Source organism: Mesorhizobium sp. M6A.T.Ce.TU.016.01.1.1 (assembly GCF_003997065.1).
In the GTDB taxonomy this organism is placed as follows: domain Bacteria; phylum Pseudomonadota; class Alphaproteobacteria; order Rhizobiales; family Rhizobiaceae; genus Mesorhizobium; species Mesorhizobium mediterraneum.
In genome coordinates, this window is record NZ_RZTJ01000016.1 from 17,622 (window position 1) to 129,957 (window position 112,336).

Annotated in this window: 114 protein-coding genes, 1 tRNA gene and 1 pseudogene; 21 read left to right on the forward strand and 95 right to left on the reverse strand. The window is 61.9% G+C overall.

Annotated features, from left to right (window positions below; translation table 11 throughout):
* The 4 genes from EOC94_RS24240 to EOC94_RS24255 all read right to left on the reverse strand — a co-directional run.
* A partial coding sequence (locus EOC94_RS24240; protein WP_245465643.1) for a DUF2076 family protein occupies nt 1-426 on the reverse strand: 426 nt, incomplete at its 3' end.
* A 125-nt stretch (nt 427-551) separates the two neighbouring features.
* Nucleotides 552-1,268 carry a Bax inhibitor-1/YccA family protein gene (locus tag EOC94_RS24245; RefSeq protein WP_126106648.1) on the reverse strand — a complete coding sequence of 239 codons (717 nt, stop codon included), beginning with the start codon at nt 1,266-1,268 and terminating at the stop codon, nt 552-554.
* 21 nt (nt 1,269-1,289) lie between these two features.
* Nucleotides 1,290-2,063, reverse strand: a complete 774-nt coding sequence (locus EOC94_RS24250; RefSeq protein WP_127294085.1) for an anti-sigma factor — start codon at nt 2,061-2,063, stop codon at nt 1,290-1,292.
* Nucleotides 2,064-2,071: 8 nt separating this feature from the next.
* Nucleotides 2,072-2,590: a sigma-70 family RNA polymerase sigma factor gene (locus tag EOC94_RS24255; RefSeq protein WP_245330029.1), complete on the reverse strand. Its 519-nt coding sequence runs from the start codon at nt 2,588-2,590 to the stop codon at nt 2,072-2,074.
* Nucleotides 2,591-2,942: 352 nt separating this feature from the next.
* Between EOC94_RS24255 and opgC the strand changes: the two genes are divergently transcribed.
* From opgC to mazG, 3 genes are all read left to right on the forward strand, one after another.
* Nucleotides 2,943-4,109: an OpgC domain-containing protein gene (opgC, locus tag EOC94_RS24260; protein ID WP_127294003.1), complete on the forward strand. Its 1,167-nt coding sequence runs from the start codon at nt 2,943-2,945 to the stop codon at nt 4,107-4,109.
* 180 nt (nt 4,110-4,289) lie between these two features.
* Nucleotides 4,290-5,474 carry an amino acid aminotransferase gene (locus EOC94_RS24265; protein ID WP_127294005.1) on the forward strand — a complete coding sequence of 395 codons (1,185 nt, stop codon included), beginning with the start codon at nt 4,290-4,292 and terminating at the stop codon, nt 5,472-5,474.
* 84 nt (nt 5,475-5,558) lie between these two features.
* On the forward strand, nt 5,559-6,383 hold the full coding sequence (gene mazG, locus EOC94_RS24270; RefSeq protein WP_127294007.1) for a nucleoside triphosphate pyrophosphohydrolase: 825 nt from the start codon (nt 5,559-5,561) through the stop codon (nt 6,381-6,383).
* A gap of 6 nt (nt 6,384-6,389) precedes the next feature.
* On the opposite strand, the gene hflX is transcribed toward mazG, so the two are convergent.
* From hflX to dusB, 8 genes are all read right to left on the reverse strand, one after another.
* Nucleotides 6,390-7,781, reverse strand: a complete 1,392-nt coding sequence (gene hflX, locus EOC94_RS24275) for a GTPase HflX (RefSeq protein ID WP_127294009.1) — start codon at nt 7,779-7,781, stop codon at nt 6,390-6,392.
* Nucleotides 7,782-8,027, reverse strand: a complete 246-nt coding sequence (hfq, locus tag EOC94_RS24280) for an RNA chaperone Hfq (protein ID WP_006202172.1) — start codon at nt 8,025-8,027, stop codon at nt 7,782-7,784.
* A 145-nt stretch (nt 8,028-8,172) separates the two neighbouring features.
* A complete protein-coding gene (locus EOC94_RS24285) occupies nt 8,173-9,036 on the reverse strand; it encodes a D-amino-acid transaminase (protein ID WP_127294011.1) in 864 nt (287 codons plus the stop codon).
* A 154-nt stretch (nt 9,037-9,190) separates the two neighbouring features.
* A complete protein-coding gene (locus EOC94_RS24290) occupies nt 9,191-10,552 on the reverse strand; it encodes a sigma-54 dependent transcriptional regulator (RefSeq protein WP_027153990.1) in 1,362 nt (453 codons plus the stop codon).
* A complete protein-coding gene (locus EOC94_RS24295; RefSeq protein WP_164759221.1) occupies nt 10,542-12,827 on the reverse strand; it encodes a PAS domain-containing sensor histidine kinase in 2,286 nt (761 codons plus the stop codon). The genes EOC94_RS24290 and EOC94_RS24295 overlap by 11 nt, the downstream gene beginning before the upstream one ends.
* 223 nt (nt 12,828-13,050) lie before the next feature.
* Complete coding sequence (gene ntrC / locus EOC94_RS24300; protein WP_095488622.1) at nt 13,051-14,511, reverse strand: nitrogen regulation protein NR(I); 1,461 nt, start codon at nt 14,509-14,511, stop codon at nt 13,051-13,053.
* The gene (locus EOC94_RS24305; RefSeq protein WP_095488621.1) at nt 14,508-15,650 is read right to left on the reverse strand and encodes a nitrogen regulation protein NR(II); all 1,143 of its coding nucleotides are present in this window, start codon (nt 15,648-15,650) and stop codon (nt 14,508-14,510) included. Before EOC94_RS24305 ends, ntrC begins: the two co-directional genes overlap by 4 nt.
* Nucleotides 15,647-16,675: a tRNA dihydrouridine synthase DusB gene (gene dusB, locus EOC94_RS24310; protein WP_095488620.1), complete on the reverse strand. Its 1,029-nt coding sequence runs from the start codon at nt 16,673-16,675 to the stop codon at nt 15,647-15,649. Before dusB ends, EOC94_RS24305 begins: the two co-directional genes overlap by 4 nt.
* A 236-nt stretch (nt 16,676-16,911) precedes the next feature.
* On the opposite strand from dusB, the gene EOC94_RS24315 reads away from it, so the two are divergent.
* Both EOC94_RS24315 and EOC94_RS24320 read left to right on the forward strand, forming a co-directional pair.
* The gene (locus EOC94_RS24315; RefSeq protein ID WP_095488619.1) at nt 16,912-18,141 is read left to right on the forward strand and encodes a bifunctional 2-C-methyl-D-erythritol 4-phosphate cytidylyltransferase/2-C-methyl-D-erythritol 2,4-cyclodiphosphate synthase; all 1,230 of its coding nucleotides are present in this window, start codon (nt 16,912-16,914) and stop codon (nt 18,139-18,141) included.
* Nucleotides 18,138-18,647, forward strand: a complete 510-nt coding sequence (locus tag EOC94_RS24320; protein ID WP_127294013.1) for a CinA family protein — start codon at nt 18,138-18,140, stop codon at nt 18,645-18,647. The genes EOC94_RS24315 and EOC94_RS24320 overlap by 4 nt, the downstream gene beginning before the upstream one ends.
* On the opposite strand, the gene EOC94_RS24325 is transcribed toward EOC94_RS24320, so the two are convergent.
* From EOC94_RS24325 to EOC94_RS24400, 15 genes are all read right to left on the reverse strand, one after another.
* Nucleotides 18,623-19,081 carry a type II toxin-antitoxin system RatA family toxin gene (locus tag EOC94_RS24325; protein WP_127294015.1) on the reverse strand — a complete coding sequence of 153 codons (459 nt, stop codon included), beginning with the start codon at nt 19,079-19,081 and terminating at the stop codon, nt 18,623-18,625. The two genes, EOC94_RS24320 and EOC94_RS24325, sit on opposite strands and share 25 nt — an antisense overlap.
* Before the next feature lie 12 nt (nt 19,082-19,093).
* Nucleotides 19,094-20,059: a lipoyl synthase gene (lipA, locus tag EOC94_RS24330; RefSeq protein WP_126106662.1), complete on the reverse strand. Its 966-nt coding sequence runs from the start codon at nt 20,057-20,059 to the stop codon at nt 19,094-19,096.
* A 135-nt stretch (nt 20,060-20,194) separates the two neighbouring features.
* Entirely contained in the window at nt 20,195-20,452 is a 258-nt protein-coding gene (locus EOC94_RS24335; RefSeq protein ID WP_095488615.1) for a GlsB/YeaQ/YmgE family stress response membrane protein, read from the reverse strand.
* 96 nt (nt 20,453-20,548) lie between these two features.
* Entirely contained in the window at nt 20,549-21,994 is a 1,446-nt protein-coding gene (lpdA, locus tag EOC94_RS24340) for a dihydrolipoyl dehydrogenase (RefSeq protein ID WP_126106663.1), read from the reverse strand.
* 223 nt (nt 21,995-22,217) lie between these two features.
* Nucleotides 22,218-22,856, reverse strand: a complete 639-nt coding sequence (locus EOC94_RS24345) for an SGNH/GDSL hydrolase family protein (protein ID WP_127294017.1) — start codon at nt 22,854-22,856, stop codon at nt 22,218-22,220.
* A complete protein-coding gene (locus EOC94_RS24350) occupies nt 22,853-23,278 on the reverse strand; it encodes a hypothetical protein (protein ID WP_095488612.1) in 426 nt (141 codons plus the stop codon). The genes EOC94_RS24345 and EOC94_RS24350 overlap by 4 nt, the downstream gene beginning before the upstream one ends.
* Nucleotides 23,279-23,292: 14 nt before the next feature.
* A complete protein-coding gene (locus tag EOC94_RS24355; RefSeq protein WP_127294019.1) occupies nt 23,293-24,717 on the reverse strand; it encodes a pyruvate dehydrogenase complex dihydrolipoamide acetyltransferase in 1,425 nt (474 codons plus the stop codon).
* Between the two features lie 18 nt (nt 24,718-24,735).
* Complete coding sequence (locus tag EOC94_RS24360) at nt 24,736-26,124, reverse strand: pyruvate dehydrogenase complex E1 component subunit beta (RefSeq protein ID WP_127294021.1); 1,389 nt, start codon at nt 26,122-26,124, stop codon at nt 24,736-24,738.
* A gap of 15 nt (nt 26,125-26,139) precedes the next feature.
* Nucleotides 26,140-27,186, reverse strand: a complete 1,047-nt coding sequence (gene pdhA, locus EOC94_RS24365; protein ID WP_127294023.1) for a pyruvate dehydrogenase (acetyl-transferring) E1 component subunit alpha — start codon at nt 27,184-27,186, stop codon at nt 26,140-26,142.
* Between the two features lie 171 nt (nt 27,187-27,357).
* Nucleotides 27,358-27,681, reverse strand: a complete 324-nt coding sequence (locus EOC94_RS24370) for a septum formation initiator family protein (protein WP_127294025.1) — start codon at nt 27,679-27,681, stop codon at nt 27,358-27,360.
* A gap of 186 nt (nt 27,682-27,867) precedes the next feature.
* Nucleotides 27,868-29,142: a phosphopyruvate hydratase gene (eno, locus tag EOC94_RS24375; RefSeq protein WP_095488607.1), complete on the reverse strand. Its 1,275-nt coding sequence runs from the start codon at nt 29,140-29,142 to the stop codon at nt 27,868-27,870.
* A 389-nt stretch (nt 29,143-29,531) separates the two neighbouring features.
* Nucleotides 29,532-29,897, reverse strand: coding sequence for a PRC-barrel domain-containing protein (locus EOC94_RS24385; protein WP_095488605.1), 366 nt, complete (start codon nt 29,895-29,897; stop codon nt 29,532-29,534).
* Between the two features lie 82 nt (nt 29,898-29,979).
* Complete coding sequence (locus EOC94_RS24390) at nt 29,980-30,183, reverse strand: dodecin family protein (RefSeq protein WP_095488666.1); 204 nt, start codon at nt 30,181-30,183, stop codon at nt 29,980-29,982.
* 100 nt (nt 30,184-30,283) lie between these two features.
* On the reverse strand, nt 30,284-31,114 hold the full coding sequence (gene kdsA, locus EOC94_RS24395; RefSeq protein WP_127294029.1) for a 3-deoxy-8-phosphooctulonate synthase: 831 nt from the start codon (nt 31,112-31,114) through the stop codon (nt 30,284-30,286).
* Entirely contained in the window at nt 31,111-32,001 is an 891-nt protein-coding gene (locus EOC94_RS24400) for a VOC family protein (RefSeq protein ID WP_127294031.1), read from the reverse strand. The genes kdsA and EOC94_RS24400 overlap by 4 nt, the downstream gene beginning before the upstream one ends.
* A 142-nt stretch (nt 32,002-32,143) precedes the next feature.
* Here EOC94_RS24400 and EOC94_RS35120 point away from each other — a divergent pair, with 142 nt between their 5' ends.
* Nucleotides 32,144-32,269: a hypothetical protein gene (locus tag EOC94_RS35120; RefSeq protein ID WP_281032979.1), complete on the forward strand. Its 126-nt coding sequence runs from the start codon at nt 32,144-32,146 to the stop codon at nt 32,267-32,269.
* A gap of 32 nt (nt 32,270-32,301) precedes the next feature.
* Here EOC94_RS35120 and EOC94_RS24405 read toward each other — a convergent pair whose 3' ends face one another.
* Together EOC94_RS24405 and EOC94_RS35125 are read right to left on the reverse strand one after the other, a co-directional pair.
* A complete protein-coding gene (locus tag EOC94_RS24405; protein WP_127205575.1) occupies nt 32,302-32,592 on the reverse strand; it encodes a Dabb family protein in 291 nt (96 codons plus the stop codon).
* Between the two features lie 103 nt (nt 32,593-32,695).
* Nucleotides 32,696-32,830 (reverse strand): hypothetical protein, encoded by a 135-nt coding sequence (locus tag EOC94_RS35125; protein ID WP_280953394.1) that lies wholly within the window; start codon nt 32,828-32,830, stop codon nt 32,696-32,698.
* A 245-nt stretch (nt 32,831-33,075) separates the two neighbouring features.
* On the opposite strand from EOC94_RS35125, the gene EOC94_RS24410 reads away from it, so the two are divergent.
* Entirely contained in the window at nt 33,076-34,332 is a 1,257-nt protein-coding gene (locus EOC94_RS24410; protein ID WP_127294033.1) for a cyclopropane-fatty-acyl-phospholipid synthase family protein, read from the forward strand.
* 110 nt (nt 34,333-34,442) lie between these two features.
* Nucleotides 34,443-35,432: a glycerophosphodiester phosphodiesterase family protein gene (locus tag EOC94_RS24415; RefSeq protein ID WP_127294035.1), complete on the forward strand. Its 990-nt coding sequence runs from the start codon at nt 34,443-34,445 to the stop codon at nt 35,430-35,432.
* 60 nt (nt 35,433-35,492) lie between these two features.
* Here the strand turns inward: EOC94_RS24415 and EOC94_RS24420 are convergent, their stop codons facing one another.
* Together EOC94_RS24420 and EOC94_RS24425 are read right to left on the reverse strand one after the other, a co-directional pair.
* Nucleotides 35,493-37,472: a bifunctional 2',3'-cyclic-nucleotide 2'-phosphodiesterase/3'-nucleotidase gene (locus EOC94_RS24420; protein WP_127294037.1), complete on the reverse strand. Its 1,980-nt coding sequence runs from the start codon at nt 37,470-37,472 to the stop codon at nt 35,493-35,495.
* Between the two features lie 157 nt (nt 37,473-37,629).
* Nucleotides 37,630-38,895, reverse strand: coding sequence for an NAD(P)/FAD-dependent oxidoreductase (locus tag EOC94_RS24425; protein WP_095488598.1), 1,266 nt, complete (start codon nt 38,893-38,895; stop codon nt 37,630-37,632).
* Nucleotides 38,896-39,060: 165 nt separating this feature from the next.
* Between EOC94_RS24425 and EOC94_RS24430 the strand changes: the two genes are divergently transcribed.
* A complete protein-coding gene (locus tag EOC94_RS24430) occupies nt 39,061-39,717 on the forward strand; it encodes a 5-formyltetrahydrofolate cyclo-ligase (RefSeq protein ID WP_127294039.1) in 657 nt (218 codons plus the stop codon).
* On the opposite strand, the gene EOC94_RS24435 is transcribed toward EOC94_RS24430, so the two are convergent.
* On the reverse strand, nt 39,714-40,187 hold the full coding sequence (locus EOC94_RS24435) for an Lrp/AsnC family transcriptional regulator (RefSeq protein WP_095488596.1): 474 nt from the start codon (nt 40,185-40,187) through the stop codon (nt 39,714-39,716). The two genes, EOC94_RS24430 and EOC94_RS24435, sit on opposite strands and share 4 nt — an antisense overlap.
* A 159-nt stretch (nt 40,188-40,346) precedes the next feature.
* On the opposite strand from EOC94_RS24435, the gene ald reads away from it, so the two are divergent.
* Both ald and EOC94_RS24445 read left to right on the forward strand, forming a co-directional pair.
* The gene (gene ald, locus EOC94_RS24440; protein ID WP_126106674.1) at nt 40,347-41,462 is read left to right on the forward strand and encodes an alanine dehydrogenase; all 1,116 of its coding nucleotides are present in this window, start codon (nt 40,347-40,349) and stop codon (nt 41,460-41,462) included.
* A gap of 202 nt (nt 41,463-41,664) precedes the next feature.
* A complete protein-coding gene (locus EOC94_RS24445) occupies nt 41,665-42,963 on the forward strand; it encodes an outer membrane beta-barrel protein (protein WP_127294041.1) in 1,299 nt (432 codons plus the stop codon).
* 214 nt (nt 42,964-43,177) lie between these two features.
* Here the strand turns inward: EOC94_RS24445 and EOC94_RS24450 are convergent, their stop codons facing one another.
* From EOC94_RS24450 to EOC94_RS24480, 7 genes are all read right to left on the reverse strand, one after another.
* A complete protein-coding gene (locus EOC94_RS24450; RefSeq protein ID WP_127206121.1) occupies nt 43,178-43,645 on the reverse strand; it encodes a DUF1203 domain-containing protein in 468 nt (155 codons plus the stop codon).
* Nucleotides 43,646-43,721: 76 nt separating this feature from the next.
* Entirely contained in the window at nt 43,722-44,528 is an 807-nt protein-coding gene (gene dapB / locus EOC94_RS24455; RefSeq protein ID WP_127206120.1) for a 4-hydroxy-tetrahydrodipicolinate reductase, read from the reverse strand.
* Between the two features lie 150 nt (nt 44,529-44,678).
* Nucleotides 44,679-45,236 (reverse strand): OmpA family protein, encoded by a 558-nt coding sequence (locus EOC94_RS24460; protein WP_127206119.1) that lies wholly within the window; start codon nt 45,234-45,236, stop codon nt 44,679-44,681.
* 99 nt (nt 45,237-45,335) lie between these two features.
* A complete protein-coding gene (locus tag EOC94_RS24465; protein ID WP_095488665.1) occupies nt 45,336-45,899 on the reverse strand; it encodes a GNAT family N-acetyltransferase in 564 nt (187 codons plus the stop codon).
* Nucleotides 45,900-45,904: 5 nt separating this feature from the next.
* On the reverse strand, nt 45,905-46,756 hold the full coding sequence (gene sseA, locus EOC94_RS24470) for a 3-mercaptopyruvate sulfurtransferase (RefSeq protein WP_095488590.1): 852 nt from the start codon (nt 46,754-46,756) through the stop codon (nt 45,905-45,907).
* Between the two features lie 36 nt (nt 46,757-46,792).
* Nucleotides 46,793-47,536: an alanyl-tRNA editing protein gene (locus EOC94_RS24475; protein WP_095488589.1), complete on the reverse strand. Its 744-nt coding sequence runs from the start codon at nt 47,534-47,536 to the stop codon at nt 46,793-46,795.
* Nucleotides 47,536-48,570 (reverse strand): cysteine synthase A, encoded by a 1,035-nt coding sequence (locus tag EOC94_RS24480; RefSeq protein WP_095488588.1) that lies wholly within the window; start codon nt 48,568-48,570, stop codon nt 47,536-47,538. Before EOC94_RS24480 ends, EOC94_RS24475 begins: the two co-directional genes overlap by 1 nt.
* Before the next feature lie 213 nt (nt 48,571-48,783).
* Here EOC94_RS24480 and EOC94_RS24485 point away from each other — a divergent pair, with 213 nt between their 5' ends.
* Complete coding sequence (locus EOC94_RS24485; RefSeq protein WP_127206117.1) at nt 48,784-49,605, forward strand: SDR family oxidoreductase; 822 nt, start codon at nt 48,784-48,786, stop codon at nt 49,603-49,605.
* Nucleotides 49,606-49,703: 98 nt separating this feature from the next.
* Nucleotides 49,704-50,678, forward strand: coding sequence for an alpha/beta fold hydrolase (locus EOC94_RS24490; protein WP_127206116.1), 975 nt, complete (start codon nt 49,704-49,706; stop codon nt 50,676-50,678).
* 97 nt (nt 50,679-50,775) lie between these two features.
* Here the strand turns inward: EOC94_RS24490 and EOC94_RS24495 are convergent, their stop codons facing one another.
* Nucleotides 50,776-52,179, reverse strand: a complete 1,404-nt coding sequence (locus EOC94_RS24495) for a DEAD/DEAH box helicase (RefSeq protein WP_127206124.1) — start codon at nt 52,177-52,179, stop codon at nt 50,776-50,778.
* Nucleotides 52,180-52,585: 406 nt separating this feature from the next.
* On the opposite strand from EOC94_RS24495, the gene EOC94_RS24500 reads away from it, so the two are divergent.
* Complete coding sequence (locus tag EOC94_RS24500; protein WP_127206115.1) at nt 52,586-54,118, forward strand: acyl-CoA carboxylase subunit beta; 1,533 nt, start codon at nt 52,586-52,588, stop codon at nt 54,116-54,118.
* 36 nt (nt 54,119-54,154) lie between these two features.
* Here EOC94_RS24500 and EOC94_RS24505 read toward each other — a convergent pair whose 3' ends face one another.
* The gene (locus tag EOC94_RS24505; protein WP_127294043.1) at nt 54,155-56,158 is read right to left on the reverse strand and encodes a hypothetical protein; all 2,004 of its coding nucleotides are present in this window, start codon (nt 56,156-56,158) and stop codon (nt 54,155-54,157) included.
* On the reverse strand, nt 56,155-57,687 hold the full coding sequence (locus EOC94_RS24510) for an NAD(P)H-hydrate dehydratase (RefSeq protein ID WP_127294045.1): 1,533 nt from the start codon (nt 57,685-57,687) through the stop codon (nt 56,155-56,157). The genes EOC94_RS24505 and EOC94_RS24510 overlap by 4 nt, the downstream gene beginning before the upstream one ends.
* A 400-nt stretch (nt 57,688-58,087) precedes the next feature.
* Between EOC94_RS24510 and EOC94_RS24515 the strand changes: the two genes are divergently transcribed.
* The 4 genes from EOC94_RS24515 to EOC94_RS24530 all read left to right on the forward strand — a co-directional run bounded on the left by EOC94_RS24515 (nt 58,088) and on the right by EOC94_RS24530 (nt 63,005).
* The gene (locus EOC94_RS24515; RefSeq protein ID WP_006205430.1) at nt 58,088-58,426 is read left to right on the forward strand and encodes a P-II family nitrogen regulator; all 339 of its coding nucleotides are present in this window, start codon (nt 58,088-58,090) and stop codon (nt 58,424-58,426) included.
* A 54-nt stretch (nt 58,427-58,480) separates the two neighbouring features.
* Nucleotides 58,481-59,890, forward strand: coding sequence for a type I glutamate--ammonia ligase (glnA, locus tag EOC94_RS24520; RefSeq protein ID WP_127294047.1), 1,410 nt, complete (start codon nt 58,481-58,483; stop codon nt 59,888-59,890).
* A 247-nt stretch (nt 59,891-60,137) separates the two neighbouring features.
* The gene (locus tag EOC94_RS24525; RefSeq protein WP_185928321.1) at nt 60,138-62,654 is read left to right on the forward strand and encodes an MBL fold metallo-hydrolase; all 2,517 of its coding nucleotides are present in this window, start codon (nt 60,138-60,140) and stop codon (nt 62,652-62,654) included.
* 39 nt (nt 62,655-62,693) lie between these two features.
* Nucleotides 62,694-63,005 (forward strand): hypothetical protein, encoded by a 312-nt coding sequence (locus tag EOC94_RS24530; RefSeq protein ID WP_095488580.1) that lies wholly within the window; start codon nt 62,694-62,696, stop codon nt 63,003-63,005.
* Nucleotides 63,006-63,147: 142 nt separating this feature from the next.
* Here the strand turns inward: EOC94_RS24530 and EOC94_RS24535 are convergent, their stop codons facing one another.
* A complete protein-coding gene (locus EOC94_RS24535) occupies nt 63,148-64,185 on the reverse strand; it encodes a glutamine synthetase beta-grasp domain-containing protein (protein WP_095488579.1) in 1,038 nt (345 codons plus the stop codon).
* Between the two features lie 316 nt (nt 64,186-64,501).
* On the opposite strand from EOC94_RS24535, the gene EOC94_RS24540 reads away from it, so the two are divergent.
* Nucleotides 64,502-64,696: a DUF2735 domain-containing protein gene (locus tag EOC94_RS24540; RefSeq protein ID WP_095488578.1), complete on the forward strand. Its 195-nt coding sequence runs from the start codon at nt 64,502-64,504 to the stop codon at nt 64,694-64,696.
* Between the two features lie 90 nt (nt 64,697-64,786).
* Here EOC94_RS24540 and EOC94_RS24545 read toward each other — a convergent pair whose 3' ends face one another.
* The 38 genes from EOC94_RS24545 to rpsL form a co-directional block, all read right to left on the reverse strand.
* On the reverse strand, nt 64,787-66,676 hold the full coding sequence (locus EOC94_RS24545) for an MFS transporter (protein WP_127294051.1): 1,890 nt from the start codon (nt 66,674-66,676) through the stop codon (nt 64,787-64,789).
* Between the two features lie 172 nt (nt 66,677-66,848).
* The gene (locus EOC94_RS24550) at nt 66,849-67,640 is read right to left on the reverse strand and encodes an ATP12 family chaperone protein (RefSeq protein ID WP_127294087.1); all 792 of its coding nucleotides are present in this window, start codon (nt 67,638-67,640) and stop codon (nt 66,849-66,851) included.
* 11 nt (nt 67,641-67,651) lie between these two features.
* Nucleotides 67,652-68,527, reverse strand: a complete 876-nt coding sequence (locus EOC94_RS24555) for a DMT family transporter (RefSeq protein ID WP_185928322.1) — start codon at nt 68,525-68,527, stop codon at nt 67,652-67,654.
* A gap of 50 nt (nt 68,528-68,577) precedes the next feature.
* A complete protein-coding gene (locus EOC94_RS24560) occupies nt 68,578-69,558 on the reverse strand; it encodes an RluA family pseudouridine synthase (protein ID WP_127294055.1) in 981 nt (326 codons plus the stop codon).
* Nucleotides 69,559-69,689: 131 nt separating this feature from the next.
* Nucleotides 69,690-70,067, reverse strand: a complete 378-nt coding sequence (gene crcB / locus EOC94_RS24565; protein ID WP_029352249.1) for a fluoride efflux transporter CrcB — start codon at nt 70,065-70,067, stop codon at nt 69,690-69,692.
* 87 nt (nt 70,068-70,154) lie between these two features.
* The gene (locus EOC94_RS24570) at nt 70,155-71,465 is read right to left on the reverse strand and encodes a replication-associated recombination protein A (protein ID WP_127294057.1); all 1,311 of its coding nucleotides are present in this window, start codon (nt 71,463-71,465) and stop codon (nt 70,155-70,157) included.
* A 50-nt stretch (nt 71,466-71,515) separates the two neighbouring features.
* Nucleotides 71,516-73,003 carry a DegQ family serine endoprotease gene (locus EOC94_RS24575; RefSeq protein ID WP_127294059.1) on the reverse strand — a complete coding sequence of 496 codons (1,488 nt, stop codon included), beginning with the start codon at nt 73,001-73,003 and terminating at the stop codon, nt 71,516-71,518.
* Between the two features lie 192 nt (nt 73,004-73,195).
* Entirely contained in the window at nt 73,196-73,627 is a 432-nt protein-coding gene (gene rplQ, locus EOC94_RS24580; protein ID WP_023799277.1) for a 50S ribosomal protein L17, read from the reverse strand.
* A 96-nt stretch (nt 73,628-73,723) separates the two neighbouring features.
* Nucleotides 73,724-74,734, reverse strand: a complete 1,011-nt coding sequence (locus EOC94_RS24585; RefSeq protein WP_023799278.1) for a DNA-directed RNA polymerase subunit alpha — start codon at nt 74,732-74,734, stop codon at nt 73,724-73,726.
* 182 nt (nt 74,735-74,916) lie between these two features.
* A complete protein-coding gene (rpsK, locus tag EOC94_RS24590) occupies nt 74,917-75,306 on the reverse strand; it encodes a 30S ribosomal protein S11 (RefSeq protein WP_023799279.1) in 390 nt (129 codons plus the stop codon).
* A 158-nt stretch (nt 75,307-75,464) separates the two neighbouring features.
* Complete coding sequence (gene rpsM / locus EOC94_RS24595) at nt 75,465-75,833, reverse strand: 30S ribosomal protein S13 (protein WP_029352234.1); 369 nt, start codon at nt 75,831-75,833, stop codon at nt 75,465-75,467.
* Nucleotides 75,834-76,024: 191 nt separating this feature from the next.
* Nucleotides 76,025-76,633: an adenylate kinase gene (locus tag EOC94_RS24600; protein ID WP_127294061.1), complete on the reverse strand. Its 609-nt coding sequence runs from the start codon at nt 76,631-76,633 to the stop codon at nt 76,025-76,027.
* A complete protein-coding gene (secY, locus tag EOC94_RS24605) occupies nt 76,630-77,970 on the reverse strand; it encodes a preprotein translocase subunit SecY (protein WP_095488570.1) in 1,341 nt (446 codons plus the stop codon). The genes EOC94_RS24600 and secY overlap by 4 nt, the downstream gene beginning before the upstream one ends.
* 191 nt (nt 77,971-78,161) lie before the next feature.
* On the reverse strand, nt 78,162-78,635 hold the full coding sequence (gene rplO, locus EOC94_RS24610) for a 50S ribosomal protein L15 (RefSeq protein ID WP_095488569.1): 474 nt from the start codon (nt 78,633-78,635) through the stop codon (nt 78,162-78,164).
* A 22-nt stretch (nt 78,636-78,657) separates the two neighbouring features.
* On the reverse strand, nt 78,658-78,855 hold the full coding sequence (rpmD, locus tag EOC94_RS24615; RefSeq protein ID WP_006205449.1) for a 50S ribosomal protein L30: 198 nt from the start codon (nt 78,853-78,855) through the stop codon (nt 78,658-78,660).
* Nucleotides 78,856-78,879: 24 nt separating this feature from the next.
* Nucleotides 78,880-79,443: a 30S ribosomal protein S5 gene (gene rpsE / locus EOC94_RS24620; protein WP_006333394.1), complete on the reverse strand. Its 564-nt coding sequence runs from the start codon at nt 79,441-79,443 to the stop codon at nt 78,880-78,882.
* 82 nt (nt 79,444-79,525) lie between these two features.
* Entirely contained in the window at nt 79,526-79,885 is a 360-nt protein-coding gene (rplR, locus tag EOC94_RS24625) for a 50S ribosomal protein L18 (RefSeq protein WP_029352225.1), read from the reverse strand.
* An 86-nt stretch (nt 79,886-79,971) separates the two neighbouring features.
* Nucleotides 79,972-80,505: a 50S ribosomal protein L6 gene (gene rplF, locus EOC94_RS24630; RefSeq protein ID WP_127294063.1), complete on the reverse strand. Its 534-nt coding sequence runs from the start codon at nt 80,503-80,505 to the stop codon at nt 79,972-79,974.
* Between the two features lie 97 nt (nt 80,506-80,602).
* Nucleotides 80,603-81,001: a 30S ribosomal protein S8 gene (rpsH, locus tag EOC94_RS24635; protein WP_006205453.1), complete on the reverse strand. Its 399-nt coding sequence runs from the start codon at nt 80,999-81,001 to the stop codon at nt 80,603-80,605.
* 12 nt (nt 81,002-81,013) lie between these two features.
* Nucleotides 81,014-81,319 (reverse strand): 30S ribosomal protein S14, encoded by a 306-nt coding sequence (rpsN, locus tag EOC94_RS24640; RefSeq protein ID WP_029352223.1) that lies wholly within the window; start codon nt 81,317-81,319, stop codon nt 81,014-81,016.
* A gap of 27 nt (nt 81,320-81,346) precedes the next feature.
* The gene (gene rplE / locus EOC94_RS24645) at nt 81,347-81,925 is read right to left on the reverse strand and encodes a 50S ribosomal protein L5 (protein ID WP_095488568.1); all 579 of its coding nucleotides are present in this window, start codon (nt 81,923-81,925) and stop codon (nt 81,347-81,349) included.
* On the reverse strand, nt 81,918-82,232 hold the full coding sequence (gene rplX / locus EOC94_RS24650; protein WP_013531428.1) for a 50S ribosomal protein L24: 315 nt from the start codon (nt 82,230-82,232) through the stop codon (nt 81,918-81,920). The genes rplE and rplX overlap by 8 nt, the downstream gene beginning before the upstream one ends.
* Nucleotides 82,233-82,244: 12 nt before the next feature.
* Nucleotides 82,245-82,613 (reverse strand): 50S ribosomal protein L14, encoded by a 369-nt coding sequence (gene rplN, locus EOC94_RS24655; protein WP_006205457.1) that lies wholly within the window; start codon nt 82,611-82,613, stop codon nt 82,245-82,247.
* 71 nt (nt 82,614-82,684) lie between these two features.
* Entirely contained in the window at nt 82,685-82,924 is a 240-nt protein-coding gene (gene rpsQ, locus EOC94_RS24660) for a 30S ribosomal protein S17 (protein ID WP_023799288.1), read from the reverse strand.
* An 11-nt stretch (nt 82,925-82,935) separates the two neighbouring features.
* The gene (gene rpmC, locus EOC94_RS24665; RefSeq protein WP_006205459.1) at nt 82,936-83,136 is read right to left on the reverse strand and encodes a 50S ribosomal protein L29; all 201 of its coding nucleotides are present in this window, start codon (nt 83,134-83,136) and stop codon (nt 82,936-82,938) included.
* 13 nt (nt 83,137-83,149) lie between these two features.
* On the reverse strand, nt 83,150-83,563 hold the full coding sequence (gene rplP, locus EOC94_RS24670; RefSeq protein ID WP_023799290.1) for a 50S ribosomal protein L16: 414 nt from the start codon (nt 83,561-83,563) through the stop codon (nt 83,150-83,152).
* A 27-nt stretch (nt 83,564-83,590) separates the two neighbouring features.
* A complete protein-coding gene (gene rpsC / locus EOC94_RS24675) occupies nt 83,591-84,316 on the reverse strand; it encodes a 30S ribosomal protein S3 (RefSeq protein ID WP_095488567.1) in 726 nt (241 codons plus the stop codon).
* The gene (gene rplV, locus EOC94_RS24680) at nt 84,316-84,705 is read right to left on the reverse strand and encodes a 50S ribosomal protein L22 (protein WP_006205462.1); all 390 of its coding nucleotides are present in this window, start codon (nt 84,703-84,705) and stop codon (nt 84,316-84,318) included. The genes rpsC and rplV overlap by 1 nt, the downstream gene beginning before the upstream one ends.
* Before the next feature lie 2 nt (nt 84,706-84,707).
* The gene (gene rpsS / locus EOC94_RS24685) at nt 84,708-84,986 is read right to left on the reverse strand and encodes a 30S ribosomal protein S19 (RefSeq protein ID WP_006205463.1); all 279 of its coding nucleotides are present in this window, start codon (nt 84,984-84,986) and stop codon (nt 84,708-84,710) included.
* A 16-nt stretch (nt 84,987-85,002) separates the two neighbouring features.
* Nucleotides 85,003-85,836 carry a 50S ribosomal protein L2 gene (gene rplB / locus EOC94_RS24690; protein ID WP_095488566.1) on the reverse strand — a complete coding sequence of 278 codons (834 nt, stop codon included), beginning with the start codon at nt 85,834-85,836 and terminating at the stop codon, nt 85,003-85,005.
* Between the two features lie 23 nt (nt 85,837-85,859).
* Entirely contained in the window at nt 85,860-86,153 is a 294-nt protein-coding gene (locus tag EOC94_RS24695) for a 50S ribosomal protein L23 (protein ID WP_010909275.1), read from the reverse strand.
* A complete protein-coding gene (gene rplD / locus EOC94_RS24700) occupies nt 86,150-86,770 on the reverse strand; it encodes a 50S ribosomal protein L4 (protein ID WP_126106700.1) in 621 nt (206 codons plus the stop codon). The genes EOC94_RS24695 and rplD overlap by 4 nt, the downstream gene beginning before the upstream one ends.
* Complete coding sequence (gene rplC / locus EOC94_RS24705) at nt 86,770-87,516, reverse strand: 50S ribosomal protein L3 (protein WP_095488565.1); 747 nt, start codon at nt 87,514-87,516, stop codon at nt 86,770-86,772. Before rplC ends, rplD begins: the two co-directional genes overlap by 1 nt.
* Before the next feature lie 94 nt (nt 87,517-87,610).
* Nucleotides 87,611-87,919 (reverse strand): 30S ribosomal protein S10, encoded by a 309-nt coding sequence (rpsJ, locus tag EOC94_RS24710; RefSeq protein ID WP_006205468.1) that lies wholly within the window; start codon nt 87,917-87,919, stop codon nt 87,611-87,613.
* 63 nt (nt 87,920-87,982) lie between these two features.
* Nucleotides 87,983-89,158, reverse strand: a complete 1,176-nt coding sequence (gene tuf, locus EOC94_RS24715; RefSeq protein WP_127294065.1) for an elongation factor Tu — start codon at nt 89,156-89,158, stop codon at nt 87,983-87,985.
* Nucleotides 89,159-89,224: 66 nt separating this feature from the next.
* On the reverse strand, nt 89,225-91,315 hold the full coding sequence (gene fusA, locus EOC94_RS24720; protein ID WP_095488822.1) for an elongation factor G: 2,091 nt from the start codon (nt 91,313-91,315) through the stop codon (nt 89,225-89,227).
* 30 nt (nt 91,316-91,345) lie between these two features.
* Nucleotides 91,346-91,816 (reverse strand): 30S ribosomal protein S7, encoded by a 471-nt coding sequence (rpsG, locus tag EOC94_RS24725; protein ID WP_008875664.1) that lies wholly within the window; start codon nt 91,814-91,816, stop codon nt 91,346-91,348.
* 85 nt (nt 91,817-91,901) lie between these two features.
* The gene (gene rpsL / locus EOC94_RS24730) at nt 91,902-92,273 is read right to left on the reverse strand and encodes a 30S ribosomal protein S12 (protein WP_006333356.1); all 372 of its coding nucleotides are present in this window, start codon (nt 92,271-92,273) and stop codon (nt 91,902-91,904) included.
* 463 nt (nt 92,274-92,736) lie between these two features.
* Between rpsL and EOC94_RS24735 the strand changes: the two genes are divergently transcribed.
* A complete protein-coding gene (locus EOC94_RS24735) occupies nt 92,737-93,018 on the forward strand; it encodes a transcriptional regulator (RefSeq protein WP_095488828.1) in 282 nt (93 codons plus the stop codon).
* Between the two features lie 169 nt (nt 93,019-93,187).
* Nucleotides 93,188-94,123 carry a Gfo/Idh/MocA family oxidoreductase gene (locus EOC94_RS24740; RefSeq protein ID WP_127294067.1) on the forward strand — a complete coding sequence of 312 codons (936 nt, stop codon included), beginning with the start codon at nt 93,188-93,190 and terminating at the stop codon, nt 94,121-94,123.
* Nucleotides 94,124-94,333: 210 nt separating this feature from the next.
* Here EOC94_RS24740 and rpoC read toward each other — a convergent pair whose 3' ends face one another.
* From rpoC to tuf (EOC94_RS24810), 14 genes and pseudogenes are all read right to left on the reverse strand, one after another.
* On the reverse strand, nt 94,334-98,530 hold the full coding sequence (gene rpoC / locus EOC94_RS24745) for a DNA-directed RNA polymerase subunit beta' (protein ID WP_095488829.1): 4,197 nt from the start codon (nt 98,528-98,530) through the stop codon (nt 94,334-94,336).
* A gap of 184 nt (nt 98,531-98,714) precedes the next feature.
* The gene (gene rpoB / locus EOC94_RS24750) at nt 98,715-102,851 is read right to left on the reverse strand and encodes a DNA-directed RNA polymerase subunit beta (protein WP_127294069.1); all 4,137 of its coding nucleotides are present in this window, start codon (nt 102,849-102,851) and stop codon (nt 98,715-98,717) included.
* A 253-nt stretch (nt 102,852-103,104) separates the two neighbouring features.
* A complete protein-coding gene (rplL, locus tag EOC94_RS24755) occupies nt 103,105-103,482 on the reverse strand; it encodes a 50S ribosomal protein L7/L12 (protein ID WP_023680442.1) in 378 nt (125 codons plus the stop codon).
* Nucleotides 103,483-103,536: 54 nt separating this feature from the next.
* Nucleotides 103,537-104,055 carry a 50S ribosomal protein L10 gene (gene rplJ, locus EOC94_RS24760; RefSeq protein ID WP_065011395.1) on the reverse strand — a complete coding sequence of 173 codons (519 nt, stop codon included), beginning with the start codon at nt 104,053-104,055 and terminating at the stop codon, nt 103,537-103,539.
* Nucleotides 104,056-104,450: 395 nt separating this feature from the next.
* Nucleotides 104,451-105,149 (reverse strand): 50S ribosomal protein L1, encoded by a 699-nt coding sequence (rplA, locus tag EOC94_RS24765; protein WP_095488825.1) that lies wholly within the window; start codon nt 105,147-105,149, stop codon nt 104,451-104,453.
* A 4-nt stretch (nt 105,150-105,153) separates the two neighbouring features.
* A complete protein-coding gene (gene rplK, locus EOC94_RS24770; protein WP_023798121.1) occupies nt 105,154-105,582 on the reverse strand; it encodes a 50S ribosomal protein L11 in 429 nt (142 codons plus the stop codon).
* Nucleotides 105,583-105,754: 172 nt separating this feature from the next.
* Nucleotides 105,755-106,282: a transcription termination/antitermination protein NusG gene (nusG, locus tag EOC94_RS24775; protein ID WP_006333333.1), complete on the reverse strand. Its 528-nt coding sequence runs from the start codon at nt 106,280-106,282 to the stop codon at nt 105,755-105,757.
* 27 nt (nt 106,283-106,309) lie between these two features.
* Nucleotides 106,310-106,513 carry a preprotein translocase subunit SecE gene (gene secE / locus EOC94_RS24780; RefSeq protein WP_029352158.1) on the reverse strand — a complete coding sequence of 68 codons (204 nt, stop codon included), beginning with the start codon at nt 106,511-106,513 and terminating at the stop codon, nt 106,310-106,312.
* Between the two features lie 372 nt (nt 106,514-106,885).
* A tRNA-Trp gene (locus tag EOC94_RS24785) sits at nt 106,886-106,961 on the reverse strand.
* A 131-nt stretch (nt 106,962-107,092) separates the two neighbouring features.
* Nucleotides 107,093-107,575 carry a group II truncated hemoglobin gene (locus tag EOC94_RS24790; RefSeq protein ID WP_127294071.1) on the reverse strand — a complete coding sequence of 161 codons (483 nt, stop codon included), beginning with the start codon at nt 107,573-107,575 and terminating at the stop codon, nt 107,093-107,095.
* 110 nt (nt 107,576-107,685) lie between these two features.
* Nucleotides 107,686-109,353 (reverse strand): hypothetical protein, encoded by a 1,668-nt coding sequence (locus tag EOC94_RS24795; protein WP_127294073.1) that lies wholly within the window; start codon nt 109,351-109,353, stop codon nt 107,686-107,688.
* Between the two features lie 160 nt (nt 109,354-109,513).
* Nucleotides 109,514-109,636: pseudogene (gene tuf, locus EOC94_RS24800) on the reverse strand (elongation factor Tu); the annotation flags it as partial.
* A gap of 121 nt (nt 109,637-109,757) precedes the next feature.
* Complete coding sequence (locus EOC94_RS24805) at nt 109,758-110,939, reverse strand: hypothetical protein (protein ID WP_127294075.1); 1,182 nt, start codon at nt 110,937-110,939, stop codon at nt 109,758-109,760.
* A gap of 221 nt (nt 110,940-111,160) precedes the next feature.
* Nucleotides 111,161-112,336 (reverse strand): elongation factor Tu (tuf, locus tag EOC94_RS24810; RefSeq protein ID WP_127294077.1); only part of this gene is annotated, 1,176 nt, incomplete at its 5' end.

A 112,336-nucleotide genomic window follows, 5' to 3' on the forward strand; every position in this document is an offset into this window, starting at 1 on the left:
GCCGAAAACCACCCCGCCCGCCACACCCATCGCAGTCTGCGCGGCTCCGGCGAGGAAACCGCCGCCTGCCCCCTGCCGATCATTGCCAGAAAGCGGCTGCTCCGGTACAGCGGCAGCGGTGCGCCCGACCCGCGGCACCGAACCCGAGCGCCTGGCGCCGCTGCCTCCGAAGAGGCCGCCAAGCAATCCGCCGCCGGCAGATTGCTGTGCCTGTTGTTCCAGTTCCTCGATGCGCGACTGTGCCGCGTTCAGGGCCTGCTCTTGCACGACGATTGTTTGCGCCATGTAGTATGGCGCGCCAGGCTGTCGGGCAATCTGATCGTTGATGAAGCGTTCCGCTTCGGCATCGCGCGGCGGCGTCTGTCGCTCGACATTCGCAAGTTTCTCAAAAAGATTGCCAATCGCCTGCTGGTCGTTCCTGTTCATGGGAAGCAACTCCGGTCATTTGCGCGCGCCGCGTCCAGGACATTCTCGCGGCGCGCTCTACGTCCCTATTTATGCATGTCGCTGCTTCAAAACCGCTGCCGCGACATGCATTTGATTTGACGCAGCTATTCGCGCTCGCCGGTGAAGTTCAGCAGCAACTGGAAGATGTTGATGAAGTTCAGATAGAGCGAGAATGCACCGAAGACGGCTAGCTTCTGCTGCGATTCCGCACCAAAATTCTCCGCAAACTGCTCCTTGATCGTCTGCGTATCCCAGGCGGTGAGACCGATGAAGACGGCGATGCCGATCACCGAAATGGCGAACTGGAGCGCAGTCGAGCCGAGAAAGATGTTGACGATGCTGGCAATCACCACGCCGATCAGGCCCATGATCAGGAAGGACGAGAACTGGGTCAGGTCGCGTTTGGTCGTGTAGCCGTAAAGGCTGGTGGCGCCGAACATGGTGGCGGCGATGAAGAAGGTGCGTGCGATGCTCGTGCCGGTGAAGACCAGGAACACGGAGGCCAGAGACAGGCCCATGACCGCACAGAATGCCCAAAACATCGCCTGGGCGCCGGCCGCCGACATCGTCTGCATCTTGAACGAGAACAGCAGCACGAAGGCGAGCGGCGCCAACATTACCACCCACTTCAGCGGAGTGGAAAATATCGGGACGTAGAGGGCTGGCGTAGACGCCACCATGAAGGCGATCACGCCCGTAACGACGAGGCCGACTCCCATGTAGTTGTAGACGCGCAGCATGTGCTTGCGCAGGCCTTCGTCGAAGACGGCCCCGGTTTGGGCTCCGACGCCCGTGCGGTATCCTAAATTGGGGGTATTCATGCCAGTTCTCCTTGGTGAGGGTCAGTAAAGCGTTTTGGCGAGCGTCTCGGCGGTGCGATCGAGATCGTGGATACCGCTTCGGGCGACGACCGCGTAGGCGACTTCGCCGATCTGGAAATAGGCCGAGGAAATTTCGCCAGAGGGGGCGGCGGTCGGCTTGACCACGTCGAACGTTCCGGGCCTGATCGCGAAGAGCGAGACCAGTCCCAGGTCCCTTGTTTCGACAGCCATCTCGACGCTCGGGCCGAACCGCGACGGGTAAATCTGGACGTCACGGACCTTCCAGTCCTTCGGCAGCGACGGCATGACGATCGCCGTTGCAGCGCGGATTTCGTCAGCATCGTAGTCCGGCGCTTCGGGTTGGGATGACATGGCCTCGCGCATGATTGTCGTCCCGTGTGCCCGGATCGCCTCCTCCAGATAGGCGGGCGGCTGTGTCGAGGCGACGACCTTCGTCACCGATATCGGCCCGACGATGCCGTTCGCCAACCAGCCCGCGGTCAGCAGGACTGCGACTGCCGCAGCCCGGCGCAACGTGCCTAACACGCGACCCCGGGCCAGCCCGCGTTCCAGCCGCCGCGCCGCGTCGGCCGTTGCCGGCCGCGCCATGCCCTTGGATCCGGCAAGTGCCACGCGCAGTTCGTCGCGCGTCCTGAGGTCGGACATCACGCGAGCGGCGGCCTCCGGACGGGCGGAAAGAAATGCCTCGACCTCGATGCGGCGGGCAACGTCCAGCTGGTCGTCGACATAGGCGTCGAGATCGGCATCGGTCACCGGGTCGCGCAGTTCGTTCATCGCAGACATCACGGGCCTCCCACGATCCTGAGGTGGCTTTTCACACGCGCCGGCAATTTGTCCTCCATCTCACGGAGCGCCGCCCGCGCCCGGCCGATGCGCGACATCAGCGTTCCCAACGGCACGCCGCTGGCCTCGGCCGCCTGGCTGTAGGTAAGTCCCTCGATGGCGACGAGATGCAGCGCCGAGCGCTGCTCTTCCGGCAATTTGAAAAAGGCTTCGCGCACCTGCGCCAAGCGGACGGAATGCTCCTGGGGAGCCTGCATACTGGCGTCGGCAAGATACCCGGCCTGCTCGACGCGCGCCGCTTCAGACTTGCGGGACCGCAAGCCGTCAATGAAAGCGTTGTGGACGATCGACAGCAGCCATGCGCGCAGGTTTCCGCCGGATCGGAAGGTGCCGCGCCGCTCATAGGCCCGCACCAGCGCGTCATGCACCAGGTCCTCTGCTTCGGCGCTGTCGCGCGTCAGCGAACGCGCGTAGCGCCGCAGCGAACCAAGCTGTCCTATGATATCGAAGCGTGGCATCGACCCTCTCATGTCCCGTTTACGGAGCATGGCAGGTTTTTAATCCCGCTCTTTGAATTTTTTGCGATCCGGGAAGGTCAGACATCACCGGTGCAACGCCTCACCATCACGCGTGCGGCTTCTTTGTCCGCGACCGAGCGGCCCGCCCCTCAGCCGCCACAATTCGCTGTGCGGTTAGCGCCGCCGGGGATTTCGATGTTTACACGTGAATTAATTTGTGACGCGGAAAATCGCGAAGGTGTCATCTTTTTCGGGGCACTTGCGAGTTATAGGCAGGAAACATTCACCGCCGAATCTTCCCTTCGCCGACGGTCCTTTGGGCCCGCTTTGTTCCACGAATTATCGACCCGATATGACAAGCCCCGACACGACAGGCAATGCGCCAACCCAGCGGGATACCCGCATCGATGTCTTCCGCGCGCTAGCGCTACTGACGATCTTCGTCAACCATGTGCCCGGGACGGTCTTCGAGTATTTCACGCACAAGAATTTCGGCTTTTCCGATTCGGCCGAAGCCTTCGTGCTGATTTCTGGTATCGCTGTCGGGCTCGCCTACGGACTGAAGTTCCGGCCGGGAAACCGGTTGCTCATCACCCTGAAGGCCTGGCGGCGCGCGGGTGTCCTCTATGTCACCCACGTCATGACCACCGTGGCGACGCTGGCGATCTTCTCGGCAGCTGCACTGCATTTCTCGCGGCCCGATCTTTTGAAGCTGATCAACATCCAGATGATCATCGAGGACACGCCGGAAGCGCTGCTCGGCATCGCCGCGCTCGGGCATCAGATCGGCTACAACAACATTCTTTCCATGTATGCCGTGGTGCTTCTGATGATGCCGCTTTTCCTGTGGATCGGCACGTTCAGCCTGCGGCTGATGCTCGCTGCGTCCGCTGCCCTCTGGCTCATCGCCGGCATTTTCCAGATCGCGCCTTCGAATTTTCCCGGCGACGGCTTCTGGTTCCTGAACCCGCTCTCCTGGCAATTTCTGTTTGTCATCGGGATCGCCGGCATGCTGCATGTCAAGCGCGGCGGCGAAATCCGCTTCAACTGGATGATGACGAGCGCGGCCGTCGGGTATCTGGTCGGCGCGCTGATTTGGGTGCGGCTGCCGCTGTGGGGCATCGAGACGGCCTCCGGCCTGCCTACCGTGCTGACCGGTTTCGATAAGACATTCCTGTCGCTGTCGCGGCTCATGCACATTCTGGCGATCGCCTATCTGATCGTGACGCTCCCGGCGCTTTCCAACCTGGCGAGGACCAGGCCCGGACACCCGCTCGCGGTTCTCGGCAAGCATTCGCTGCCGGTCTTCATCGCCGGAACGATCCTCGCCATGATTGCGCAGGTCATGAAGGTCGTCAGCCCGGGCGGGCTGCTCTACGACACGATCCTGATCACGACAGGCATCGCGCTGCAGTTCGGCTTCGCCTACTACCTCGAATGGTTGCCGCGGATCGGTTGGGGTGCCAAGAAGCAGCAACCTGCCGCCGCCTTGCCGTCTGCTACCCTCAAGCCAGCGTGATAGAACGGCGCGACGCGCCGTGCCATCAAGGCCTTTCGCCGGGTGCGAGCCTCTCCTCGAGGCACGCTATGGATTTCTATGTCCAGTCCCGGTTGGCGGTTTTCAACTTGGCGCAAATGAAAACCGCTGGCGCAGCACGGCCGATTTGCGTATCACTCCGCCGCCAACGGAACCGCGCCGATGTTTGAAGATCTTCAGCCTGCCCCAGCCGACAAGATCCTTGCTTTGATTGGCCTCTATCGCGCCGATCCCCGCCCCGACAAGGTCGACCTCGGCGTCGGCGTCTACAAGGATCGCGATGGCAAGACGCCGGTGATGCGCGCCGTGCGCGAAGCCGAAAAGCGATTGCTGCAGAGCCAGGATACCAAGACCTATCTCGGCCTTGCTGGCGATACCGGCTTCAACACGGCGATGGCGAGGCTGGTCTTTGGCCCTGCGGCCGAGCTTACACGCATCCGTGCGGCGCAGGCGCCCGGCGGCTCAGGCGCGCTGCGGCTGGTGGCTGAGCTGCTCAAGAGGACGCGATCGGACGCGACGATCTGGCTGTCGGACCCGACATGGCCGAACCACATGCCGGTGATGCGCGCCGCCGGCTTGCAGATACGTGAATATCCCTATTTCGACGCTGCCTCAGGTGCTGTTCGCTTCGCCGACATGATGAGCGCGCTGGCGACCGCCAAGAGCGGCGACGTAGTGCTGCTGCATGGCTGCTGCCACAATCCGACAGGCGCCAATCTGGACATCGCGCAGTGGGCTGAAATAGCCGACCTTGTCGTCGAGCGCGGTCTGCTGCCGTTTGTCGACATTGCTTATCAGGGCTTTGGCGAAGGCCTGGACGCAGACGCCGCCGGCTTGCGCCTGCTGGCTGAAAAAGTTCCGGAGATGGTCGTTGCCTCGAGCTGCTCGAAAAACTTTGCCGTGTATCGCGACCGTGTCGGCGCGGCGATGATCCTGGCTAAAGACGGCGCGCAGGCGGATGTGGCAATGAGCCAGATGCTGTCGGCGGCGCGCGCCATGTACTCGATGCCGCCGGACCATGGCGCGGCCGCGGTGCGCACTGTGCTTGAAGACGCCACGCTGCGCGCCGACTGGGAAGCGGAGCTAGAGGAGATGCGCCTGCGCATGCTGCGGCTTCGGGTGCAGTTCGCCGAAGCGCTGCGGCGGCAGTCCAATTCCGATCGCTTCGATTTCGTCGCCAGCCATCGCGGCATGTTTTCCCGGCTTGGCCTGTCCGAAGCGCAGGTCGAGCGGCTGCGCGCCGAGCACGGTGTCTATATGGTCGGTGACAGCCGCATCAATGTCGCCGGTCTGCCGGAAGACGGTATGGACGCGCTCGCCAAGGCGATCGTCTCCGTGCTCGACTGAGGCGTTGAGCAGCGCTGTGGACAATCGCCCCTCGCCGTCCGACGGCGTTGGCTACGCGGTCGGACGCAGGCTAGCATCCGGCCGATGAAACCTTCGAAGGACATTTCCCGGCTGATTGAGATCATGGCGGCGCTGCGGGCCCCGGAAACCGGCTGTCCGTGGGACATCGAGCAGGATTTCTCGACCATCGCGCCTTACACGATCGAGGAAGCCTACGAGGTGGCGGACGCCATCGCGCGCGGCGACCTGGACGATCTGCGCGACGAGCTCGGCGACCTTCTGCTGCAGGTCGTCTACCACGCGCAGATGGCCGAGGAGGCTGGTGAATTCGCTTTTGGCGACGTGGTCCAGGCCATCACCACGAAAATGATCCGCCGCCACCCGCATGTCTTCGGCGATGAGAAGGCGCGCAGCGCCGGCATGGCCAAGGGTATGTGGGAAAAGATCAAGGCCGAGGAGAAGGCTGAGAAACGCAGCGCCCGCCTCGCCCGCGGGCACGATCCGGAGGATCACGGCAAGGGTTTTCTGGACAGCGTGCCGGTCGCCCTGCCCGCTTTGACCCGGGCGCTCAAGCTGCAGGAGAAAGCTGCCCGCGTCGGCTTCGACTGGAGCGAGGCCACGCCGATCCTCGACAAGATAGAGGAAGAGATCGGCGAGTTGCGCGAGGCCCTTGCCAAGGGCGATATGGCTTCGATCAAGGACGAGTTCGGCGACATGCTGTTTGCCGTCGTCAATCTCGGGCGTCATCTCAAGGTTGATTCCGAAGCGGCGCTCAGCGGCACCAACGAGAAATTCCGGTCGCGGTTCCACTACGTCGAGCAAGCGCTAGAAGCGTCCGGAAACACACTGGAAAAGGCCTCGCTCGACGAGATGGAGGCGTTTTGGCAGCAAGCCAAGAGCGCGAAGTAACAGCGACTATCCGTTGTTTTTACGGTGCAATCGGCTTTCTATCTCTTCATGCGCGCTTTGCGTCGCCTTGAGCGCGACGGTCACGCCGCCATCTTCATTGTCGGTGCGCGAGACGACGTCGCCATTGCGGTAGAGCCAGTCGACGAGCCCGAGCTGCTCAGGCTTGAGCGTGATGGTCAGCGTTTCCAGTTCGCCTGAAACTCTTGTCTCAATGATCGCCTTCAGCACATCGATGCCCTCGCCGGTGGCGGCCGATATGGCAATCGGCGGCGTCTTGTTGCCATCGGCGCCATCGGCAAGAAGCCGAGCCCGGTTGCCTTCGTCGAGCAGGTCGATCTTGTTCCACACTTCGATGACGCGCTTGCTGTCGCCGGCATCGACGCCGAGATCGGCAAGGATCCGCTCGACATCCTCGGCCTGGGCGGCCGTGTCGGGGTCCGAAATATCGCGCAGATGGATGACGAGATCGGCCTCGACCACCTCTTCCAGCGTGGCCCGGAAGGCCGCGATCAGATGCGTCGGCAGGTCCGAAATGAAACCGACCGTGTCCGAAAGGATGACCGGCGTGCCGTGCGGCAGCCGCACCCGACGCAGTGTCGGGTCGAGCGTGGCAAACAACATGTCCTCGGCCAGCACCCCTGCTCCGGTCAGTTTGTTGAACAGCGTCGACTTGCCGGCATTGGTGTAGCCGACGATCGCCACCACCGGGAAAGGCACCTTCTTGCGCTTGGCGCGGTGCAGGTCACGGGTGCGCCGCACTGTTTCCAGCTCGAGCTTCAGCTTCTTGATCTTGTCCTGCAGGGCGCGGCGATCCGATTCGATCTGCGTTTCGCCAGGGCCGCCGAGAAAGCCAGCGCCGCCGCGCTGGCGCTCGAGGTGAGTCCAGCTTCGCACGAGCCGGCCCTTCTGATAGTTGAGGTGCGCAAGATCAACCTGCAGCGTGCCTTCCTTGGTCCGCGCGCGCTCGCCGAAAATCTCCAGGATCAGCCCGGTGCGATCCAGCACTTTGGCGTTCAACTCTTTTTCCAGATTGCGCTGCTGCACCGGCGTCAGCGGATGGTCGACAATGACCAGTTCGGCATGGCCCTGTTTGACGATCTCGGCGAACTCCGCGACCTTGCCGCTGCCGAGCAAGGTCGCCGGGCGCGGATCGTTGACGGTCACCACCGCGGTATGGATCGGGTCGAGGTCAATAGCTTGGGCAAGGCCAACCGCCTCGTTGTGGCGGGCCTCGGCGGAACGCGTCAAGCGCGGACGATTCGTGTCTTCGTCGCTGCGCGGCTGGCGGGTAAGCACAGGCACGATGACCACAGCCCGGGTCGGGCCTTCGGCTTCCGTCCCCGGCTGATATGCTGATTTTTCGCGAACGCTGCGGTCCGCGTCTTTCTTACGTGCCAATCAGGCGCCCTGGCTTTCCTCACCATCGAACATCTGAACCGGCTGGCTCGGCATGATCGTGGAAATGGCGTGCTTGTAGACGAGCTGGGAATGGCCGTCTCGACGCAGCAGAACACAGAAATTGTCGAACGAAGTGACCACGCCGGTCAGCTTCACGCCGTTGATGAGAAAGATGGTGAGTGGGTTTTTGCTTTTGCGAACTGAATTCAGGAACAGGTCCTGAAGATTTTGCGATCGTTCCGCCATTGTTCTTGTCTTTCGCCGATCCCCTTCGGTTTGCAAGCCAATGCGCCAAATTACCCGGCACGTGTCAAGCACGCAAACACCATCTTGCCGTCAATAACGACAAGCAGAACGAGATATATTGATGTTCATTCCACCTGTGCGGTTATCAGGCTGGACTTTTTTCCGCAACGTCAAAAAAGGCTTGCCGCAAGGAAAGTGTTATCGAGCCCGGATGGCCGTTAGCGACGGGTGCACCGTCGATCGCCACGATCGGCATGGCGATCGTGGTCGCGGAGCTGATGAAAACCTCGCGCGCGGCCTTGGCCTCGGCGACCGAAAAGCCGCGCTCCTCGATTTTCAGGCCGAGCTTGGCGGCTACCTCGAACAGCGTGGTGCGGGTGATGCCGCGCAGGATGCCGTGCTCGGCCGGACGCGTCACCAGCACGCCATCCCTGGTGATGATCCAGGCATTCGACGATCCACCTTCCTTGACGGTGCCGTCGGCATCGACGAACCAGGCCTCCTGGGCGCCGGCTTCCTTAGCCTTCTGCTTGGCGAGCACATTTGGCAACAGGCCGACCGACTTGATATCTACCCGGTCCCAACGATTCTCCGGCACGGTGATAACCTTGATACCGCTTTCGGCCCTCTTCGCGGCAGCAGCGGGGTCGGCTTTCCTGGCGGTCACCACCAGCGACGGCTTCGTGCCCGCCGCCGGAAAAATAAAGTCACGGCTGGCGACGCCACGCGTCACCTGAAGATAGACCAAGCCATCGGTGACATGGTTGCGGCGGACCACCTCGCGCAAAATAATCGGCAACACGCCCCGCGTGACCGGCCAGTCGATCGACAATTCGGTCAGCGAGCGGTTCAGCCGTCCGAGATGGCGAGGCATATCGACGATGAAGCCGCGCGCCACCTCGCAAACCTCGTAGACGCCATCGGCGAACTGATAGCCGCGGTCCTCGATATGGACGAAAGCGTCGCCGTGAGCGACATAGCGCCCGTTCACATAGGCAATGCGCGGCATGAGGTCACCCCTGGAGAAGTCAGCGCATGGGTCATGCGCAAAAATCAAAATGCTACAGCGTCCTTTGCGCGTCCCAAAAGACGCGCGGCGCTTTCTTATGCGATTCCGCCAGCGCCGTAACCGATAATTGCGTAGGCCACCATTGGATTGGCTATCAGACGCCCAGCGACTTCAGCTTGCGGTGAAGCGCCGAGCGTTCCATGCCGATGAACTCGGCCGTTTTCGAGATGTTGCCGCCAAAACGGTTGATCTGGGCGATCAGATAATCCTTTTCGAACTGTTCGCGCGCCTCACGCAGCGGCAGCGCCATGATGTGCTGATCGGATTGGTTTGGCGTGCGCGGCATGACATCGCCGATCTCGGCAGGCAAGAGGTCGGCGGTGATCGGCGCATCGATATCGTCGCCGCGCGCCAGGATCATCAGCCGCTCGACATTGTTGCGCAACTGGCGGACGTTGCCCGGCCAGTTGTGCGCCTGCAGTACCGCCAGCGCGTCGTCGCCGATGCGCCGCGGCCGGATGCCGGCCTGGCGGGCGATCTGCTTCATGAAATTGTCGACCAAATAGGGAATGTCCTCCCGCCGTTCGGCCAGTCCCGGTACCATCACCGGAACCACCGCCAGGCGGTGATATAGATCCTCCCGGAAACGACCGTCGGCGATCATCGCCTCCAGGTTCTGCGAGGTCGATGAAATGATTCGGACATCGACCTTGACCCGCTTGGTGCCCCCTACCCGCTCGAACTGCTGTTCGACCAGCACACGCAGAATCTTGTTTTGCGTTTCGCGCGGCATGTCGGCCACTTCGTCGATGTAGAGAATGCCGCGATGGGCTTCCTCAAGCGCGCCGACCTTGCGTTCGACACCGTTTGATTCGGTGCCGAACAGCTCGACCTCCATGCGTTCGGGCGTGATGTTGGCAGCGCTAAGCGTGACGAACGGTGCCCCCTTGCGCGCCGACAGCGTGTGGATAGCGCGTGCCGCGAGTTCCTTGCCCGACCCGGACGGGCCGATGATCATGACGCGGCTATTGGTCGGCGCGACGCGCTCGATAGTCTGGCGCAACTGGCTCATCGCCGACGACATGCCGATCAGGTCGAAGGTTTCGCCGCTGCGCAGCTTGAGGTCCGAAACCTCGCGTCTCAGTTTCGAGGTTTCAATCGCACGCTCGGCGATGAGGATCAGCCTGTCGGCCTTGAACGGCTTCTCGATGAAGTCATAGGCGCCGCGACGTATGGCTGAGACCGCTGTTTCGATGTTGCCGTGGCCCGAGATCATCACCACGGGCAGGCTCGGATGCATCGTCTTGATCTCGTCCAGCAGCGCCAGTCCGTCCAGACGTGAGCCTTGCAGCCAAATGTCGAGGAAAATCAGCCTCGGCGCCCGGTCGGCGATCGCCGCGAGGGCGCTGTCGGCATCGAATGCCGTGCGGGTTTCGTGACCTTCGTCGCTCAGGATACCGGCGACAAGTTCGCGGATGTCTTCCTCGTCATCGACGATGAGAATGTCAGACGCCATTACCGACCTTTTCAGTTTCTCTTTCGTGTTCCGTCCTGCCTTCGCCGCTCGACGGCACGGTGGCGGCAAGCGGCAGGATGATGCTGATCATCGCGCCTCGCCCGCCGTGGAAATCCACCGGCGCGTCATGCAGTTCGAGCCGGCCGCCATGGTCTTCCACTATCTTCTTGACGATAGCGAGGCCAAGCCCCGTGCCCTTCTCGCGTGTCGTCATGTAAGGCTCGAGCAATCGCTGACGATTCTCGCGCGGCAAGCCCTTGCCATTGTCGATGACGTCAATGCGAATCGCGCCATTCTGGCGCCCGGCTTGAATCCGGATTATGCCGTGCGAGCGGTCCTTTTGATCAAGTCCGTCGATCGCCTCGGCTGCGTTCTTGATAATATTGCCAAAAGCCTGCGCCATCAGGCGGCTGTCGAAAGTGCCCTTGAGCGGTTCGTTGCCGAATACGCGCTCGAAGGTGATATCGGCGCGGCTCACTTCGACGAGGAACGAGGCTTCGCGCAACGACTCGCGCAAATCGAGGGCCTTCATTTCGGGCTTGGGCATGCGTGCGAAAGCGGAGAACTCGTCGACCATGCGGCCGATATCCTCCACCTGCCTGATGATCGTGTCGGTGCACTGATCGAAAACCTCGCGGTCTTCGGTGATGACTTTGCCGTAACGGCGCTTGATGCGCTCGGCGGAAAGCTGGATCGGTGTCAGCGGGTTCTTGATCTCGTGGGCGATGCGCCGCGCCACATCCGCCCATGCCGAGGAACGCTGCGCCTGGACCAGATCGGTGATGTCGTCGACCGTCACGACATAGGATTTCTCCTCCGAACCGTCGTCGCCGGCCTCGACCGTGATCTGCACGTTAAAGGTCCGCTCCGTGCCGGCGCGATAGAAGGTCACTTGCTCGCGGTGGACAGGCTTTCCCGACTTGCGGCCGATCTCGAAGACGCGGCCGACATGCGGCAGCACGGCGGAGAGATTTTGCCCGAGTGCGGCAGTGGCGGAAATGGCCAGCATCGTTTCGGCCGATCGGTTGACGATGGTGACGATACCATAGGGATCGACGCCGATGACGCCGGCGGTGACGCCGGCAAGCACGGCTTCCGAAAAACGCCGCCGCTCGTCGATCAAATCCTTGGCGGACAGAATCTCGTTACGCTGCGATTTCAGTTCCAGCAGCATCTTGTTGAAGGTGTCGCCGAGCGAGGCGACGTCGCCGTCGGAGGGCCGAACGGGCACGGCAACGTCGAGATTGCCGGTCGCAACCTCGTCGGCCGCGCCGATGAGCTGGCGGATAGGCCGCACCAGGCGATCAGCCACGGCAATGCCGGTCCAGATGGCGGACAGAATGATGATAAGCGTCAGCGACAGGTAGGGAAGTGCGAAGGCCACCTGCGACGTGCGGCGATTGGCTTCCAGACCGCGATATTCGTCGGTGTTGGACCTGACAATCTGCCGCGCCTTGATCACCTCGGGATCGACCAGGCGGATGGTGTAGAGATAAAGCCCTTCGATCTCGCGCAGCTTGACGATGGCGCCCATGATGTTGCGCGTCTTCGGCTCGATCAGCACCGGCCTGCCGTCGGCGGCACTGCTCATGGCGCCTTCCGGCGGCTCCGGCATGGCGAAATCGGCGTCGGTCTTGGCGCTCATGACGAATGAACCGTCTGGCTTGACCAGCGCGGCATGGGCCAGCGAGCGTCCGACGGCTTCCTTGTTCATGAGGTCGAGGAAGCCGGTTCTATCGAGGCCATAGAGCGTGCGGGAGGCGTCGAGATCGTAGGCCATCGACAGGGTCGTTCCCTGGAGATTGCGCGCGTTCTCCTGCACATAGGCATCGGCGATCGACAGCGACGAATTGACGATCGTCTTGGTGCGGATCTCGAACCAGCGATCAAGACCAATGTCGAGTGTGATCGACGCGATGATCGCCACCATGATGGCGGGAATCGCGGCGACTAGCGCGAACATCGCGACGATCCGTACATGCAGCCGCGACGCCGCCTTGCCGCGCCGGCGCGCCATCAAAATGCGATGCACTTCGCGACCGACCAGCGCAATCAGAAACACGATGAACGCCGCGTTGAGGGCGATGAGCGCCAGCGTCGTCCTCTCGTCCGGCGTGATCGGCGTGGCACCGACGAGAATGGCGAAGGAGATCGCCGCCGTAACCAGCGCACCGGCAACTGCCACCACGCCGGGCAGCGCAAGCAGCCGGCGCCCTTCCCTTGTGCCGGGTTCGCTAAAAAGCGGTTCGCTCAGTGTCGGTGCCTGTGAAGCCATGTCGCCGTCTAGAGCCAGTGATTGCGTCGGATGTATGCAACGCATTGTGGCGATTATGCAACAAGTGTGACCTGGACGGAAATGTTTCGGCGATCGATCCCCCGGAAAAGGCGCCGCTCTATCGCACCGGCCCGAAAATCGAGATCGATTTTTCGGAAAACACGATGCGAAAACTCAATGCGTCAGAGCGAACTTTGTACGTCCGAATGGAACGTGCCTCGCTCTAAGCCTGCCTGGTCGATTTGTAGACGTTGACGCCGAGTTCGCGGATCTTCTTGCGCAGCGTGTTGCGGTTGAGGCCCAGGAGTTCCGCAGCCTTGATCTGATTGCCGCGGGTTGCCGTCATCGAGGCCAGCACCAGCGGATATTCGACCTCGGAGAGAATGCGCTGATAGAGGCCGGCAGGCGGCAAATCGCCGGCGAATGACGCAAAATACCGCTGCAGGAAATGTTCCACCGCCTGGCCGATGGACAGGTCGTCGGGAATGAGGTTGCCGCCACCGGGAACGACCGGCCTCTCGCCGGTCTTCAGTTCCGCCTCGATGATCTCGGCGGAAATCTCATCCTGCGAATAGAGCGCGGCCAGCCTGCGGACAAGGTTTTCGAGCTCGCGCACGTTGCCGGGCCACGGATAGCGCTTCATCAGCTCGATGCCGCCGGTGGAAATGCGCTTGGTCTGCAGGCCCTCGCTGGCGCCGAGCTTGAAGAAGTGCCGCACGAGATCCGGAACGTCCTCGGACCGCTCGCGCAGCGCCGGCAGCCTTAGCGGCACGACGTTCAGGCGATAGAAGAGATCCTCGCGGAAAAGCCCCTGATTGATCAGCGTGCGCAGATCCTTGTTGGTAGCGGCGACGATGCGCACGTCGGTCTTGATCGGCGTGCGGCCGCCGACCGTGGTGTATTCGCCCTGCTGCAGGACACGCAGCAGGCGCGTCTGCGCTTCCATCGGCATGTCGCCGATCTCGTCGAGGAAGAGCGTGCCGCCTTCGGCCTGCTCGAAACGGCCGGTGGAGCGGTTCTGCGCGCCGGTGAAGGCGCCCTTCTCGTGCCCGAACAGTTCCGATTCGATCAGGTCGCGCGGGATCGCCGCCATGTTGATCGCAACGAAGGGCCCGCCGCGGCGGCGGCCGTATTCGTGCAGCGCGCGTGCCACCAGTTCCTTGCCGGTGCCCGATTCGCCTGAAATCATCACCGTCAGGTCGGTCTGCATCATGCGCGCCAGCATGCGGTAGATATCCTGCATGGCGGCCGAACGGCCGACCAGCGGCATCGTTTCCGGCGGCTCGTCCGCCCGCGCATCTATCTTTGGCCGTCGGGGTTCGGAAAGCGCCCGGTTGACGATGTTGAGAAGCTCGGTCAGGTCGAACGGTTTCGGCAGATATTCGTAGGCGCCGGTCTCGGAGGCGCGAATCGCGGTCATGAACGTATTTTGGGCGCTCATGACGATGACGGGCAGTTCCGGTCGCGCCTTCTTGATGCGCGGCAGCATGTCGAAGGCGTTCTCGTCCGGCATGACCACGTCGGTGATGACGAGATCGCCCTCGCCCGCCGCCACCCAGCGCCACAGCGTCGAGGCGTTGGACGTCACGCGCACCTCATGGCCGACGCGCGAAAGCGCCTGGTTGAGGACGGTGCGGATGGCCGCATCGTCGTCGGCGACGAGAATATTGCCGCGAACCGTCATTTGCGGTCTCCTTCGCCATCATCGTCCGTGCCGAACGGCGTTTCTTTCCAGGCTGGCATCAGAATGCGGAAAGTGGTTCCGCGCGGCGTCGAATCGCATTCGATGATGCCGCCATGCTCGCCGACTATTTTCGCGACCAGCGCAAGACCAAGCCCCGACCCGTTCGGCTTGGTGGTGATGAAGGGATCGAACAGGATCGGCAGGATATCTTCGGAAACGCCGGAGCCGTTGTCGCGCACGCAGAATTCGAGCGGCAGCGACACGCGGCCTTGCGATCCCGGAACGGAGACACGTATGCCCGGCCGGAACGCGGTCGACAGGGTGATCTCGCCTTGCGGATCGCCGCCAATGGCCTCGGCAGCATTCTTGACCAGGTTGAGGAACACCTGGATGAGCTGATCACGATTGGCAAAAACTGGAGGCAATGATGGATCATAATCCTCCAATATCTTGATCCGCTTGGCAAAACCGTTCTTGGCGATCGCCTTCACATGGTCGAGAACGACATGAATATTGACCGGATAGCGGTCAATCGGTCGCTCGTCGGAAAACACCTCCATGCGATCGACCAGCGAGACTATTCGGTCAGTCTCGTCGGTGATCAGCCGGGTCAGCGCGCGATCTTCATCGGAAGCAGACAGTTCGAGCAGTTGGGCAGCACCCCGGATGCCGGATAGCGGGTTCTTGATCTCGTGGGCAAGCATCGCGGCCAAGCCGGTCACCGAGCGTGCCGCGCCGCGATGCGTCATCTGCCGATCGATCTTGTCGGCCATCGATCGTTCCTGGAACATCACCACGACGGAGCCTGGAAATTCCGACACCGGCGCGACGTAGAGATCGACGACTTTCTCGATGCCAAGACGCGGCGACGACACATCGACCCGATATTCGTTGACGGGCGCCCGGCGCTCGCGCACTTGGTCGACAAGCGTCAACAGCGGACTGCCGAAGGGAATGAGCTTGGGTAGTGTGTTACGGGCGAGCATGGTCGCGCTCGAGCGGAAGAAATCCTCGGCATCGGCATTGGCGAAGGTGATGAACCCTTCCGCATCGACCATGATCACCGGGCGGCGGATGGTGTTGAGCACGATGTGGGCGGCGTCCGCCATATCCGTGCTCTGTGTAACGGTGGCATTCATGCCGCGCCCCGCAGGTTCATCGCCTCGGGAGCGTGTGAAAGCACCTCGCGCAACGCGGCAATGACGCGGACGGGCTCGAAGGAGGTGAGGATGGCCTTTCGCTGCTCATCAGCGACGCCAGCGGCGTGGCGGTCGAGATACCAGCCAAGATGCTTGCGCGCCTGGCGCACGCCGCTTTCGGTGCCGTAGAGCGTCAGCATGTCCTCGTAGTGGGCAACGACATAGTCGGCCAACACTTCAGGGCTTTCAGGCACGCCGGGCGTTGCCTTCTTCGCCGCGGCTGTCGCGATGCTGCCTGCCGTCCACGGCGCGCCATAATGCGCGCGGCCGATCATCACCGCGTCGGCGCCGGACTGGTCGAGGATCATTGCTGCCTCGGCCAGCGAGCCGACATCGCCATTGGCAACGACCGGTATCGACACAGCCTGCTTTACGCGTGCGATGGCGCGCCAGTCGGCCTTGCCCTGGTAGAACTGGCAGCGCGTGCGGCCATGCACTGTCACCATCTTGACGCCCGCCTGCTCAGCGCGGCGCGCCAGCATCGGCGCGTTGAGCGCGCTTTCGTCCCAGCCGAGCCGCATCTTGACCGTGACCGGCACCTCGACCGCGCCGACCACCGCCTCGATCAGCGACAAAGCGTGATCGAGATCGCGCATCAGCGCCGAACCGGCATAGCCGCCCGTCACCTTCTTGGCCGGGCAGCCCATGTTGATGTCGATGATGTCGGCGCCCTCGCCCGCGGCTATACGGGCGCCCTCGGCCATGTGCGCCGCCTCACGGCCGGCAAGCTGCACCATGTGCACAGGCAGCCCGGAATGACGGATGCGCAAGCCGCAACCGGCCCTGCCTTTGGCAAGCTCGCCGCTCGCCACCATCTCCGACACGACCAACCCGGCGCCGTGCGCATAGGCACGCTGCCGGAACGGCTCATCTGATATACCCGACATGGGCGCGAGGAAGGCGCGATTGCGGATTCTCACACTTCCCACGTCCAGCGGCGAAGCCAATTTGGTCAGGTCAAGCATGCACAAAAACCAAGCATTTTTAATTGCTGCACATTCTCTAGCCAGAATGATAGCGAAGTGCAACGCGCAATGACGTCGCATTAAGGCGCATTTAGGAAAAATGCCGGCCTTCAGCCCCTACCGCGCCCAAAGCGCCGTGCTTCTTTGGGAAGGACGCCTTGGGCACTTTGCATCTGCGCATGATCTCTTCCGAAAAGCGATTCCACTTTTCGGGATCATGCGCTAAGCGTCTCGGCATGACAGATGCAAGCGAAAAGCAAGCCTCGGCGGCGGACAACAAAGTTGCAGTCGTTATTGTCGCTGCCGGCCGCGGCGCGCGCGCGGGTCAGGCCGACGGGCCAAAGCAATACCAAAGGATCGGTGGCCGTGCCGTCATCGCGCGCACACTGGACGTGTTTTTGGCGCATCCGAGAATCGGTCCCGTCGTCGTCGCCATCCATGCCGACGACAGCGCGCTTTTTCGCAGCGCCGCCGGAGCCAACGCCGATCGGGTCGTCACGGTAACGGGTGGCGCGTCCAGACAAGACTCCGTTCGGCTCGGGCTGCTTGCGCTGAGAGGCCATGCGCCGGGCCAGGTTCTGGTCCATGATGCCGTTCGCCCGTTCGTCGACGCGGAATTGATAGACCGTACGATCGCCGCCATCGGCGAACGCCAGGCAGCGCTGCCTGCCCTACCAGTCGCCGACACGCTGAAACGTGAATCGGCCGCCGGCATGATCGGCGAGACGGTTTCCAGGAACGGGCTTCATGCAGCCCAGACGCCGCAAGGCTTTCCGTTCTGGCCAATCCTGGCCGCCCACGAAAAGGCCCATCATCTCGGCAAGGCGGACTTCACCGACGATGCCGCGATTGCCGAGTGGGCACATATTCCGGTGAAAATCGTTCCGGGCTCGCCGGATAATGTCAAACTCACCTGGGCAAGAGATATTTCGATGGCGGATCAGCGGCTTTCCGGCGAACGGCCGCGCTTTCCAGACATCCGCACCGGCAATGGCTACGACGTTCATGCGTTCGAGCCCGGTGACCATGTCATCCTGTGCGGCGTCTCCATCCCGCACGACAAGAAACTGTCCGGCCATTCGGACGCCGACGTCGGCCTGCACGCCTTGACCGACGCGCTGCTCGCCACCTGCGGCGCCGGTGACATCGGCACGCATTTCCCACCATCGGATCCGCAGTGGAAAGGCGCTGCCTCGCGGATCTTCGTCGAACATGCGGCGAGACTGGTGCGCGCGCGCGGCGGGCGCATCGCCAATGCCGACATAACGCTGATCTGCGAGGCGCCACGGGTCGGCCCGCATCGCGAAGCAATGACAGAAACCCTTTCGGCAATGCTGGGAATTTCCCGGAACCGTGTCTCGATCAAGGCGACAACCAACGAAAAGCTCGGCTTTGTCGGCCGCGAGGAAGGGATAGCCGCCATCGCGACCGCCAGTGTCGTGTTTCCAGGGGATGTCCCCGAATGAGCAACAACGACCTCGCAGATGCCCTGCTTCAAGCCTGCCAGCAGCGCGACATCATGCTGGCGACGGCCGAGAGCTGCACCGGCGGCATGATCATCGCCGCTCTGACCGACATCGCCGGCTCTTCCACGGTGGTCGACCGGGGTTTCATCACCTATTCCAACGAGGCCAAGACGGAGATGCTCGGCGTTTCCGCCGCCACGCTCGAGGCGCACGGCGCGGTCTCGCGGGAAACGGCGATCGAGATGGCGCAGGGCGCCCTGACCCGTTCGCGCGCCGGGCTAACCCTTGCCGTCACCGGCATTGCCGGTCCAGGCGGAGGTTCGACGGAAAGGCCCGTAGGCCTGGTCTGGTTCGGTGTCGCCTTGACTGGCCGGCCGGTCGTCAGCGAATGTCAGTTGTTCGCCGACAAAGGCCGCAATTTCATCCGCCAACAGACGGTCAGGCATGCGCTTGAGCTGGGCTTGCGCGCACTCGCTGCGGATCAGGCTGCTGGCGCTGGCCCATAGATGACGTCGGCGCGCTTCTCGAACGCCTCGGAGAACATGCGGAAGGCGCGATCGAACATCGCTCCCATCACCGCACCCAGAATACGGCTCTTGAATTCGTAGTCGATGAAGAAGCAGACGTTGCAACCGCCGTCGGCCGGCTCGAAACGCCAGGCATTGCTCAAATATTTGAACGGACCGTCGATGTATTTTACGTCGATGGCGTTCTCGTCAGGCTTTAGCAGCACCTGCGTGGTGAAAGTCTCGCGGATCGCCTTGTAGCCGATGCTCATGTCGGCGATGAGCAGTGTGCGGCCGTTGCGTTCCTTGCACGAGCGAACCGTCAGCGCCTCGCAAAGCGGCAGGAATTGTGGATAGGATTCGACATCGGCAACCAGAGCAAACATCTGCTCCGGCGTATGGGAAACGCGACGATGGGCTTCGAATTGCGGCATGAAACCAGTGTGTTAGGCGGACTTTCTGAGAAACGCTTCGCGCGCCGCGCGCAGCCTGGCGAAATCGTCGCCGGCATGGTGCGACGAGCGCGTCAGCGGGCTTGACGCCACCAGCAGGAAGCCCTTGGTCTTGCCGATGGTCTCGAAGGACTTGAATTCCTCCGGCGTGACGAAGCGGATAACCGGATGGTGCTTCTTCGACGGCTGCAGGTACTGGCCGATGGTCATGAAGTCGACATTGGCCGAACGCAGATCGTCCATCAGCTGCAGGATCTCGTTCCGCTCCTCACCAAGGCCAACCATGATGCCGGATTTGGTGAAGATCGACGGATCGAGCTCCTTGACCCGCTGCAACAGCCTGATCGAATGGAAATAGCGGGCGCCCGGCCGGACCGTCAGATAGTTCGACGGCACGGTCTCCAGATTATGGTTGAAAACGTCGGGCTTCGCCGCCACCACGATCTCCAGCGCGCCTTCCTTGCGCAGGAAGTCGGGCGTCAGGATTTCGATCGTCGTCGACGGCGTTGCCGCCCTGATGGCGCGGATGACCTCGGCAAAGTGCTGAGCTCCGCCGTCGGCGAGATCGTCGCGGTCGACTGAGGTGATGACGACATGGGTCAGGCCCATTTGCTTGACGGCGTGTGCGACACGGGCCGGTTCATCGGGATCGAGCGCGGTCGGTATACCGGTAGCCACGTTGCAGAAGGCGCAGGCGCGCGTGCAGATTTCGCCCATGATCATGAAGGTGGCGTGCTTCTTTTCCCAGCATTCGCCGATATTGGGGCAGCCGGCCTCTTCGCACACCGTCACCAGCTTGTGCGACTTCACGATCTCGCGCGTCTCGGCATAGCCTTTCGACATCGGCGCCTTGACGCGGATCCAGTCGGGCTTGCGCAGCACGTCCTGGTCGGGCTTGTGCGCCTTTTCAGGATGCCGCAGGCGCGGCGCATTGGCGATCGTGTCGAGGACGGTGACCATCTGAAATCCGGTTCGTTGGCGATCGCCTGTCCGACGTTCGCTTTTCACAAGTCATCTAAGACTTTTCGCTGCAAAGAAAAAGGCCGCGGCGGCGCATGCCGCCACAGCCGCGTTCGCATGGCAAGAGTTCAGCAACTAACGGCGCACCATGCGCCCTACCCAGATCAGCAGGCAGGCACCGATGAAGCCGGTGATCAGATAGGCGATCCAGCCGGCGCCGAAGGCGCCGATGTTGAGCGCCTGCAGGATGGCATTCAGCACGATCGCGCCAACGATGCCAAGAATGATGTTCATCAGGATGCCGGTGTTGCTCTTCATGAACATCTCGGCAAGCCATCCTGCCAAACCGCCGATGATGATCGCTGCTACCCAGCCCACGCCGTTCACGTCCATATGCCCTATCCTTGTGTGATGAATGCATCCGGAAACGAATTACCTTGCCGTCGAGTTCCTTGGCTCTCGCGTGTTGAGCCTCAAGCGGCCGATTTATCATGCGTTCAGCGCGCGGCCATAGGCGTCCAGGACGCTTTCCTTCATCATCTCCGACAGCGTTGGGTGCGGGAAAATCGTGTGCATCAGTTCTTCCTCGGTGGTCTCCAGATTCATCGCCACGACAAAACCCTGGATCAGCTCAGTCACTTCGGCGCCAACCATATGCGCGCCAAGCAACTGCCCGGTTTTCTTGTCGAAAATGGTCTTGACGAAGCCCTGGTCCTCGCCGAGCGCGATGGCCTTGCCGTTGGCGGCGAACTGGAAGCGGCCGACGCGGATGTCCTTGCCCTCGGCCTTCGCCTTCGCTTCGGTCAGGCCGACGGAGGATACCTGCGGGTTGCAATAGGTGCAGCCCGGAATCTTCAGCTTGTCAGTGGCGTGAACGCCTGGAAAGTTGGCGATCTTTTCCACGCAGACCACGCCTTCATGTTCGGCCTTGTGGGCGAGCATGGGCGGGCCAGCGACATCGCCGATCGCATAGATGCCGGGCACATTGGTCTTGCCGTAGCCGTCGACGACAACGCAGCCGCGGTCGGTCTTCACACCGAGCGCTTCGAGGCCGAGATTCTCGATGTTGCCCTGCACGCCGACGGCCGAGATCATCCGATCCGCGGTGATCTTCTCGACCTTGCCGTCCTTCATCTCGACATGCGCGGTAACCGAGTTCGCGCCCTTCTCGACCTTGGTCACCTTGGCTTCGAGAATGATCTTCATGCCTTGCTTCTCGAACTGCTTCTGCGCGAATTTCGAGACCTCGGCGTCCTCGACCGGCATTACCGCCGGCAGCAGCTCGACCACCGTCACCTCGGCGCCCATGGTGCGGTAGAACGAAGCGAATTCGATGCCGATCGCGCCCGAACCCATCACCAGCAGCGACTTCGGCATCTCCTTCGGCACCATCGCCTCGAAATAGGTCCAGATCAGTTTGCCGTCAGGCTCGATGCCGGGCAGCGCACGCGGCCTGGCGCCGGTGGCAAGAATGATGTGCTTTGCGGTGTAGGTGCCCTCGCCCTTGACGCCCTTGGGCGCCGGCGGCTGCGGCTCCATCGGCTTCTTGGAGGATTTCGAAACAACAACCTCACCGGGCCTGGAGAGCTTGGCTTCGCCCCAGATGACGTCGACCTTGTTCTTCTTCATCAGGAAGGCGACGCCACCGTTCAGCCGCAGCGAGACCTTCCGCGAGCGGTCGACAACGGCAGCGGTGTCGACGCTGACCTTGCCGTCGATCTTCAATCCATAGTCCTTCAGATGATCGGAATAATGCATGATCTCGGCCGAGCGCAGCAGCGCCTTGGTCGGGATGCAGCCCCAGTTAAGGCAGATGCCGCCGAGATGCTCGCGCTCGACGATCGCCGTCTTGAAGCCGAGCTGGGCTGAACGCACCGCCGTGACGTAGCCGCCGGGGCCGGAGCCGATGATGATGACGTCGTAATTCTCAGCCATTTTGTGGTCCTTATTGAAGCGAGGCTTCACCGAAAAAAAGGCTTCGGTATCGAAATTGGCTCGTACCTCAGTATTAAAGGCGCGAAAGCTGGCTCATGCATCAGTATCAAAAGGGCGTCGGAAACCCAGAGCCCCAGAAATGCGTAACCTGCGAGAAGCCGACTTCGGCGGCCCTGCCAATGCACAGCCAACCAAATGCCAATGATCAGAAATGCATTGACTATCATGTCGCTAACATCACGCGCACCAGCGGTGCCAGCGCCTTGCCGATGTTTCGCGTGTTTTCGGCATCGAGATGCACGCCGTCGAGCGGCGTGGTCTCAGCCACCGTGCCCGCATCGAAGAAGCCGCAGCCGGCCTCGTCGGCGAGGGCGGAATATTGTGGTGCCAGCCGCTTCGAGGCTTCATCGCCGCCGGCGAACATTTCCTTGAATTCGGCGTTTTCCGTACGGCTGACCGCGGGCGGCGCGACGATCAGGATCTGCGGCGCCGGCCAGTCGAACGGGTAGTCGTGCCCGCGCACGATATCGATCAGGCGCTCGATGCCTTGCTTAGCGGCGACCGGATTGCCGTGGATCCACGGCTTCATGTCGTTGGCGCCGAGCATGATGATGATCAGGTCGATCGGCGCATGCGTCATCAGGATCGTCGGCAGCACTCTTGCGCCGTTACGGTCGGCGCCGGCCAGATGATCGTCGAAAGCCGTTGTGCGGCCGTTCAAGCCTTCAGCGATGACCTCGATACCGCCTCCCAACGTCGCCTGCAGCACGCTCGGCCAGCGGTCCTCGAGCGGGTGGCGATCCAGGCTTGCCGCATCATAGCCCCAGGTCAGCGAGTCGCCGTAGCAAAGGACTGTTTTCATGCGTTTGCCCCGCTCCTGCCAAATCCTGCTTGTGCGCGCTTTACCCGCCAGCCCACGAACAGCCACTGGACCAACACCGTGGCGAGGCCCGGCAGGACGAGGCCGGCGACAATGGGAAGATCGCTCGACCACTGGCTCTTTCCGGGTGGCTGGGAAAAAGTCCAGGTAATCAGGCCAACCCCGACGAGCACAAAAAACGCAACCGCGATAAGCGACGTCAGGTTTATCGCGTTTTGCGGGTTCGACATAAACTGCGCGATGAAGAGGGCGACCGTCACGAGGATGGTGACGAGAGCCGAGATCATGAACACAAGGATGTACTCTACGTCGGCATCAGTGGCGACGGCGAGCCCCTGCGCCACCAATCCGCCGGCCAAACCGGAAAGGATGAAGGCAAAAAGGCTGGTGAAGAATTTCCGCACCGCCTTCTTCCTTTCTAGACCAGCATGCCCATCGGGTTTTCGATCATGCGCTTGAAGGCGACGAGCAGTTCGGCGCCGAGCGCACCGTCGACGGCGCGGTGATCTGTCGACAGCGTCACCGACATGATGGTGGCGATCTTGATCTCGCCGCTCCTGACCACCGCGCGCTCCTCGCCGGCGCCGACCGCCAGGATCGTCGCATGCGGCGGGTTGATGACGGCGGCAAAGTCCTTGATGCCGAACATGCCGAGATTAGACACTGCCGTGGTGCCGCCCTGATATTCTTCCGGCTTCAGCTTGCGGCTGCGGGCACGGCTGGCAAGGTCCTTCATCTCATTGGAAATGACTGACAGGGTCTTTTCGTCGGCACGCCGGATGATCGGCGTGATCAGGCCGCCGGGGATCGAGACCGCGACACCGACATCGGCATGCTTGTGCTTGACCATGGCGCTCTCGGTCCATGAGGCATTGGCATCCGGCACCGCCATCAGCGCCATCGCCATCGCTTTGATGACCATGTCGTTGACCGACAGCTTGTAGGCCGGCACCTCACCCTTGTCGGTCTTCTTCACCGGGGCAGCCGCATTGATCTGCGTGCGCAGCGCCAGAAGCGCATCGAGCTCGCAGTCGAGCGTCAGGTAGAAATGCGGGATGGTGGTCGTGGCCTCGACCAGCCGGCGCGCGATGGTCTTGCGCATGTTGTCGTGCGGAACAAGCTCGTAGGAGCCTTCGGCGAACAGTTTCAGCACCTGGTCGTCCGACATTGGCTTGGCTGCGACAGCTGGAGCCGGAGCGCCGGCGGGCGCCGCTTTTGCAGCGGGCGCCTTGGCGCTGCCGCTGGAAATAGCTGCATCGACATCGGCCTTGACCACGCGGCCATGCGGGCCGGAACCGGTCACCGCTGAGACGTCGACGCCGGCTTCCAGGGCGATGCGACGGGCCAGCGGCGAGGCGAAGGTGCGGCCGTCCGGCGATTGGCTGATCTCCCCCCTTGTGGGGGAGATGCCAAGTGGCGACAAAGAGGGCAGGCCAGAGGGGGGCGCTTTGCTCCCTACGGCTGGAGGGACAGCGCCCCCCTCTGTCGACTTCGTCGACATCTCCCCCACGGGTGGGGAGATTGGCGCCTTGTCCTGCTTGGCCTCGGCCTTTGCCGGCGCAGCGCCGTCACCGCTCTTCGCGGCGGCCGCCGCATCCTCGCCTTCGACGGCGAGCACGGCGATCAGCGCGTTGACCTTGACACCTTCGGTGCCGGCCGGGACGACCAGCTTGGCGACCGTGCCGTCGTCGACGGCCTCGACTTCCATCGTCGCCTTGTCGGTCTCGATCTCGGCGATCACGTCGCCCGGCGAAACCTTGTCGCCCTCCTTGACGAGCCATTTGGACAGATTGCCCTCTTCCATCGTGGGCGAGAGGGCAGGCATGGTGATGTTGATCGGCATTTTGTCCTCCCGCCCTGCTCAGCGATATGTGACGGCTTTGACCGCCTCGACGACCTCGCCGACATTGGGCAGCGCCAGCTTTTCGAGGTTGGCCGCATAGGGCATTGGCACGTCCTTGCCGGCAATGGTGATAACAGGCGCGTCGAGGAAATCGAAGGCGCGCTGCGACACCTGGTTGGCGATGTGGTCGCCGACCGAGTTCTGCGGAAATCCTTCCTCCACCACCACCAGACGGTTGGTCTTCTTGACCGAAGCGATAATGGTATCGAAATCGAGTGGACGGATGGTCCTGAGGTCGATGATCTCGGCATCGATGCCCATGCCGCGCAATTCGGCCTCGGCCTTGATCGCATAGGTCATGCCAATGCCGAAGGAGACGATGGTGACATCCTTCCCCCTCTTATGGATGCGCGCCTTGCCGATCGGCAGCACGAAATCGTCCATCTTCGGCACGTCGAAGGAGTGACCATAGAGGATTTCGTTTTCGAGGAAGATGATCGGGTTCGGATCGCGAATCGCGGCCTTCAGCAACCCCTTGGCGTCGGCGGCGGTGTAGGGCATCACCACCTTCAGACCGGGAATGTGGCTGTACCAGGCGGCATAGCACTGCGAATGCTGGGCGGCGACGCGGGCAGCCGCGCCGTTCGGCCCGCGGAAGACGATGGGCGCGCCCATCTGGCCACCGGACATGTAGAGCGTCTTGGCGGCGGAGTTGATGATCTGGTCGATCGCCTGCATGGCGAAGTTGAAGGTCATGAACTCCACGATGGGTTTCAGGCCAGCCATCGCCGCGCCGACGCCGACGCCGGCGAAACCATGCTCGGTGATCGGCGTGTCGACGACGCGACGCGGCCCGAACTCCTGCAGCAGCCCTTGCGTGATCTTGTAGGCACCCTGGTACTCGGCGACCTCCTCGCCCATGACGAAGACGTCGCCATCGCGGCGCATCTCTTCGGCCATCGCGTCACGCAACGCCTCGCGCACAGTGGTCGAGACCATTTCCGTGCCGGCCGGGATGTCCGGATCTGCGGCAATTTCGGTTCTCGGCGCGGCGGCGACAGGTGCTGCCGCCTCGCTTTTGGCCGCAGTAGGCGCTGGCGCGGCTGTTTCAGCCTTGGCAGGTTCTTCTTCGCCGACGCCTTCGCCGGCCTTGTCGATGTCTTCGCCATCAACGGCGAGCACAGCGATCAGCGCGTTGACCTTGACACCTTCGGTGCCGGCTGGAACCACGATCTTGGCAAGCGTGCCTTCGTCGACGGCCTCGATTTCCATCGTCGCCTTGTCGGTCTCGATCTCGGCGATGACGTCACCGGCGACGACCTTGTCGCCCTCGTTCTTCAACCATTTGGAAACATTGCCCTCTTCCATGGTCGGCGAGAGAGCGGGCATGAGAATTTCGATCGGCATGTCCTTGCCCTCTCGTTACAGCACGATGTCGGTCCAGAGCTCGGACGGATCCGGCTCTGCGTCATTCTGGGCAAATTCAGCGGCGTCGGCGACGATATCGCGAACCTCCTTGTCGACGGCCTTGAGCTCGTCCTCATCGGCCCACTTCTTCTCGATCAGGCGCGCCTTGACCTGCTCGATCGGGTCACGCTCGGAGCGCATCTTCTGCACTTCTTCCTTGGAGCGGTACTTTGCCGGATCGGACATCGAGTGACCGCGGTAGCGGTAGGTCTGCATTTCGAGGATCAGCGGCCCCTTGCCGGCGCGGCACCATTCGGTGGCGAGATCGCCGGCTGCCTTGACCGCGCGGACGTCCATGCCATCGACCTGGATGCCGGGGATCTTGAAGGAGGCGCCGCGGTGCGAAAAATCCGTCTCGGCCGATGAACGCGATACCGAAGTGCCCATTGCGTAGCGGTTGTTCTCGATGATGTAGATCACCGGCAGCTTCCACAGCGAGGCCATGTTGAAGCTTTCATAGACCTGGCCCTGATTGGCGGCGCCGTCGCCGAAATAGGTCAGCGTCACATTGTTGTTGCCGCGATAGCGGTTGGCGAAGGCGAGGCCGGTACCGAGCGACACCTGCGCGCCGACAATGCCGTGGCCGCCGTAAAAATGCTTCTCCTTGGAGAACATGTGCATGGAGCCGCCCTTGCCCCGGGACAAGCCGCCGCGGCGCCCGGTCAACTCGGCCATGACGCCGCGCGGCGACAGTTCCATCGCTAGCATGTGGCCGTGATCGCGGTAGGCGGTGATCATCTGGTCGCCATCGACCAGCGCCATCTTCATGCCGGTGACAACTGCTTCCTGGCCGATATAGAGATGGCAGAAGCCGCCGATGAAGCCCATGCCGTAGAGCTGGCCGGCCTTTTCCTCGAAGCGGCGAATGAGCAGCATGCGCCGGTAGGCGTCAAGCTCCTCTTGCTTGGTGAAGTCGATAGGCTTGGGGGCTGAAAGCCCCGCCGATTTGCCGTCGGATCTGGATTTGGATTTGGCAGGCGCTTTTCTCGCGGCGGTGGCCATGCATCACTCCCTGTTGGCGTCTCTTGCGGACACTGAGGGAGATCAGCTCTCCCCACCGATTTTGGGGAGGCTAACACGCGAGAAGGCGTTTCGCCATGCCGAAAATGCATGGCTGACATGCGTCTAAGCGATTAAAATCATTGAAAATATTGCCGATTAACTGAAATATGGTTATCTTGCCGTAGCCGGTAACATGATGGTGATTTCGTCGGCGTGGGACATATTGAGCGCCTTGCGCGCCTGCTCGTCAAGCATGTCCTTCTCCAGCGTGCCCTGATGCATGAGCTGAACGCGCCGCTGCAGGTCGAGCCGGCGCGCCTTGACGGCATCGAGCTTACCTTGCAGGTCGACGGTTTCGGCCTCCAACCGGTATTTGGAATAGATGCCGAATTCGCCGTGATAGGCGTGGAATCCGAAATAGGCGAGGAATGCCACGCAGAGCGAGGGGATGATCAGCCGCCCGGTATTTCTCTGCTTGTGCTGACGCGTCCACATGATCCAAATCCCTTAGAGCGCCGTGCGTCCTCTTGGACGAGCAAAGGACGCTCTATCCCTCTGCGACCTAGCCCCTTTCTCGCCCAATTGTGCTTAATGGACGGTTACGGACGGCCGGATTTGGCGGTGTAAAGCAAAAAGGGCGGAGAATGCCCCGCCCTTTCATTCCGGATATTTTCGGCTGGCTCAGCCTTTGACGATCGACTTGCCGGCATAGAGCGCCTGCTTGCCGAGCTCTTCCTCGATGCGGATGAGCTGGTTGTACTTGGCCATGCGATCCGAGCGCGACAGCGAACCTGTCTTGATCTGCCCGCAATTGGTGGCAACGGCGAGATCGGCGATGGTCGAATCTTCAGTTTCGCCCGAGCGATGCGACATGACTGCGGTGTAGCCGGCCTTGTGCGCGGTTTCGACGGCGTCGAGCGTCTCGGTCAGTGAGCCGATCTGGTTGACCTTGACCAGGATCGAATTGGCGACGCCCATGCGGATGCCGTCGCGTAGCCGCGCCGTGTTGGTGACGAACAGATCGTCGCCGACCAGCTGGGTCTTCTTGCCGATGAGGTCGGTCAGCGTTTTCCAGCCGTCCCAGTCGTCCTCGGCCAGCCCGTCCTCGATGGTGATGATCGGATAGTCGGCGGCGAGCTTGGCCAGATATTTGGCCTGGGTCTTCGGATCGCGGGTCTTCTTCTCGCCTTCATAGACGTAGTTGCCGTCCTTGAAGAATTCGGTGGCGGCGCAATCGAGACCGAGCGCAACCTCTTCGCCCGGCTTGAAGCCAGCCTGCTCGATCGATTCCATGATGAAATCGAGCGCAGCGGGCGCGCTCTTCAGGTTAGGAGCGAAGCCGCCCTCGTCGCCGACATTGGTATTATGGCCGGCGTCCTTCAGCCGCTTCCTCAGCGTGTGGAAGATTTCCGAGCCCCAGCGCACGCCGTCACGCAGTGTCGGCGCACCGATCGGCAGGATCATGAATTCCTGGAAGTCGATCGGGTTGTCGGCGTGGGCGCCGCCGTTGATGATGTTCATCATCGGCACCGGAAGCACATGCGCCTTGGTGCCGCCGACATAGCGGTAGAGCGGCAGGCCAGCCGCTTCCGCCGCAGCCTTCGCCACTGCCAGCGACACGCCGAGGATGGCGTTGGCGCCGAGCCGGCTCTTGTTGGGCGTGCCGTCGAGCTCGATCATGGTCTGGTCGATGTGGATCTGGTTCTCGGCTTCCATGCCGCCAATCGCCTCGAACAGCTCGCCATTGACGGCCTCTACCGCCCGCAGGACGCCCTTGCCGAGATAGCGGGCGCCGCCGTCGCGCAACTCGACCGCCTCATGCGCGCCGGTCGATGCGCCGGAGGGCACCGCAGCGCGGCCCATCGAGCCGTCTTCGAGCACGACGTCGACCTCGACGGTCGGGTTTCCGCGGCTGTCCAGGATTTCACGCCCGACAATGTCGATGATGGCGGTCATACGATGTCCCCGATTTGATCTGACAAAGCGTCGCGCACGTCTTAGCCAAAGTGCTGCAAAACGCAATCGGGGTGTCCGCAAATATTGCCGCCACCTCCGCCATGCCGGTTCACGAAGCAAAAATTGCTGTCATCATAAGTCTTGGCGGCATGCGACTTTCTGGTTATGCTCGCAATTGCGCGGGGCGAAACAGGAGGAGTTTCGCCATGTCTCAGTTGAGCGGCATTGTGAGTTTGTTCCTGATCGCGGCGGCGTTTCTGACGTCGTGTGACACTCAGCAGCCTCAACAAGGCGCGGTAGAGTTGTCGACCCTTCAAGCGGCGGAGTAGATATCCTGCAGAAGAGGCCCTCGGTTCAACCGAGGGCCTTTTGATTCCGGCAGATCAAGGTCAGTGCCAATAAGGCTCGACCTTGTAGTAGCTGTATGAAGCATCACGCGCGGCCTCGCCGTCGGCGCCCGTCAGTTCGTTGATCGAATAGGCGGGAGCAGCCTTCAGTTGCTCCTTGGTGAACGGCACGACGTAGCCGCCCTTGTTCTCGTCATAGTCGAGGGTCGCCCACGGAATCGCGTGATACTTCTCGCCGATGCCGAGAAATCCGCCAAAGCCGATCACGGCAAACATGATTCCATTCGACAACTTGTCGAGCATGACATCCTCGATGTCGCCGATATGCGTGCCTTCCGTGTTGTAGACTGATGTGCCGATGACCCGCGAGGCAGCGATGGCTTCTGTGTGTCCTGTCTGGGTTGTCATTGTGTACTCCTCGTTGTCGTTGACGCTATGCTTGACAATGAGGGGCGCGAATGAAGGTTCCAGACTTTTCGACGCTAGTCGGTCACTCAGCCAAGATGAAGGTGACCTTCATGTTGACGCGGTAGGCGGAGATCTTGCCGTCCTCGACGACGACCTTCTGATCCTGGATCCAGGCGCCTTCGACGTTCTTCAAAGTCTTTGCAGCGCGCGCAATTCCCAGTTCGATAGCGTCCTGAAAGCTCTTCTTCGACGATGACGTGATTTCGGTGACACGGGCGACGGGCATGGCTTCCTCCTCCAAGGTACTCGGTTGCCTGGACAGCGTACAACCGGCACCTGTTGACCACAAGTTTAGAGGGAGGCGGGACTTAGGGCCCTGGGCATGCTCAGCTCTTGGCGACGCGGTCGAATGCCATCAGCCTTTCAAGCAGGGCCGGGAGATCCTTCAGCGGCACCATATTGGGGCCATCGGAGGGGGCGTTGTCGGGATCCTGGTGCGTCTCGATGAACACGCCGGCGACGCCGACAGCAACCGCGGCGCGCGCCAGAGTCTCGACGAAGCGCCGATCGCCACCCGTGGAGCCGCCCTGCCCGCCTGGCTGCTGCACGGAATGCGTGGCGTCGAAAATCACCGGCGCGCCGATCTCGGCCATGATCGGCAGGGCGCGCATATCGGACACCAGCGTGTTGTAGCCGAAGGATGCGCCGCGCTCGGTAACCAGCACGTTGGCGTTGCCGGAACCGGTGATCTTGGCGACGACGTTCTTCATGTCCCAGGGCGCGAGGAACTGGCCCTTCTTCACATTGACGACCTTGCCGGTTCTTGCAGCCGCGATCAGCAGGTCGGTCTGGCGGCTGAGGAAAGCCGGAATCTGCAGGATGTCGACATGCGGCGCCACGACCGCGCACTGTTCCTCGGTGTGGATATCGGTCAGGATCGGCAGCGAAAACGCCTTGCGCAAATCATCGAAGACCGGCAGCGCCGCATCGAGCCCGGCGCCGCGCGTGCCGCCAAGCGAGGTGCGGTTGGCCTTGTCGTAGCTGGTCTTGTAGACGAGGCCCAGTCCCAGCTTCTCAGTCAGTTCCTTCAGCGCGCCAGCCATATCGAAGGCGTGCTGGCGCGATTCAAGCTGGCACGGGCCGGCAATCAGCGACAGCGGCGCGGTGTTGCCGAAGACGACATTGCCGACGGTTACGGACGAATTGGGCTTGCTCATGCGATCTCCCGGAAGATGAAGGCCGCACCCTGTCCGGGTGCCGGCCGCACGACAATATCATTGCCGCGTATGTCGTGTTCGACGGAATTGGCTGCAAGCAGCTTTGCGACCGTGTCTGCGCGGCGAACTGAAAAGACTACCCCGGCGAAGCGGAGTTCCGATGGCGCGCCGGCAAGTATGCCGACGCGCGCTTCGAAAGCGGCGGGGTCAAGCAGGGTCAAGGTCGCGTTCGGCAGGCCAAACGCGGTGCTCCCCTGCCCGGCCGCCGGACTGCGAGCCGCGATCGAAATCAATCGGTGCTGTTCGGATGGCTGGTCGCTGACTGCCACGACTTCGATGATGCCGGTTGCGCCATTGGGGTGGATCTGCAACGCGGTGCGATCCACTTTCGGCGCATTGATCCGCTCGCAGGCGAACAGGAATGCGTCCTTCGCCCCGGCACCGGAGGCGAAGGCCAGTTTGAACGATGCCGTGTCGCTCTTTCCAGCTGTGTCAGCGAAGGCGCGCGAAAAGCTCAGCATGTCTCCGGCCGACAGGCCGGCTTCGACATAGCGCATATGATCTGCGTCCGCATTTTCGGTGCCTAGGACAAGGGCGGAAAATCCCTCATTGCCGCGCTTGTCGCGATAGGCGCGATCGCGCGCGACGAAGACGTTGCCGTCCGCGATCGCTTTCGCCGCAGCTTGCGCGTTCCCCACCGCCAGCGGCTCGAGATAAGTGCCGTCTTCAAGGAAGACGCAGCAGTTTTCCGTTCCGAAAGGATGGATGCCGGTCGGCGCCACGACAAATCCAAGCGAAACCAGCCGCGCCCGCGCTAGGTCGAGGCTCGCGGTCGGCAGCACAAGATGGTCGAGCGAATGAGGGCCGGCTGGCATCGTTTCGGTCATGCCGGCGCGGTGTGCATCATTCCGGAAGTTGGTTCAAGAGCCTCGTCTCACGCCGCAAGGAGCCAGGTGGCCGATCGCGCGGCGTCAGTACGCGAGCCCCCGGAACACTTGCCGCTGCCGGAAATCAACCTACGTGATCCAAATGAGAAAGATGCTGTTCATAGCGGCAGCGGTCGTCGCGATGGCTGTTATTGCCATACTGGTCTGGAGTGCGCCGAAGCAGCCTGGCGCAGATCTGACCGAACCGACCGCCGCTCAGACGGAGTAAGCGAAGCACGTTGCTCTTCGGTCGATTTCTTTTCAGGACGCCGCCACAACATCCGCCGAATATCGCAGTTCACGCAGCGGTTTGACCTGGCTGGTCGTCTCGCCATAGAGCGGATGCGCCTTGTAGGCGGCCAGAGCGGCCTCATCCTCGAATTCAGCATAAACGACCACGTCGATTTCGTCCGAAAGCGGGTCGACCTTGGTGTTGAGCGCCACCTCGAAAAGACGGGAATGTGGGATATTGCCCAGCGCCAGCAAGCCCGTGCGTACGGCCTCGACATCCTCTTTGTGCCGCGCGCTGAAGAAAACGATATGCCGGATCAACCCAGCCTCCTCGATCGATGTGCAAGCGTGTTTTGTGTGGGCAAAACGGTCGCGTCAACCGGCAACGATGTCGCGGCGACAACGCGTTGAGCGGGAAAGAAACCTACACCAGGCTGGTGATGTAGCGCACGATGCGCGTTATCTCCCTGACCGTGGTGTCGAGATAGCGGCCCTGATTGTAGATTCCGTCCCAGATCAGGAAGAACGTGGCGGAGCAGATGACGATAACGTAACGCATGGCTACAACTACTGCATCTGGGTGGTTGCAACCATAGTGATTCCGGCGTTGATCAGCGCCCTCCCCCAAAATCTGTCCATTGATCCGTGTTCGCTTGCCCCTTGCCTCTTGAAGTTCCCTTTGATGAGATGAAAGATTGCTGCGGGGATTCATCAGGAAGCGGCGTTCGCGCCCTGGCGAATGAACTGCGAGTGTGGAAACTGGCCATTGTTGCGCCGGCTCCGCAGAAGTTCGGGGGGCGTGATATGGCTCACAAGGAAGACACCGGCGTTGCGTGGGGCGACGCGGTCAGGCTGGACGAACTCAATTTCGCCGAAACCGTCAAGGGCCTGCCGGCCAAGGCGCGCATGGTATTGTCGGCGGCGATGAACCTGCCGCGTGGCTCGCTCAAGGTGAGGATGCCGGACGGCCGCGCCGTCCTCGTCGGCGGCAAGGCGCCGGGTCCGGACGCCGAACTGGTGCTCAAGAACTGGCGTTTGCCCGGCCGCGCCTTCACCGGTGGCACCATCGGCATCGCCGAATCCTACATCGACGGCGATTGGGACAGTCCCGATGTAACCAGTTTCCTGGAACTGTTCGTGGTCAATTCGGAAATCGGAGAGCGCATCGCCGGCGGCGCCAGCTGGCTCATCAACGCCGTCCAGCGTGTCCGCCACTGGTTCAACCAAAACACCCGTACCGGCTCGAAGCGCAACATTTCGGCGCACTACGATCTCGGCAATGCCTTCTACAAGGAATGGCTGGATCCAAGCATGACCTATTCGTCGGCGCTCTATGCGGCTGGCGCCAACGATCTGGAAAGCGCGCAAGCCGCCAAATATCGCGCGCTGGCCAAGGACACGGGCATCGGCGCGAAAGACCACGTGCTGGAAATCGGTTGCGGCTGGGGCGGCTTTGCCGAATTCGCCGCGCGCGAGATCGGCTGCCGCGTCACCGGGTTGACCATCAGCCGCGAGCAGCATGATTTCGCCAGAGCGCGCATCCAGAAAGCTGGACTTGCCGAGAAGGTCGACATCAAGCTGCAAGACTACCGCGACGAAACCGGATCCTACGACCGCATCGCCTCGATCGAGATGTTCGAGGCGGTCGGCGAAAAATACTGGCCGGTGTTTTTCGGCAAGATGAAGGATTGCCTGCGGCCTGGCGGCACCGCCGGCCTGCAGATCATCACCATCAACGAGAAAGCCTACGACAGCTATCGCGCCCGACCGGATTTCATACAGCGTTACGTCTTCCCGGGCGGCATGTTGCCGACGCCGTCGATCCTCAAAACGCTCGGCAAAGATCATGGCCTCGCTCATCTGCGCGAGCGCATTTTCCCGGACGACTATGCCCGCACGCTCGCCGAATGGCGCCATCGCTTCTGGGCGTCATGGGAAAAGATCGTGCCGCTTGGTTTCGACGACCGCTTCAAGAAGCTCTGGGAGTTTTACCTGCATTATTGCGAGGCCGGCTTCCGCGCCAGCTACATCGATGTCCGCCAGGTGGTCTACAAGGCTTAGGTCAGTTCGGGACATCATCATCGCTGATTTTGCAGCCATGCAATAATCTGGCTGCCGTGAAAAAGTCCGATCCCGACGCATGATGCGGCTGCAAGAATCGGAATCACATCATGCGCAAACGGACGATCTTCCTCGTCGCTCTTCTTGTCGCTGCGGGCGGCATCTGGCTCAACAACAGCTCGCTGCTGTCGAACCGTCCGGCCGGCACCCCGACCGTGCTTGCCCATCGCGGCCTTGCCCAGGATTTCGACCGCAAGGACCTTGGTCCCGACACCTGCACGGCCGAACGCATGCTGCCGCCACGCCATCCTTTCCTTGAAAACACGATCCCCTCGATGGAAGCCGCCTTCGCGTTTGGCGCGGACGCGCTCGAACTCGACGTTCACCCGACCACGGACGGCAAGTTCGCCGTCTTCCACGACTGGACGCTGGATTGCCGCACTGAAGGCAAGGGAGAAACGCGCGCCCATGCCATGTCCGAGTTGAAGGCGCTCGATGTCGGCTATGGCTATACGGCTGATGGCGGCAAGACCTTTCCGTTTCGCGGCAAGGGGATCGGCATGATGCCGTCGCTGGACGAGGTGCTGCAGCACTTCCCGAACCGCCGTTTCAACATCAACATCAAAAGCAACGACCCCAAGGAAGGCGAGACGTTGGCCTCCTGGCTCGCCACGCTGAAGCCAACCGAGCGCGCCGGCTTGACTGTGTATGGCGGCGACAGGCCGATCGCGGCGGTCAAGACGGCGCTGCCAGACATGCATACGCTGAGCCGTGCATCGCTGACCCGATGCATCCTGCGCTATGCGGCGCTCGGCTGGAGCGGCTACGTTCCGGAGGCGTGCCGGCAGGGGACCCTGCTCATCCCGATCAATGTCGCCCAATGGCTGTGGGGCTGGCCCGACCGTTTTCTGGATCGCATGGATGCCGTCGACACCCGTGTCTACCTGCTCGGCCCCTATGCCGGCGGCGGCTTTTCGCAAGGGCTCGACGAGCCCGAACTGATCGACCAGTTGCCGGACGGCTATTCCGGCGGCATTTCCACGGACGCGCTGGATCTGGTCATGCCCGTGATCAAGCGGCGTTTCGCACCGCCAGCTTGAAGCTCCAAACCCTACGCCGCTGTAGGCGTGGGTTTGAGTTAGCGCGCAAAAGCTTTGTCTTCAGAGAGTGATGCGGTACTTGGCAAACCCTGCTTCGCCTTCGCCTGCCGGTTCGATCTTCAGCGACTTCACCTGCGCAATAAAATCCTTCGCCTTGGCGCCGGTCTCGAACACCACGCTGGTTCCAGGCATTGGCGCAAACGACCAGTTGGCGTCCGCCGACGGGTTGATCGTGCCTTGGCTGATGAGGTAGCGCACGATCACGTCGCGGTTGGTATCCGGCGCCTCGTAGATGATCTTCGAGGCGTCGATCTCCGGGAAATTGCCGCCACCGCCGGCGCGGTAGTTGTTGGTGGCGACGACGAATTTTCGTTGGGGATCAATTGGTTTTCCGTCGAACATCAAGTTGACGATGCGGCTCGATCCGGCGTTCACCAGCCCGCCCTTGGAATCATATTTCGGCGGCCGCGACAGATCGATCCGGTAGGTGACGCCGTCGATCACGTCGAAATTGTAGGATGGGAAATCGGTGTTGATGAGCGGCTGGTCGGGCTTACCGGGCTCGATCTGGTTGAAGATACCGGCCGACATTTCCAGCCAATCCTTCACTTCAGCCCCGGTGATTTCGACGGCGCGGACAGTGTTCGGATAGAGATAGAGATCAGCGACGTTCTTGATGGCGATGTCGCCCACGGGAACGTCGGTATAGTAGTCGGCGCCGTTGCGCCCGCCGGCCTTGAAGGGCGCCGCCGCTGACAGCAGCGGCACGTCCTTCCACTGCGCATTTTTGAGGATATCCCTGAGATACCAGGCCTGCGCCTGGCTGACGATCTGCACCGACGGATCGTCGGCGACCAGCGCGAAATAGGAATAGAGCGGCGCCGAGGTTTTCCCGACCGGCCGGCGCACATAGGCAAGCGTCGCCTCGTGATCTTCTTTCAGCGCATCGACGATGCGCTGGTCGTCAGCGACCGTCGGCTTGTTCGCCTTCTCGACCCGCTCGTAGATCGGCCGTGCCTCGGAGGTCGCCGAGACGACCCGCCATTTCGACCCGTCGCGCTCCAGCAACAAGTCGATCAGACCCATATGCGAGCCCCAGAAGCCGCCCATGACGGCAGGCTTGCCCTGCAGCGTGCCCTTTTCAGTATCGACGGCCTCGAGCGCCTGAAAGTCCTTCTTGCCGGGAAAGACGAGATGCTGGTGGCCGGTGAACACTGCGTCGATGCCCTCGACGCCAGCGACGAAGAACGAGGCGTTTTCCATCATGTCGCCCTGCTTCACGTCGATGCCGGAATGTGAGAGCGCAATAATGATGTCGGCGCCCTCCTCCTTCATCTGCGGCACCCACGCCTTGGCCGCCTCGACAATGTCGCGCGTCTTGACGTTGCCCTCGAGATTCTTCAGGTCCCAGACCATGATCTGCGGCGGCACGAAGCCGATGACGCCGATCCTGAGAGGCTGCTCGGCGCCGGACCCGTCCCTGATCTTCTTGTCGAGGATGACGTAAGGCTTGAGATAGAGCTTGTCGTCCCGCGGGTTCGCAGCGAGTTCGGTGCCGCGGATCAGGTTGGCGCAGACGAACGGAAAATTGGCGCCCGCCAGCACCTTGTCCATGAACGGCAGGCCGTAATTGAATTCGTGGTTGCCGAGCGTCGAGCATTCATAGCCGAGCAGGTTCATGCCCTTCATGACCGGATGCAGGTCGCCATCCTTCATCCCCCGCTCGTAGGCAATATAGTCGCCCATCGGGTTGCCCTGCAGAAGGTCGCCATTGTCGATCAGCATCGCATTGGTGGCTTCCTTGCGCACCGCATCGATCAGCGAAGCGGTGCGTGATAGTCCCATCGTGTCGTTCTCTTTGTCGGCGTAGTAATCGTAAGGCAGGACATTCACATGGATGTCGGTCGTCTCCATGATCCTGAGATGCGCCTGATTCCCCTGAGCGCGAGCGGAGAACGGGTGAAGCATGATCAGCGCTCCGGTGGCGGCGGCGCTGGCAAGGAACGCGCGACGGGAGACGGGTTGAAGCAGTTCGAGCATTGCTTTGTTTTCTCCTGTTCGACGGCATGTCAGGCTTCGGCAACATGCCTGCCTTCAACGGCGTGCCAAGCCCTGCCCGAAGCAAAGCTTCGCGCCGAATCCGGTCGAGTCCATCAGGAACAGATGACGTGCCGATGAATGCGCGCGGGCGGAGACGTCAGTTCCTGTCGTCGTCGCCTTGGGTGATTAGCCGCGCGCTGCGCTGACCTGTCACGTAGATCCATAGCCAGCTCAGTGAAACCGCAAGCCGGTTACGGAAGCCGATCAGGAAGTAGATGTGCGCGAGGCCCCACAGCCACCAGGCCGGCCGGCCGGTAAGCTTGATCCAGCCGAAATCGATCGCGGCGGCGCGCTTGCCGATCGTGGCCAGATCGCCGTCATGCTTGTAGTGGAACGGCCGCGGGGTTGCGTCGCCGGCAAGCCGGGCCTTGATCGTCGCGGCGACATGCCGGCCTTGCTGTTTGGCGGCAGGTGCGACGCCGGGCACCATGCGGCCATCCGGCCGCAGGACATGTGCAGCGTCACCGACGATGAAAATCTCCGGGCTGCCCGGCACGGTCAGGTCGGGCTCAACGAGCACCCTGCCAGCCCGGTCCGCCGCCGCCCCCAGCCATTCGGCGGCCGGCGAAGCGGCGACCCCGGCTGCCCACAGGATCGTCCTGGCCGGCAGGTGCGTATCACCGAAAACCACGCCCTCGGCATCGCAGCGCGTGACGGGCCGGCCGAGTTCGACCGTCACGCCGAGCCGCTCGAGCGCCTTGCTGGCGTAATCGGAGAGTTCCGGGGCGAAATTGGGAAGGACGCGGTCGCCGGCCTCGATTAGCACCACGCGCGTCTGCCGCGTGTCGATGTTGCGGAACTCGCCGCGCAGCGTGTCGTGCGCCAGTTCGACAATAGTGCCGGCCAGTTCCACGCCGGTCGGCCCGCCACCGACGATCGCCAGCGTAAGCAGCGCCTGGCGCTTGGTGGGATCGGTTTCCCGCTCGGCCTGCTCGAAGGCGAGCAGAATGCGCCGTCGAATGGTGGTGGCGTCCTCCAGCGTCTTCAACCCCGGTGCGAAAGGCTCCCATTCGTCATGGCCGAAATAGGCGTGGCGGGCGCCGGTGGCTAGCAGCAACGTGTCGTAGGCGACCGCATTGCCATCATCGAGCAGCACGCGTTTGCCGGCGCGGTCGACACCGCTGACGGTGGCGAGCAGCGTCGTCACGTCCTTGCGCTTGCGCAGGAGATGGCGGATCGGCCAGGCGACTTCCGAGGTCGCCAGCGCCGTGGTCGCCACCTGGTAGAGCAGCGGCTGGAAGAGATGGTGGTTGCGCTTGTCGATCATGGTGATGCGCACCGGCGCACCGTCAAGCGCGCGGGTGAATTCGAGCCCCCCAAAGCCTGCCCCGACGACAACGACGTGATGGCTGGATTCATTCATCTCATTCACTCCGGAGAGCAATTTCGCCAAGGCTGATGTAGATAGTTTTGTGCACTGCAACAACATCCAACTTTGCCGACTGCCCGCCCTAAGATGTCGCGAACGTACATGCCCCCATCCTGCCGGCGGGTATAATTTCATCGAAACAGACGACGGGAGTGGAACTTGGATAGCGATCATGACGACGGTCCGGCGCACTATTCTTCGCCGCCTTGCTTCATGCACGAGCTCGACCCGGAATTCCGGGCGCCCCTATCCGACTGGACCGACGTCAAACGATGGCGCAAGGCCGAGCGCGAGCGGCTGATTGCAGCCCGCCTCGCTGTCTCGGCTGACGTGCGCACGGCAATGTCGCAGCGCATTGGCGAAAGCCTCGACGCGGTGATCGGTGCCATCGCCGGCCGCATGGTCAGCCTCTATTGGCCGTTCCGCGGCGAGCCGGATCTGCGGCCATGGATGGCGTCCATCAATGAGCGCGGTGGCCGTACCGCACTGCCTGTTGTCATCGAGAAAGGCCGGCCGCTTATCTTTCGCGCCTTTGCACCGGGCGACCGGCTGGAGAAGGGTGTCTGGAATATCCCGATCCCGGCTGAAGGCGATCCGGTGCTGCCCGACATCGTCATTTCGCCGATTGTCGGCATCGATCCGGGACAGTATCGGCTGGGCTATGGCGGCGGTTTCTTCGACCGGACGCTGGCGACGATGCCGTTCAAGCCGCTGGTCATCGGTGTCGGTTATGAGTTGCAGCGCATCGCCACCATCTACCCGCAACCGCATGACGTACCGATGGACCGGGTGGTGACAGAGGCCTTCGAGGCCTAAGCCATCTCCGGCTTCATCCCCACGGCCGTTCGGTCGACGATTTCGCGCAAGGCGAAGGACGAATTGATCTTCGTCACATGCGGCATCGCCGACAGCCACTCCTTGTGGATGCGCTCATAGTCGACGAGGTCCTTCGCCGCGATGCGCAGGATATAATCGTATTCGCCCGACATGAGGTGGCAGGACAGAACATTCGGGCAGCGCTTTATCGCCGCCTCGAAATCCGACAGTGTTTTCTCGAATTGCCCCGATAGCGATATATGCACGATCGCCGTCATCTGGTGGCCAAGAGCGGCATTGGAAAGCCGGGCGTGATAGCCGCGGATGGTTCCGGATTTCTCCAGATTGTCCAGCCGCCGCGAGCAGGCCGACTGCGACAGGCCGACCTTCTCGGCAAGCGCCGCGTTGGGTATCCGCCCATCCTTCTGCAATGTCTCGAGTATGGCGATATCGATCCTGTCGAGCGGCATTTTTCGGGATTCCTGCGACAATGCATCTATTTTGCGCAACGATTATCGAACCACACCCTCTTGCGCAAGCGCATTCGCAAACACCTACGGGACGATTCGTGGTTCACTATCTCTGGACAGGGAACATGCCCCAAAGGGCTGAATCAGGAGGAGAAGAAGATGCGCGTCGGCTGCCCCCGGGAAATCAAGAACCACGAATACCGCGTCGGCCTGACGCCGGGCTCGGTCCGCGAATATGTCGCGCATGGCCACGAAGTGCTGGTCGAGACCGGTGCCGGCGCCGGCATCGGCGCCGACGACAACGCCTATCGCGCCGCCGGCGCCACCATCGCCAAGACGGCCGCCGACGTGTTCGCCAAGTCCGACATGATCGTCAAGGTCAAAGAACCTCAGCCCAATGAATGGGCTCAGCTCCGTGACGGCCAGATACTCTACACCTATCTCCATCTCGCTCCAGATCCGGAGCAGACCAAGGGCCTGCTGGCCTCGGGCGTGACGGCCATCGCCTACGAGACCGTCACCGACGACCGCGGCGGCCTGCCGCTGCTGGCGCCGATGTCGGAAGTTGCCGGCCGCCTGTCGATCCAGGCCGGCGCTACCGCGCTGCAGAAGGCCAATGGCGGCCGCGGCGTGCTGCTCGGCGGCGTGCCCGGCGTGCTGCCCGGCAAGGTCACTGTGCTCGGCGGCGGCGTCGTCGGCCTGCATGCCGCCCGGATGGCGGCAGGGCTTGGCGCCGACGTCACCATCATCGACCGTTCGATCCCGCGCCTGCGCCAGCTCGACGATATCTTCGGCGGCCGCGTCCACACTCGCTACTCGACCGTCGAGGCGCTGGAAGAGGAATGTTTTTCGGCTGACATCGTCGTCGGGGCCGTGCTGATCCCGGGTGCCGCCGCGCCGAAACTCGTTTCGCGCGAAATGCTATCGGGCATGAAGAAAGGTTCCGTGCTGGTCGACGTCGCCATCGACCAGGGCGGCTGCTTCGAGACCTCGCACGCCACAACCCATGCCGAGCCGACCTATGAGGTCGACGGCGTCATTCACTATTGCGTCGCCAACATGCCGGGCGCGGTGCCGGTCACCTCGGCCCATGCGCTCAACAACGCGACTCTGCATTATGGCCTGCAGCTCGCCGACAAGGGCCTGAAGGCGCTGGTCGACGATCATCATTTGCGCAACGGCCTGAATGTCCACAAGGGCAAGATCACCAACCGCGCGGTGGCCGAAGCACTCGGCTACGATCTGGTCGAGCCGAAGGCCGTTCTCGCCGCCTGAACCCGCCCCTGATTCCTTCCCCACAGAGCCGCCGACGCCCGTCGGCGGCTCTGTTTTTCCACAAGCAGATTTCACGGTTTGCGATTAGCTGACCGGTTTTGCTCGGCTTGCTTGCAATCTGCTCCTCCTGTGACTTTTTTGCTACAGCGGCCAGCATGGGCCGCTGCTAGAGACGTGCTGGGTTTCAAAGGGGTTAGGGGCAATGATCAGCAAAAGATTCGCAAAATCTGTTCTTCTTGGCGCGGTTTCGGTGCTGGCGTTCGGATCGGTTTCTCATGCCGCCGACGCAGTTGTGCCGGTCGTCGAGACGTCGGGCTTCAACTGGAGTGGCATCTATGTCGGCTTTGGTGTTGGCGCCGGCGCCAATGTCCACGAGCTCAGCAGCGATTTTTTTCCTGGCTTCTCGCTGAACGGCATTGGCGGTGAAGGCGTGTACGGTGAACTGACCGTCGGCTTCGACTACATGGTGTCGCCGCGCTTCCTGATCGGCGGGCTTTTGGACGCCCATGTCGGCAACATTGAAACCACGCTCGATGTTGCTGGATTGGACGCTTCGATCCGCGAGACCTATGGTTTCGACGCTGGTTTGCGGGTTGGCTACCTCTTCACGCCAAACACTTTGGGCTATGTGCTCGGCGGCTATTCCTGGCAGAAGTACAAGCTCGACACGAACGCAGGTTTTGACTTCGATTGGGACCAGAGCGGCTACTTTGTCGGAGCTGGCGTTGAAACGGCCATCAACAGCAACTGGACCATCAAGTCAGAATATCGCTATACCCGCTTCGGTACTCAGAACATTCTTTCCGAGTTCGATATACCGGACGGCGTTCTCGACACGGACACGTCGCGGCATACGTTCCAGGTTGCGGCCAACTATCGCTTTGGCGCCCAGAATGGCGGTGTCGCCTCTTTTGAGGCCCCTGCCTACAACTGGACTGGCTTCTACGTCGGCGGTGCCGCCGGCGCGGGTGCGTCGGTGCATCAGATCGAAGTTCCGCCGCTTGGTGGCCTGGAGTTCAACGGGCTCGGTGGCGAAGGTGTGTTCGGCGAATTGAACGTCGGCTACGACCATGACTTCGGCAGCTGGGTCGCAGGCGTCATGGTTGATGCCCGCTACTCCGGCATGACTTCAGAGCTGAAGCTCCCGGGCGGATCCATTAATCTGGATACTGATTACGGTTTCGATGTGCTTGGCCGCGTCGGTATGAAAGTCAACGAATCAACCCTGGCCTATGTGCTCGGCGGCTACAGCTGGCAGCACTTCGATCTGAATGCGTCCTCACCCATCGGTGATATCCTCGATTGGGACTCCAGCGGCTTCTCAGTTGGTGGCGGTCTGGAAACGGCTATGTCCAGCAACGTGACCGTCGGCCTCGAATACCGCTATTCGCAGTTCTCCAAGAAGGATTTTTCGTCGGATATTGGGGCGCCGGATGACAGCCTCACCTCCACGCCTTCGTTCCACACCGTCCGTATCGGTGCGAAGTACAAGTTCAACTAAAACCGTCCAGACAACAGTCAAAGCCCGTCGGTCGTTCCGGCGGGCTTTTTCTTTGGGCGAGAGAATGCGGGCAACAAAAAAGCGGAGCCAAAGCCCCGCTTCCTCGGATGTCGAGACTTCCCGCCGGTTCATCCGCGGTCGGCAAATCGATCGACAATGCTTTTCTAACGCGACATTGCGACAGGCGTACGACAGATGAATACCGCCCGGATCGTCACGCGCGCTCGATCCGGCACTGGTAGCAATTGTTGCGCGCCGAGCGGACATGCACATAGGCGATGTCGTCGCGCTCGAACAAAGTCTCTGCCCGCGCCGCGATAGCGCCCGTCGGGATGACGCCGCCACTGCCATAGACGATGCGGTCGTCCTTGCCGTAGCCGCGGACGATGTAGTCGGTGCTTTCGAGCATTTCGGGAAGCGCCTCGGCTTCGGCAGCGCGCTCGCATTCCTCGGCGTGTAGAAAGATCGGCCCTGTCTCGGCATAGGGCTGCAATTCCGGGAATGGCCGGTAGGCCAGGATGAGATAGGCGTCGCCGGCGGCCACGTTGTTCAGGCAGTGGCGGCAAGGCACGCCGTCACCGTCGGATATTTTCCGCTCTGGTGTCAGGCCGTAGGCGTCCGGCCCGCCGCGCTGCAAGGCTCTGACATCTTCCGTGGGCAAGGCTTTGAACTGGATGGTCATGGCGAAATCTCCGGTATCGTCGACCGGAAATTACGCCGCTGCGCCAGCGCTTCCCACCCGATTCCTGCCGAGTCTATCAGTCCATCAACGCATCGAGACCGCGCACCAGCCCGGTGACCTCCTGCACCCGCCGGATGGCGAGCAACGTGCCGGCCACGTAAGGAGCGGCGGACGATCCGGCGTCATGACGGATGGTCAGCCGCTCGTCGGGCAGGCCGAACAACGCCTCGCAGGACAGGATGTAGGAAGGCAGGCGAAGCGCATGCACCTGCACCCCCTCGCCCGCACCGACCGCCGCGCCGCGCGTTCCAGGCACACCGGAGACCTCCGAGACCGGCCGCGCGGTCGAAGCCTTGCGGACATCGGCCAGCGCCTCCGCAAGCTCGCGCGCGGTGCCGGACGGCGCGTCGGGCTTCTTGGCGCTGGCATAGTCGATGACCTCGACATCCGGCACATATTTCGCCGCCATTAGAGCAAACCGCTTCATCAGCGTGGCGGTGATCGAAAAATTGCCGGCTGCAATAACGCCGACACGATTGGCGCGTGCTGCAGCATCGATCTCGGCAAAATCGGCCGCACCCAACCCCGACGTGCCGATCACAACGTGCCGTCCTTTCTCCATGGCCAGCAGCGCATGGTCCTTCACTACATGCGGCTTGGTGTAGTCGACCAGCACGTCGGACGGCACCTCCAGCGCCTCGGCCAGCGAGGCGGAAACGGTGATGCCGTTGGCCGGGATGCCAACCAGTAGCCCGGAATCCTGCCCCGCGCCGCTGCGTGACACGGCCCCGGCCAGCGCCATGTCGCCTTGCGCCCCGATCGCCGGAACCAGCGCCTTGCCGACCCAGCCGGTCGCACCGGCCATCACCACACGTATCGCCATCGTTTTGGTCCTTTCGCGCCATCACATTGGGCTTGAACGACCAGCGATATGGAAAGAACCCGGCTCATTCAAGCCGGGCTCTCTTTTGACTGTTTTGACTGTTGATCCAGACGGAGAATAGGATTCGGCAGGCGTCGAGTATCTGACTTACTACCTTATGAAGTCGTCGAAGCGGCGGAGCGTCACCCGGCGATTGCGCCAATTCTCGTTCTGCGTTTGCACGAGCAGGAATTCCTCGCCGTAACCGACGGTTTCGAGCGCATAACCCGGCACGTCGAATTCGCGCACCAGGGTGCGCTTCAGCGAGGCGGCGCGCTGTTCGGACAGGATTTGGTTCGACTGGAAGGAGCCGACCGCGTCGGTATGGCCCTCGATCAAAACACGGGCACCAGGGTCGCGCCGCAAGATGCGCTGAAGCGCATCGGCGATGTTTTCGATCTTGCCGTATTGCGAGCTGGAAATGGCCGCTGAGCCAAAGGCGAAATTGATCGACTGGATATCGATCGAGCGGGCCATGCGCCGCAGGTCCGGCCGCCTCTTGAATTCGCGGATGGTGACGCGCTGGTTCGGGCGCAGCTTAACTCGGGGCGCCGCCTCAAGCTGGCGCTCGATCGTCGCCGCCGAGGGCGTGGTCGCCTGGGCGGCGGCTACGGTCGGCACGGCGAGCGCGGCAATCAGCGCGGCGGCAAATGTGCGTCGGGTCAGCATGTCTTTTCTCCTTCGGCCTCGGCCGCATTGATGGTGCCGGCAAGATGGCAAAGACAAGCTGAAGCTTTGATGAACAATAAGTTCAGGTTGCGGAGAAAATCATGGCCGCATGACGCTGGCCGAGCGCTCGGCTAAGGACATTGGATGCACGATCTCCTTCTTTTGCGCCACCGGCGCAAAGCCGAGTTTCTGGTAGAGCGGCAGTGCCGCAGGATGATCGAGCGTGCAGGTCTGCACCGTCACCCGCTTCGGCCCATGCGACCAGGCGGCGGCGATCGCCGCACCCAGGAACCAGCGGCCTATGCCTTGGCCTGTCGCATGCTCCATCATGCCGAAATAGGCGAGTTCCACTTCCTCCGGCAAATGCGGCTTGAGGTCGAAAAAGCCGGCCGGTGCGCCGTCGAGATAGAGCACCCTGATGTCGCGGTCTTCGCGGTGGATGCCTGCAGACAGCTCCTCGTCGCTTAGCCTCAGCACGTTGACCCAGTGCCATTTGCGGCCCACCCGGTCCATCAGATAGCGGTAGAAATGCAGTGGAATGTCCTTGGTCTTCAGCAATGCGATCTGACGGTTGTACGGCACTGGCGGCGAATAGGCCGGCGGCACATGCATTTCGAGAAACGTCACCGTGACCTCGATGTCTTCCAGCGCTCCGTTCTTCATCACCGTCAGTCCTTGCCCGTCACCACGGGCGTATCGGAAAGCCCACCCCATTCCGTCCATGAACCGTCGTAGAGCCTGTTGTCGGTATGGCCAAGCGTCTCGAGCGCCAGCGTGATCGCCGCCGCCGTAATGCCAGAACCGCAAGAGGTGACGACCGGCTTCGACAGGTCGATGCCGGCGTCCTCGATCACCTTGCGCAAGCGGTCTTTCGGCAGCAGTTCGCCGTTTTCAGCAAGCGCCGAAAACGGCACATTGTGCGCGCCGGGCATATGGCCTGAGCGGATGCCGGCGCGAGGTTCAGGCTCGGTACCGGCAAACCGGCCGGCAGATCGGGCGTCGGCGATCTGGTTTTCCCCCGTCCCAACGATCCGGCGCATGTCGGCAAGGCTGGCGACGCGAGCGGCATCGAAATCGGCGTGAAAAACGCAAGGCGCGATCTTCGTCGGCTCCGCCGTGACCGGCCGTCCCGCCGCTTTCCAGCGGTCGAAGCCGCCGTCCAATATATAGACCTGGAACACACCCATGACGCGGAACATCCACCACGCGCGCGGCGCCGAGAAGAAGCCCGGACCATCATAGACGACGATGGTGTCGTCGGCCGAGATACCCATCGCACCGACATATTGCGCGAAATGCTGCGGCGACGGCAGCGTGTGCGGCAGTGGGGAATCGGGATCCGAGATCGCATCCTGATCGAGGAAACGGGCGCCCGGAATGTGCGCTGCATCATATTCGGCGCGCGCGTCGCGCTTTTGCGCCGGCAGATACCAGGACGCGTCGACGATGGTCAGGCCGGGCTCGCCGAGGCGCTTCTGCAACCAATCCGCGTCGACGGTGAAAGGGCTGTCTTCGGCCATTCTTCTTCTCCTGTCCCGCCTCTGGCAAACTATATATCAAGCCGCGGGCATCGGGCCAAAGCGTATGCGGAAGCGCCGGTTTTCGCGACCCTTCTTCTCGATTTTACCGATATGGACCTCGCCGACTTCTCCAGTGCTCCTCACATGGGTGCCGCCGCAAGGCTGGCTGTCGATCGAGGCGTTGTCGCCGATGCAGACCAAGCGGATCTTGCCGGTGCCGACGGGTGGCCGAACATTCTTGGATTTCACCAGTCCGGGATTAGCCGCCAGTTCCTCGTCGGTGATCAGCCTGACAAAGACCGGGTGGTCGGCCCGCACCAGTTCCATCAGCCTGGCCGTCACGTCCTCCTTGGTGAAGCCGGCATCGGGAATATCGAAGTCGACACGGCTGTCGTCCTCGGAAACCGAGGCACCGGTGATCGGGAACGGGCAGACGACGGTGAGCAAATGGCAGGCTGTGTGCATGCGCATCAGCAGATGCCGCCTCTCCCAATCGAGGGCGAGCTTTATCGGCTCGCCGATCTCAAGCGCCGCCCGCTCAGGCGGCGGCACGTGGATGATCTCGTCCTTGGTCTCGCCGGTGATGGTGGCGGCAACAGTTATCAGGCTGCCGTCGGCGCGTTCGAGAGTGCCCGTATCGCCCGGCTGCCCGCCCGACGTGGCATAGAAGATCGTCCGGTCCAGAATGATGCCGCCACGGTCGTTGACGGCGACAACCACGGCATCAGCCGTCCTGAGATAGGCGTCGCCACGAAACAGGGCATCCGTCCTGTAAGCCATCACGCAACCTTTTCGAAGGGCACCGAAATTGTGCTTCGCTGTTCCATCCAGCCCGGCACCGGCAGTTTCTTTTGGCGCAGGAATTCCGGGTTGAACAATTTCGACTGATAGCGCGTGCCGTAGTCGCAAAGCACGGTCACGATGGTGTGGCCGGGACCCATTTCGCGCGCCAGCCGGATCGCGCCGGCAATGTTGATGCCTGTCGAGCCGCCGACGCACAGGCCTTCCTCCTGGATCAGGTCGAAGACGATCGGCAGCGCGTCCTCATCTGGAATCTGGAAGGAGAAATCCGGCGTGAACCCCTCCAGATTGGCGGTGATCCGCCCCTGCCCGATGCCTTCGGTGATCGAGCTGCCTTCGGATTTCAACTCACCGCTGGTGTAGAAACTGTAGAGCGCCGCACCCAGCGGATCGGCGAGCGCGATCTTGACGTCCTTGCTCCTGGCCTTCAACCCAAAGGCGACGCCGGCCAGCGTTCCGCCGGAGCCGACCGCCGAGACGAAACCGTCGACCTTGCCGCCGGTCTGGGCCCAGATTTCTTCCGCCGTGGTGCGGGTATGGCCGTCACGGTTGGCAACGTTGTCGAACTGATTGGCCCAGATCGCGCCGTTCGGCTCGGACCTGGCCATCTGCTCGGCCAGACGGCCCGACAGTTTCACGTAATTGTTGGGATTCTTGTAGGGAACGGCAGGCACCTCGATCAGCTCGGCGCCGAGCAATTTGATCGTGTCCTTCTTCTCCTGGCTTTGCGTCTCGGGGATGACGATCACGGTGCGGTAGCCAAGCGCCTTGGCGACCAGCGTCAATCCGATGCCGGTGTTGCCGGCCGTCCCCTCGACGATGACCCCGCCCGGCCTCAAGAGCCCGCGCTGCTCGGCGTCGCGGATGATGAACAGCGCGGCGCGGTCCTTGACCGACTGGCCCGGATTCATGAATTCGGCCTTGCCCAGGATCTCGCAGCCGGTTTCTTCCGAAGCTTTGTTGAGGCGGATCAGAGGCGTGTTACCGATCGCTTCGATCACAGAACGGGGCATGGAGATTCCTTTATGCTTGCGGCGGAACCCTAGAAACCCGAAGCTTCGGTTTCAAGGCAAGAATTTGCCTGGTCCAGCGGCATTTCTGGGCTGCAATTCCTAAAACAGATGTCGCGTTCCAGCATTCGTTCGAAGCTTTCGCTGAAAAGCGCTCTTTTCATTCGATTTCTTCATCGCTAGAGCACAGGCTAAGAAAAAGTCGCAGGGCATAGCATGACTCTCTATCGGGCCAACCCGAAGCACGGCGTCGCCTGGATCACGGGCGGCAGCAGCGGCATCGGCCGTTCACTGGCCAAGGACCTTGCGGCTCAGGGCTATACCGTCGCGGTGACGGCGCTCGACGACGAACCGATCGACACGCTTGTCGTCGAGACGGCGCAGATGCCGGGCCGTGTCACGGCCTATCCCTGCGACGTCACCGACGAGAAGCGCATGGCAAAGACAGTCGCGGCGATCGAGAAGGATCTCGGCCCGATCGTCTTGGCCGTCTTCAATGCCGGGAACTATATTGCGACCGCCGGCGAAGATCTCACCGTCCGCGGGTTTCGCCAATCCTTCGATGTCAATTACTTCGGCATCATCAACGGCCTGGTGCCGGTCATCGAACGCATGCGTGTCCGCGCGCGCGGTCATGTCGTGCTGGTCGGTTCGGTCACCGCCTATTTCGGCTGGCCGACCACGGCCGCCTATGGCGGCACCAAGGCGGCGATCAATATTCTGGCTGAATCGCTGAAATACGACTTTGATAAGATGAACGTGCGCATCCAGGTGATGAATCCGGGCTTCGTCGACACGCCGCTGACCGAGAAGAATTTGCTGCCGATGCCCGGGCTGATGCCCGTCAATCGCGCTTCGCGCCGCATGGCGCGCGGCATCAAATCCGGCGGCTTCGAAGTAACCTTCCCGCGCCGCTTGAGCTGGGGCCTGAAGCTGCTCAGCATCCTGCCGAGACCACTCTGCCGGTGGGTCATCAGCACCGCGACCCGCTGGAAGGCACGTCCGCTGAATTTCGACCGCAAGCCGCCGAGCGAATAAGCCGGCCATCAAAGTTGGCGGTCCAGCCGCCGGCAGGATGCCCGTTGCGTGTTTGCATTTTGCGGCCATAGGTTGAAAATTGTTACGTGGAGTCTGCAATGGGGCGACGGATCGTGCTTGCGGTACTGGGTCTCGCCGTCATTCTTGTCCTGGCCTTCATGCTTGGCCCACGCGTGCAAGCCGACACGACGATCCGCTTCGATCCTTCCGTGATCGGCGATGACCCGCAAGCCTATCTGGCACGCAACGAGGCTGCCGTACCGGGCATCTACGACGGGCTGGAGAAGGAGATCATCTGGGCCAACCCGATGGTTCATGCCAGGACGCCGCTCGCGATCGTGTACATCCATGGCTTTTCGGCATCGAAGGGCGAGGTTCGTCCACTGCCCGACGAGGTGGCCGACGAGTTGGACGCCAATCTTTACTACACCCGCCTCACCGGCCACGGACAGGGCGGTGCTGCAATGGCCGAAGGCAGCGTCAACGCCTGGATCAACGACTATGAGGAAGCGCTCGCCATCGGCCGGGCGATCGGCGACAAGGTGATCGTCATCGCTACCTCGACCGGCGGCTCGCTGGCGGCCTGGGCTGCGACCCAGCCGGGCGCATCGGATGGGGTGGCGGCCATCGCGTTCATCTCGCCGAATTTCGGCGTCAAGGCTTCCGGCGCCGAACTCCTGACCATGCCGTGGGGCCGAGCGATCGCCGAGCTGGTCGCCGGCAAGGAACGCAGCTTCGTGCCACGCAATGCGCTGCACGAGAAATTCTGGACCTACCGCTATCCGATCGCCGCGACGCTGCCGATGGTGGCGCTTACCGAACTTGCCTATGGCGCGCCGGTGGAGAAGGCGACGATCCCTGCCCTGTTCATCTTTTCGGATTCGGACAAAATCGTGCGGCCCGACCGCACCCGCGAAATTGCCGGGCGCTGGGGCGCCGCGCACGAATTGGTGCCGGTCGACGATACCGGCGATCGGGACAACCACGTCATTGCAGGTGACGCGCTGTCGCCAGCAACGACGGCTTTCCTCGCGCAGCGCATCGTCGTGTGGGTAGAGGCGGTGGTGAAGTAGGTCTCAGGCGAAAAAGGCGACCGAAGCATCGCTCCGATCGCCTTTTCAATTGTGAGCAGCCGAGCCCCGATAGGCTCGGCCGGATGCAACTATGTGATTACGCAGCCCGCGCCGCTGGCCGCTTACCGCCGAAGCGGCGCTTGTTGTTGCCCTTGAACGGCTTGGCGCCTTCCGGCTTGCGCTCGCCGGCAAAGGCCGGCTTGTCGCCGAAGCGCTTCTTGCCGTTGTTCTGGCCGCCTGGCCGCCTGCCGTCGCGACGACCATTGCGGTCGTTGGCCGGCTCGAAATGGCGCTCGTTCTTTTCGGCGGGATTGCGCTGCGGATCGGGGCTGCCGAGATGGTCGGCAACGATCGGCAGCTTGGTGCGGATGATGCGCTCGACCTGGCGCAGCTTGCTGTTCTCGGAGGGATCGCAAAGCGTGATGGCGATGCCGTCCATGCCGTTACGGCCGGTACGGCCGATGCGGTGGACATAGCTCTCCGCCTCGTCCGGCAGGTCGAAATTCACCACGTGGCTGATGCCGGGCACGTCGATGCCGCGCGCCGCGATATCGGTCGCCACAAGAATGCGCACCGAACCCTCGCGGAAATCGTTCAGCGCCTTCTGGCGGGCGTTCTGCGACTTGTTGCCGTGGATGACGGCGGCCTTGAAGCCGTCGCGCTCAAGGTCCTTGGTCACCCTGTCGGCGCCATGCTTGGTGCGCGAAAAGATGATGACGGACTTCATTGCCTCGTCGGCGAGCATCGTCGACAGCACCTGGCGCTTCTGCTTGGTGCGGGCGAAGACAACACCCTGCACGATCTCGGCTGCTGCGGTGCTGTGAGGCGCCACCTCGACGCGGATCGGGTTCTTCAGCAGGCCTTTCGCCAGTTCGGCGATTTCGGCCGGCATGGTCGCCGAGAACAGCACCGTCTGACGGTCCGGCGCGGTCGCCCTGGCGATGCGCTTGACGTCGTTGATGAAGCCCATGTCGAGCATGCGGTCGCCTTCGTCCAGCACCAGCCATTTGGTGTCGGCAAGCACAAGATCGCCCTCACGCACCAGGTCGGTCAGCCGGCCGGGCGTGGCAATCAAAATGTCGACGCCGGGAGCAATCTTCTTCACCTGGCTGAAGCGCGAGACGCCGCCAAGCACGAGTGCTGTCGAGACATGCGCGCCCTTGGCGAGCAGCTTGATCATCTCTTCGATCTGCACGGCAAGCTCACGCGTCGGCGCCAGGATCAGCGCGCGAGCGGTCTTCGGCCGGCGCTTGGTGCCGAGCGCGATGATCTTCGACAGGATCGGCAGCGCGAACGCCGCGGTCTTGCCCGAACCGGTCTGGGCGATGCCAAAAATGTCACGGCCTTCCAGCTGCGGCGGGATCGCCTGGGCCTGGATCGGCTTCGGCTCGGTGAAGCCGGCGCCATGGGTGGCCTTGAGCAGCGCGCCGGTGATTCCAAGTGCTGCGAAACCCGAAAGTTCCCCAGTGTTCGTACCGGTCAAATTGTTTTCACCGGTCAAAGTGTTTTCGTTGGTCAAAGTATTCTTCTTTCACGCGGCTCGTGGCCGCAAACATCGATGGCGGCAGGGCGCAACCTGCCGTCGAAAAAACTGTCATGAAACGACAAGGCGGCGGACACTATCGTCCGCACGGCTGCGCTGTCGTGCCCGCAGGCATCATGCCACGGGGCTTTTTCGCCGCCTTGCCGATATGTCGGAAAGAGGGAAAACAGACGCAACCAGTCTCATTCGTCGAGAAGGCCGGATACTCCCGGCCCAAGCGCCTATGTCGCCGCATATGGCCCAGTTCGCCGCGGAATGCAAGGGGCGCCATGTTGCGGCGCAGCAAATCGACGGCAAAAGCCGCGCTTGCGCTCCCCTGCCTGCATGATTACCACAAATCAGCTTCCGTATTGGGGATCGACCGATGAAGGACGTGCTGAAGGAACTCGAGCGCCGCCGCGACATGGCACGCATGGGCGGCGGTCAGGCCCGGATCGACGCACAGCACAAGAAGGGCAAGCTCACCGCGCGAGAACGCATCGACGTCTTTCTCGACGAGGGCTCGTTCGAGGAGTTCGACATGTATGTCGAGCATCGCTCGACCGATTTCGGCATGGAGAAGACCAAGATCGCCGGCGACGGCGTCGTCACCGGCTGGGGTACCGTCAACGGCCGCCCGGTCTATGTCTTCGCCAAGGATTTTACCGTGTTCGGCGGCTCGCTGTCCGAGGCCCACGCCGAAAAGGTGGTCAAGGTGCAGGAGATGGCGCTGCGCAACCGCGCACCGATCATCGGCCTCTACGACGCCGGCGGCGCCCGCATCCAGGAAGGCGTGGCAGCACTTGGCGGCTATGCCGAGATCTTCCAGCGCAATGTGCTCGCCTCCGGCGTCATCCCGCAGATTTCGCTGATCATGGGCCCTTGCGCCGGCGGCGACGTTTATTCGCCGGCCATGACCGATTTCATCTTCATGGTTCGCGACACCTCCTACATGTTCGTCACCGGGCCGGACGTGGTGAAGACCGTCACCAACGAGACAGTCACCGCCGAGAGCCTCGGCGGCGCCTCCGTCCACACGACGAAGTCCTCGATCGCCGATGGCGCCTATGACAATGACGTCGAGGCGTTGCTGCAGATGCGCCGGCTGGTCGATCTGCTGCCGGCCTCCAACACGGCTGATATCCCCGAGATCGAATGCTATCAGTCGGTCACCGATCACGATCTGTCGCTCGACCGGCTGATCCCCGACAACGCCAATAAACCCTACGACATCAAGGAGTTGATCCTTAAAGTTGCCGACGAGGGTGATTTCTTCGAGATCCAGCAGAGTTTTGCAAAAAACATCGTCACCGGTTTCGGGCGCGTCGAAGGCCGCACGGTCGGCTTCGTCGCCAACCAGCCGATGGTGCTGGCGGGCGTGCTCGACTCGGACGCCAGCCGCAAGGCGGCGCGGTTCGTTCGCTTCTGCGACTGTTTCTCGATTCCGATCGTCACCTTAGTCGACGTTCCGGGCTTTCTGCCCGGCACCGCGCAGGAATATGGCGGGCTGATCAAGCATGGCGCCAAGCTTTTGTTCGCCTATGCCGAGGCGACCGTTCCGAAGATCACCGTCATCACCCGAAAGGCCTATGGCGGTGCGTATGACGTGATGGCGTCAAAGCATCTGCGCGGCGACATGAACTATGCCTGGCCGACGGCGCAGATCGCAGTGATGGGCGCCAGAGGCGCCGTTGAGATCATCTATCGCAAGGACATCGGCGATGCGGAGAAGATCGCAGCGCATACAAAGGCTTACGAGGATCGCTTCCTGTCGCCCTTCGTCGCCGCCGAGCGCGGCTACGTCGATGAGGTGATCATGCCACATTCGACCCGTCGTCGCATCGCGCGCGCGCTCCGCATGCTGCGCAACAAGGATATGCAGAACCCTTGGAAGAAGCACGACAACATTCCGCTGTGACGGCGCTGACAGCGCGAAAGCGGCCACAGCAAAAGCTCACTCCGCTTCCGCCGCGCCAAATCCTGCTCCCATGGTGGCACGGACAGCGCCCGCCCAAGGTGTCGCGTGGTTGTCGATGCGCATCTGAAAAATGAAATAGGTCGGCGAGCAGAAGCCGATACCTTTCACCTTACCGATACCAGGCGTGTCTGGTGGCAGCGACTGGCACATATAGTCCTCGCGGCAGAAATGATCGGCCGAGCAAGCCGGCCGGTTGCCGCGATTGACCGCGCCGCCGAGGCACTGGTCGAAATTGTTGGTCGCCACGCAAGTGTCGAATTTCTTGCCGCCGACCAGCCCGCAGATCTCGTTCGGCATCGGCTTGCCCGGCTTGAAGCCGGCAAAGGCACGATCCTTGTCGTCGCAGCCGCGATAGGCGATGCCGGCCGGCACGCCGATCTTCGGCGGCCGGCACGTGTAGGCGGTGCGCGAAATGTCGGTCGCGAAGGCCGCAAACTGGCCTGATATGCTGTAGCGGTCGTTGAAAGGCTGCGTGCCGTTGCTGGCGATCGAGCCGGTCAGGCACGGGTGGCCGGCAAACATCTTGTCGCTGTCCTTAGGCAACAGGCATTGCGCCAGTTTGGTCCGCACGCCCGACGCAGTCGCCAGCGGCGTGCAGACAGTGCCGCCGCCGCATTGCCAAGTCGTGCCGAAACGGGCCGCATCCTCCGGCATCAGGCACGGCATCGCCATTGCGGCCGGCGCATAGGCGACCTCGCCGGCGTCCTTCCATGCCGCCGGCGGCGCGAAGGACAATGGGCGGAAGCGGTTCGGCTCCTTGCCTTCTGCCGTCGCGCGCAGCCAGGCCTCGCGCCGCGGCATCTCGGCATTAAGATGCGGAGAGATGCCGACCTCGATGCGGTTCAGCGGCGACGTGGTCTTGTCGTCGAGACCGATGAAATGGAAACCGGCGGTCGAACCCGCCTGGTGGCACCCCTGACAGGCGCCATTATCCAGCCGCTCGACCAGCGCTTCCGGCGTGCGCACCAGCTTCAAGGCGGAATAATCGAGCCCGACAAAATCCGCAGGCTGGAACAGCGGCGTGAACGGGTGATTGGCCTGCCTCGCGCTGCCGAAGGTCGACCATGAGATGACTTTTTTCGCCAGGAACTCATCGGGGATTTCGTAGACGCCGAGATCGACCGCCGCGAGATTGGCGCTGATATAGTCGGCGAGTTTCGCTTTCAGCGCGGCGTCTTCCGAGAGCAGCGCCACATCCGGCGTGTTTTCCAGCGGCCTCTCGCTGACCGTCTCTCCATCGATGCCAAAAATCCGCATGAGATAGGCGGCCTGGCCGCCGAATTCGGTCTCCTGGCCGGAGGGAAAGCGCACCACTTGTGCGTTGAGCTCGAGCTGCTTGAAGCTCAGTCCCGCCTTATCCAGCGGCCCACCGATGAGCCAGCCGGTATCGACGGTCTCGTCGAGCTGTGGCGTCCAGCGTCCGGCAACGCCGACGCAGCCGCCATCTGCGTCTGGCGTGGCGCTGTAAATGGCATTGAAGTTGAACGGCAGGCGCGAGGCCAGAACCTTGCCGTTCTTCTTGAAGCTGTAGGCGAGGCGATAAATGAAACGCACCTCGCCGCAACTCCCGTCGGCGCGCGCTTCGGTGAAATCGCGCCGGTCGATCCTATTGACGACACCGACCAGCCTGAAGCGCGCGGCGCCGGTCTTCAGCCAGCGCATGTCCATGATGCGGCCGACATTGCCGTCGGTGACTTCGTAGAGCGGCCGCCCGCCAGCCTTCATCTCGGCCCGCAGCGCGGCGACATCGCCGGCAATCGTTTCGACGATTGCGTGATAGCCCGGTGCCTTGTCATAGAGCGTCTTCAGGTCGCCCTTGCCATCGACGCCGAAAATGCCGGCGAAACCAAAACCCTTGGCATCGAGGGCGGCGAGCACGGCCGGATCGTCGACGATGGTCACGAGACCTTCGGCGCGCGCGGTGTGTGCCATGAAAACGGCGATGAAGACTGTGGCAAGCAGCGCGACCCAGCGGTTCATCCAGCAGTCACCTCGTTGCGACGTTCGGCAAGCTGGCGCAGCACCGGCAGCAGCGCCAGCGGCAAGTCTTCGGCGATCAGCCCCGGTCCGAAACGGCTGCCGGCCTCGGCATGGATCCAGACCGCTGCGCAGGCGGCTTCGAAAGCCGGCATGCCTTGCGCCAGAAAGCCGGCGATGATGCCCGACAGCACGTCGCCCGAACCGGCGGTGGCCAGCCATGGCGCGCCATTGCCGTTGATCGCTGCTCTGCCATCGGGCGCCGCGATCACCGTGTCCGCGCCCTTGTAGACGACGATGGCGCCGGCGCGCTCGGCGGCAGTGCGCGCCTTGGCCAGCTTGGACAGGTTCGTGTCTCCGGCGATGTCCGGAAACAGCCTGGCGAATTCGCCCTCATGCGGCGTCAGCACCAGCGCCGGCGCGTTCGGACGACGGGCGGCTTCGAACAAAACGTTCGGCGCATCGCGAAACGAAGTGATGCCATCGGCATCGAGCACCAGCCCGTCGACCCTGCCGTCTGGCCGCTGCCCGGTAGCCAGCACGCCGAGGGCAAAATCACGTGTTTTTTCGCCGACGCCAAATCCGGGCCCGAGGACGAAAGCCGACGGCCGGCGGCGGCCGATGAATTCCTGTACGTCCGCAACGCTGTCACTCTTGTGCAGCATGATCGAGGTCAGATGCGCGGCATTTACCTGCAGCGCGTTCGCCGGCGACAGCACGGTCACCGCCCCTGCCCCGCTTCTGGCCGCGGCAAGCGCCGACAGCCGTGCGGCACCCGTCGCCGATGGCCCGCCGGAAAAAACGCCGACATGGCCGCGCCTGTATTTATGGGTGTCGACGGCTGGAACAGGGAAATCCCCGATCCAAAGCGGCGGGGTGTTCTCGAAGGTCCGCGGTTCAAGCTGCGCAATGATCCCGTCGCCGATGCCGATGTCGGCAAGCACCAGCTCGCCGCACATCTCGCGCCCAGGCAACAGCAGATGGCCGGGCTTTTTTCGCGCAAACGTCACCGTGACGCGGGCACGGAATGCCTGGCCGAGACTCTGGCCACTCTCGCCTGACACGCCTGAGGGCAGATCGACCGCGACGACAGGCAGGCTCAGTTCTGTCGCAACCTCGACCGCCCTGGCGGCATCTCCGGACAGCGGCTTGGACAGCCCTGCCCCATAAAGCGCATCGACCACGATCGAGCCTGTCTCGGCAACAAACTCCGATAGCGGCCGAGGCCTGACCGGACACTCCGAAGCAGCGAGCGCCGCATCGCTGCCGGCTTTGGGCGAGCCGGACGCCCACACGGCTACGTCGACGGCGCTGTCCCTCAGAATGCGGGCGACGACATATCCGTCGCCGCCGTTGTTGCCGGGACCGCACAGGACGTGGACCCGTCTGGCAACTGGAAAATGGGCGAGCACCACGGCAGAGACCGCGGCACCTGCGTTGCGCATAAGGTCTATGCCGGCCAATGGGCCGGTGGCGATCGCCAGCCGGTCGGCCTCGGTCGTCTCGGCCGGAGACAAAAGTTCGTTATTCATGGAGTGCCGATACGCATTGGCTCAAGCCCGATCCTTGTGTTCAAACCCCGATCCTGGTGTTCAAAGATCGTCCAGTTTTCGGTTCGAAGCAAACGGGTGCCGAGATGGCGCAATCGGTAAGCACATCGTTGGGGACAATGGCGTCGCCGAAACACAATTGCCTGCAAAGTGCGCTATATGCTCAATTATTGTGCGGACGGGAGCGCTGACAATGTGTAGGTTCCCAGTATCCATGACGCATCCAACGCAGCGAATGACGCGAAATCACATCCTGACGCGGCATGGCATCGAAATCGCGTGATACCGCTTCGAATCCCCTCAAATTGGCACAGTTCGTGCTTGAAGGAGGCGCAAGCGGGGCTCACAACCCGTCTTTTTGGCAGTGGAGGCCACTTTTTACATGAAAAAGATCGAAGCGATCATCAAGCCGTTCAAGCTAGACGAAGTGAAGGAAGCGCTTCAGGAGGCCGGGCTGCAAGGCATCACCGTTACGGAGGCCAAGGGTTTTGGCCGCCAGAAGGGCCATACCGAACTCTATCGCGGCGCCGAATATGTTGTCGATTTTCTGCCCAAGGTGAAAATCGAGGTCGTGCTCGGTGACGACGCAGTCGAAGGCGCGATCGAAGCCATCCGAAAGGCCGCCCAGACCGGCCGCATCGGCGACGGCAAGATCTTCGTCTCCAACATCGAGGAAGTCGTGCGCATCCGCACCGGCGAAACAGGGATGGACGCGGTCTGAGGTTTCTGATTTCAGATCATCTCCTCGAAACGTCATCAGACAGGGAAACATGACATGACGACAGCCAAAGACATCATGAAGCAGATCAAGGACAACGACGTGAAATTCGTTGACCTGCGCTTCACAGATCCGAAGGGCAAGCTGCAGCACGTGACGATGGATGTCGTTGAGGTCGAGGAAGACATGTTTGCCGACGGCGTCATGTTCGACGGATCGTCCATCGCCGGCTGGAAGGCGATCAACGAGTCCGACATGGTGCTGATGCCCGACACCGAGACGGTGCATATGGACCCGTTCTTCGCACAGTCGACCATGGTCATCCTGTGCGACATCCTCGATCCAATTTCCGGAGAATCCTACAACCGCGACCCGCGCGGCACCGCCAAGAAGGCCGAAGCCTACATGAGGGCCGAAGGCATCGGCGATCAGATCTTCGTCGGCCCGGAAGCCGAGTTCTTCGTCTTCGACGACGTCAAGTACAAGGCCGACCCGTACAACACCGGCTTCAAGCTCGACTCCACCGAATTGCCGTCCAACGACGACACCGACTATGAGACCGGCAACCTCGGTCACCGCCCGCGTATCAAGGGCGGCTATTTCCCGGTGCCGCCGATCGATTCGGCACAGGACATGCGCTCGGAGATGCTGACCGTGCTCGCCGAAATGGGCGTGCGCGTCGAAAAGCATCACCACGAAGTCGCAGCTGCCCAGCACGAACTCGGCATCAAGTTCGACACGCTGGTCCGCAACGCCGACAAGATGCTGATCTACAAGTATGTCGTGCACCAGGTCGCCAACGCCTACGGCAAGACGGCCACCTTCATGCCGAAGCCGGTTTTCGGCGACAACGGCTCGGGCATGCACGTCCACCAGTCGATCTGGAAGGGCGGCAAGCCGACCTTCGCGGGCAATGAATATGCCGGCCTCTCGGAGAGCTGCCTGTTTTACATCGGCGGCATCATCAAGCACGCCAAGGCCATCAATGCCTTCACCAACCCGCTTACCAACTCCTACAAGCGCTTGGTGCCCGGCTATGAAGCGCCGGTGCTGCTCGCCTATTCGGCCCGCAACCGCTCTGCCTCCTGCCGCATTCCATTCGGCTCATCGCCGAAGGCCAAGCGCGTCGAGGTCCGCTTCCCCGATCCGGGCGCGAACCCCTACCTCGCCTTTGCCGCCATGCTGATGGCCGGCCTCGACGGCATCAAGAACAAGATCCATCCCGGCCAGCCGATGGACAAGGATCTCTATGACCTGCCGCCGAAGGAACTGAAGAAGATCCCGACCGTCTGCGGCTCTCTGCGCGAAGCGCTGCAGAACCTCGATAAGGACCGCGGCTTCCTGAAGGCCGGCGGCGTGTTCGACGACGACCAGATCGACAGCTATATCGAGCTCAAGATGGCCGAAGTGATGCGCTTCGAAATGACCCCGCATCCGGTCGAGTATGACATGTATTACTCGGTCTGACCGACCGTTAAGAGACAAGAAAAAACCCCGGCGGAGACGCCGGGGTTTTTTCTTGTCATCTGTCGTAGGAGCCAATCGAGATATGGCCGTGCGGATAGAAGTCGGTAAGTCGGATAGGCAGAAAACAATGCGAGGTTTTCATAGTACGGCAACAGGAACGTTATATTAGTGCTCTTTAACGCGACCTATTTATTGTCGATCGCTAATGCATCATACTAAGGCGGTGGCTTATCAAGCGGAGGGGGCGATGCAAATCCATTTTCTCGATGTAGGTCAAAGCCAGTATGGCGACTGCATATTGATTCAGGCGAACAGCAGAACCATCCTTATCGACGGTGCTCACAAGGGCGACTTCACAGGATCCTCTGGGCACCTTTCCATCCCCGCGCAGCTCCGTGAATTGATGGACCAGCCGGAAGGACCGCTCGAACTTTCTCTGCTCATCCTGACGCACTGTCATTCCGATCACATCGGGTGCCTGCCGGAAATGGTTGAGCGGGAGGTCATCGCGCCCAAGGTCACTCTGGTTGCCGATGAGTTTGCTGGATATGGACTCGCGCTCGGCAGCGATGCATCCGATCGCCTGCGGTTTCGTGTCCTGGCCAGCCTTCAGGAAGAGCCTCTGGCTCCCGGATTGAGCGATGCAACCGTACAGGCGTTCATATCCGACGCCGCTTCCCAGCGTGATCTGTACATCGAGATGATTGAAACATTGGAGCAGCGCGGCACGAGAGTCGTTCGCTACCGCGGTCTCGACGATCCGGAGATTTCTGATCTTGAAGAGCAGTTCCGCAATATCGGTCTGAAGGTTCTCGGACCGTCAGCGGAACAAATTGTCCTGTGCGCGGAAACCATCGCGCAATTCGATCGTGACGCTGTCGACGCGATTGCCAGCCTGCAGGCCGGCGATCTCGACGACGTGGCCATCTACCGGACACTTACCGACGGCAATCCGACACCGGACGTCATTCTTCCCGATGCCGTCCTCGACTTTCTCGACAGACCTGGCGCAGGCGCCGCCAAGAATAACCAGAGCATTGTCATCTCCGTGGGAAAAGGAGCCAATCGTTGCTTGCTCACCGGCGACATGCAGTTCGCCGAGGCCGAGGTCGAAGGCCTTGAAAATGAAATGGCGGCTCTTTTGGACCATGTGGTCGAAGCGGGACCGTATGCGTTCATCAAGCTGCCGCACCATGCCTCCTACAACGCTTTCGAGGAGCATGTGCTGTCGCGATTCCCCGACACCCGATTCTTTGGTATGTCGACCGGCCGCAACGGAGCGGCGCATCCAAATCCAAAGGTGCTGCGGCTGCTTCGCAATTCAAGCAATCCGCTCATCTGGGCCAGAACGGACAAGAACGGCCAGTTCACGGTCGACGTTTCCCGGGGACAGGTAAGGATCAGCATAACAGAGGGCGAATTGAGCGATCCACAGCCCAAACCGCGTGACGAATTGGTCCTCGAGCCCGCAACGGCCATCTCAACGGTGACAATGCCGGCTGGGCCGCCACCGGCCTCGCTTGGCGGAAATCCAATTTCCGGGATGGCCGCGTCTCAGCTTCCGGCCGATGCAATTTTGGAGATCACCGCGAAGATCCCGGCACTGCTGAAGCGGGTAACCATCACGGTAGACATCGAGCAAAACACAGTTGGTGCGGTTTCTGCCTCCGACGATATGACGAAGCGCTATCTGGGAAATCGCCGTGTCCTGCCCAGGCTGTTGTTCTTGACTGATCCTCAACGGCTGCGGCGCAAGATCGGCGATGCAGGTTATGACACGGCGAGGACCATGATCGAGGAAGGCGGCAGTACGCTTGTCGAAGCCACGGGCGAGGAAGCTACCTTCACCAAGATCAGGAATAGCGCGACGGGAGTGAAGGGTGTTGTAATCCTCGGCGACTACAATGTCGTGCCCGCGCTGATATACGACGTTCTGCCTCCAGACCTGAGGGACAGAGTCTCGGCGAATTCGGATCCTGACCGCTTTGTCGTCTGGAGCGACCAACGATATGGCGATGTCGACGGAGACGGTCTCGGGGAATTGCCAGTGTCGCGAATTCCCGACTGTTCGAGCGCGGCGTTCCTGCTGGGTTGCCTCACGGCCGAAGACAACCGCACCACACCGATCAAGTTCGCGTCGCGGAATGCCGAGCGACCGTTTGCGGATAACGTGTTCCGTAGGCTTGGCGGACGGGGTCAAATGTTGGTCAGCGGCCCGGACGACTTCGGAAACGTTCGGACCGGGCACTTCGATGCGCGGCAGCTCTATTTCATGCTACACGGTTCCGACACCGACGGAACCCGGTTTTGGGGCGAAGACGATGGAGGAGCGGTCGAGGCGGTGAACCTCACCAATCTTGCCGGCGCCATCAAGGCCCATGGAGCCACCGTGCTCACCGGCTGTTGCTGGGGCGCCCTGACGGTGCAGGAGATCGCGACACGGGCAAGCGATCACTGGGCGGTCACGCCGAGGACCGTCGCTTCGTCGTTGGCATTGCGTTTTTTGGAGCTCGGAGCGCTCGCCTATGTCGGTTGCACCGGTGCCCACTATTCGCCGTTGGACGGTCAGCTGAATTTTTTCGGGGAGCCCATCCACCGCAGCTTCTGGACGGCCTTCGCAGCTGGGGCTGCGCCGGCGCAGGCTTTGTTTCAAGCCAAGCAGGCCTATATAAGGGATATGCCTCACGGCCGTGTAACTGCCCCGGAATGGGCGATCGAGTATAAAATCCTGAGGCAATTCACTTGCTTGGGACTGGGATGGTAGTCCAAGCGGTGGTAGTGTGGGATTAGAAAGGTGGCTGTCATGGCGAAGAGTCCCAAGACAATTGCAGAAGAAAATATGAAGGGTTGGACGGCGATCGATGAGATTCCGATCGACTCTACGTCGCTTCCCAAGGTCGACGGGGTTGGAGCGGACCTTGACCACCTGAAAGTAAAATACTTCGGCCAAGGAAAACCGCGCGGGTCGGATGCCGGGGCGGGCCGCGTCCGAGACCCCAATGAATCCGATGATGCGGCGTTGGTGGTTATGGAACGTCAGGGCGAGCACGATTTCGCCCCCGGCCGGAAGACTGTAATTGTGCGCGGTAACAAGGTAGTCGGCACGCAGGGCTGAAGCTTCAGACCCACTATCTTTAGCTTCAGCCCGCTATCGTTGCGAACAATCTCGATGCTCGACTGTCTTTAGTTGCGGCGAGTCAACGACATCATCCGCCACATCACGGCGCAGACGCTGGCGTCTACGCCGTGCGGAATGCTCAGGCTGCGGCCTTCTTCTCTGCCGTGCTCACGGAGGCGATCGTCTTCAGGATCTGGGAAGCGATCTGGTAGGGGTCGCCCTGCGAGTTCGGGCGGCGATCCTCGAGATAACCCTTATAGCCGTTGTTGATGAAGGAATGCGGCACTCGGATCGAGGCGCCGCGGTCAGCGATGCCATAGCTGAACCTGTTCCACGGCGCGGTCTCATGTTTGCCGGTCAAACGCTTGTCGTTGTCCGGGCCATAGACTGCGATGTGGTCCATCAGGTTTTTGTCGAAGGCGGCCATCAGCGCCTCGAAATAGGCCTTGCCGCCGACTTCGCGCATATGGGCGGTCGAGAAATTGGCGTGCATGCCGGAACCGTTCCAGTCGGTGTCGCCGAGCGGCTTGCAGTGATATTCGATGTCGATGCCGTATTTCTCGGTGAGGCGCTGCATCAGGTAGCGGGCCATCCACATCTGGTCGGCGGCCTTCTTGGAGCCCTTGCCGAAAATCTGGAATTCCCACTGGCCCTTGGCGACCTCGGCGTTGATGCCTTCATGGTTGATGCCGGCGGCAAGGCAGAGGTCGAGATGCTCCTCGACGATCTGCCTAGCGACGCTGCCGACGTTGCTGTAGCCGACGCCGGTGTAGTACGGGCCTTGCGGCGCCGGGTAGCCGCTTTCGGGGAAGCCGAGCGGGCGGCCGTCCTTGTAGAAGAAGTATTCCTGCTCGAAGCCGAACCAGGCTCCCTCGTCATCGAGGATGGTGGCGCGCTTGTTGGATGCATGCGGCGTCACGCCGTCCGGCATCATGACTTCGCACATGACGAGCACGCCATTGGTGCGCGCGGGATCCGGATAGATGGCGACCGGCTTCAGCACGCAGTCGGACGAGTGGCCCTCGGCCTGCATGGTCGAAGAACCGTCGAAGCCCCACAGCGGAAGCTGGTCGAGCGTCGGGAACTCGGCATATTCCTTGATCTGCGTCTTTCCGCGAAGGTTGGGAACCGGGGTGTATCCATCGAGCCAAATGTACTCGAGCTTGTATTTCGTCATTCTAGCCTCTCGTTGCTTGATCACCGAACCTTGGACGGCGCTGGCGTGCCAGCCACCCTGCAGCCGACCTGCCGGACTATTAAAAAGCAATTCGTGTGCCATTTTCACCGGCAAAGGATGCGACAAAACTGACGCCGCATCCCGACAAATTCGTTGCGTCGTCATCGCAATGCGTCCGGATCAATCACAAGCATATTTTGTATAAATAATAGGCAGTTGCTGATCTTTTTATAATCATATTGCCTAACTGGATTGCAGAACCTATCTTCGGGTAAGGTTGAATCGGCAAGGCTCCGAAGAAGAAAGGAGACCGACAATGGAAATCACTCCTACCCGTCAGTCGGCCAAAATCCTGATGTTCCCGGTGGCAGCACGCGCTTCTGCCTCAAATTTAAGCGGAAAGGCTAAGTTCGCGGCAGAACTTGCTTCATTGCGCAACCGTATGGATTTCGGAAGCGGCTGGTATCACGAAGCGGCCATCGAAGAAGAGAAGCAGGACCGGAAGAGCTAAAGGCCCTTCCTTCCGCCCCGCTTCCGAAGAATTGAAAAGCCCGGCGCGATCACTCGCGCCGGGCTTTTCATTTTCGCCGTCAGGCCAGGATCAGGTCTTGGCGTGCAAGTTCGTTCCCAGCGTATCCTTGACGAAAATCATACCGATGATCAGCGACATCGCCGCGATCACCACCGGATACCAGAGGCCGTAATAGATGTCGCCCTTGTAGGCGCTGAGCGCGAACACCGTTGCTGGCAGCAGGCCGCCGAACCAGCCATTGCCGATGTGATAGGGCAATGACATGCCGGTGTAGCGGATGCGTGTCGGGAACATCTCGACCAGGATCGCGGCGATCGGTCCGTAGACCATGGTCACGTAAAGGACCAGGATGAACAGGATGCCGATGACCTTTGCCCAGCTGACCTGTTCAGGGTCGGCAAACATCGCAAAGGCGCCTGCTTCCGGGACGTTGTAGACGGTGATCTCGGGCGCTCCCGCCGCAGCCTCATCGGCCGTCAGCAGCTTGTCCTTGATCGCCTGGTCGACCGCAACCGTCGTCTTGTCGCCGGCGCGGATTGCGGCGGCGTCGAGCTTCAGTTCCGGATTGGCCGCGACGAAGACGTCAAGCTTCTGGTCGGCGACCTTGGCTGCAGCACGCTTGAGCGGATAGCCGCCATCCTGCAACGCAATGTTGATTGCCTTCTTGAAGGCGGCGTCGCTTGACGGTGCCTTGCCTGCGGCTGCCACGGCATCATAGGACGCCACCGTTTCGGCGCCGATCTTGACACTGGCCGCGGTCCCCGGAGCCGCTGTCGTGACAATGTCATAGGGCACGGAGCTCTTGGCGAGGAAGTCCGTCGCAATATCGCACGACGTGAGGGGCTTGCGCGTTCCGGTTGGATTGAACTGGAACTTGCAGTCGCCAGGCGCAGCGGTAATCGTGGCACGGGTGTTTTGCTGCGCAGTGGCGAGCGCCGGATTGGCTGCCCAGGTCAGCGCCTTGAACAGCGGAAATGTGGTGACGATCGCCAGCGCCAGGCCCGCCATGATGATCGGCTTGCGGCCAATTTTGTCGGAGAGCCAGCCGAACACGACGAAGAAGATCGTGCCGAGCGCCAGCGCGATGGCGATCATGATGTTGACCGACTGGCCGTCGACCTTGAGCACGTTCTGCAGGAAGAACAGTGCGTAGAACTGCCCGTTGTACCAAACCACGGCCTGGCCAGCAGTAAGGCCGAGAAGCGCCAAAATGGCGATCTTGGCATTTTTCCATTGGCCGAACGCTTCCGTCAGTGGCGCCTTGGAGCCTTTACCTTCGTCCTTCATCCGCTGGAATGTCGGCGATTCGGCAAGCGACAGGCGTATCCAGACCGAAATGCCCAGCAGGACCGCAGAGACCAGGAACGGTATGCGCCAGCCCCAGGCCGCGAAGTCTTCCTTGCTCAGCGAATTCTGCACGATCAGGATGACGATCAGCGACAGGAACAGGCCGAGCGTGGCTGTCGTCTGGATCCACGACGTGTAGAAGCCACGACGATCGTCGGGAGCGTGCTCGGCGACGTAGGTCGCAGCACCGCCATACTCGCCACCCAGCGCCAGGCCTTGCAGCATGCGCAGCGCGACCAGGATGATCGGCGCCGCGATGCCCCAACTGGCAGCGCCAGGAAGTATGCCGACCAAGAAGGTCGACAGACCCATGATCAGGATGGTGACGAGAAAGGTGTATTTACGGCCGACGAGATCGCCGATGCGGCCAAACACCAGCGCCCCGAATGGGCGCACGAGGAAGCCCGCGGCAAAAGCCAGCAGCGTGAAGATGTTGCGCGTTGTTTCGGGATATTGCGTGAAGAACGCGGCGCCGATCGCGGCCGCCAAAGTGCCGTAGAGATAAAAATCATACCATTCGAAAACGGTGCCGAGTGAGGAAGCGAAGATGACTTTCTTCTCTTCCCGCGTCATGCCGCGGCTTGCTCTGCCGGCGGTCGCTGCCATTACCATGAATTCGTCCTCCCGTGATATCTCGCTGTGCTTGATGCTGCGCGGTGTCGTGCCTCTGGACACGAACTCGCGCAGCTACCGCCGCAAGAAATGACAGAAAGCGCCGCCCAGAGGCAGGCCGTCTTTGGGATTATGACTTTGGTCCAATATGCAACGCGGGCGGCGATTGCGGTCAGGCTTTGAGTGCCTCGAGCAGGCCGACGGCGGCCATCATGTCGCGCTTGCGGGCCGAGCGGCGGGCGACAGCTTCCGCGTCATGGCCCCAGTGCTCGGCCTGCCAGTCCTCGTCGACATGGCCGGCAGTCCAGGCGGCGTCGCCGTCGATCTCGCCGAAATCGACGGCCAGCGCCAGCAGGGCCGATCCCGTCAGCGACGTCATGACGTGGATGGCCGCCAGCCGTAGCGGGTCGGCGCGCTGGGCAAGATGGACACCGAGCACAGCGATACTCTCACGCGGCTGCTCGACATGGATCACTCCTTCGGCGAGATGAAACCGGGCGCCAAGCGCGCTCCGCGCCCAATCGATGATGGGATCCCAATGTTCGTTCTGCCGGTCGACCAGCCCTTGTGGAGCGTCGGCGCGATAGCAGAGCAGATCGGACGAGGCGAAACGCAGGATGTCCTCCAGCACCGCTTGCGGGTCGCTGGCGACGCCGTCGATGGCCGTATTGACCAGACGCATGACCGGCATCGTCACCGGGTCGATAGTCTCACCTTGCGCGGCGAACTCGTCGGCGACTAGAGCGGCCGCTTTTTCGGTCGGCAGGACCAGCAGCGCCTTGCCCGGCGTGCGGACCGGCTTGCCAACGAGATGAATGGCAAAACCATCTTCGGCCGGTGCGACCGAAACGGCTTTGTAGAAGCGTTTCGGCAAGTGCGTCTTCATCTGGATTTGGGCACGGCGCACCGGATCCGGATCGGAAAGCTGCTTTCCCGCTTCGAGGTCGTTGAGGATATCGCGCATGCCGGAGCCTTTCATCCGGGGATCTGTTTTCGGGCTGGCCGGTTCACGATGATCAGGCCGGCTGCGATGAGGCCGAGTGCCAGGAAAATACGAACGCTCAGCGGCTCGTTCAAGAAGATGGCGCCGCACAGAACGCCGAACACCGGCGACAGGAAGGTGAAGCTCGAGAGGCCCGATGCCGGATAGCGCCTGATCAGCCAGAACCACAGCACATAGGTGAACGCAACGATGTAGACCGCCTGGAAAAGCAGGGCCAAGGTCGGCAAGGCGGCGAACTCGCGGACGGGCGGCCCGGCGAAAGGCAGCACCAAGGCGCCTACCACGGCAGCGCCGGCCAGTTGGTAGAGCAGCAATTTCTCCGCGCTCGTTTCCGCCAATTTCGTCCGCTTGATGACGATGTAGGTCAAGGCCCAGAGAATGCCGGCGCCGAGACTGAGCAGATCACCGGTCAGTGTCGAACCATTGTCGGCGCTCAGCTGGTCGGAGAACACTGCGACCAATCCGGCGAAAGCGAGCAGAAGGCCGACGAGCCGGCGCACGGTGATGCGTTCGTTCAGCAGGAAATGCCCGCCGACCAGCACCCAGAACGGCATGGTGTTGACCAGCAAGGTGTTGCGCGCGACGGTCGTCTGTTCGAGCCCGACATAGAGAAACAGGAACTCGAGACCAAAAAGCGCGCCTGCCAGAATGCCGGCGACAAGGGTTCCGTCGCGGGTAAAAAGCACAATGCCGCGCCAGCGGCACCAGATGAGAACGCACAGCCCTCCAATGACCGACCGTGCGATCGACAGGAAAACGGGATCGTAGCCGGCATAGGAGATCTTGGCGGCGACATAGTTCAGCCCCCAGGAAAAGGTCAGCCCGACCATGATGGCGGCGGCCGCCATGTCGACCGTGTCGCGGCGGTCGAGCGTATCGGTGGCGATACCCACAGGCTCTAATCCTCCGCGCTTGCGTCGTCGAAGCCGATCAGGTTCCAGCTCTGGCGCATATGCGGCGGCATCGGTGCGGTGACGTCGATAAAACCCTTGTCGGGATGCGGGATGACGATGCGGCGCGCGTGCAGATGCAAGCGGTTCTGCATGCCGCCGGGAAAATCCCAATTGGTGTCGGCCTCGAAATATTTGGGGTCACCGATGATCGGGCAGCCGATGTGAGCGGCATGGACGCGAAGCTGATGGGTGCGGCCGGTATAGGGCTCCATCTCCAGCCAGGTCATCGTCTGCGCCGCCTGCTCGATGATACGGTAGTAAGACACCGCATGGTCGGCGCCCTTTTCGCCATGCTTGGCGACGCGCACGCGGTCGCCGTCCGGCGTCGGCTCCTTGATCAGCCAGGTCGAGATCTTGTCCTCGCGCTTCGGCGGCACGCCCTTGACCAGCGCCCAGTAGGTCTTCTTGGTCTCACGCGCCCGGAATGCCTCGGCGAGCTTCATGGCAGCGAGCCTGGTGCGGGCGACGACCAGCACGCCTGACGTGTCGCGGTCGAGCCGATGCACCAGACGCGGTTTCTCGCCCTTCTGGTTGCGCCAGGCTTCCAGCATGTCGTCGACATTGCGGGTGACGCCCGAGCCACCCTGAACGGCAAGGCCGGCCGGCTTGTTGAAGACGAAGACTTTCGGATCTTCATGGAGCAGCATCTTGGCCAGGACGTCGGCGTCGCCCTGGTTGCGGATCGAGTGACCAGTGAGCGCGCTTTCACCCTTCTTGTCCACTTCGAGCGGCGGGATGCGGACCATCTGGCCGGGCTCGACGCGGGTATCGGCCTTCACCCTGCCGCCATCGACACGGATCTGGCCGGAGCGCAGCAGTTTTTGCAGATGGCCGAAGCCAAGACCCGGAAAATGGGTCTTGAACCAGCGGTCGAGCCGCATGCCCGCCTCGCCGGCCTCCACCGTGATCTGTTCAACACCTGCCATTGTCTCGTTTTACCCGTTTCTAGCGCATGACCTGAAATCGATTTTCGGAAAGGGTCGTGCGCAAATCAAAATGCTACAGCGTCTTTGCGCGTCCTAAGGGACGCGAGGTGCTGCAAGCGGGGGCAATAGCATTAAGGCAGGCTTCTTGCGAGCCAAAGACCCAGAAACAGGGCAATGATCGCGCCAATGAGGCTGGCAAGGGCATATCCGAACGCCGGCAGCGTCGCGCCGCGCTCCCACAGCGTCGCAAAATCGAGCGAAAAGGCGGAGAAAGTGGTGAAGCCGCCGAGGATGCCGGTGGCAACGAACAGCCGAAGCTCGTTCGATCCGCCGTAGCGCCGCGCCAGGGTCGTGATGAACAGGCCCATGGCAAAGGAGCCGACGATGTTGATCGCCATCGTGCCCCAGGGAAAACTCGGGCCGACAAGACGCAGCGCAACGAAATTGGCGACGTGGCGCAGCCCCGCACCAATAGCGCCGCCCGCGGCAACAAGCAGGAGATTAATCATCGCCGTCTACTGCCCCTACAGGGCGGCCTCGGTCAATCCCTGCTGCTCAGCGTGCGGCGCCGTCCCGAGCGGAAAAACCGTGCGAGGCTACTTTTTCCGCTCGCCGCGCAGCTTCGCCCAATAGTCGAGCCGTTTCCTGATATCGCGTTCAAAGCCGCGCTCGGGCGGATCATAGAACGTGTGGCGGCCCATCTTTTCCGGAAAATAATCCTGCCCGGAAAAAGCGTCCGGCTCGTCGTGGTCATAACGGTAGCCTGCGCCGTAATCTTCTTCCTTCATCAGCTTGGTCGGCGCGTTGAGGATGTGTTTGGGCGGCAGCAGCGAGCCGAACTCCTTCGCCGCCTGTGTGGCGGCCTTGAAGGCGGTGTAGACGGCGTTGGATTTGGGCGCGCTGGCGAGATAGACGGCAGCCTCGGCGAAGGCGAGCTCCCCCTCTGGCGAGCCCAGATAGTCGTAGGCATCCTTGGCGGCATTGGCGATGACCAGCGCCTGCGGGTCGGCCAGCCCGATATCCTCCATCGCCATGCGCACCAGCCGGCGGCCGAGATAGAGCGGATCCTCACCGGCGTCGAACATGCGGGCGAGATAATAGAGGGCGGCGTCCGGGTCGGAGCCGCGCACCGATTTGTGCAGCGCCGAAATCAGATTGTAGTGGCCGTCCTGGCCCTTGTCGTAGATCGGCGCGCGGCGCTGGACGATGCGCTGCAGGCCTTCGGCGCCGAATACCTCGCCTGATTTGGCGGCGCGCCAGACCTCTTCGGCCAGCGTCAGCGCCGCGCGGCCATCGCCATCGCTCATGCGGATGAGCATTGCCCTCGCCTCGTCGTCGAGCGGCAGCCCCCCGCCCTCGGTCTCCTCGGCCCGCGCCAGCAGCTTGGCGATGCTGTCCTCACCGAGCGAATGGAAGACCAGCACGCGGGCGCGGGACAACAGCGCGGCATTCAGCTCGAAGGACGGGTTCTCGGTGGTGGCGCCGACCAGCACGACGGTGCCGTCTTCCATCACAGGCAGAAAACTGTCCTGCTGGGCCCGGTTGAAGCGATGAATCTCGTCGACGAAAAGCAGCGTCTGACGGCCATTGGTGCGACGCAGCTTCGCCGTCTCGAACACTTTTTTCAAATCGGCGACGCCGGAAAACACCGCCGATATCTGTTCGAAGGCAAGGCTGGTTTCGCCGGCAAGCAACCGCGCGACGGTAGTCTTGCCCGTCCCCGGCGGCCCCCAGAAGATCATCGAGCCGAGCGAGCCTGAGCCGATCAGCCGCGTCAGTGCGCCGTCAGGCCCGGTCAGATGCTCCTGGCCAACGACCTCGGCAAGGTTCTTCGGGCGCAGTCGGTCGGCCAGCGGCCTGCCGGGCGGCGTCTTTTCCGGTTCATCGACACTGAACAGATCGGCCATGCACTTCTTTTCGTTGGAGCGCGATCTCGTCCGGAGGATCGAGTTCGGGCTTAGTAACGCAACACCTGGCGCAGTATCTGCCCGCCGCGCTCGACGGTAAAGCGCCACCAGCGAGTCTCCTGCATGGATGCCTGCTCCAGGGTCGCTGCGGTATCGATGGTCAAGCCATTGACCTCGCGAACGATGTCGCCCGGCTGGAAGCCGAAGCCGGCTGCGGGCGAACCGCGATTGATGTCGATCACGGTAACGCCCTTGGCATCCGTGCGCATGCCTAGCCGCTGAGCGAGCCGAGGCGACAGTTCAGCAACCTTGGCACCGGAAAACGGGCTGCGGCCGCGCAGCGTCACTTCCGCAAGTTTTGCACCTTCCGGAGCGCGCTGCAGCGCGATGTCCATCGTCGCTTGCTGGCCTTTGCTCAGCACGGCGAAGCTGGCACTGGTGCCGATCGACAGCGTCGCCATCCGGTAATCCAGCGCCTCGATACTCTCGACCGGCGTGCCGTTGAGCGACAACACGACGTCACCGGCCTTGAGCCCCGCCGTGGCCGCCGGCCCTGCTGCTTCGACAGACGAGACCAGCGCGCCGGTCGAGGTCTCCATGCCGAGCGATTCGGCGATCTGCGGCGTCACGCGCTCGAATTCGGCGCCGATATAGGGCCGCTCGAAGAAGTCGCGCCCGGCCTTGGCCGCATCGGCAAAAGCGCGAACCATGTTGGAAGGAATAGCAAAGCCGATGCCGATCGAGCCGCCGCTGCGGCTGTAGATCGCCGTGTTGATGCCGACCAGCTGGCCGCCCATGTTGATCAGCGCGCCGCCGGAGTTGCCGGGATTGATCGCGGCGTCGGTCTGGATGAAGAAACTGGAATCGGAAACGCCGATGTGGCTGCGGGCAAGCGCCGAAACAATGCCGCTGGTTGTGGTCTGGCCGACACCGAAGGGATTGCCGATGGCCAGCAACAGGTCGCCAACCTCGAGCGCGTCGGAATCACCGATGGCGACGACCGGAAATGGCTTGTCGGCGGAGATCTTGAGCACAGCGAGGTCAAGCGTCTCGTCCTTGAGCAGCACCTTGCTGTGGAATTCACGCCCGTCCGCGGTGGCGACCTTGACCTGATCGGCGTCCTTGATGACGTGGAAATTGGTCACCACTATGCCCGTCGGATCGACCAGCACGCCGGAGCCGAGCGAGGACTGCGCACGCGGCTGCGAACGGCCGAAGAACTCTTCGAAGAACGGATCGCCGTCGAAGGGCGATCTCATCTTGGCCGTTTGCGAGGCATAGACATTGACCACGGCCGGCGCCGTCTGCTTCACCAGCGGAGCGAAGGACAGTTGCACCTCCTCGCGGCCGAACGGCACGCGCTTGTCTGGACCGGAGGTGGCATTTTCGCCTTCGGCGCCGCGCAGCAGGTCGGTCAGCACATCGGACAGGCCGGGATCGGCTTTGGTGTCCTGCGCCAGCGCCTGCCTGGCCGCCGGCACGACTGCCAGCGCCATCAAGGCGCAGAGTAGAACAAGGGACAGCCGTTTTACGCGCATTCCGAATCCTCCGGGTCGGGCGCCATTGTCCCGACGATTGTGCAAAATGAAAGGCTAAGGCGCTGAAATCCGATTATTTTGGGCGGAAAGGCATGAGCTGAGCCAAGAAGTCGCAGCAAATGCTCCTTGCCGCTTCCGGAATGCGAAAAGGGGCCCGCAGGCCCCTTAAACTCACTCAGGAGAAACCGAAGCTTATGCAGCTGCGGCTTCCTCGTCGGTGCCTTCGGCCTCGATGCGGGCACGGTCGCCGGCGCCTTTGGCCGAGGTGTCGCGATCGACGAACTCGATGACCGCCATGGCGGCATTGTCACCGTGGCGGAAGCCCGCCTTCATGATGCGCAGATAACCGCCGTTGCGGGTGGCGTAGCGCGGCGCGATCGTGTCGAACAGACGCTTGACGACGCCTTCATTGCCGATCTGGGCAATCACCTGACGGCGGGCATGCAGATCACCGCGCTTGCCGAGCGTCACCAGCTTCTCGACGATCGGACGCAGATCCTTCGCCTTCGGCAATGTGGTGAGGATCTGCTCATGCTCGATGAGCGATACGGCAAGGTTGGCAAACATCGATTTGCGATGGCTTATGCTGCGGGCGAACCGGCGGCCTTTAAATCCGTGGCGCATGGCTCTTCTCCTTCATTCCGGGTTCAAGAGGCCACAGCCTCAGTTGGTTAGCCGCATGATCTTGCCCGAAAAGTCTGCAACTTTTCGGGATCATGCTCAATATTGATCTTCGTAACGCTTGGCGAGGTCTTCGATGTTTTCCGGCGGCCAATCCGGCACTTCCATGCCGAGGTGCAGGCCCATCGCCGCCAAGACTTCCTTGATCTCGTTCAGCGACTTGCGGCCGAAGTTCGGGGTGCGCAGCATCTCGGCTTCGGTCTTCTGGATCAGGTCGCCGATATAGACGATGTTGTCGTTCTTCAGGCAGTTGGCCGAACGCACCGAAAGCTCGAGCTCGTCGACCTTCTTGAGCAGCGCCGGGTTGAAGGCAAGCTCGGTCACCTGCTCGGCGGCGACTTCCTTCTGCGGCTCGTCGAAATTGACGAACAGGCCAAGCTGATCCTGCAGGATGCGAGCGGCGAAAGCCACCGCGTCCTCGCCCGAGATCGAACCGTCGGTGTCGATCGTCATGGTCAGCTTGTCATAGTCGAGAACCTGGCCCTCGCGGGTGTTCTCGACCTTGTAGGAAACCTTCTTGACCGGCGAGTAGAGGCTGTCGACCGGGATGAGGCCGATCGGCGCGTCTTCGGCGCGATTGCGGTCGGCCGGAACGTAGCCCTTGCCGGTATCGACGGTGAACTCCATGCGGATTTCAGCGCCTTCGTCCAGCGTGCAGATGACGTGGTCGGGGTTGAGGATCTCGACGTCGCCGACCGTCTGGATGTCGCCGGCGAGAACGGCGCCCGGTCCCTGCTTGCGCACGACCATGCGCTTGGGGCCGTCGCCTTCCATGCGGATGGCGATTTCCTTGATGTTCAAGACGATGTCGGTCACGTCCTCGCGCACGCCGGCGATGGACGAGAATTCATGCAGAACGCCGTCGATCTGCACGGCGGTCACAGCCGCGCCACGCAACGAAGACAGAAGCACGCGACGCAGCGCATTGCCGAGGGTAAGACCAAAGCCGCGCTCGAGCGGCTCGGCGACCAGCGTGGTCAGCGTCTTCTTCTTCGACGAAAACTCGATCTTGTTCGGCTTGATCAGTTCCTGCCAATTTTTCTGGATCATAATACTTTCCTTCCGTTGACCCGCCACCATCCAATCGTGGCGGGCGACCTGGAATGCCGTGGAGGAACGCAACTGGGCGTTCGCGCGGCGTTCGGTAATTTCCTAAAGCGCGTCGCGCTTTAGGTCTCTGTTTTTATGCATGTCGTTGCCCCAAAACCGCTGCGCACTTTGGGCGACATGCTTTAGACGCGGCGCTTCTTGCGCGGGCGGCAGCCATTGTGCGGGATCGGCGTCACATCACGGATCGAGGTGATGGTGAAGCCGGCTGCCTGCAGCGCGCGCAGCGCCGATTCACGACCGGAGCCGGGTCCGCAGACCTCGACCTCGAGCATGCGCATGCCGTGTTCCTGGGCCTTCTTGGCGACGTCTTCGGCAGCCATCTGGGCAGCGAACGGCGTCGACTTGCGAGACCCCTTGAAGCCCTGGGCTCCCGCCGACGACCAGGCAATCGAATTGCCCTGCGCGTCGGTGATGGTGATCATCGTGTTGTTGAAGGTCGAGTTGACGTGGGCAACGCCCGACGAGATATTCTTGCGTTCGCGACGGCGAACACGTGTGGCTTCCTTGGCCATGATGGTCCTTTCAGTTGATCTCTACACCGCCGTAATGCCAGCGGCTCCACCTTGCTAAGGGAGTAGGGGAATAGGGCCGTAGGGGAGTATGTCTGGCCGCGAACGAACCGCGCCGCTTTACATACTGCCCTACTGCCCTACTCCCTTATTCCCCTAAATTACTTCTTCTTGCCGGCGATCGACTTGGCCGGGCCCTTGCGGGTGCGCGCATTGGTGTGCGTGCGCTGGCCGCGAACCGGCAGCGAGCGGCGATGACGCAGGCCGCGGTAGCAGCCGAGGTCCATGAGCCGCTTGATGTTCATCGACACTTCGCGGCGCAGGTCGCCCTCGACCTGATAGTCGCGGTCGATCGTCTCGCGGATCTGCAGCACTTCCGCGTCGGTCAGCTGGTTGACGCGGCGCTCGGCCGGGATGCCGACCTTGTCGACGATCTCCTGGGCGAAGTTCTTGCCAATGCCGTGAATGTACTGAAGCGCGATGACGACGCGCTTGTTGGTCGGAATGTTAACGCCGGCTATACGAGCCATGTTCTTCTCTTCTCCATGTGGGCCGGACAAGCCGGCGCTATCAAAGTTGCCCCGCGTCCGGTGGAGGCCGGCCCATGCGGGAGTTTCCAGTTCAAAGCGGCTGCCTTGCCCTTGCGGGCAAGCAAGCCTCATGCCTGATAGGAAGACGGGCCGCCATACCCCAGCGCACCGCTCCAGTCAAGCGTAATCGTTTATTTTCCGTTTGCCGTCCCTTGGGTCGCAGCCGCGAGCACCACTTCGATCTGTTGCGTCACCGCATCGATGTCGGCCATGCCGTCGACACCTCTCAGCTTGCCCTTGGCATAGTAGTAGCCGATCAGCGGCGACGTTTTCTTGTAGTACTCCCTCAGGCGCTCTTCGAACACCGCCGGATTGTCGTCTTTGCGTACCGGCAGGCCCGCGGCCTTGGCCTGTTCGGCGCGCTTGCCGATTCGACCAACCAGTGCCTTGTCGTCGACGACAAGTTCGATGACAGCGTCGAGCGTGAGGCCGCGATCCGAGAGCATCGATTCAACCGCGTCCGCTTGCACCAAGGTCCGCGGGTATCCGTCAAGGATGAATCCCCCGGCGCAATCGGCCTGATCGATACGCTCGGCCACGATGGCGTTGACGATGGCGTCGGAAACCAGTTCGCCAGCGTCCATCACCGCCTTGGCGCGCTTGCCGACTTCGGTGCCGGCCTGGACAGCAGCGCGCAGCATATCGCCCGTGGAGAGTTGGGGTATGCCGTATTTTTCTACCAGTCTTTGTGCTTGCGTCCCCTTGCCCGCCCCTGGCGGTCCAAGCAATATCAACCTCATCTGGCCTTTTTCCCCCCGCGCAGCTTCGACTTCTTGATCAGGCCCTCATACTGGTGCGCGATCAGGTGACCCTGAATCTGCGCCACCGTATCGAGCGTTACACTGACCACGATCAGAAGCGATGTGCCACCGAGGTAGAATGGTACGCCAGTCGCTGAAATCAGGAACTCGGGCAACAGACACACCAGCACCAGATAGATGGCGCCGACGACGGTGATGCGGGTGAGAACATAGTCGATGTAATCGGCCGTGCGCTCGCCTGGACGGTAGCCCGGAATGAAACCCGAATGCTTCTTGAGCTGGTCGGCGGTGTCCTTCGGGTTGAAGACGATCGCCGTGTAGAAGAAGGCGAAAAACACGATCATCGCGGCGTAGAACGCCATGTAGAGCGGCTGGCCATGGCCAAGCGCCGCCAGGACGGTGCTGGCCCAGGCTGGCATGTTGGTGGTCTGCGAGAAGCCTGCGACCGTCGCCGGCAGCAACAGCAGCGAAGAGGCGAAGATCGGCGGAATGACGCCGGCCGTGTTGAGCTTGAGCGGCAGGTGCGAGGTGTCGCCCTGGAACATGCGGTTGCCGACCTGGCGCTTCGGATACTGGATCAGCAAGCGCCGCTGGGCGCGCTCGAAGAACACGATCAGCGCGATGACGACGACGGCGAGAACGATGATCGCCAGGATCAGGCCGGTCGACAGCGCGCCGGTGCGGCCAAGTTCCAGCGTACCGGAGATGGCTTGCGGCAGGCCGGCGACGATGCCGGAAAAGATGATCAGCGAAATGCCGTTGCCGATGCCGCGGGCGGTGATCTGCTCGCCGAGCCACATCAGGAACATGGTGCCGCCGACCAGCGTGATGACCGTCGAGACGCGGAAGAACATGCCTGGATCGCTGACGATGCCGTTGCCGCCTTCCAGTCCGACCGAAATGCCATAGGCCTGGACCAGCGCCAAAAGCACGGTGCCGTAGCGCGTGTACTGGTTGATGACCTTGCGGCCCTGCTCGCCTTCCTTCTTCAGCGCTTCCAGCGACGGGATGACGGAGGTCATCAGCTGCATGATGATGGAAGCGGAGATATAGGGCATGATGCCGAGGGCAAAGATCGCCATGCGCTCCACGGCGCCGCCGGCGAACATGTTGAACATGCCGAGCACGCCCTTGCTCTGCGACGAGAAGGCCTGGGCGAAAGCGTCGGGATTGATGCCGGGCAGCGGGATATAGGTGCCGAGGCGGTAGACGAGCAGCGCACCGATGGTGAACCAGATGCGCTTCTTCAGATCCTCCGCCTTGGCGAAGGCCGAGAAATTCAGATTCGAGGCTAGTTGTTCAGCAGCCGAAGCCATGCCTGATTCTCCGCTTGGTCACGCTCGATGGCCCGCAACTCAGGCGGCGCGTGTCACCGAAGCTCACGAGATAAGCTCCGGACTGCAAACATGCAAGCGGCCGCGTTGACGCGGCCGCCATATTGGTCGGATCAAAGCGCAATCAAAAGCGAAACGTATCCCACTCTTGCCGATCGCGCTTCAAATCGACGTTACTCGGCGGCTGCCTTTTCCGGCAGCTTCACCGAACCGCCGGCCTTTTCGATCTTCTCGATGGCAGCCTTGGAGGCGCCGGCCACGTCGAAGGCGAGTTTCGACTTGATGTCGCCGTCGGAGAGGATGCGCACGCCGTCCTTGACGCGGCGAATGACGCCGGCAGCGACCAGCGCTTCGGCCGTCACAGTCGTCTTGGCGTCGAGCTTCTTGGCGTCGAGCGCGGCCTGGATGCGGGCCAGCGACACAACAGTGAAGCTCTTGGCGAAGATGTTGTTGAAGCCACGCTTCGGCAGACGCCGGTAGAGCGGCATCTGGCCGCCCTCGAAGCCGTTGATGGCGACGCCGGAGCGCGCCTTCTGGCCCTTGACGCCGCGACCGGCGGTCTTGCCCGAGCCGGACCCGATGCCGCGGCCGAGACGCTTCTTGGAATGCGTCGCGCCGTCCTTGTCACGCAGATCGTTGAGTTTCATCTGAGTTCTCCTGCGCTCTGGCTCAGCCCTCGTCCACGACGCGGACGAGATGCTGGACGGCAGCGATCATGCCGCGCACGGAGGGAGTGTCCTCCAGCGTGCGCTGCTTGTGCATCTTGTTGAGGCCGAGGCCGACCAGCGTCGCGCGCTGCTCCTTCGGCCGGCGGATCGGCGAACCGATCTGCTCGACGGTGATGGTCTTGGTTGCTTTCTTGGCCATGGTCAAAATCCCTGGTCAGATCGACTATTCTTCGGCCGCAACGGCGGTGCCGCGGCGGGCCTGAAGGGTCGAATACTTGATGCCGCGCGCGGCAGCCACATCCTTGGGATGCATCTGGCTCTTCAGCGCGTCGAAGGTGGCCCGAACCATGTTGTACGGGTTCGACGAACCCATCGACTTGGCAACCACGTCATGCATGCCGAGCGTCTCGAATACGGCGCGCATCGGACCGCCGGCGATGATGCCGGTACCCTGCTTGGCAGCGCGCAGCAGCACGCGTCCGGCACCCCAGCGTCCCTCGACGTCGTGGTGCAGCGTACGGCCCGAGCGCAGCGGCACGAAGATCATGTCGCGCTTGGCCGATTCGGTCGCCTTGCGGATCGCCTCAGGCACTTCGCGCGCCTTGCCATGACCGAAGCCAACGCGGCCCTTCTGGTCGCCGACGACGACGAGTGCTGCAAAACCGAAGCGCCGGCCGCCCTTGACGACCTTGGCGACGCGGTTGATGTGGACGAGCTTGTCCACCATGCCGTCGTCGCGCTCTTCGCGATCACGGCCGCGGCCGCCATCCCTACGTTCCTGTGCCATATCCTGTTCCTTGTTTTTTTCCGGAAGCACGGTTGATGATGATATCCGGTTCCCTCTGTGGGGTTGCCGGGGGCGAAACTTTTTAGAAGCTCAAGCCGCCTTCACGGGCAGCCTCGGCCAGCGCCTTGACGCGGCCGTGATAGATGTACGGTCCGCGGTCGAACACGACTTCCTTGACGCCGGCCTTCGAAGCGCGCTCGGCAATCAACTTGCCGATTGCCACAGCGGCGGCAGTGTCGGCACCGGTCTTGAGCGAACCCTTGAGGTCCTTCTCCAGCGTCGAGGCGGCAGCAATGGTGTGGCCCTTGGCGTCGTCGATGACCTGGACGTAGATGTTCTTCGACGTGCGGTGGACCGACAGGCGCGGACGCTCGCCCGCGACCTTCTTGATCTGGCGGCGGACGCGCTGAGCGCGGCGTTGGGTGGATTCTTTCGAGCCCATGATATCAGTTCCTTGCCTTCAAAAAAACGGGGGCAACCCTGTGCGGTAGGACAAGCCTCCCGCGACCGCTCCCCGCGGCGTTGAAATTACTTCTTCTTGCCTTCCTTGCGGACGATCTTCTCGCCAGCGTAACGAACGCCCTTGCCCTTGTACGGCTCGGGACCGCGATATTCGCGGATCTCGGCAGCAACCTGACCGACCTTCTGCTTGTCGATGCCGGTCACGGTGATTTCCGTCGGCTTCGGCACGGTGATCGTGATGTCCTGCGGCGTTTCGTAGACGACGTCATGGCTGAAGCCGAGCGCCAGCTGCAGGTTCTTGCCCTGCATGGCGGCGCGATAGCCGACGCCGGTGATCTCGAGCTTCTTTTCAAAACCGTCCTTGACGCCCTGCAGGATGTTGACGATCTGCGTGCGCGACATGCCCCATTTGGAGCGGGCGGTCTTGGTCTGGTCGCGTGGCTGGACAGCGATCTCGCTGCCTTCCATCTTGACCCGCACTTCGTCGTTCACCACGAACTTCAGCTCACCCTTGGGGCCCTTCGCCGTGACGGTCTGGCCGTCAACGGTCGCGGTCACGCCCTGCGGCAGCGAAACGGGTTTCTTTCCAATACGAGACATTTTGTTGTCCTCGTCACTTCTCTTGTTTCAGGTCTCTATTTTCGAGCGAGATCTTGCCCGAAAACCGGTAACCACTTTTCGGGATCTCGCTGCCAGATCAGAAGATCTGGCAGAGGATTTCCCCGCCGACATTCTGTTCACGCGCTTCGTGGTCGGCCATCACGCCCTTCGGCGTCGAAAGGATGGCGATGCCGAGGCCGTTGGCGACGTGCGGGATCGACTTCGCCGAAACATAGACGCGACGACCCGGCTTCGAGACGCGGGCGATTTCGCGCACAACCGGCGCACCGTCGAAATACTTCAGCTCGATCTCGATTTCGGACTTGCCGTTGTCGAAGTCGGTCTGGCTGTAGTCGCGGATATAGCCTTCCGCCTTCAGCACGTCGAGGACGCGGGTGCGCAGGCGCGAGGCCGGCGTCGAAACGCTCGACTTCTTGCGGCCATAGGCGTTGCGGATGCGGGTCAGCATATCGCCGAGAGGATCGCTCAATGACATGTTATGTCCTCCTTACCAGCTCGACTTGACCAGGCCCGGGATCTGGCCGTTATTGCCGAGATCCCGAAGCGCGATGCGCGATACTTTGAGCTTGCGATAGTAGGCACGCGGACGTCCGGTGACTTCGCAGCGGTTGCGGATGCGGATCTTGGCCGAGTTGCGCGGCAGTGCCGCAAGCTTCAGCTGAGCGCGGAAGCGCTCTTCCATCGGCTTGGACTGATCCATGATGATCGCCTTGAGGGCCTTACGCTTGGCAGCGTACTGGTCCACAAGCTTGCGGCGCCTGTTGTTCTTCTCGACTGAGCTGGTCTTTGCCATTTCAGATTTTTCCTTTTCTCGCTGCCGTTACTGGCGGAAGGGGAAGTTGAAGGCCTTGAGCAATGCCCTGGCTTCGTCGTCCGTCTTCGCAGTCGTACAAACGATGACGTCCATGCCCCAGATCTGATCAACCTTGTCGTAGTTGATCTCCGGGAACACGATGTGTTCCTTGATGCCCATGGCATAGTTGCCACGGCCATCGAAGCTCTTCGGATTGAGCCCGCGGAAGTCGCGGACGCGCGGCAGCGCGATGTTCACGAGGCGGTCGAGGAACTCGTACATGCGTTCCTTGCGCAGCGTGACCTTGGCGCCGATCGGCATCTTTTCGCGGACCTTGAAGCCGGCGATCGAATTGCGGGCGTGGGTGACGACGGCCTTCTGGCCGGCGATCATCGCAAGATCTTCGGCCGCGATCGAAGGCTTCTTCGAATCGCCGGTGGCTTCGCCGACGCCCATGTTCAGCACGATCTTATCGATGCGCGGAACCTGCATCTCGTTCTCGTAGCCGAACTGCTCCTGCAGCGCCTTGCGAATGGTCTCGTTGTAGACCTGCTTGAGGCGCGGCGTATTCTGGGCAGTCGCCTGCTTGGTTTGAGACTTAGCCATTGATGACTTCTCCCGAGCGCTTGGCGACGCGCACCTTCTTGCCGTCCTTCTGGAAGATGAAACCGACGCGGGTCGGCTTGCCATCCTTGGGGTCGGCCAGCGCGATGTTCGACAGCTGGATCGGCGCTTCCTTGGTGATGATCCCGCCCTCTTGGGACTGGGACTGCTTCTGGTGACGACGGATCATGTTGACGCCGCGCACCAGCGCGGTGTCTTCCTTCGGCTGTACCGAGAGGACTTCGCCCGAACGGCCCTTGTCCTTGCCGGCCAGCACGACGACTTTGTCGCCTTTTCTAATCTTCTGCATTGGTCCGGCTCCTTACAGCACTTCAGGCGCGAGCGAGATGATCTTCATGTGGTTCTTGGCGCGGAGTTCGCGCGGAACCGGTCCGAAGATACGCGTGCCGATCGGCTCTTTCTTGTTGTCGACGAGAACGGCCGCGTTCTTGTCGAAACGGATCACGCTGCCGTCCGGGCGGCGGATGTCCTTGGCCGTGCGAACCACGACCGCCTTCATCACATCGCCCTTCTTGACGCGGCCGCGCGGGATGGCTTCCTTGATCGACACCACGATGATGTCGCCCACGGAGGCGTATTTCCGCTTCGAGCCGCCCAGCACCTTGATGCACATGACACGACGGGCGCCGGAATTATCCGCGACGTCGAGGTTTGTTTGCATCTGAATCATGACTGGCCGCCTTCTTCTCTTCTAACGGGATGGGCTCAAAGCCCCTCCCCGGTCTGTCCAAAATTCGTTGTTTACGCCTGGTCCGAAGACACTACGGTCCAGCGCTTGTCCTTAGAAATCGGCTTCGATTCCTGGATGAACACCTGATCGCCGACCTTGTGGGCGTTGTTCTCGTCGTGCGCCTTGTACTTCTTGGTCATGCGCACGGTCTTCTTCATCACGGGATGCGTGAAGCGCCGTTCGACCTTGACGACAACCGTCTTCTCGTTTTTGTCGCTGACGACGGTGCCCTGCAGAATGCGCTTTGGCATGGTTTTCGTCCTTAAGCCTTCTTAGCCGCGGACTTTTCCGCAGCGATGGTCTTGATACGCGCAATGTCCTTACGGACCTGCCTCACGCGCGCGGTCTTCTCGAGCTGGCCGGTGGCCTTCTGGAAGCGCAGGTTGAACTGCTCCTTCTTCAGGCTGGCCAGGTCGTCGGTCAGCTGGTCCTGGGTCTTGGTCCGGATGTCTTCGGCTTTCATGATCAGCCCGTCCTTATTCTGCGATGCGCTGTACGAAGCGCGTCCTGACCGAGAGCTTGGCCGCGCCGAGACGCAGCGCCTCACGGGCGGTTTCCTCATTGACGCCGTCGATCTCGAACATGATGCGGCCGGGCTTGACGCGCGCCGCCCAGTAATCGACCGCGCCCTTGCCCTTGCCCATGCGGACTTCGGTCGGCTTCGACGTCACCGGCACGTCCGGGAAGATACGGATCCAGACGCGGCCGGCGCGCTTCATCTCGCGGGTGATCGCGCGGCGGGCCGCCTCGATCTCACGCGCGGTGACGCGGTTCGGCTCAAGCGCCTTCAGCCCGAAACCGCCGAAATCCAGATTGGTGCCACCCTTGGCGGCACCGTGGATACGACCCTTGAACTGCTTGCGGAACTTTGTGCGCTTTGGCTGCAGCATCGTTCTAACTCCAAATTCTCAACTGTCTCAGGCGTTTTCGCGACGGCGACCGCGTTCGCGCTCACCACCACCGCCATGCGCATGATCGCCCTCGGTCGCACGGCGCTCCGAAGCCATCGGGTCGTGCTCGAGGATTTCGCCCTTGAACACCCAGACCTTGACGCCGCAGATGCCGTAAGCGGTGTGCGCTTCGGCCGTGCCGTAGTCGACATCGGCGCGCAGCGTATGCAGCGGCACGCGACCTTCGCGGTACCATTCCATGCGCGCGATCTCGGCACCGCCGAGACGGCCGGCGCAGTTGATGCGGATGCCTTCGGCACCGAGGCGCATCGCAGACTGCACGGCGCGCTTCATGGCGCGGCGGAACGCGATGCGGCGCTCGAGCTGCTGGGCGATCGACTGGGCGACCAGCGTCGCGTCAATCTCGGGCTTGCGCACTTCGACGATGTTCAAATGCGTCTCGGACTTCGTCATCTCCATCAGCTTCTTGCGAAGCTTTTCGATGTCGGCGCCCTTCTTGCCGATGATCAGGCCCGGACGCGCCGCATGGATGGTGACGCGGCACTTCTTGTGCGGACGCTCGATCACGACCTTCGAAATCGCAGCCTGCTTGAGTTCCTTCTCAAGATACTTGCGGATCTTGATGTCCTCATGCAGCAGCTTGCCGTACTCGCCGGTGTTCGCGAACCAGCGCGAATCCCAGGTGCGGTTGATGCCGAGACGCAGACCGATCGGATTGACTTTCTGGCCCATTATGCGGCCTCCCCTTTTTCTTCGACTTCACGAACGACGATCGTGAGGTGCGAGAACGGCTTCTCGATACGGCTGGCGCGACCACGGCCACGGGCATGGAACCGCTTCATGACGATCGACTTGCCGACATAGGCTTCCGCCACGATCAGCGCATCGACGTCGAGGTCGTGGTTGTTTTCCGCGTTGGCGATCGCCGATTCCAGCGTCTTCTTGACCGTGCCGGAAATCCGCTTGGCCGAGAATTCGAGATCGGAAAGCGCTGTCGCGACCTTCTTGCCGCGGATCAGCGCGGCAACGAGGTTCAGCTTCTGCGGGCTGATACGGATCGTGCGCAACACGGCGCGCGCTTCGTTGTCAGCAAGCCTGCGCGGAGCTTTGGCCTTGCCCATGATTATTTCCTCTTCGCCTTCTTATCCGCGCCATGACCGTAATAGGTCCGGGTCGGAGCGAATTCACCGAACTTGTGGCCGACCATGTCCTCGTTCACCGAAACGGGAACGTGCTTCTGGCCGTTGTAGACACCGAAGGTGAAGCCGACGAACTGCGGCAGGATGGTGGAGCGACGGCTCCACATCTTGATCACCTCATTGCGACCACCTTCACGAACCTTGTCCACCTTCTTGAGAAGGTAGCCGTCAATGAAGGGGCCTTTCCAAATCGAACGAGTCACTTGGCGTTACCTCTTCTTAGCTCTTGCGCTGATGGCGCGAGCGCAGGATGAACTTGTCGGTCGCCTTATTGGACCGCGTCTTCTTGCCCTTGGTCGGCTTGCCCCAAGGCGAAACCGGATGGCGGCCACCCGAGGTGCGGCCTTCGCCGCCGCCATGCGGATGGTCGACCGGGTTCATGGTCACGCCGCGGTTGTGCGGACGTTTTCCCCGCCACACCGTGCGGCCTGCCTTGCCGTCATTGATGTTGCCGTGGTCCGGGTTGGATACGGCGCCGACAGTGGCCATGCACGAACCGTGGACGACACGCTGCTCGCCTGAGTTCAAGCGCAGGATCGCCATGCCCTGGTCACGGCCGACGAGCTGGGCATAGCCGCCAGCCGAACGGGCAACCTGGGCGCCCTTGCCCGGCTTCAGCTCGATGTTGTGGACGATCGTGCCGACCGGCATCGAGGCCAGCGGCATCGCATTGCCCGGCTTCACGTCGACCGCTTCGCCAGCCACGATCTTGTCGCCGGCAGCAAGGCGCTGCGGAGCGATGATGTAGGACAGCTCGCCATCGTCATACTTGATCAGCGCGATGAAGGCGCTGCGGTTCGGATCGTATTCAATACGCTCGACCGTGCCGACAACGTCGAACTTGCGGCGCTTGAAGTCGATGATGCGGTACGTGCGCTTGTGACCGCCGCCGATGAAGCGGGCCGTGATGCGGCCGTAATTGTTGCGGCCGCCCGACTTGGTCAGGCCTTCGGTCAGGCCCTTGACGGGCTTGCCCTTGTAGAGGCCCGAGCGATCGACGATGACCAGCTGGCGGGTGCTCGGCGTTATCGGGTTGAATTTTTTCAGTGCCATGTTTGTTGTCCTCGCGGTCTTGCTCAGAGACCCGTCGCGACGTCGATCGACTGGCCGTCGGCCAGCGTCACAATCGCCTTCTTGACGTCGCTCTGGCGGCCGATCGTGCCGCGGAAGCGCTTGATCTTGCCCTTGCGGACAAGCGTGTTCACGGCCATCACCTTGACGCCGAACAGCGCTTCGACGGCGGCCTTGATTTCCGGCTTCGACGCCTTCTTGGCGACGTTGAAGACGACCTGGTTCTGCTCGGAAGCCATGGTCGACTTTTCGGTGATCGCCGGCGAGACGATCACGTCGTAGTGACGAAGGTCGGTCATTTGAAGCGCTCCTCGAGAGCCTCGACGGCGGCCTTCGAGAGGACCAGCGTGCCGCGGCGCAGAATGTCGTAGACGTTGATGCCCTGGATGGGCAGCACGTCGATGTTCGGGATGTTCGTCGCCGCCAGCTTGAAGTTCTTATCGAGCTCGGCGCCGCCGATCAGCAGGGCGTTGGACAGGCCCAGCGTCGCGAAATTCGCGATCAGCGCCTTGGTCTTGGCCTCAGTCATCATCAACTCGTCGATAATGATGAGCGATGCGCTCTTGGCCTTGGCCGAAAGAGCATGCTTGAGGCCCAGCGCACGCACCTTCTTCGGCAAATCGTGCTCGTGGCTGCGGACGACCGGACCGTGGGCCTTGCCGCCGCCGCGGAACTGCGGAGCGCGTGCCGAATGGTGGCGGGCGCGGCCCGTACCCTTCTGCTTGTACATCTTGGCGCCGGTCCGAGCGATCTCGGCGCGACCCTTGGTCTTGTGCGTGCCCTGCTGCTTCTTGGCAAGCTGCCAGCGCACGACGCGCTGCAGAATGTCCTCGCGCGGATCAAGGCCGAAAATCTCCTCGGAGAGTTTCACCTTGCCGGCGTCCTTGCCGCCAAGCGTTGTGATCTTGAGGTCCATTATTCCGCTCCCTCTGTGGCCGGGGCATCTACTGTGGCCGGGGCATCGTTCTTGGCGCCATCATTGGTCGCAATGGCGCGGATTGCGGCGGGCTTCGGCGCATTGGCCGGCAGCGCAACCTTGGCCGCGTCGCGGACCAGGATCCAGGCACCCTTCGAACCGGGAACCGCGCCGCGGATCAGGATCAGACCGCGATCGGCATCGGTCGAGACGACCTCGACATTCTGCGTTGTGACGCGGGTGTCACCCATGTGGCCAGCCATATGCTTGCCCTTGAACACCTTGCCCGGATCCTGGCGCTGGCCGGTCGAGCCGTGCGTACGGTGCGAGACCGAGTTGCCGTGGGTCGCGCGGCCACCGCCCATGTGGTGCCGCTTGATAACGCCCTGGAAACCCTTGCCGATCGTGGTTCCCGTCACATCGACCTTCTGGCCGGCGACGAAATGATCGACGGTGATCTCCGCGCCGACATCGATCATGTTGTCGGCGGAGACACGGAATTCGGCAACCTTGGCCTTCGGCTCGACGGAAGCGGTCGCGAAATGGCCGCGCATCGCCTTCGACGTGTTCTTCACCTTGGCAAGGCCAACGCCGAGCTGGACGGCGGTATAGCCGTTCTTCTCCTGCGTGCGCTGCGCCACGACCTGGCAGTTCTCCATCTGGAGAACAGTGACGGGAACATGTTCCCCGGCATCGTTGTAGATGCGGGTCATTCCCACCTTCTTTGCAATCACACCTGAACGCATCGGTTCAATTCCTTTAGAGTTCCCTGTCGGGGCTGTCGCCCCTCCACGCCTCTTGTTCCTTCAGAGTTCCGGGTCGCCCCGCCCCTCTGGTTCCTTAGAGCTTGATCTCGACGTCGACACCGGCGGCAAGATCGAGCTTCATCAAAGCGTCGACCGTCTGCGGGGTCGGGTCAACGATATCGAGCAGACGCTTGTGCGTGCGCATCTCGAACTGCTCGCGGCTCTTCTTGTCGACGTGAGGCGACCGGTTGACCGTGAACTTTTCGATCCGCGTCGGCAGCGGAATGGGGCCGCGGACGTTGGCGCCGGTGCGCTTGGCCGTCGACACGATTTCCCGCGTCGAGGCGTCAAGCACCCGGTGATCAAACGCCTTCAGGCGGATGCGGATATTCTGTCCGTTCATGCGTCACTTCCTTGTTCTGGCGCGGCGCGGGCAGCGCCCGCGACAGATCGGTTTAAGTCCAAATTACTCTTTGATGGTGACGACGATGCCGGCACCGACGGTGCGGCCGCCTTCACGGATGGCGAAGCGCAGCTTCTCTTCCATGGCGATCGGCACGATCAGCTCGACATCGACCGTGATGTTGTCGCCCGGCATCACCATCTCGGTGCCTTCCGGCAGCGACACGATGCCGGTCACGTCGGTCGTGCGGAAATAGAACTGCGGACGGTAGTTGGTGAAGAACGGCGTGTGACGGCCACCTTCGTCCTTGGTCAGGATGTAGGCTTCGGCCACGAACTTCTTGTGCGGCTTGACCGTGCCGGGCTTGGCCAGAACCTGGCCGCGCTCGACACCTTCACGATCGACACCGCGCAGCAGCGCGCCGATGTTGTCGCCGGCCTGGCCCTGGTCGAGCAGCTTGCGGAACATCTCGACGCCGGTGCAGGTCGTCTTGGTCGTCGGACGGATGCCGATGATCTCCAGCTCCTCGCCGACCTTGACCACGCCGCGCTCGACGCGACCGGTCACAACCGTGCCGCGGCCCGAGATCGAGAACACGTCCTCGATCGGCATCAGGAACGGCTTGTCGAGCGGACGAACCGGCGTCGGGATGTAGGCGTCGACCGCAGCCATCAATTCGCGGATCGCGTCCTCGCCGATCTTCTTGTCGGAATCTTCCAAAGCCGCAAGTGCTGAACCCTTGACGATCGGAATGTCGTCGCCGGGGAACTCGTTCTTGGTCAACAGCTCACGCACCTCGAGCTCGACCAGCTCGAGCAGCTCGGCGTCGTCGACCTGGTCGACCTTGTTCAAAAACACCACGATCGACGGCACGCCGACCTGACGGGCCAGCAGGATGTGCTCGCGGGTCTGCGGCATCGGGCCGTCAGCGGCCGACACAACCAGGATCGCGCCGTCCATCTGCGCAGCGCCGGTGATCATGTTCTTCACATAGTCGGCGTGGCCGGGGCAGTCGACATGGGCGTAGTGGCGGGCAGCCGTCTCGTATTCGACATGCGCCGTCGAGATGGTGATGCCGCGCGCCTTCTCCTCAGGCGCCGCATCAATCTGGTCGTAGCGCTTGTATTCGCCAAAATACTTGGTGATCGCCGCCGTCAACGACGTCTTGCCATGATCGACGTGGCCAATCGTGCCAATGTTCACATGAGGCTTTGTACGCTCGAATTTACCTTTTGCCATGTGATGTCTCCATTCCTGCTCGCCCGTGCGGGCTTTGAATTAAGTTAGCGCTGCAACCCGCCCGGGTTACGCGTATTTCTTCTGGACTTCCTGAGCGACCGCGGTCGGCACCGGCTCGTAGTGATCGAACTGCATCGTGTAGGCCGCGCGGCCCTGGCTCATCGAGCGCAAATTGTCGACGTATTTGAACATGTTGGCGAGCGGCACCATCGCGTTGATAACCACCGCCACGCCACGGGCTTCCTGGCCCTGGATCTGGCCGCGACGGCCGTTCAAATCGCCGATGACGCTGCCGACATAATCTTCCGGAGTCACCACTTCGACCTTCATGATCGGCTCGAGCAACTGCACGCCAAGCCTGGGCGCCGCTTCACGGAAGCAGGCACGGCCAGCGATTTCGAAGGCCAGAACGCTGGAGTCGACGTCGTGGTAAGCACCGTCGATCAGCGTCGCCTTGACGCCGATCATCGGGAAGCCGGCGAACGGACCCGAGGTCATGACGCTGTTGATGCCCTTTTCGACACCGGGGATGTATTCCTTCGGCACAGCGCCGCCGACGATCTTAGTTTCGAACTGGAATTCGCTGCTTTCCGGATTCGGCTCGAAAAGGATCTTGACGCGGGCGAACTGACCGGTACCGCCGGTCTGCTTCTTATGCGTGTAGTCCTGTTCTTGGCTGCGGGTAATCGTCTCGCGATAGGCTACCTGCGGCGCGCCGACATTGGCCTCGACCTTGAACTCGCGACGCATGCGGTCGACGATAATGTCGAGGTGAAGCTCGCCCATGCCGGAAATGATCGTCTGGCCGCTTTCCTCGTCGGTCTTGACGCGGAAGGACGGATCCTCGGCGGCTAGGCGGTGAAGGGCGAGGCCCATCTTTTCCTGGTCGTTCTTGGTCTTCGGCTCAATGGCGATCTGGATGACCGGATCAGGGAATTCCATGCGCTCGAGGATGACCGGATGCAGCGGGTCACTGAGCGTGTCGCCGGTGGTCGTGTCCTTGAGGCCGGCCAGTGCGACGATGTCGCCGGCGAAAGCCTCTTCGACGTCGGCGCGCGAGTTCGCATGCATCTGCAGCATGCGGCCGATGCGCTCTTTCTTGCCCTTGACCGTGTTGTCAACCGAGATGCCCTTGGTGAGCTTGCCCGAATAGATACGGGCAAAGGTGAGCGAACCGACGAACGGGTCGTTCATGATCTTGAAGGCGAGCATCGACAGCGGCTCGTTGTCGTCGGCATGACGCTCGATCTCGGCATCGGTCTTGGCATCGACGCCCTTGATGGCCGGAACATCGGCCGGCGACGGCAGATATTCGACGACGGCATCGAGCAGCGGCTGCACGCCTTTGTTCTTGAAGGCCGAGCCACAGAACATCGGATAGAACTTCACCGCGATGGTGCCCTTGCGGATCAGCGCGCGGATCTCGTCATTGCTCGGCATCTTGCCTTCGAGGTAATTCTCAAGCGCCGTCTCGTCCATTTCGACGGCAGCCTCGATCATCTTCTCGCGGTATTCTTCCGCACGAGCCTTGAGGTCATCCGGGATCTCGACGACGTCCCAGGCAGCGCCCAGCGTTTCGTCACGCCAGACCAGCGCGTTCATCTCGACGAGGTCTACGACACCCTTGAATTCGGTCTCGGCACCGATCGGCAGCTGCATGACGACGGCATGCGCGCCGAGGCGCGAGCCGATCATCTCGACCGAACGGTAAAAATCGGCGCCGATCTTGTCCATCTTGTTGCAGAAGATCATGCGCGGCACGCGGTACTTGTCGGCCTGGCGCCAGACGGTCTCCGTCTGCGGCTCGACACCGGCATTGGCGTCGAGCAGCGCGATGGCGCCGTCGAGCACACGCAGCGAACGCTCGACCTCGATGGTGAAGTCGACGTGGCCGGGGGTGTCGATGATGTTGAAGCGATGCATCTTGCCGTCACGAGCCTTCCAGAAGGTCGTGGTCGCGGCGGACGTGATGGTGATGCCGCGCTCCTGCTCCTGCTCCATCCAATCCATGGTGGCAGCGCCGTCATGGACTTCGCCGATCTTGTGCGACTTGCCCGTGTAGTAGAGGACGCGCTCGGTGGTCGTCGTCTTGCCGGCGTCGATATGCGCCATGATACCGAAATTGCGGTAGTCTTCGATCTTATATTCGCGGGCCATGGGAGGTGCCTCTTCAGTCTCGTTCGCGCTTTACCAGCGGTAGTGCGCGAAGGCGCGGTTGGCTTCTGCCATTTTGTGGGTGTCTTCACGCTTCTTCACGGCGGTGCCGCGGTTGTTGGCCGCGTCCATCAGCTCGCCGGAGAGGCGGTCGACCATAGTGGTCTCGTTGCGGTTGCGGGCCGCAGCGATCAGCCAGCGGATGGCCAGCGCCTGACGGCGCTCGGGGCGCACGTCGACCGGAACCTGGTAGGTGGCACCACCGACGCGGCGCGAACGCACTTCCACATGCGGCGCGACGTTGTCGAGCGCCTGATGGAAGACGGTGACCGGCTCCTGCTTGGTCTTGGACTGGACCTGGTCGAGCGCACCGTAGACGATGGTCTCGGCAACCGACTTCTTGCCGTCATACATGACGGCATTCATGAACTTGGTGACGATCAGATCACCGAACTTCGGGTCCGGGTTGATCTCACGCTTTTCTGCACTGTGACGACGGGACATTTTTTCTCTGCCTCAATTCTGCGTGGTGGCCTGGATCCCGGATCGTCGCCTGGCGCCGTCCGGGATGACCTTGGCTACGCTTCGGTCACTTCGGACGCTTGGCGCCGTACTTCGAACGGCGCTGCTTGCGGTTCTTCACACCCTGCGTGTCGAGCACGCCGCGGATGATATGGTAGCGGACGCCCGGAAGATCCTTGACGCGGCCGCCGCGGATCATCACCACCGAGTGTTCCTGAAGGTTGTGGCCTTCGCCGGGGATGTAGCCGATCACTTCAAAACCATTGGTCAGGCGGATCTTGGCGACCTTGCGCAGCGCCGAGTTCGGCTTCTTCGGCGTCGTTGTGTAGACGCGCGTGCAGACGCCCCGCTTCTGCGGGTTCTGCTGCATGGCCGGGACCTTGTTGCGCTTCACCGGCGCAATGCGCGGCTTGCGGATCAGCTGGTTGACGGTAGGCATTAAACCCTCTTGTCTCTCAATTCCGTGTCTCGCCCGGTCAGGGCCGCTCAAAGCGTCATTTCCATACGCAAATTCGGGCCACAAACCGCGCCTCGCGGTCTTGCCCGAACAAATGGCAGAGGAAGCGGAAGCCGCTTCATGCACGCCGGAAATGTCTTTTCGCTCGTAAAACGAACCCTGTTTGAGGCAAACTCCAAAGCGTGTCGCTTCGGAAGGGAGAGCCTCACATCGGTTCTGACTGGCCGGCTTCTACTCGCAAGCCTGTTGCCCGTCAACCCCGGAGCGCCAAATATTACGCTGAAACCAAGGCTTGGCAGCCATGCGAAAGGCGCATGTAATTTTCTTTCGTCATTTTGCAAGAGGAAGGAAGAAAGTGACCGGCTTTCGGCTGTTGCGCGGCCATGCTTCATGCGAAAAAGGCGGCATGAATAGCGCAAATCCCCTCGCCCGGAGGAATCAGCCCGTGAACGACAATGATGAGCGCCCGGTCACCATCATCACCGGCCGGGCATGGAAAAGGAAGGGCGGCAAGCCGGAAGGCGTCCACCTCATGCTGGTCGCGCCCGACGACGATTCGGCGGTGCGCCGGGCGCTCGAATCGCTCTCGGCCGAAGGTTACGCCGAGGCGGAGCTCGACCAGATCGGCGACCTGGACGGCGTGCCCGACGAAGAGCCGCATTTGTCGGCCTATCAGGGCGCGCTCGAAGGCGAAGTATCGATCGTCACCTTCGACGTTCCGGCCTGAAGCAGGGCCAGTCTGAAGCAGGGCCAGTCTGAACGAGAGGCAATGGCGCTGTACCTGCCCTCGCCTGGGACCGTCATGTCCGACTCTGCCGAGACTTGCCCGGCATCGGTTCTCTGCTAAGAACCATTCGCTGCTGACAGCCAAGCGCATCCAATCCGCGGAGTCTCCCATGTCCTCGAACAGCAACCCCATCAAGCTCGGCATCGTCGGGGTGGGAAAGATCGTCCGCGACCAGCACCTGCCGGCCTTGGCAAAGGACCAGGCCTATCGCCTTGCCGCCGCCGCCAGCCGGCACGGCAAGGTGGAAGACATCCCGAATTTCCCAACCATCGAGGCGATGCTCGACGCTGTGCCGGAGTTCGATGCCGTATCGCTCTGCATGCCGCCGCAGTTCCGCTATGATGCCGCACGGACCGCGCTCGAAGCGAAAAAGCATGTCTTCCTGGAAAAGCCGCCCGGCGCCACGGTCAGCGAGGTCGAGGATTTGAAGGCGCTAGCGGTCGCGAACGGCGTCTCGCTGTTCGCCAGTTGGCATTCGCGCTATGCGCCGGCGGTGGAAGCCGCGCGTGCATTCCTCGGCTCGACCCAGATCAGATCGGCAGCCATCAACTGGAAGGAAGACGTGCGCCGCTGGCACCCGAATCAGGACTGGATCTGGGCCCCAGGCGGCTTCGGCGTCTTCGATCCCGGCATCAACGCGCTGTCGATCGCGACCCACATATTGCCGGCGATGTTCATCACCTCGGCAATTCTCGATTTTCCCGAAAACCGCGCCGCCCCGATCGCCGCCCATATCGCCTTCCGCACCTCTGGTGGATTGCCGGTGACGATGGAGCTCGACTGGCGCCAGACCGGCCCGCAAAGCTGGGACATTCTGGCCGAGACGGACAAGGGCGCGATGGTGCTTTCGGGCGGCGGATCAAAACTCGAGGTCGACGGCCGCGTCGTTCACGACGAGCCGGAAGCCGAATATCCGATGCTCTACAGGCGTTTCGCCGAGATCGTGCGCGCCGGCGTCTCCGATGTCGATCTCGCCCCGCTGCAGCATGTCGCCGACGCCTTCATGCTCGGCAAGCGCAATGTAGTGGAAGCGTTTTTCGACTGAAGCTGTAAGGAGCGACCATCGCTCCGGTCCTGACCATCTTGCAAACGTTGCGCCGCCCCTCAGCTGGCTGCCGCCACCTTCTCCCCGTGAACGGCAGGGCTATCGCATTACTCCCATTCCGTCACCATCGACATACGCTTCAACGCAGCAAACAAAAAAGCCGCCGGGTTGCCCCGACGGCTTTGTTGCCTGAGATCTGTGACGCCGCGCTTACTGCGCGGCGTTGACCATGTCGGTCAACATCGGTTCGGCGACCTCGACGCCTGACGCCTTGCGGCGCTCGTCGATGATCAACTCGTCGCGCGAGGTGGCGATGCGCCGGATCTGGCTCATCGTGCCGCCGGTGCCGGCCGGGATCAGCCGGCCGACGATGACGTTTTCCTTCAGCCCCTGCAGCATGTCGGTCTTGCCGGCAACCGCCGCTTCGGTCAGCACCCTGGTCGTCTCCTGGAAGGAGGCGGCCGAGATGAAGGACGGCGTCTGCAGCGAGGCCTTGGTGATGCCCAAGAGCACCGGCTGGCCTTCGGCCGGCTTCTTGCCGTCCTCGACCAGGCGCTCGTTGACCTCTTCCAGCTCGATCACGTCGACGTGGTCGCCCGGAATGTAGGTCGAGTCGCCCTGGACGGTGATCTCGACCTTCTGCAGCATCTGGCGAACGATCACCTCGATGTGCTTGTCGTTGATCGACACGCCCTGCAGGCGGTAGACCTCCTGGATCTCGTTGACGAGGTAGGACGCAAGCGCCTCCACGCCCTTGATCGCCAGGATGTCGTGCGGCGCCGGATTGCCGTCGAGGATGTAGTCGCCCTTCTCGATGACGTCGCCGTCCTGGAGATGGAACGGCTTGCCCTTCGGGATCAGGTATTCGACCGGCTCAAGCGTCGAGTCATGTGGCTCGATGATGATGCGGCGCTTGTTCTTGTAGTCGCGGCCGAAGCGGATCGTGCCGTCGATCTCGGCGATGATGGCGTGATCCTTCGGACGGCGTGCCTCGAACAGTTCGGCAACACGCGGCAGACCGCCGGTGATGTCCTTGGTCTTGGCGCTTTCCATCGGGATACGCGCCAGCACGTCGCCGGGGCGAACCTGCGCACCCGGCTCGACCGAAAGAATGGCCTCGACCGAGAGCAGGAAGCGGGCGTCGCCGCCCTTCGACAGTTTGCCGACCTTGCCCTTGGCATCCTGGACGACGATCGCCGGCTTGAGGTCGTTGCCGCGTGGCGTCGAACGCCAGTCGATGACCTCGCGCTTGGTGATGCCGGTCGATTCGTCGGCCGTCTCCTGAACGGAAATGCCGTCGACCAGATCCTCGAACGCCACCTTGCCCTCGATCTCGGTGAGGATCGGGCGGGTATAGGGATCCCACTCGGCAACGCGCTGGCCGCGCTTCACCTTGTCGCCATCGTCCACGAAGATGCGCGAACCATAGGTGAGGCGGTGCGTGGCACGCTCCTTGCCGGCTTCGTCGAGGATCAGCACCGCCATGTTGCGGCCCATGACCATCTGCTGGCCGTCGGAGTTGCGCACCACGTTGCGATTGCGGATCTCGACCTTGCCCTCATAGGAGGCTTCAAGGAACGAGCTATCCACCACCTGCGCCGTACCGCCCATGTGGAAGGTACGCATGGTGAGCTGGGTGCCCGGCTCGCCGATCGACTGCGCGGCGATGACGCCGACAGCCTCGCCCTGGTTGACCGGGGTGCCGCGGGCCAGATCGCGTCCGTAGCAGACCGCGCAGACACCGACCCTGACGTCGCAGGTCAGCGCCGAGCGGATGCGGACCGACTGGACGCCGGCCTTTTCGATCTCTTCCACGTCGCGTTCGTCCATCAGCGTTCCGGCCTTGACCAGAACCTCACCCGTGACCGGATGAGTGATGTCGTCGAGCGACGTGCGGCCGAGAACGCGCTGGCCGACGGAGGCGACGACCTGGCCGGCATCGACGATCGGCTGCATGGTGAGGCCCTTGTCGGTGCCGCAGTCGACGGAGTTGACGATGCAGTCCTGCGCCACGTCGACCAGACGACGGGTGAGGTAGCCCGAGTTCGCCGTCTTCAAGGCGGTGTCGGCCAGACCCTTGCGGGCGCCGTGGGTCGAGTTGAAGTACTCGAGCACGGTCAGGCCTTCCTTGAAGTTCGAGATGATCGGCGTCTCGATGATCTCACCGCTAGGCTTGGCCATCAGGCCGCGCATACCGGCAAGCTGGCGCATCTGGGTGGGCGAGCCGCGCGCACCGGAGTGCGACATCATGTAGATCGAGTTCATCGGCTTTTGACGGCCATTGTCCTCGAACTCGACCGCCTTGATGCGGGCCATCATCTCGTCGGCGACCTTTTCCGAGCACTTGGCCCAGGCGTCGACGACCTTGTTGTACTTCTCGCCCTGCGTGATCAGGCCGTCATTGTACTGCTGCTCGTATTCCTTGGCCAAAGCCTCGGTGTCGGAGACCAGCTTGATCTTGGCATCCGGGATCAGCATGTCGTCCTTGCCGAACGAAATGCCGGCGCGGCAGGCGTGGCTGAAGCCGAGGGCCATGATGCGGTCGCAGAAAATGACCGTCTCCTTCTGACCGCAATGGCGGTAGACGGTGTCGATCATCTTGGAGATGTTCTTCTTGGTCATCTCCTGGTTGGCGGTCTCGTAAGGCACGTTGACATTCTTCGGCAGCAGTTCGCCGATGATCATGCGGCCAGGCGTGGTGTCATGGATCTTCGACACGACTTTGCCTTCGGCATCGACCGTGCGGAAACGACCCTTGATCTTGGAATGCAACGTCACCGCCTTGGTCTCGAGCGCATGCTGGAGTTCGCCCATGTCGGCAAACACCATGCCCTCGCCCGGCTCGTTCTGATTGACGATCGAGAGATAGTAGAGACCTAGAACCATGTCCTGCGACGGCACGATGATCGGCGCGCCGGAAGCCGGGTGCAGGATGTTGTTGGTCGACATCATCAGCACGCGGGCTTCAAGCTGTGCTTCCAGCGACAGCGGCACGTGAACCGCCATCTGGTCGCCGTCGAAGTCGGCGTTGAAGGCCGTGCAGACCAGCGGGTGAAGCTGGATCGCCTTGCCTTCGATCAGGATCGGCTCGAACGCCTGGATGCCGAGGCGGTGCAGCGTCGGCGCGCGGTTCAACAGCACCGGATGCTCGCGGATGACCTCGTCGAGGATATCCCAGACCTCCGGGCGCTCCTTCTCGACCAGCTTCTTCGCCTGCTTGACGGTCGAGGAATAACCCTTGGCGTCGAGACGGGCGTAGATGAAGGGCTTGAACAGTTCGAGCGCCATCTTCTTCGGCAGGCCGCACTGGTGCAGCTTGAGCTCCGGGCCGGTCACGATGACCGAGCGGCCGGAATAGTCGACGCGCTTGCCGAGCAGGTTCTGGCGGAACCGGCCCTGCTTGCCCTTGAGCATGTCGGACAGCGACTTCAGCGGACGCTTGTTGGCGCCGGTGATGACGCGGCCGCGACGGCCATTGTCGAACAGTGCGTCGACAGCTTCCTGCAGCATGCGCTTTTCATTGCGCACGATGATGCCGGGTGCGCGCAGCTCGATCAGCCGCTTCAGGCGGTTGTTGCGGTTGATGACGCGGCGATAGAGATCGTTGAGATCGGACGTGGCGAAACGGCCACCGTCCAACGGGACAAGCGGGCGCAGGTCCGGCGGAATGACCGGAACCACCTTCATGATCATCCATTCCGGACGGTTGCCGGACTCCATGAAGTTCTCGACGACCTTGAGCCGCTTCAGATACTTCTTCTGCTTCAGCTCGGACGTGGTCGAAGCCAGCTCCGAACGCAGGTCGCCGGCGATCTTCTCCAGGTCCATGCCGGCCAGAAGGTCATGAATGGCCTCGGCGCCGATCATGGCGGTGAAGCTATCCTCGCCATATTCGTCGACGGCCATCATGTACTCTTCCTCGCTGAGGAGCTGGTGCTCCTTCAGCGCGGTGAGGCCGGGCTCGGTGACGATATAGTTCTCGAAGTAGAGAACGCGCTCGATATCCTTCAGCGTCATGTCGAGCAGCGTGCCGATACGCGACGGCAGCGACTTCAGGAACCAGATATGGGCGACGGGCGCGGCCAGCTCGATATGGCCCATGCGCTCGCGGCGGACGCGCGACAGCGTGACTTCGACGCCGCACTTTTCGCAGATAACGCCCTTGTACTTCATGCGCTTGTACTTGCCGCACAGGCATTCGTAGTCCTTGATCGGACCAAAAATGCGCGCGCAGAACAGGCCGTCGCGCTCCGGCTTGAAGGTGCGGTAGTTGATGGTCTCCGGCTTCTTGATCTCGCCGAACGACCAGGACAGAATCTTCTCAGGGCTGGCGAGCGAGATCCGGATGGAATCGAACACCTGCGCAGGCGCCTGGGGATTGAAGAGATTCATGACCTCTTGGTTCATGCCGTTCTCCTTTTCGGGGTCCTCGAAAACCCCTTGCATCTAGCGCGGGCCAAACGCCCGCAGACTTGTCGGCCATCGGCCGAAGAAACTTCTTGTTTGAGCATGATCTTGGCCGAAAACCGGTAACCACTTTTCGGGATCATGCTCGGCGTCCGGTCGCGGGAGCCGCGACCGGACGTCTTGCTCACTCGGCCGCGTCGGGCAGCCGGACCGGGTTGTCGTCCAGCTTGGTGTTCTCCAGCTCGACATTGAGGCCCAGAGACCGCATTTCCTTGACGAGAACGTTGAAGCTCTCGGGAATGCCGGCCTCGAACGTGTCGTCGCCTCTGACGATCGCCTCGTAGACCTTGGTGCGGCCGGCGACGTCATCCGACTTCACCGTCAGCATCTCCTGCAGCGTGTAGGCGGCGCCGTACGCTTCGAGCGCCCAGACCTCCATCTCGCCGAAGCGCTGGCCACCGAACTGCGCCTTGCCGCCCAGAGGCTGCTGGGTAACGAGCGAGTACGGCCCGATCGAACGCGCGTGGATCTTGTCGTCCACAAGATGGTGAAGCTTGAGCATATATATGTAGCCCATCGTCACCTTGCGATCGAACGGCTCGCCGGTGCGTCCGTCATAGAGCTGCGACTGACCGCTGGTGTGCAGGCCCGCCTGCTCCAGCATGATGTTGATGTCGGCCTCGTGCGCACCGTCGAACACCGGTGTCGCGATGGAGACGCCGCGACGCATCTGCTCGCTGAGGCGAACGATGCTCTCGTCGTCGTATTCGCGGATCGGCTCGTTGCGGTCGTTGGCCGGCATGAAGCTCTCAAGCGTCTTGCGCAACGGCTTGATGTCGCCGGCCGTCTTGTAGGCGTCGATCAGATCGCCGATCTTCCTGCCCATTCCGGCGCAAGCCCAGCCCAGATGCGTCTCCAGGATCTGGCCGACATTCATGCGGCTCGGCACACCCAGCGGGTTGAGCACGATATCGGCATGCGTGCCGTCCTCGAGGAACGGCATGTCCTCGACCGGAACGATCCGCGACACGACACCCTTGTTGCCGTGCCGGCCGGCCATCTTGTCGCCGGGCTGCATCTTGCGCTTCACGGCCACGAAGACCTTGACCATCTTCATGACGCCGGGAGGCATCTCGTCGCCGCGCTGTACCTTCTCGACCTTGTCCATGAAGCGCTGTTCGAGCGCCTTCTTGGAATCGTCGTACTGGCCACGCAGGGCTTCCAGTTCGCTCTGGAGCTTTTCGTTCTCCACCGCAAACTGCCACCACTGCGAACGCGGATACTCGTCGAGCGAGTCCTTCGACAGTTTCGAGCCCTTCTTGAAGCCCTTCGGCCCGGCAATCGCTTCCTTGCCGACAAGAACGTCGGAAAGGCGCGAATAGACGTTGCGGTCGAGGATCGCCTGCTCGTCGTCGCGATCCTTGGCGAGGCGTTCGATCTCCTCGCGTTCGATCGCCATGGCGCGCTCGTCCTTCTCCACACCGTGGCGGTTGAAGACGCGCACTTCGACGACGGTGCCGAAGGTTCCAGGCGGCATGCGCATGGAAGTGTCACGCACGTCCGATGCCTTTTCACCGAAGATGGCGCGCAGAAGCTTTTCTTCCGGCGTCATCGGGCTTTCGCCCTTCGGCGTGATTTTGCCGACCAGGATGTCGCCCGGCTGCACTTCCGCACCGATATAGACGATGCCGGCCTCATCGAGGTTCTTCAGCGCTTCTTCCGAGACGTTGGGAATGTCGCGCGTGATTTCCTCCGGCCCGAGCTTGGTGTCGCGCGCCATGACCTCGAACTCCTCGATGTGGATCGAGGTGAAGACGTCGTCGGCGACGATGCGCTCGGACAAGAGGATCGAGTCCTCATAGTTGTAGCCATTCCACGGCATGAACGCGACCAGCACGTTGCGGCCGAGCGCCAGATCGCCGAGCTCGGTCGACGGACCGTCGGCGATGATGTCGCCCTTGTTGACCCGGTCACCCATACGCACCAGCGGGCGCTGGTTGATGCAGGTGTTCTGGTTCGAACGCTGGAACTTCATCAGCCGGTAGATGTCGACGCCCGACTTGCCGGGATCGAGATCTTCCGTAGCGCGGATGACGATACGCGTCGCGTCCACCTGGTCGACGATGCCGCCGCGGCGGGCGCCGATGGCGGCGCCCGAGTCACGGGCGACGATCGGCTCCATGCCGGTGCCGACAAACGGCGCTTCGGCGCGCACCAGCGGCACGGCCTGACGCTGCATGTTCGAGCCCATCAGAGCGCGGTTGGCGTCGTCGTTCTCGAGGAACGGGATCAGGGCCGCGGCCACCGACACCATCTGCTTCGGCGACACGTCCATCAGATCGACGTTTTCGCGCGGCGCCATCATCACTTCGCCGGCGTTGCGGCAAATGACGAATTCGTCGACGAAACCACCATTCTTGTCGAGCTCGGCATTGGCCTGCGCAACGTGATGCTTGGCCTCTTCCATCGCCGACAGGTAGACGACCTCATTGGTCAGCTTGCCGTTGACGATCTTGCGGTACGGGCTCTCGATGAAGCCGTACTTGTTGACGCGCGCAAAGGTGGCCAGCGAGTTGATCAGACCGATGTTCGGGCCTTCCGGCGTCTCGATCGGGCAGATGCGGCCGTAATGCGTCGGGTGCACGTCGCGCACCTCGAAGCCGGCGCGCTCGCGGGTCAGACCACCGGGTCCAAGCGCCGAGAGACGGCGCTTGTGGGTGATCTCCGACAGCGGGTTGGTCTGGTCCATGAACTGCGACAGCTGCGAGGAACCGAAGAACTCGCGCACGGCGGCAGCCGCCGGCTTGGCGTTGATCAGATCCTGCGGCATCACCGTGTCGATCTCGATCGAGGACATACGTTCCTTGATCGCGCGCTCCATGCGCAGCAGGCCGACACGGTACTGGTTCTCCATCAGCTCGCCGACCGAGCGCACGCGGCGATTGCCGAGATTGTCGATGTCGTCGATCTCGCCCTTACCGTCGCGCAGTTCGACCAGCGTCCTGACCACGGCCAGGATATCGTCCTTGCGCAGCACGCGCACGGTATCCTCGGCCTTGAGCTCGAGGCGCATGTTCATCTTGACGCGGCCGACGGCCGACAGGTCATAGCGCTCGCTGTCGAAGAACAGCGAGTTGAACATGGCTTCGGCGGTTTCGAGCGTCGGCGGCTCGCCGGGGCGCATGACACGGTAGATGTCGAACAGCGCGTCCTGGCGGCTCTCGTTCTTGTCGACGTTGAGCGTGTTGCGGATATAGGCGCCGACATTGACGTGGTCGATGTCGAGAACCTTGATCTCGTCATCGCCGGCGCTGAGAAGCACCTTCAGCGTCTTTTCGTCGATCTCGTCGCCGGCTTCGAGGAAAATCTCGCCGGTCGCATAGTTGACGATGTCCTCGGCAAGGTAGTTGCCGAGCAGATCCTCGTCGGTTGCCTTGATCGCCTTGAGACCCTTTTCGCCGAGCGCCCTGGCCTGGCGGGCAGTGATCTTCTTGCCTGCCTCGACGACGACCTCGTTGGTGTCTGCATCGACCAGGTCGCCAACGGCCTTGAGGCCGCGGAAACGCTCGACGTTGAACGGGATGCGCCAGTGGTCGCCGGCGCGCTTGTAGGTGATCTTGTTGTAGAAGGTCGACAGGATCTCCTCGCCGTCCATGCCGAGCGCCATCAACAGCGACGACACCGGAATCTTGCGGCGGCGATCGATGCGGGCGTGCACGACGTCCTTCGAGTCGAACTCGATGTCGAGCCACGAGCCGCGATAGGGGATGACGCGCGCGGCAAACAGCAGCTTGCCGGACGAATGCGACTTGCCCTTGTCATGGTCGAAGAAGACGCCCGGCGAACGGTGCATCTGCGAGACGATGACACGCTCGGTGCCGTTGACGATGAAGGTGCCGTTCAAGGTCATGAGCGGCATGTCGCCCATGTAGACGTCCTGCTCCTTGATGTCCTTGATCGACTTGGCGCCGGTATCCTCATCGATATCGAACACGATGAGGCGCAGCGTCACCTTGAGTGGCGCGGCATAGGTAAGGTCGCGCTGACGGCATTCGTCAACGTCGAATTTCGGTCCTTCGAACTCGTACTTCACGAATTCCAGCATCGAGGAGCCGGAAAAGTCGGAGATCGGGAAGACCGACCTGAAAACCGCCTGCAGTCCCTCGTCAGGACGCCCGCCCTTGGGCTCCTCCACCATCAGGAACTGATCATAGGATGCCTTCTGAACCTCGATCAGGTTCGGCATCTCCGCAACTTCCGGTATCTTTCCGAAGAATTTGCGTACGCGTCTGCGGCCATTGAAAGTTTGTGTCTGGGCCATCGTCGCTCCTTAGCTCGATTCTCGGGGCGAGCCTCGCCGCGGCTCGCCTTGCATTCTCGGCCACCTCGGCGGCGGCCTTCAATTTGTTCACCCGCCACCTGTCGGTGGCCGGCCAAAACGGGAGAAAACCCGTTTCCTGAAGGCCGGTTTACGGCCCTCAGGAAAGAGGTTTTCGTACTCTTCGCGTTACGCAGCCTCCCTTCGCGCCAAGGGAGTGGCGGACGGCGCGAAGCCGCCCGCCGATATCAAACGCTTACTTCAGTTCGACCTTGGCGCCGGCTGCTTCCAGCTGGGCCTTGAACTTGTCCGCGTCGGCCTTGGAAACAGCTTCCTTGACCGGCTTCGGAGCCGCCTCGACCAGGTCCTTGGCTTCCTTGAGGCCAAGACCGGTGATGGCGCGAACTTCCTTGATGACGTTGATCTTCTGAGCGCCCGCCTCGGTGAGGACGACGTCGAATTCCGTCTTTTCCTCGACCGGAGCAGCTGCGGCCGCAGCACCGCCAGCGGCGGCAACCGCCACCGGAGCAGCTGCGGAAACGCCCCACTTTTCTTCCAGAAGCTTCGACAGCTCGGCCGCCTCAAGGACGGTCAGCTTCGAAAGGTCGTCTACGATCTTTGCCAGATCAGCCATTGCAATATTCCTTCATAAGGTTCGAACGTGTGTTTGTGATAGCGAGGAACGGCCTCATGCCGCCTCGTCCTTCCGGGCGTAAGCGCCGATGACACGCGCGACCGAAGCCGCAGGCGCATTGACGATCTGGGCGATCCGGGTTGCCGGCGTGGCGATCATGCCAACCAGCCTGCCGCGCAGCTCATCGAGCGACGGAAGTGTGGCGAGTGCCTTCACACCGTCGGCGTTGAGCGAGGTGGTGCCCATTGCGCCACCGAGAATGACGAGCTTGTCATTTCCCTTGGCGAAATCGGACGCGACCTTCGGCGCCGCAATCGGATCCTCCGAATAGGCGATCAGCGTCTGTCCCTTGAACAGGTCGATGATCGATGCGGAGTCCGTGCCCTGAAGAGCGATTTTGGCGAGACGGTTCTTCGCGACTTTGACGGTGCCACCGGCGACACGCATTTTCGACCGAAGGTCGTTCATTTGCGCGACGGTGATACCGGCGTAGTGGGCCACGACGACTGAACCTGCGCCCGAAAACGCTTCATTCAGGCCCGTGACGAGTTCGCGTTTTTCCGCTCTGTCCACTGCCTATCTCCAGTTGACCCCTGCCCTTTTCACGAGGACAGGCGTCGGGTTGCCTTTTGCCGGCCGGGCCATCCAGTAACGGATCTCCCGAACGACGCTCGAGGATCCTGCCCCCTTTCGCCACACCAGCCGGCAAACCGAATGGTGCGCAGACAAAAGGCAAACACGGTTCGAACCTTTCATTGGAGCAGTCGCTCCGTTGTCCGGTCTTCACCCGTCTCATGCAGGCCCACATGAATTAAGGCCCCCCTTGAACTAAGGCTTGGGGCCGCCCGCAATCTCGGACAGGATGTCCGGAAGCCTTTCGACTTCCGGTACCGGGCCGCCAAGATAATCGGAGGCCCGGAATTCTGCTTGCGGATCGGCCCTTTAGCGGCCGATCCAAATAGGTCGTATCAGGACGCTGCCAGCGTCGAGACGTCGAGCTTGAGGCCCGGGCCCATCGTCGAGGTGACCGACACCTTCTTGACGTAGTTGCCCTTGGCGCCAGCCGGCTTCGCCTTGTTCACTGCGTCGGCGAACGCGCGGACGTTCTCTTCCAGCGCCTTGACGTCGAACGAGATCTTGCCGACGCCGCCATGCACGATGCCGGCCTTCTCGACGCGGAACTCGACGGCGCCGCCCTTCGACGCCTTGACGGCGGCGGTGACGTCAGTGGTGACGGTGCCGACCTTCGGGTTCGGCATCATGCCGCGCGGGCCGAGCACCTTGCCCAGACGGCCGACCAGCGGCATCATGTCCGGCGTGGCGATGCAGCGATCGAAGTCGATCGTGCCCTTCTGGACGATGTCGACCAGATCCTCGGCGCCAACGATATCGGCGCCGGCCGCCTTGGCTTCCTCGGCCTTGTCACCACGCGCGAAAACGGCGACGCGGACGGTACGGCCGGTGCCGTTCGGCAAATTGACCACGCCACGGACCATCTGGTCGGCATGGCGCGGGTCGACACCCAGGTTCATCGCGACTTCAACGGTCTCGTCGAACTTCACCGAGGACCGGTCCTTGAGCAGCTTCAGCGCATCACCCAAGGCATAGGCCTTGTTGGGATCGATGCCTTCGCGGGTCTTCGATACACGCTTTGCAATCTTTGCCATGATCTCAGCCCACCACTTCCAGACCCATCGAGCGGGCGGAGCCCTCGACCATGCGCATGGCCCCCTCGATATCGGTTGCGTTCAGATCCTTCATCTTCTGCTCGGCGATGGCGCGCACCTTGTCGCGGCCGATCGTGCCGGCCTTGACCTTGCCCGGCTCCTTCGAGCCCGACTTCAGGTTTGCGGCCTTCTTCAGGAAGTAGCTCACCGGCGGCGTCTTCATGACGAAGGTGAACGACTTGTCCTGGTAATAGGTGATCACGACCGGAACCGGCGATCCCTTTTCCATTTCCTGGGTCTGCGCGTTGAACGCCTTGCAGAACTCCATGATGTTGATGCCGCGCTGACCAAGCGCCGGTCCGATCGGGGGCGACGGCGTAGCCGAACCCGCGGAAACCTGGAGCTTGAGCTGGCCTGCAATTTTCTTAGCCATCTCTTTCCTGCCTTCATCTCATGCCGGCCCCACTATGTGGGCAACACCGGCGGTTGCAGTCTGGTGGTGCGGTTCCCGTGGCCGGCTAAAGCCGCATTCGCCTCCCACCTGTGTTGGCCGCGATTTCCACGCCGCCTCCCCTCACCGCCGAATGGGCGACAAGGGTTTCGGATCAGCCCTTTTCGACCTGTCCGAATTCGAGATCGACCGGCACGGCGCGCCCGAAGATCGAAACTTCCACCTTGAGCCGCGCCCGCTCCTCGTCCACTTCCTGGACGAAACCGTTGAACGACGCGAACGGACCGTCCGAGACGCGGATCGCCTCGCCGATCTCGAAAGTGACCGACGGCTTCGGCCGCTCGACGCCTTCCTGCACCTGGTTCAGGATGCGCTGGGCCTCGGCCTCGGTGATCGGCACCGGCTTCGAGTCACCCAGGAAGCCGGTGACCTTCGGCGTGTTCTTCACGAGCGAGAACACCGCGTCGGTCAGATTGGCCTTCAAGAGCACGTAGCCCGGGAAGAACTTGCGCTCGGCATCGACCTTGCGGCCGCGCCGGATCTCGACGACCTTCTCGGTCGGCACGACGATCTGCTCGATGTCAGCGGACAGGCCTTTCTGCTTGGCCTTGTTCTCGATGTCCTCGGCGACCTTTTTTTCAAAGTTCGAATAGGCGTGGACGATGTACCACCGCGCAGTCATCTCAAGACTTCTCCGTAATCGCCGGACTTAGCGTCCAATGCCCAGAATCTGCTCGACCGCGAGGCCCATGAGCTGATCGGCGGTAAAGAAAAAGATCATCGCGATCACAGCGAACGCCAGGACCATCACCGTCGAAATCATCGTTTCGCGCCGTGACGGCCAAGTCACCTTGGCGGTCTCCGAGCGAACCTGCTGGAGAAAGACGAAAGGATTTGTGGTTTTCGAAGCCATGTGCCGCCTGTCTTCGAGACCCGTTGACCGGATCTCCTGGATGATCCCGCTGGCCGGGATGTGCCGCCTGAGTCCTGTGTTCGCGCCGAATCAGCGCAATCATTTCGCCCATGCAAATCGGACGCGTAAAGCCGGCTTCCCAGCTCCACGCGTCGCGTGTCTGTTTCGTCTACATAAAACCGATTCTTGATCCACGCAAGTGGCAAGTGTCCGCTTTATGACCAAACGCCGCCTCGGAACCATCCAGTCGTCCCGTCCCGGCTATGGCCTCTTATGCCTCAAGACAGCCTATATGGCAAGTCACCCCGCGATTTTCAAAGGGCCGATGCGTGGAAGACCAGACAATTTTCATGAATTGGCCATTTCGAAAAATGGCACGGGCAGCAGGGCTCGAACCTACGACCTGCGGTTTTGGAGACCGCCGCTCTACCAACTGAGCTATGCCCGTATCGTGCGCGTGTCGGCGCAGCAGGCGCTTCCTAAAAGCTTCCGCGCGCGCTGTAAAGAGCGGTCTGATCTGATCGTCTCATTCCTGCCTGCTTTCAGCATCAGGTCGGAAATCTTCGTGCCAAATCGGGATCATCCGCTCGAAGGCGGCTTGTATGGCCCGCCGGGCACGCCCCAGCCCCAGGCCGGCATCGGCTCGGTCTCGGGATCGCAGGTCTCGCCAAGGTTGGAGTTCATCTTCGCCAGCCGCGATCCCCATTCGACATAGGCCATGAAAGCCGAGCGGAATTCCGGATCGTCGGGCAGCCCGATCTCGTCGGCAGCGTCAGCGAGAAGATTGATCCAGCGGCGGCGCTGTTCTTCGCTCAGGTGCTTGCCGAGATGGTGAATCACCATCTCGCGGTGGCCGCCATGCTCCTCGCTGTAGGTCTTCGGTCCACCAAAGACCTCGCCGATGAAGGCCGCGACGTGCGCAGGATGGTCCGGCGACATGTTCTTGAACACCGGGCCGACGATGGAATCCCTAGACACCTTGCCGTAGAAGGTTTGGGTCAGGCGATTCAGCGCTTCGGTGCCGCCGGCCCATTCGAACAATGTCGGGATATTTTGGCTCATTCTCGATCCTCGACCGGCCAGAGCGTCACTTGCTTCGGACGATAGCGGAACTATCGAACGTTGCTCAACCTGCCTCGATGGCCAGCTTGGGCCGGCTGCATGCCTGCGCCTTACAACTTGACGGGCGCGTCAGCCTGAACCTCGGACGTCGGAACCACGCGACAATTCTCCGGCATTGGCGCCGATTTGCAGATGGTCGGACCGGTAAATTCGTCAACCGATTCAAGCCCGGTCGTCAGCCCGACTTTCAACATCATGTCGGGTTCGAGCTGCCGATCACGCGAAGCCGGCACCGACCGGATCGCCACCAGCAGACCGGGTCCGACCGCCATGTCCTTGAGATAGGTTTTGACCTGCTGCTCCGACCCCGTGGAATCCACGGTCAATTGCGCACGAGGGCCGACAAGGCGCCTGACACCACCGGCAAGCATGATCGGACAGGCCGCCCCACACGCCCCGCTGGCATCGATCGTGAGCCCGACATAGACGCCATCTTCGGCGGTGCAATCCGCCTTGTCCGGCTCGCATCCAATGAAGTCCGTCCGCGCAACCGCCACGTCGAGCTTGCGTTCTCGGATCAGCCTTCCGGCGGCCAGAGCGCCAAGCACGTCACCTCCCGGCGAGTTGATCACCACGGGCAATCGCCGACCACCGATCTTGTCCAGCAGTTGGCGCAGCCGTTCCGGCGTCTGAGCGCTAATCGTGCCTTCCGCGGAGATCCATTCGGGACAATTGGGATCGCAGAGAAAACTTCTGCCTCGAACCAGAACGAAGCGCATATCGCCAACATCGGCCCGCTGCACGGTTTCGCGTTCGACCGACGCGGCGGGAGCGGGCTTGGCGTATGCCACCACATCGCCGGCCGGCGCCGGTACTTCCCTGCAGTTCGGGGCCACCGGATCGGTGTTGCACAGGGTTGCCGCGGTCAGCAGGTCGACGGCATCCAGGCTGGTAACGAGCTTCGTCTGCAGCATGTCGTAGGGAGCCAGTTGCTGGATGGTGCTGGCCGGCGTGTTCTTCATCGTCTCGAGCACGCCTTGGCCGACGCCCATTTCCTTCAGATAGGCCGCCAGTCTTTTCTCCACCGACTTGCTCATCTCGTAGGTCTTGTAGCTGCCGGCATTCTTGCGGCCGACGATCTTCTTGCTGAGGACCTTCTTCTTGCCCCTCACCACGCGATAGGTGGTCCGGTACTGCAATTTCGTCCGGATGTAGGTCGTGGTGATCTGATGGACGCCGAGATAGGCCCATTGCCCGACCACGCGCCTGATGCCGCCGGCAAACATCAGCGGGCAAGCGGAATTGCAGATGGCGCCGCTGGCATAGGCATTGCCGAAATAGCGAGCGCCCTTGGCATCGTTCTCGTTGCAGTCCTTGGCTTCGGGCTGGCAACCGGTGAACCGGGTTTTGCCGACCGCGATATCGAGTTTGTTCTTGCGGAGAAGCCGGCCAAGCGCCAGCGCCGCTTCGACGTTGCCGCCGGGAGAGTCCACGACAACAGGCAGTTTTCGGCGGCCGAGTGCTTTGAGCGTGCGTTTGAACAGGGCCGGTGTGCCGGCTTCTATCGAGCCTTCAGCCGATATCCATTCCGGGCAGGTCGGCTCGCAACCAGGCGCGCTGCTGCGGACGACGACAAACCGCATCGCCGGACCAAGATCCGGCACGGATTTTTTTGTATTCGCCGCGAAGGCAGCGTGTCCCATGACAAGGAACGACGCCAGGCAGATCACCCCCAGCGTCCACCATGTCTGGCCATTCAAACGGTGCCATGGAACCATTTGGGCAAGCCCCCGCGATGCAACCTATACTAGTTGAGGTTTGGACGCTTGCAACAGGTTTTGGAACGACTGCGCAGGCGCATGTCGGCAGTGCCCCAAAAGCAGAAAGGGCAGCCCGAGGACTGCCCTTTTCGCATTCGATCCGGCAGATGCCGGTCGATTACTCTTTGATGGTGACGACGATGCCGGCACCGACGGTGCAGCCGCCTTCACGGATGGCGAAGCGCAGCTTCTCCTCCATAGCGATCGGCACGATCAGCTCGACATCGACCGTGATGTTGTCGACGCCGCGTGGGCCACATACGACGGCGCGCCCCCTTGCCAATAGCAACGAAAATAGCTTTCCGCGCTGCTCGTCGCGCTATTCCGGAAGGCTGGCGCAACCAGTCGCATATCCCGGCTGATCATGGCTTCATGTCCGATGATGTGTATGGGCCACTCGCCACGCCCCAACGCCAAGCCGGCATTGGTTCCATCTCAGGGTCACAGGTGGAGCTCGCCCCAGCTACCCGCGATCCCCCTCCGATACAGGCTATGAGGGTTTGCGGGGGATTGCCATACGACCCTTCGTCGCCGGCATTGGCCGCTGGCGTGGCCGGCTGAGAAAGTGGGGCTTGAGCCGGTTGAGAAGGTCCGGCCTTCGCCTCGATCGCTACCGCCTCGGCCGGCTTGGCATTCGCCGGGACCTCCCTGCAGTTCGCCGGCGCAGGACTCCGCCGGCATAAGCCCGCCTGGGTAAATATGTCGAGAGAGCCGCTGCTGGTGGCCAGCTTCATCGTCAGCATGTCGGCGAGGGAGATCCGCCGGATGTCGCTAGCGGGCGTCGCCTTCATTATGCCTAGAACGCCTTGTCCGACACCCATCTCCCGGAGATAGGCCGAGATCTTTCTCGAAAACGCCTTGCTCATTTTATAGGTCTTGTAGCTCTCGCCTTGAGTGACGGTCTCCGTGGTGACCCGATATCTTTTGCCACGGATGGTTTGATAGGTGGTTCGAAAATGCCGTGTTGAGGGGAAATAAGTGGTGGTGATCTGATGAACACCCAGATAGGCCCAGCCACCGACCACGCGCTCGACGCCTCCGGCAAACATCAGCGGACATGCGGAGTTGCACATGGCGCCCCCGTCGGACGCAATGCCGAAATATGCGGCGCCCTTGCCATCATTGGCTTGGCAATCGTCCATCCCGGGCCAACAATCGGAAAACTTGGTTATGCCAACGGCGATATTGAGCTTGTTTTTGCGGATTATTCGACCAAGCCGGAGCGCAGCGTCGATATCGCCGCCCGGGGAATTGACAATGATCGGCAGTTTGCGGCGGCCGAGCGTCTTCAATATACGCTTGAGCTTCGCTGGCGTGCCCGCCGCGAGGGCGCCCTCCGCCGAAATCCATTCCGGGCAGTTGGGGTCGCAACCGGCCGCGTTGCTTCGCACAACGACGAATTGCATCTCCGAAAAACTATCGGACAACGTGCCCGGGAAGTACCATGAATTCGGATTCCATAACCTAGGATCGGACAATGTCGGCGTCGGTGCGTCCTGGGCCTTCGCGGCGAAGACAGCCATTGCCATCGCGAGCACCGGCACCAGGCAAACCAGCGCATGCCACCACCTTGCTATATTGTTTGAACGACGCCCCGAAGCCACGCTTGGCAAAAGCCCCCTTGATACAACCTATAGTAGTTGCGGCAATGGTACTTGCAATAGCGTTGAAACCACCGCGCAATACCCGCCCTGTGAGGCGTCATAAAAGAAAGGGCGGCCCGAAGACCGCCCTTTCCTTGTCGATCCGACAACGCCGGTGTCGATTACTCTTTGATGGTGACGACGATGCCGGCACCGACGGTGCGGCCGCCTTCACGGATGGCGAAGCGCAGCTTCTCTTCCATGGCGATCGGCACGATCAGCTCGACATCGACCGTGATGTTGTCGCCCGGCATCACCATCTCGGTGCCTTCCGGCAGCGACACGATGCCGGTCACGTCGGTCGTGCGGAAATAGAACTGCGGACGGTAGTTGGTGAAGAACGGCGTGTGACGGCCACCTTCGTCCTTGGTCAGGATGTAGGCTTCGGCCACGAACTTCTTGTGCGGCTTGACCGTGCCCGGCTTGGCCAGAACCTGGCCGCGCTCGACACCTTCACGATCGACACCGCGCAGCAGCGCGCCGATGTTGTCGCCGGCCTGGCCCTGGTCGAGCAGCTTGCGGAACATCTCGACGCCGGTGCAGGTCGTCTTGGTCGTCGGACGGATGCCGATGATCTCCAGCTCCTCGCCGACCTTGACCACGCCGCGCTCGACGCGACCGGTCACAACCGTGCCGCGGCCCGAGATCGAGAACACGTCCTCGATCGGCATCAGGAACGGCTTGTCGAGCGGGCGAACCGGCATCGGGATGTAGTCGTCGACCGCAGCCATCAATTCGCGGATCGCGTCCTCGCCGATCTTCTTGTCGGAATCTTCCAAAGCCGCAAGCGCCGAGCCCTTGACGATCGGAATGTCGTCGCCGGGGAACTCGTTCTTGGTCAACAGCTCACGCACCTCGAGCTCGACCAGCTCGAGCAGCTCGGCGTCGTCGACCTGGTCGACCTTGTTCAAAAACACCACGATCGACGGCACGCCGACCTGACGGGCCAGCAGGATGTGCTCGCGGGTCTGCGGCATCGGGCCGTCAGCGGCCGACACAACCAGGATCGCGCCGTCCATCTGCGCAGCGCCGGTGATCATGTTCTTCACATAGTCGGCGTGGCCGGGGCAGTCGACATGGGCGTAGTGGCGGGCAGCCGTCTCGTATTCGACATGCGCCGTCGAGATGGTGATGCCGCGCGCCTTCTCCTCAGGCGCCGCATCAATCTGGTCGTAGCGCTTGTATTCGCCAAAATACTTGGTGATCGCCGCCGTCAACGACGTCTTGCCATGATCGACGTGGCCAATCGTGCCAATGTTCACATGAGGCTTTGTACGCTCGAATTTACCTTTTGCCAT

Coding starts and splice junctions, on each gene's coding strand:
- EOC94_RS24245 (WP_126106648.1), bottom strand. CDS start 1,268: ATGAATACCCCCAATTTAGGATACCGCACGGGCGTCGGAGCCCAAACC.
- EOC94_RS24250 (WP_127294085.1), bottom strand. CDS start 2,063: ATGAACGAACTGCGCGACCCGGTGACCGATGCCGATCTCGACGCCTAT.
- EOC94_RS24255 (WP_245330029.1), bottom strand. CDS start 2,590: ATGCCACGCTTCGATATCATAGGACAGCTTGGTTCGCTGCGGCGCTAC.
- opgC (WP_127294003.1), top strand. CDS start 2,943: ATGACAAGCCCCGACACGACAGGCAATGCGCCAACCCAGCGGGATACC.
- EOC94_RS24265 (WP_127294005.1), top strand. CDS start 4,290: ATGTTTGAAGATCTTCAGCCTGCCCCAGCCGACAAGATCCTTGCTTTG.
- mazG (WP_127294007.1), top strand. CDS start 5,559: ATGAAACCTTCGAAGGACATTTCCCGGCTGATTGAGATCATGGCGGCG.
- hfq (WP_006202172.1), bottom strand. CDS start 8,027: ATGGCGGAACGATCGCAAAATCTTCAGGACCTGTTCCTGAATTCAGTT.
- EOC94_RS24285 (WP_127294011.1), bottom strand. CDS start 9,036: ATGCCGCGCATTGCCTATGTGAACGGGCGCTATGTCGCTCACGGCGAC.
- EOC94_RS24290 (WP_027153990.1), bottom strand. CDS start 10,552: ATGGCGTCTGACATTCTCATCGTCGATGACGAGGAAGACATCCGCGAA.
- EOC94_RS24295 (WP_164759221.1), bottom strand. CDS start 12,827: ATGGCTTCACAGGCACCGACACTGAGCGAACCGCTTTTTAGCGAACCC.
- ntrC (WP_095488622.1), bottom strand. CDS start 14,511: ATGACGGTTCGCGGCAATATTCTCGTCGCCGACGACGATGCGGCCATC.
- EOC94_RS24305 (WP_095488621.1), bottom strand. CDS start 15,650: ATGAATGCCACCGTTACACAGAGCACGGATATGGCGGACGCCGCCCAC.
- dusB (WP_095488620.1), bottom strand. CDS start 16,675: ATGCTTGACCTGACCAAATTGGCTTCGCCGCTGGACGTGGGAAGTGTG.
- EOC94_RS24315 (WP_095488619.1), top strand. CDS start 16,912: ATGACAGATGCAAGCGAAAAGCAAGCCTCGGCGGCGGACAACAAAGTT.
- EOC94_RS24320 (WP_127294013.1), top strand. CDS start 18,138: ATGAGCAACAACGACCTCGCAGATGCCCTGCTTCAAGCCTGCCAGCAG.
- EOC94_RS24325 (WP_127294015.1), bottom strand. CDS start 19,081: ATGCCGCAATTCGAAGCCCATCGTCGCGTTTCCCATACGCCGGAGCAG.
- lipA (WP_126106662.1), bottom strand. CDS start 20,059: ATGGTCACCGTCCTCGACACGATCGCCAATGCGCCGCGCCTGCGGCAT.
- EOC94_RS24335 (WP_095488615.1), bottom strand. CDS start 20,452: ATGGACGTGAACGGCGTGGGCTGGGTAGCAGCGATCATCATCGGCGGT.
- lpdA (WP_126106663.1), bottom strand. CDS start 21,994: ATGGCTGAGAATTACGACGTCATCATCATCGGCTCCGGCCCCGGCGGC.
- EOC94_RS24345 (WP_127294017.1), bottom strand. CDS start 22,856: ATGAAAACAGTCCTTTGCTACGGCGACTCGCTGACCTGGGGCTATGAT.
- EOC94_RS24355 (WP_127294019.1), bottom strand. CDS start 24,717: ATGCCGATCAACATCACCATGCCTGCCCTCTCGCCCACGATGGAAGAG.
- EOC94_RS24360 (WP_127294021.1), bottom strand. CDS start 26,124: ATGCCGATCGAAATTCTCATGCCCGCTCTCTCGCCGACCATGGAAGAG.
- pdhA (WP_127294023.1), bottom strand. CDS start 27,186: ATGGCCACCGCCGCGAGAAAAGCGCCTGCCAAATCCAAATCCAGATCC.
- EOC94_RS24370 (WP_127294025.1), bottom strand. CDS start 27,681: ATGTGGACGCGTCAGCACAAGCAGAGAAATACCGGGCGGCTGATCATC.
- eno (WP_095488607.1), bottom strand. CDS start 29,142: ATGACCGCCATCATCGACATTGTCGGGCGTGAAATCCTGGACAGCCGC.
- EOC94_RS24385 (WP_095488605.1), bottom strand. CDS start 29,897: ATGACAACCCAGACAGGACACACAGAAGCCATCGCTGCCTCGCGGGTC.
- EOC94_RS24390 (WP_095488666.1), bottom strand. CDS start 30,183: ATGCCCGTCGCCCGTGTCACCGAAATCACGTCATCGTCGAAGAAGAGC.
- kdsA (WP_127294029.1), bottom strand. CDS start 31,114: ATGAGCAAGCCCAATTCGTCCGTAACCGTCGGCAATGTCGTCTTCGGC.
- EOC94_RS24400 (WP_127294031.1), bottom strand. CDS start 32,001: ATGACCGAAACGATGCCAGCCGGCCCTCATTCGCTCGACCATCTTGTG.
- EOC94_RS35120 (WP_281032979.1), top strand. CDS start 32,144: ATGAGAAAGATGCTGTTCATAGCGGCAGCGGTCGTCGCGATGGCTGTT.
- EOC94_RS35125 (WP_280953394.1), bottom strand. CDS start 32,830: ATGCGTTACGTTATCGTCATCTGCTCCGCCACGTTCTTCCTGATCTGG.
- EOC94_RS24410 (WP_127294033.1), top strand. CDS start 33,076: ATGGCTCACAAGGAAGACACCGGCGTTGCGTGGGGCGACGCGGTCAGG.
- EOC94_RS24415 (WP_127294035.1), top strand. CDS start 34,443: ATGCGCAAACGGACGATCTTCCTCGTCGCTCTTCTTGTCGCTGCGGGC.
- EOC94_RS24420 (WP_127294037.1), bottom strand. CDS start 37,472: ATGCTCGAACTGCTTCAACCCGTCTCCCGTCGCGCGTTCCTTGCCAGC.
- EOC94_RS24425 (WP_095488598.1), bottom strand. CDS start 38,895: ATGAATGAATCCAGCCATCACGTCGTTGTCGTCGGGGCAGGCTTTGGG.
- EOC94_RS24435 (WP_095488596.1), bottom strand. CDS start 40,187: ATGCCGCTCGACAGGATCGATATCGCCATACTCGAGACATTGCAGAAG.
- ald (WP_126106674.1), top strand. CDS start 40,347: ATGCGCGTCGGCTGCCCCCGGGAAATCAAGAACCACGAATACCGCGTC.
- EOC94_RS24445 (WP_127294041.1), top strand. CDS start 41,665: ATGATCAGCAAAAGATTCGCAAAATCTGTTCTTCTTGGCGCGGTTTCG.
- EOC94_RS24450 (WP_127206121.1), bottom strand. CDS start 43,645: ATGACCATCCAGTTCAAAGCCTTGCCCACGGAAGATGTCAGAGCCTTG.
- dapB (WP_127206120.1), bottom strand. CDS start 44,528: ATGGCGATACGTGTGGTGATGGCCGGTGCGACCGGCTGGGTCGGCAAG.
- EOC94_RS24460 (WP_127206119.1), bottom strand. CDS start 45,236: ATGCTGACCCGACGCACATTTGCCGCCGCGCTGATTGCCGCGCTCGCC.
- EOC94_RS24465 (WP_095488665.1), bottom strand. CDS start 45,899: ATGAAGAACGGAGCGCTGGAAGACATCGAGGTCACGGTGACGTTTCTC.
- sseA (WP_095488590.1), bottom strand. CDS start 46,756: ATGGCCGAAGACAGCCCTTTCACCGTCGACGCGGATTGGTTGCAGAAG.
- EOC94_RS24475 (WP_095488589.1), bottom strand. CDS start 47,536: ATGGCTTACAGGACGGATGCCCTGTTTCGTGGCGACGCCTATCTCAGG.
- EOC94_RS24480 (WP_095488588.1), bottom strand. CDS start 48,570: ATGCCCCGTTCTGTGATCGAAGCGATCGGTAACACGCCTCTGATCCGC.
- EOC94_RS24485 (WP_127206117.1), top strand. CDS start 48,784: ATGACTCTCTATCGGGCCAACCCGAAGCACGGCGTCGCCTGGATCACG.
- EOC94_RS24490 (WP_127206116.1), top strand. CDS start 49,704: ATGGGGCGACGGATCGTGCTTGCGGTACTGGGTCTCGCCGTCATTCTT.
- EOC94_RS24500 (WP_127206115.1), top strand. CDS start 52,586: ATGAAGGACGTGCTGAAGGAACTCGAGCGCCGCCGCGACATGGCACGC.
- EOC94_RS24505 (WP_127294043.1), bottom strand. CDS start 56,158: ATGAACCGCTGGGTCGCGCTGCTTGCCACAGTCTTCATCGCCGTTTTC.
- EOC94_RS24510 (WP_127294045.1), bottom strand. CDS start 57,687: ATGAATAACGAACTTTTGTCTCCGGCCGAGACGACCGAGGCCGACCGG.
- EOC94_RS24515 (WP_006205430.1), top strand. CDS start 58,088: ATGAAAAAGATCGAAGCGATCATCAAGCCGTTCAAGCTAGACGAAGTG.
- glnA (WP_127294047.1), top strand. CDS start 58,481: ATGACGACAGCCAAAGACATCATGAAGCAGATCAAGGACAACGACGTG.
- EOC94_RS24525 (WP_185928321.1), top strand. CDS start 60,138: ATGCAAATCCATTTTCTCGATGTAGGTCAAAGCCAGTATGGCGACTGC.
- EOC94_RS24530 (WP_095488580.1), top strand. CDS start 62,694: ATGGCGAAGAGTCCCAAGACAATTGCAGAAGAAAATATGAAGGGTTGG.
- EOC94_RS24535 (WP_095488579.1), bottom strand. CDS start 64,185: ATGACGAAATACAAGCTCGAGTACATTTGGCTCGATGGATACACCCCG.
- EOC94_RS24540 (WP_095488578.1), top strand. CDS start 64,502: ATGGAAATCACTCCTACCCGTCAGTCGGCCAAAATCCTGATGTTCCCG.
- EOC94_RS24545 (WP_127294051.1), bottom strand. CDS start 66,676: ATGGTAATGGCAGCGACCGCCGGCAGAGCAAGCCGCGGCATGACGCGG.
- EOC94_RS24550 (WP_127294087.1), bottom strand. CDS start 67,640: ATGCGCGATATCCTCAACGACCTCGAAGCGGGAAAGCAGCTTTCCGAT.
- EOC94_RS24555 (WP_185928322.1), bottom strand. CDS start 68,527: ATGGCGGCCGCCGCCATCATGGTCGGGCTGACCTTTTCCTGGGGGCTG.
- EOC94_RS24560 (WP_127294055.1), bottom strand. CDS start 69,558: ATGGCAGGTGTTGAACAGATCACGGTGGAGGCCGGCGAGGCGGGCATG.
- crcB (WP_029352249.1), bottom strand. CDS start 70,067: ATGATTAATCTCCTGCTTGTTGCCGCGGGCGGCGCTATTGGTGCGGGG.
- EOC94_RS24570 (WP_127294057.1), bottom strand. CDS start 71,465: ATGGCCGATCTGTTCAGTGTCGATGAACCGGAAAAGACGCCGCCCGGC.
- EOC94_RS24575 (WP_127294059.1), bottom strand. CDS start 73,003: ATGCGCGTAAAACGGCTGTCCCTTGTTCTACTCTGCGCCTTGATGGCG.
- rplQ (WP_023799277.1), bottom strand. CDS start 73,627: ATGCGCCACGGATTTAAAGGCCGCCGGTTCGCCCGCAGCATAAGCCAT.
- EOC94_RS24585 (WP_023799278.1), bottom strand. CDS start 74,734: ATGATCCAGAAAAATTGGCAGGAACTGATCAAGCCGAACAAGATCGAG.
- rpsK (WP_023799279.1), bottom strand. CDS start 75,306: ATGGCCAAGGAAGCCACACGTGTTCGCCGTCGCGAACGCAAGAATATC.
- rpsM (WP_029352234.1), bottom strand. CDS start 75,833: ATGGCTCGTATAGCCGGCGTTAACATTCCGACCAACAAGCGCGTCGTC.
- EOC94_RS24600 (WP_127294061.1), bottom strand. CDS start 76,633: ATGAGGTTGATATTGCTTGGACCGCCAGGGGCGGGCAAGGGGACGCAA.
- secY (WP_095488570.1), bottom strand. CDS start 77,970: ATGGCTTCGGCTGCTGAACAACTAGCCTCGAATCTGAATTTCTCGGCC.
- rplO (WP_095488569.1), bottom strand. CDS start 78,635: ATGAAACTCAACGATCTGCGTGACAAGGACGGCGCGACGCATTCCAAG.
- rpmD (WP_006205449.1), bottom strand. CDS start 78,855: ATGGCCAAGAAAGCAACCAAGACCATCACCGTCGAGCAGATCGGTTCG.
- rpsE (WP_006333394.1), bottom strand. CDS start 79,443: ATGGCACAGGAACGTAGGGATGGCGGCCGCGGCCGTGATCGCGAAGAG.
- rplR (WP_029352225.1), bottom strand. CDS start 79,885: ATGGGCTCGAAAGAATCCACCCAACGCCGCGCTCAGCGCGTCCGCCGC.
- rplF (WP_127294063.1), bottom strand. CDS start 80,505: ATGTCTCGTATTGGAAAGAAACCCGTTTCGCTGCCGCAGGGCGTGACC.
- rpsH (WP_006205453.1), bottom strand. CDS start 81,001: ATGTCATTGAGCGATCCTCTCGGCGATATGCTGACCCGCATCCGCAAC.
- rpsN (WP_029352223.1), bottom strand. CDS start 81,319: ATGGCAAAGACCAGCTCAGTCGAGAAGAACAACAGGCGCCGCAAGCTT.
- rplE (WP_095488568.1), bottom strand. CDS start 81,925: ATGGCTAAGTCTCAAACCAAGCAGGCGACTGCCCAGAATACGCCGCGC.
- rplX (WP_013531428.1), bottom strand. CDS start 82,232: ATGCAGAAGATTAGAAAAGGCGACAAAGTCGTCGTGCTGGCCGGCAAG.
- rplN (WP_006205457.1), bottom strand. CDS start 82,613: ATGATTCAGATGCAAACAAACCTCGACGTCGCGGATAATTCCGGCGCC.
- rpsQ (WP_023799288.1), bottom strand. CDS start 82,924: ATGCCAAAGCGCATTCTGCAGGGCACCGTCGTCAGCGACAAAAACGAG.
- rpmC (WP_006205459.1), bottom strand. CDS start 83,136: ATGAAAGCCGAAGACATCCGGACCAAGACCCAGGACCAGCTGACCGAC.
- rplP (WP_023799290.1), bottom strand. CDS start 83,563: ATGCTGCAGCCAAAGCGCACAAAGTTCCGCAAGCAGTTCAAGGGTCGT.
- rpsC (WP_095488567.1), bottom strand. CDS start 84,316: ATGGGCCAGAAAGTCAATCCGATCGGTCTGCGTCTCGGCATCAACCGC.
- rplV (WP_006205462.1), bottom strand. CDS start 84,705: ATGGGCAAGGCCAAAGCTCCGCGCAGGCTTGCTGACAACGAAGCGCGC.
- rplB (WP_095488566.1), bottom strand. CDS start 85,836: ATGGCACTGAAAAAATTCAACCCGATAACGCCGAGCACCCGCCAGCTG.
- EOC94_RS24695 (WP_010909275.1), bottom strand. CDS start 86,153: ATGACCGACCTTCGTCACTACGACGTGATCGTCTCGCCGGCGATCACC.
- rplD (WP_126106700.1), bottom strand. CDS start 86,770: ATGGACCTCAAGATCACAACGCTTGGCGGCAAGGACGCCGGCAAGGTG.
- rplC (WP_095488565.1), bottom strand. CDS start 87,516: ATGCGTTCAGGTGTGATTGCAAAGAAGGTGGGAATGACCCGCATCTAC.
- rpsJ (WP_006205468.1), bottom strand. CDS start 87,919: ATGAACGGACAGAATATCCGCATCCGCCTGAAGGCGTTTGATCACCGG.
- tuf (WP_127294065.1), bottom strand. CDS start 89,158: ATGGCAAAAGGTAAATTCGAGCGTACAAAGCCTCATGTGAACATTGGC.
- fusA (WP_095488822.1), bottom strand. CDS start 91,315: ATGGCCCGCGAATATAAGATCGAAGACTACCGCAATTTCGGTATCATG.
- rpsG (WP_008875664.1), bottom strand. CDS start 91,816: ATGTCCCGTCGTCACAGTGCAGAAAAGCGTGAGATCAACCCGGACCCG.
- rpsL (WP_006333356.1), bottom strand. CDS start 92,273: ATGCCTACCGTCAACCAGCTGATCCGCAAGCCGCGCATTGCGCCGGTG.
- EOC94_RS24740 (WP_127294067.1), top strand. CDS start 93,188: ATGTCCTCGAACAGCAACCCCATCAAGCTCGGCATCGTCGGGGTGGGA.
- rpoC (WP_095488829.1), bottom strand. CDS start 98,530: ATGAACCAAGAGGTCATGAATCTCTTCAATCCCCAGGCGCCTGCGCAG.
- rpoB (WP_127294069.1), bottom strand. CDS start 102,851: ATGGCCCAGACACAAACTTTCAATGGCCGCAGACGCGTACGCAAATTC.
- rplL (WP_023680442.1), bottom strand. CDS start 103,482: ATGGCTGATCTGGCAAAGATCGTAGACGACCTTTCGAAGCTGACCGTC.
- rplA (WP_095488825.1), bottom strand. CDS start 105,149: ATGGCAAAGATTGCAAAGCGTGTATCGAAGACCCGCGAAGGCATCGAT.
- rplK (WP_023798121.1), bottom strand. CDS start 105,582: ATGGCTAAGAAAATTGCAGGCCAGCTCAAGCTCCAGGTTTCCGCGGGT.
- nusG (WP_006333333.1), bottom strand. CDS start 106,282: ATGACTGCGCGGTGGTACATCGTCCACGCCTATTCGAACTTTGAAAAA.
- secE (WP_029352158.1), bottom strand. CDS start 106,513: ATGGCTTCGAAAACCACAAATCCTTTCGTCTTTCTCCAGCAGGTTCGC.
- EOC94_RS24790 (WP_127294071.1), bottom strand. CDS start 107,575: ATGAGCCAAAATATCCCGACATTGTTCGAATGGGCCGGCGGCACCGAA.
- EOC94_RS24795 (WP_127294073.1), bottom strand. CDS start 109,353: ATGGTTCCATGGCACCGTTTGAATGGCCAGACATGGTGGACGCTGGGG.